At 64.1% G+C, this 115,343-nt stretch carries 88 protein-coding genes and 1 tRNA gene (2 of these 89 cut by a window edge); 45 read left to right on the forward strand and 44 right to left on the reverse strand.

Annotation, left to right across the window (positions count from 1 at the left end; translation table 11 throughout):
* The 4 genes in view from ACLFLU_RS40770 to ACLFLU_RS40785 are tightly spaced (at most 47 nt apart) and all read left to right on the forward strand, a layout consistent with a single transcriptional unit that may run on beyond the window.
* Positions 1 to 94 carry the final stretch of a ComF family protein gene (locus tag ACLFLU_RS40770; protein ID WP_426410254.1) on the forward strand. The gene continues 704 nt to the left of window position 1, outside the view, so only the last 94 of its 798 coding nucleotides appear in the window; the start codon falls outside the window, past its left edge; the stop codon is at positions 92 to 94.
* A 47-nt stretch (positions 95 to 141) separates the two neighbouring features.
* Positions 142 to 417: a glutaredoxin 3 gene (grxC, locus tag ACLFLU_RS40775; protein ID WP_426410255.1), complete on the forward strand. Its 276-nt coding sequence runs from the start codon at positions 142 to 144 to the stop codon at positions 415 to 417.
* Positions 414 to 1,304, forward strand: coding sequence for a carbon-nitrogen hydrolase family protein (locus ACLFLU_RS40780; protein WP_426410256.1), 891 nt, complete (start codon positions 414 to 416; stop codon positions 1,302 to 1,304). Before grxC ends, ACLFLU_RS40780 begins: the two co-directional genes overlap by 4 nt.
* A complete protein-coding gene (locus ACLFLU_RS40785) occupies positions 1,301 to 1,783 on the forward strand; it encodes a DUF1178 family protein (RefSeq protein ID WP_426410257.1) in 483 nt (160 codons plus the stop codon). The genes ACLFLU_RS40780 and ACLFLU_RS40785 overlap by 4 nt, the downstream gene beginning before the upstream one ends.
* Positions 1,784 to 1,796: 13 nt before the next feature.
* On the opposite strand, the gene ACLFLU_RS40790 is transcribed toward ACLFLU_RS40785, so the two are convergent.
* From ACLFLU_RS40790 to ACLFLU_RS40800, 3 genes are all read right to left on the reverse strand, one after another.
* Entirely contained in the window at positions 1,797 to 2,696 is a 900-nt protein-coding gene (locus ACLFLU_RS40790; RefSeq protein ID WP_426410258.1) for an EamA family transporter, read from the reverse strand.
* 291 nt (positions 2,697 to 2,987) lie between these two features.
* Entirely contained in the window at positions 2,988 to 3,761 is a 774-nt protein-coding gene (gene ubiG, locus ACLFLU_RS40795) for a bifunctional 2-polyprenyl-6-hydroxyphenol methylase/3-demethylubiquinol 3-O-methyltransferase UbiG (protein WP_426410259.1), read from the reverse strand.
* 14 nt (positions 3,762 to 3,775) lie between these two features.
* Complete coding sequence (locus ACLFLU_RS40800) at positions 3,776 to 4,246, reverse strand: PH domain-containing protein (protein WP_426410260.1); 471 nt, start codon at positions 4,244 to 4,246, stop codon at positions 3,776 to 3,778.
* Between the two features lie 162 nt (positions 4,247 to 4,408).
* On the opposite strand from ACLFLU_RS40800, the gene ACLFLU_RS40805 reads away from it, so the two are divergent.
* The 3 genes from ACLFLU_RS40805 to prfA all read left to right on the forward strand — a co-directional run bounded on the left by ACLFLU_RS40805 (position 4,409) and on the right by prfA (position 9,427).
* A complete protein-coding gene (locus tag ACLFLU_RS40805; protein WP_426410261.1) occupies positions 4,409 to 5,665 on the forward strand; it encodes an aspartate kinase in 1,257 nt (418 codons plus the stop codon).
* A gap of 351 nt (positions 5,666 to 6,016) precedes the next feature.
* The gene (ptsP, locus tag ACLFLU_RS40810; protein WP_426410262.1) at positions 6,017 to 8,284 is read left to right on the forward strand and encodes a phosphoenolpyruvate--protein phosphotransferase; all 2,268 of its coding nucleotides are present in this window, start codon (positions 6,017 to 6,019) and stop codon (positions 8,282 to 8,284) included.
* Between the two features lie 57 nt (positions 8,285 to 8,341).
* On the forward strand, positions 8,342 to 9,427 hold the full coding sequence (prfA, locus tag ACLFLU_RS40815) for a peptide chain release factor 1 (RefSeq protein ID WP_426410263.1): 1,086 nt from the start codon (positions 8,342 to 8,344) through the stop codon (positions 9,425 to 9,427).
* Positions 9,428 to 9,430: 3 nt separating this feature from the next.
* Here prfA and ACLFLU_RS40820 read toward each other — a convergent pair whose 3' ends face one another.
* Entirely contained in the window at positions 9,431 to 9,901 is a 471-nt protein-coding gene (locus tag ACLFLU_RS40820) for a MarR family winged helix-turn-helix transcriptional regulator (protein WP_426410264.1), read from the reverse strand.
* 121 nt (positions 9,902 to 10,022) lie between these two features.
* Complete coding sequence (locus ACLFLU_RS40825) at positions 10,023 to 10,580, reverse strand: hypothetical protein (RefSeq protein WP_426410265.1); 558 nt, start codon at positions 10,578 to 10,580, stop codon at positions 10,023 to 10,025.
* A gap of 251 nt (positions 10,581 to 10,831) precedes the next feature.
* Between ACLFLU_RS40825 and ACLFLU_RS40830 the strand changes: the two genes are divergently transcribed.
* From ACLFLU_RS40830 to ACLFLU_RS40845, 4 genes are all read left to right on the forward strand, one after another.
* A complete protein-coding gene (locus ACLFLU_RS40830; RefSeq protein WP_426410266.1) occupies positions 10,832 to 12,166 on the forward strand; it encodes a substrate-binding protein in 1,335 nt (444 codons plus the stop codon).
* A gap of 98 nt (positions 12,167 to 12,264) precedes the next feature.
* Positions 12,265 to 13,140 (forward strand): branched-chain amino acid ABC transporter permease, encoded by an 876-nt coding sequence (locus tag ACLFLU_RS40835; RefSeq protein ID WP_426410267.1) that lies wholly within the window; start codon positions 12,265 to 12,267, stop codon positions 13,138 to 13,140.
* Positions 13,141 to 13,151: 11 nt separating this feature from the next.
* On the forward strand, positions 13,152 to 14,993 hold the full coding sequence (locus ACLFLU_RS40840; RefSeq protein ID WP_426410268.1) for an ABC transporter permease subunit: 1,842 nt from the start codon (positions 13,152 to 13,154) through the stop codon (positions 14,991 to 14,993).
* On the forward strand, positions 14,990 to 15,688 hold the full coding sequence (locus tag ACLFLU_RS40845; protein ID WP_426410269.1) for an ABC transporter ATP-binding protein: 699 nt from the start codon (positions 14,990 to 14,992) through the stop codon (positions 15,686 to 15,688). Before ACLFLU_RS40840 ends, ACLFLU_RS40845 begins: the two co-directional genes overlap by 4 nt.
* Here ACLFLU_RS40845 and ACLFLU_RS40850 read toward each other — a convergent pair whose 3' ends face one another.
* On the reverse strand, positions 15,689 to 16,114 hold the full coding sequence (locus tag ACLFLU_RS40850) for an HIT family protein (protein ID WP_426410270.1): 426 nt from the start codon (positions 16,112 to 16,114) through the stop codon (positions 15,689 to 15,691).
* Between the two features lie 91 nt (positions 16,115 to 16,205).
* Here ACLFLU_RS40850 and prmC point away from each other — a divergent pair, with 91 nt between their 5' ends.
* Both prmC and ACLFLU_RS40860 read left to right on the forward strand, forming a co-directional pair.
* Positions 16,206 to 17,102 carry a peptide chain release factor N(5)-glutamine methyltransferase gene (gene prmC, locus ACLFLU_RS40855; protein ID WP_426410271.1) on the forward strand — a complete coding sequence of 299 codons (897 nt, stop codon included), beginning with the start codon at positions 16,206 to 16,208 and terminating at the stop codon, positions 17,100 to 17,102.
* A gap of 463 nt (positions 17,103 to 17,565) precedes the next feature.
* Positions 17,566 to 18,354: a DUF4167 domain-containing protein gene (locus ACLFLU_RS40860; RefSeq protein WP_426410272.1), complete on the forward strand. Its 789-nt coding sequence runs from the start codon at positions 17,566 to 17,568 to the stop codon at positions 18,352 to 18,354.
* A gap of 63 nt (positions 18,355 to 18,417) precedes the next feature.
* Here ACLFLU_RS40860 and ACLFLU_RS40865 read toward each other — a convergent pair whose 3' ends face one another.
* Positions 18,418 to 19,161, reverse strand: coding sequence for a methyltransferase domain-containing protein (locus ACLFLU_RS40865; protein ID WP_426410273.1), 744 nt, complete (start codon positions 19,159 to 19,161; stop codon positions 18,418 to 18,420).
* A 108-nt stretch (positions 19,162 to 19,269) separates the two neighbouring features.
* On the opposite strand from ACLFLU_RS40865, the gene gloB reads away from it, so the two are divergent.
* Complete coding sequence (gloB, locus tag ACLFLU_RS40870) at positions 19,270 to 20,037, forward strand: hydroxyacylglutathione hydrolase (protein WP_426410274.1); 768 nt, start codon at positions 19,270 to 19,272, stop codon at positions 20,035 to 20,037.
* Positions 20,038 to 20,088: 51 nt separating this feature from the next.
* Complete coding sequence (locus tag ACLFLU_RS40875; RefSeq protein ID WP_426410275.1) at positions 20,089 to 20,511, forward strand: cupin domain-containing protein; 423 nt, start codon at positions 20,089 to 20,091, stop codon at positions 20,509 to 20,511.
* 10 nt (positions 20,512 to 20,521) lie between these two features.
* Here the strand turns inward: ACLFLU_RS40875 and ACLFLU_RS40880 are convergent, their stop codons facing one another.
* From ACLFLU_RS40880 to ACLFLU_RS40890, 3 genes are all read right to left on the reverse strand, one after another.
* Entirely contained in the window at positions 20,522 to 21,391 is an 870-nt protein-coding gene (locus tag ACLFLU_RS40880) for a DMT family transporter (protein WP_426410276.1), read from the reverse strand.
* A gap of 101 nt (positions 21,392 to 21,492) precedes the next feature.
* On the reverse strand, positions 21,493 to 22,218 hold the full coding sequence (gene phbB / locus ACLFLU_RS40885; protein WP_426410277.1) for an acetoacetyl-CoA reductase: 726 nt from the start codon (positions 22,216 to 22,218) through the stop codon (positions 21,493 to 21,495).
* Positions 22,219 to 22,470: 252 nt separating this feature from the next.
* The gene (locus ACLFLU_RS40890) at positions 22,471 to 23,649 is read right to left on the reverse strand and encodes an acetyl-CoA C-acetyltransferase (RefSeq protein ID WP_426410278.1); all 1,179 of its coding nucleotides are present in this window, start codon (positions 23,647 to 23,649) and stop codon (positions 22,471 to 22,473) included.
* A gap of 306 nt (positions 23,650 to 23,955) precedes the next feature.
* On the opposite strand from ACLFLU_RS40890, the gene phaR reads away from it, so the two are divergent.
* Positions 23,956 to 24,540 carry a polyhydroxyalkanoate synthesis repressor PhaR gene (gene phaR, locus ACLFLU_RS40895; RefSeq protein WP_426410279.1) on the forward strand — a complete coding sequence of 195 codons (585 nt, stop codon included), beginning with the start codon at positions 23,956 to 23,958 and terminating at the stop codon, positions 24,538 to 24,540.
* A 144-nt stretch (positions 24,541 to 24,684) separates the two neighbouring features.
* Here phaR and ACLFLU_RS40900 read toward each other — a convergent pair whose 3' ends face one another.
* On the reverse strand, positions 24,685 to 25,572 hold the full coding sequence (locus ACLFLU_RS40900; protein WP_426410280.1) for a branched-chain amino acid aminotransferase: 888 nt from the start codon (positions 25,570 to 25,572) through the stop codon (positions 24,685 to 24,687).
* 147 nt (positions 25,573 to 25,719) lie between these two features.
* On the opposite strand from ACLFLU_RS40900, the gene ACLFLU_RS40905 reads away from it, so the two are divergent.
* Positions 25,720 to 26,655, forward strand: coding sequence for an alpha/beta hydrolase (locus ACLFLU_RS40905; RefSeq protein ID WP_426410281.1), 936 nt, complete (start codon positions 25,720 to 25,722; stop codon positions 26,653 to 26,655).
* 9 nt (positions 26,656 to 26,664) lie between these two features.
* On the opposite strand, the gene ACLFLU_RS40910 is transcribed toward ACLFLU_RS40905, so the two are convergent.
* The gene (locus ACLFLU_RS40910) at positions 26,665 to 26,910 is read right to left on the reverse strand and encodes a hypothetical protein (protein ID WP_426410282.1); all 246 of its coding nucleotides are present in this window, start codon (positions 26,908 to 26,910) and stop codon (positions 26,665 to 26,667) included.
* Positions 26,911 to 27,124: 214 nt separating this feature from the next.
* On the opposite strand from ACLFLU_RS40910, the gene ACLFLU_RS40915 reads away from it, so the two are divergent.
* Both ACLFLU_RS40915 and ACLFLU_RS40920 read left to right on the forward strand, forming a co-directional pair.
* Positions 27,125 to 27,991: a hypothetical protein gene (locus ACLFLU_RS40915; protein ID WP_426414178.1), complete on the forward strand. Its 867-nt coding sequence runs from the start codon at positions 27,125 to 27,127 to the stop codon at positions 27,989 to 27,991.
* Between the two features lie 150 nt (positions 27,992 to 28,141).
* Entirely contained in the window at positions 28,142 to 29,725 is a 1,584-nt protein-coding gene (locus ACLFLU_RS40920; RefSeq protein ID WP_426410283.1) for a sensor domain-containing diguanylate cyclase, read from the forward strand.
* Between the two features lie 15 nt (positions 29,726 to 29,740).
* Here ACLFLU_RS40920 and ACLFLU_RS40925 read toward each other — a convergent pair whose 3' ends face one another.
* Positions 29,741 to 30,301 carry a carboxymuconolactone decarboxylase family protein gene (locus ACLFLU_RS40925; RefSeq protein WP_426410284.1) on the reverse strand — a complete coding sequence of 187 codons (561 nt, stop codon included), beginning with the start codon at positions 30,299 to 30,301 and terminating at the stop codon, positions 29,741 to 29,743.
* A gap of 151 nt (positions 30,302 to 30,452) precedes the next feature.
* Here ACLFLU_RS40925 and ACLFLU_RS40930 point away from each other — a divergent pair, with 151 nt between their 5' ends.
* Positions 30,453 to 31,028, forward strand: a complete 576-nt coding sequence (locus ACLFLU_RS40930; protein WP_426410285.1) for a hypothetical protein — start codon at positions 30,453 to 30,455, stop codon at positions 31,026 to 31,028.
* Positions 31,029 to 31,052: 24 nt separating this feature from the next.
* Here ACLFLU_RS40930 and ACLFLU_RS40935 read toward each other — a convergent pair whose 3' ends face one another.
* Positions 31,053 to 31,517, reverse strand: a complete 465-nt coding sequence (locus ACLFLU_RS40935) for an Lrp/AsnC family transcriptional regulator (protein ID WP_426410286.1) — start codon at positions 31,515 to 31,517, stop codon at positions 31,053 to 31,055.
* A gap of 158 nt (positions 31,518 to 31,675) precedes the next feature.
* Between ACLFLU_RS40935 and ACLFLU_RS40940 the strand changes: the two genes are divergently transcribed.
* Positions 31,676 to 32,692, forward strand: a complete 1,017-nt coding sequence (locus tag ACLFLU_RS40940) for a 1-aminocyclopropane-1-carboxylate deaminase (protein ID WP_426410287.1) — start codon at positions 31,676 to 31,678, stop codon at positions 32,690 to 32,692.
* Positions 32,693 to 32,900: 208 nt separating this feature from the next.
* On the opposite strand, the gene recQ is transcribed toward ACLFLU_RS40940, so the two are convergent.
* The 7 genes from recQ to ACLFLU_RS40975 all read right to left on the reverse strand — a co-directional run bounded on the left by recQ (position 32,901) and on the right by ACLFLU_RS40975 (position 42,190).
* On the reverse strand, positions 32,901 to 34,766 hold the full coding sequence (gene recQ / locus ACLFLU_RS40945; protein ID WP_426410288.1) for a DNA helicase RecQ: 1,866 nt from the start codon (positions 34,764 to 34,766) through the stop codon (positions 32,901 to 32,903).
* A gap of 102 nt (positions 34,767 to 34,868) precedes the next feature.
* The gene (locus tag ACLFLU_RS40950; protein ID WP_426410289.1) at positions 34,869 to 35,612 is read right to left on the reverse strand and encodes a polysaccharide deacetylase family protein; all 744 of its coding nucleotides are present in this window, start codon (positions 35,610 to 35,612) and stop codon (positions 34,869 to 34,871) included.
* Between the two features lie 105 nt (positions 35,613 to 35,717).
* Complete coding sequence (gene metA / locus ACLFLU_RS40955; RefSeq protein WP_426410290.1) at positions 35,718 to 36,719, reverse strand: homoserine O-succinyltransferase MetA; 1,002 nt, start codon at positions 36,717 to 36,719, stop codon at positions 35,718 to 35,720.
* Between the two features lie 12 nt (positions 36,720 to 36,731).
* Positions 36,732 to 38,033 (reverse strand): O-acetylhomoserine aminocarboxypropyltransferase/cysteine synthase family protein, encoded by a 1,302-nt coding sequence (locus ACLFLU_RS40960; protein WP_426410291.1) that lies wholly within the window; start codon positions 38,031 to 38,033, stop codon positions 36,732 to 36,734.
* Positions 38,034 to 38,278: 245 nt separating this feature from the next.
* A complete protein-coding gene (locus ACLFLU_RS40965; protein ID WP_426410292.1) occupies positions 38,279 to 39,847 on the reverse strand; it encodes an amidase family protein in 1,569 nt (522 codons plus the stop codon).
* Positions 39,848 to 39,962: 115 nt separating this feature from the next.
* Positions 39,963 to 40,997, reverse strand: coding sequence for an aldo/keto reductase (locus ACLFLU_RS40970; protein WP_426410293.1), 1,035 nt, complete (start codon positions 40,995 to 40,997; stop codon positions 39,963 to 39,965).
* 11 nt (positions 40,998 to 41,008) lie between these two features.
* The gene (locus ACLFLU_RS40975) at positions 41,009 to 42,190 is read right to left on the reverse strand and encodes an MFS transporter (RefSeq protein ID WP_426410294.1); all 1,182 of its coding nucleotides are present in this window, start codon (positions 42,188 to 42,190) and stop codon (positions 41,009 to 41,011) included.
* A gap of 99 nt (positions 42,191 to 42,289) precedes the next feature.
* On the opposite strand from ACLFLU_RS40975, the gene ACLFLU_RS40980 reads away from it, so the two are divergent.
* Complete coding sequence (locus ACLFLU_RS40980) at positions 42,290 to 43,249, forward strand: LysR family transcriptional regulator (protein ID WP_426410295.1); 960 nt, start codon at positions 42,290 to 42,292, stop codon at positions 43,247 to 43,249.
* Positions 43,250 to 43,550: 301 nt separating this feature from the next.
* Here ACLFLU_RS40980 and ACLFLU_RS40985 read toward each other — a convergent pair whose 3' ends face one another.
* Complete coding sequence (locus tag ACLFLU_RS40985) at positions 43,551 to 44,474, reverse strand: helix-turn-helix domain-containing protein (protein ID WP_426410296.1); 924 nt, start codon at positions 44,472 to 44,474, stop codon at positions 43,551 to 43,553.
* Positions 44,475 to 44,648: 174 nt separating this feature from the next.
* Between ACLFLU_RS40985 and ACLFLU_RS40990 the strand changes: the two genes are divergently transcribed.
* Together ACLFLU_RS40990 and ACLFLU_RS40995 are read left to right on the forward strand one after the other, a co-directional pair.
* Positions 44,649 to 45,101, forward strand: a complete 453-nt coding sequence (locus ACLFLU_RS40990; RefSeq protein ID WP_426410297.1) for a hypothetical protein — start codon at positions 44,649 to 44,651, stop codon at positions 45,099 to 45,101.
* Positions 45,102 to 45,331: 230 nt separating this feature from the next.
* Positions 45,332 to 48,055 carry an ATP-binding protein gene (locus ACLFLU_RS40995; RefSeq protein ID WP_426410298.1) on the forward strand — a complete coding sequence of 908 codons (2,724 nt, stop codon included), beginning with the start codon at positions 45,332 to 45,334 and terminating at the stop codon, positions 48,053 to 48,055.
* Here the strand turns inward: ACLFLU_RS40995 and ACLFLU_RS41000 are convergent.
* Positions 48,052 to 48,993 carry a ring-cleaving dioxygenase gene (locus ACLFLU_RS41000; RefSeq protein ID WP_426410299.1) on the reverse strand — a complete coding sequence of 314 codons (942 nt, stop codon included), beginning with the start codon at positions 48,991 to 48,993 and terminating at the stop codon, positions 48,052 to 48,054. The genes ACLFLU_RS40995 and ACLFLU_RS41000 overlap by 4 nt on opposite strands.
* Positions 48,994 to 49,626: 633 nt before the next feature.
* Here ACLFLU_RS41000 and ACLFLU_RS41005 point away from each other — a divergent pair.
* Positions 49,627 to 50,490, forward strand: coding sequence for an SDR family NAD(P)-dependent oxidoreductase (locus ACLFLU_RS41005; protein WP_426410300.1), 864 nt, complete (start codon positions 49,627 to 49,629; stop codon positions 50,488 to 50,490).
* A gap of 155 nt (positions 50,491 to 50,645) precedes the next feature.
* Here ACLFLU_RS41005 and ACLFLU_RS41010 read toward each other — a convergent pair whose 3' ends face one another.
* On the reverse strand, positions 50,646 to 52,229 hold the full coding sequence (locus tag ACLFLU_RS41010; protein WP_426410301.1) for a winged helix-turn-helix domain-containing tetratricopeptide repeat protein: 1,584 nt from the start codon (positions 52,227 to 52,229) through the stop codon (positions 50,646 to 50,648).
* A gap of 240 nt (positions 52,230 to 52,469) precedes the next feature.
* Here ACLFLU_RS41010 and ACLFLU_RS41015 point away from each other — a divergent pair, with 240 nt between their 5' ends.
* Both ACLFLU_RS41015 and ACLFLU_RS41020 read left to right on the forward strand, forming a co-directional pair.
* Positions 52,470 to 53,564 (forward strand): acyl-CoA dehydrogenase family protein, encoded by a 1,095-nt coding sequence (locus ACLFLU_RS41015; RefSeq protein WP_426414179.1) that lies wholly within the window; start codon positions 52,470 to 52,472, stop codon positions 53,562 to 53,564.
* Positions 53,565 to 53,593: 29 nt separating this feature from the next.
* The gene (locus ACLFLU_RS41020; protein ID WP_426410302.1) at positions 53,594 to 54,979 is read left to right on the forward strand and encodes an FAD-binding oxidoreductase; all 1,386 of its coding nucleotides are present in this window, start codon (positions 53,594 to 53,596) and stop codon (positions 54,977 to 54,979) included.
* A gap of 138 nt (positions 54,980 to 55,117) precedes the next feature.
* On the opposite strand, the gene ACLFLU_RS41025 is transcribed toward ACLFLU_RS41020, so the two are convergent.
* Positions 55,118 to 55,207: transfer RNA gene (locus tag ACLFLU_RS41025), tRNA-Ser, on the reverse strand.
* Between the two features lie 196 nt (positions 55,208 to 55,403).
* Here ACLFLU_RS41025 and ACLFLU_RS41030 point away from each other — a divergent pair.
* Positions 55,404 to 55,745 carry a hypothetical protein gene (locus ACLFLU_RS41030; RefSeq protein WP_426410303.1) on the forward strand — a complete coding sequence of 114 codons (342 nt, stop codon included), beginning with the start codon at positions 55,404 to 55,406 and terminating at the stop codon, positions 55,743 to 55,745.
* A gap of 42 nt (positions 55,746 to 55,787) precedes the next feature.
* Here the strand turns inward: ACLFLU_RS41030 and ACLFLU_RS41035 are convergent, their stop codons facing one another.
* The 5 genes from ACLFLU_RS41035 to ACLFLU_RS41055 all read right to left on the reverse strand — a co-directional run bounded on the left by ACLFLU_RS41035 (position 55,788) and on the right by ACLFLU_RS41055 (position 64,459).
* Positions 55,788 to 57,251, reverse strand: coding sequence for a trehalose-6-phosphate synthase (locus ACLFLU_RS41035; protein ID WP_426410304.1), 1,464 nt, complete (start codon positions 57,249 to 57,251; stop codon positions 55,788 to 55,790).
* 236 nt (positions 57,252 to 57,487) lie between these two features.
* A complete protein-coding gene (gene otsB / locus ACLFLU_RS41040; RefSeq protein ID WP_426410305.1) occupies positions 57,488 to 58,306 on the reverse strand; it encodes a trehalose-phosphatase in 819 nt (272 codons plus the stop codon).
* A 3-nt stretch (positions 58,307 to 58,309) separates the two neighbouring features.
* Positions 58,310 to 59,797, reverse strand: coding sequence for an MFS transporter (locus ACLFLU_RS41045; RefSeq protein ID WP_426410306.1), 1,488 nt, complete (start codon positions 59,795 to 59,797; stop codon positions 58,310 to 58,312).
* A gap of 440 nt (positions 59,798 to 60,237) precedes the next feature.
* Complete coding sequence (locus ACLFLU_RS41050; protein ID WP_426410307.1) at positions 60,238 to 62,271, reverse strand: methyl-accepting chemotaxis protein; 2,034 nt, start codon at positions 62,269 to 62,271, stop codon at positions 60,238 to 60,240.
* Between the two features lie 148 nt (positions 62,272 to 62,419).
* Positions 62,420 to 64,459, reverse strand: a complete 2,040-nt coding sequence (locus tag ACLFLU_RS41055; protein WP_426410308.1) for a methyl-accepting chemotaxis protein — start codon at positions 64,457 to 64,459, stop codon at positions 62,420 to 62,422.
* A 248-nt stretch (positions 64,460 to 64,707) separates the two neighbouring features.
* On the opposite strand from ACLFLU_RS41055, the gene ACLFLU_RS41060 reads away from it, so the two are divergent.
* Positions 64,708 to 65,874: an FIST N-terminal domain-containing protein gene (locus ACLFLU_RS41060; protein WP_426410309.1), complete on the forward strand. Its 1,167-nt coding sequence runs from the start codon at positions 64,708 to 64,710 to the stop codon at positions 65,872 to 65,874.
* Positions 65,871 to 67,229 (forward strand): ATP-binding response regulator, encoded by a 1,359-nt coding sequence (locus tag ACLFLU_RS41065; RefSeq protein ID WP_426410310.1) that lies wholly within the window; start codon positions 65,871 to 65,873, stop codon positions 67,227 to 67,229. Before ACLFLU_RS41060 ends, ACLFLU_RS41065 begins: the two co-directional genes overlap by 4 nt.
* A 20-nt stretch (positions 67,230 to 67,249) precedes the next feature.
* Here the strand turns inward: ACLFLU_RS41065 and ACLFLU_RS41070 are convergent, their stop codons facing one another.
* From ACLFLU_RS41070 to ACLFLU_RS41090, 5 genes are all read right to left on the reverse strand, one after another.
* Positions 67,250 to 67,948: a response regulator gene (locus tag ACLFLU_RS41070; RefSeq protein ID WP_426410311.1), complete on the reverse strand. Its 699-nt coding sequence runs from the start codon at positions 67,946 to 67,948 to the stop codon at positions 67,250 to 67,252.
* Between the two features lie 10 nt (positions 67,949 to 67,958).
* Positions 67,959 to 68,645, reverse strand: coding sequence for a response regulator transcription factor (locus ACLFLU_RS41075; RefSeq protein WP_426410312.1), 687 nt, complete (start codon positions 68,643 to 68,645; stop codon positions 67,959 to 67,961).
* A 120-nt stretch (positions 68,646 to 68,765) separates the two neighbouring features.
* On the reverse strand, positions 68,766 to 69,884 hold the full coding sequence (locus ACLFLU_RS41080) for a c-type cytochrome (protein ID WP_426414180.1): 1,119 nt from the start codon (positions 69,882 to 69,884) through the stop codon (positions 68,766 to 68,768).
* Positions 69,885 to 70,055: 171 nt separating this feature from the next.
* Positions 70,056 to 71,768 (reverse strand): PQQ-dependent methanol/ethanol family dehydrogenase, encoded by a 1,713-nt coding sequence (locus tag ACLFLU_RS41085; protein WP_426410313.1) that lies wholly within the window; start codon positions 71,766 to 71,768, stop codon positions 70,056 to 70,058.
* 258 nt (positions 71,769 to 72,026) lie between these two features.
* Positions 72,027 to 72,476 (reverse strand): SRPBCC family protein, encoded by a 450-nt coding sequence (locus tag ACLFLU_RS41090; protein ID WP_426410314.1) that lies wholly within the window; start codon positions 72,474 to 72,476, stop codon positions 72,027 to 72,029.
* A 495-nt stretch (positions 72,477 to 72,971) separates the two neighbouring features.
* On the opposite strand from ACLFLU_RS41090, the gene ACLFLU_RS41095 reads away from it, so the two are divergent.
* From ACLFLU_RS41095 to ACLFLU_RS41115, 5 genes are all read left to right on the forward strand, one after another.
* Positions 72,972 to 73,457 carry a (2Fe-2S)-binding protein gene (locus ACLFLU_RS41095; protein WP_426410315.1) on the forward strand — a complete coding sequence of 162 codons (486 nt, stop codon included), beginning with the start codon at positions 72,972 to 72,974 and terminating at the stop codon, positions 73,455 to 73,457.
* A gap of 84 nt (positions 73,458 to 73,541) precedes the next feature.
* Entirely contained in the window at positions 73,542 to 75,884 is a 2,343-nt protein-coding gene (locus ACLFLU_RS41100) for a xanthine dehydrogenase family protein molybdopterin-binding subunit (RefSeq protein ID WP_426410316.1), read from the forward strand.
* A gap of 15 nt (positions 75,885 to 75,899) precedes the next feature.
* Complete coding sequence (locus ACLFLU_RS41105) at positions 75,900 to 76,700, forward strand: FAD binding domain-containing protein (RefSeq protein WP_426410317.1); 801 nt, start codon at positions 75,900 to 75,902, stop codon at positions 76,698 to 76,700.
* 206 nt (positions 76,701 to 76,906) lie between these two features.
* Positions 76,907 to 78,019, forward strand: a complete 1,113-nt coding sequence (locus tag ACLFLU_RS41110; protein WP_426410318.1) for a CaiB/BaiF CoA transferase family protein — start codon at positions 76,907 to 76,909, stop codon at positions 78,017 to 78,019.
* Positions 78,020 to 78,095: 76 nt separating this feature from the next.
* Positions 78,096 to 79,412, forward strand: a complete 1,317-nt coding sequence (locus ACLFLU_RS41115) for an MFS transporter (RefSeq protein WP_426410319.1) — start codon at positions 78,096 to 78,098, stop codon at positions 79,410 to 79,412.
* Between the two features lie 155 nt (positions 79,413 to 79,567).
* Here the strand turns inward: ACLFLU_RS41115 and hppD are convergent, their stop codons facing one another.
* Entirely contained in the window at positions 79,568 to 80,686 is a 1,119-nt protein-coding gene (gene hppD, locus ACLFLU_RS41120; RefSeq protein ID WP_426410320.1) for a 4-hydroxyphenylpyruvate dioxygenase, read from the reverse strand.
* A gap of 121 nt (positions 80,687 to 80,807) precedes the next feature.
* On the opposite strand from hppD, the gene ACLFLU_RS41125 reads away from it, so the two are divergent.
* On the forward strand, positions 80,808 to 81,287 hold the full coding sequence (locus ACLFLU_RS41125; protein ID WP_247504248.1) for an Lrp/AsnC family transcriptional regulator: 480 nt from the start codon (positions 80,808 to 80,810) through the stop codon (positions 81,285 to 81,287).
* A 74-nt stretch (positions 81,288 to 81,361) separates the two neighbouring features.
* Entirely contained in the window at positions 81,362 to 81,673 is a 312-nt protein-coding gene (locus tag ACLFLU_RS41130; protein WP_426410321.1) for a DUF1272 domain-containing protein, read from the forward strand.
* Positions 81,674 to 81,794: 121 nt separating this feature from the next.
* Here ACLFLU_RS41130 and fahA read toward each other — a convergent pair whose 3' ends face one another.
* The 5 genes from fahA to ACLFLU_RS41155 form a co-directional block, all read right to left on the reverse strand.
* A complete protein-coding gene (gene fahA / locus ACLFLU_RS41135) occupies positions 81,795 to 83,066 on the reverse strand; it encodes a fumarylacetoacetase (protein ID WP_426410322.1) in 1,272 nt (423 codons plus the stop codon).
* Between the two features lie 160 nt (positions 83,067 to 83,226).
* A complete protein-coding gene (gene hmgA, locus ACLFLU_RS41140; RefSeq protein ID WP_426410323.1) occupies positions 83,227 to 84,573 on the reverse strand; it encodes a homogentisate 1,2-dioxygenase in 1,347 nt (448 codons plus the stop codon).
* Between the two features lie 2 nt (positions 84,574 to 84,575).
* On the reverse strand, positions 84,576 to 85,532 hold the full coding sequence (locus ACLFLU_RS41145) for an MBL fold metallo-hydrolase (protein ID WP_426410324.1): 957 nt from the start codon (positions 85,530 to 85,532) through the stop codon (positions 84,576 to 84,578).
* A 22-nt stretch (positions 85,533 to 85,554) separates the two neighbouring features.
* Positions 85,555 to 85,776, reverse strand: coding sequence for a DUF2783 domain-containing protein (locus ACLFLU_RS41150; RefSeq protein WP_426410325.1), 222 nt, complete (start codon positions 85,774 to 85,776; stop codon positions 85,555 to 85,557).
* An 8-nt stretch (positions 85,777 to 85,784) separates the two neighbouring features.
* Positions 85,785 to 87,413: an FAD-dependent oxidoreductase gene (locus ACLFLU_RS41155; protein ID WP_426410326.1), complete on the reverse strand. Its 1,629-nt coding sequence runs from the start codon at positions 87,411 to 87,413 to the stop codon at positions 85,785 to 85,787.
* A gap of 110 nt (positions 87,414 to 87,523) precedes the next feature.
* Between ACLFLU_RS41155 and ACLFLU_RS41160 the strand changes: the two genes are divergently transcribed.
* On the forward strand, positions 87,524 to 88,066 hold the full coding sequence (locus ACLFLU_RS41160) for a MarR family winged helix-turn-helix transcriptional regulator (protein WP_426410327.1): 543 nt from the start codon (positions 87,524 to 87,526) through the stop codon (positions 88,064 to 88,066).
* Positions 88,067 to 88,294: 228 nt separating this feature from the next.
* Entirely contained in the window at positions 88,295 to 89,266 is a 972-nt protein-coding gene (locus ACLFLU_RS41165) for a polysaccharide deacetylase (RefSeq protein WP_426410328.1), read from the forward strand.
* Positions 89,267 to 89,378: 112 nt separating this feature from the next.
* On the opposite strand, the gene ACLFLU_RS41170 is transcribed toward ACLFLU_RS41165, so the two are convergent.
* The gene (locus ACLFLU_RS41170; RefSeq protein ID WP_426410329.1) at positions 89,379 to 90,185 is read right to left on the reverse strand and encodes an N-acyl homoserine lactonase family protein; all 807 of its coding nucleotides are present in this window, start codon (positions 90,183 to 90,185) and stop codon (positions 89,379 to 89,381) included.
* Positions 90,186 to 90,553: 368 nt separating this feature from the next.
* On the opposite strand from ACLFLU_RS41170, the gene ACLFLU_RS41175 reads away from it, so the two are divergent.
* From ACLFLU_RS41175 to ACLFLU_RS41190, 4 genes are all read left to right on the forward strand, one after another.
* Complete coding sequence (locus ACLFLU_RS41175) at positions 90,554 to 92,086, forward strand: caspase family protein (protein ID WP_426410330.1); 1,533 nt, start codon at positions 90,554 to 90,556, stop codon at positions 92,084 to 92,086.
* A gap of 143 nt (positions 92,087 to 92,229) precedes the next feature.
* On the forward strand, positions 92,230 to 92,901 hold the full coding sequence (locus tag ACLFLU_RS41180) for an OmpA family protein (protein WP_426410331.1): 672 nt from the start codon (positions 92,230 to 92,232) through the stop codon (positions 92,899 to 92,901).
* 142 nt (positions 92,902 to 93,043) lie between these two features.
* Positions 93,044 to 93,973, forward strand: coding sequence for an efflux RND transporter periplasmic adaptor subunit (locus ACLFLU_RS41185; protein ID WP_426410332.1), 930 nt, complete (start codon positions 93,044 to 93,046; stop codon positions 93,971 to 93,973).
* Positions 93,973 to 97,137 carry an efflux RND transporter permease subunit gene (locus ACLFLU_RS41190; protein ID WP_426410333.1) on the forward strand — a complete coding sequence of 1,055 codons (3,165 nt, stop codon included), beginning with the start codon at positions 93,973 to 93,975 and terminating at the stop codon, positions 97,135 to 97,137. Before ACLFLU_RS41185 ends, ACLFLU_RS41190 begins: the two co-directional genes overlap by 1 nt.
* A 36-nt stretch (positions 97,138 to 97,173) precedes the next feature.
* Here the strand turns inward: ACLFLU_RS41190 and ACLFLU_RS41195 are convergent, their stop codons facing one another.
* Positions 97,174 to 97,848: a Crp/Fnr family transcriptional regulator gene (locus ACLFLU_RS41195; protein WP_426410334.1), complete on the reverse strand. Its 675-nt coding sequence runs from the start codon at positions 97,846 to 97,848 to the stop codon at positions 97,174 to 97,176.
* A 219-nt stretch (positions 97,849 to 98,067) separates the two neighbouring features.
* Here ACLFLU_RS41195 and ACLFLU_RS41200 point away from each other — a divergent pair, with 219 nt between their 5' ends.
* Both ACLFLU_RS41200 and ACLFLU_RS41205 read left to right on the forward strand, forming a co-directional pair.
* The gene (locus ACLFLU_RS41200; protein WP_426410335.1) at positions 98,068 to 100,179 is read left to right on the forward strand and encodes an AsmA family protein; all 2,112 of its coding nucleotides are present in this window, start codon (positions 98,068 to 98,070) and stop codon (positions 100,177 to 100,179) included.
* 245 nt (positions 100,180 to 100,424) lie between these two features.
* Positions 100,425 to 102,872, forward strand: coding sequence for an adenylate/guanylate cyclase domain-containing protein (locus ACLFLU_RS41205; protein WP_426410336.1), 2,448 nt, complete (start codon positions 100,425 to 100,427; stop codon positions 102,870 to 102,872).
* 55 nt (positions 102,873 to 102,927) lie between these two features.
* On the opposite strand, the gene ACLFLU_RS41210 is transcribed toward ACLFLU_RS41205, so the two are convergent.
* On the reverse strand, positions 102,928 to 115,343 hold the 3' portion of the coding sequence (locus tag ACLFLU_RS41210; protein ID WP_426410337.1) for an SDR family NAD(P)-dependent oxidoreductase. The gene runs 3,736 nt beyond the window's last position; 12,416 of the gene's 16,152 nt are visible here — the last part of the coding sequence; its start codon lies off the right edge, out of view — the gene reads right to left on this strand; it ends in the stop codon at positions 102,928 to 102,930.

The following is a 115,343-nucleotide window of genomic DNA, read 5'->3' on the forward strand; positions in this document are numbered from 1 at the left end:
TGCGACGCTGGATGCCTGTGCGCGCGCACTGCTTCGCGCCAAGGCGGCCCAGGTCGACGTGCTGGTCTTTGCCCGGGTTGTCGAGAGCCGGTAAACTCCCATATAATTCAACAAATTCATGACATGAGAGCGCTGGACAACATGACCGCTGCTGTCGAGATCTACACCCGGCCGGGCTGCGGCTATTGTTCCGCCGCCCGGTCGCTTTTGACCCGCAAGAAGGCGACCTTCACGGAATTCGACGTCGCCCAGAACCCGTCCTGGCGCGACGAGATGTACGACCGCGCCGGCGAGGGCTCGACCTTCCCGCAGATCTGGATCGGCGGAACCCATATCGGCGGCTGCGACGACCTCTACGCGCTCGACCGCGAAGGCAGGCTCGACGGCCTCCTCGAAAGCGTCAAGGCGGTCTCATGAGCCAAGATCAAGCTCAGGATCGCACCTTCACCGCGGCCATGATTCAGATGCGCACCGGGCTGATGCCCGAGCCGAGCCTTGCGCAGGCAACGAAACTGATCCGGGAGGCGGTGGCCAAGGGCGCCGATTACGTGCAGACGCCCGAGGTCAGCAACATGATGCAGCTGAACCGCAAGGCGCTGTTCGAGCATCTGCAGAGCGAAGAGGACGATTCCTCGCTGAAGGCGTATCGCGCGCTCGCGGCCGAGCTGAAGATCCACATCCATGTCGGCTCACTGGCGCTGCGCTTCTCGCCGGAGAAGGCGGTCAACCGCTCCTTCCTGATCGGGCCCGAGGGCCAAGTGCTCGCGAGCTACGACAAGATCCACATGTTCGACATCGAGCTGCCGGACGGCGAGAGCTATCGCGAATCCGCGAACTACCAGCCGGGCGAGACCGCCGTGATCTCCGACCTGCCCTGGGGCCGCGTCGGCTTGACGATCTGCTACGACGTGCGCTTCCCCGCGCTCTACCGCGCGCTCGCTGAGAGCGGCGCGTATTTCATCACGGTTCCCTCCGCCTTCACCCGCAAGACCGGCGAGGCGCACTGGCACATCCTGCTGCGGTCGCGCGCAATCGAGACCGGCTGCTTCATCTTCGCCGCAGCCCAGGCAGGCACCCACGAGAACAAGCGCGAGACCTATGGTCACTCGCTGATCATCGATCCCTGGGGCGAGATTCTCGCCGAGGGCGATGTCCAGCCAGGCATCATCATGGCCAAGATAGACCCGGCCAAGGTCGAGACCGCACGCCGCGCGATCCCCTCGCTCCAGCACGGCCGCCGTTTCGGTGTCTCCGATCCGAAGGCCGGGCCGGATCATCTGCACCTGGTGCGAGGATCGGCATGATCCGCTACGCGCTCCATTGCGACCGCAAGCACGCGTTCGAGAGCTGGTTCCAAAGCTCGTCGGCTTATGATTCGCAGGTGAAGCGCAAGCTCGTGACCTGCCCGATCTGCGGCTCGGCCAAAGTCGACAAGGCGATCATGGCACCGCGCATCGTCGGCAAGAAGGGGCGCGGCCGCGCGACACCGCCAGCGGAGCCGGCTACGACGCCGGCCCCCGAGGCTGCGCAGTCCGGATCCACCTCGCTGATGATGGCGCAGGAGCGCGAGCTCCGCACCAAGCTGAAGGAGCTGCGCGATCACATCGTCAAGAACGCCGACAATGTCGGCGAGCGTTTTGCCAACGAAGCCCGCGCTATGCACTATGGCGACAAGGAGCACCGCCCGATCTACGGCGAGGCCTCGCCGGACGAGGCGAAGTCGCTGATCGACGAAGGCATCGAAGTGTCGCCACTGCCGACGCTGCCGGAAGACAGGAACTGACGCGCAAAGCGCGTCAGAATCCCACCAGCACTGCGACACCGACGACGATCAGCGCGATGCCAAAAATTTCGCGCGGCGCGATCGGTTGCTTGAACGAGTAATATGCCACGCCTTGCGCAAACAGCACCTCGATCAGGGCCAACGTGCGGACATTGGCGGCGGCCGTCAGCGCGAACGCCAGGAACCAGAATTGCGAGGAGAAGGCGCCCATGAAGCCGGCGAACAGCGACGGCTTCCACAGGCCAAGGATTGCCTGGAGCACTTTCGGCGCACGCCAGAGCAGGTAGACCGTCAGGATCAGTGTCTGCGCGAACAGCCCCAGCACCAGTGTGAACGACGCGGCCGTCACGAAGGATACGCCGGGCACGGTGATGATGGCGCCGCGGAAGCCGACCGCGGACAGCGCGAACGCCGCGGCGGCCACAAGCCCCAAAATGGTCGGCTTCAATTCCGCAAAACTCTTCTCGCCGCCGGGCCGCAGCGCCGTGATGACGACGCCGACAGTCGCAACCACGATCGCGAGCACCTTCAGCAAGGTGAGATGATCGCCGAGGAAGACGAAGCCGAAGATCGCGGTCTGGATCGCCTCGGTCTTGAGGTACGCCGTCGTCACCACGAAGGAGCGATCGTTCATCGCCAGCAGCATCAACCCGGTGCCGACGATCTGGCTGAGCGCGCCGAGCAGCAGCCACGGCCAGAACACCGACGGCGGCATACCGAGGTGATCGCCGGAGACGATCAGCACCAACCCTAAGAACAGCAGCGAGAACGGGAAGCCGAACAGGAAGCGGATATTGGTCGCGCCCCAGGTCCCCAGCGGCTTCGTCAGCGATCGTTGCATCGCATTGCGCGCGACCTGTCCGGACGCGGCAATGACGGTGAAGGGAATCCAGAGGCTGGTGACGGTGAGCATGGGGAGGGGCAGGTAGGAGGGCAGTTGCGGCCAACCTGCCGCCAGCTATTCAACGGGTCAACCACACGAACGTCATGGGAGCGATGCTCTCGCCACAAACTCAGTGTCGTCCCGGCCTAGTGCGCAATTGCGCACGGGGGGCCGGGACCCATAACCACAGGGAGTGGTTTGACGAAGACTCGTGGTGAATAGCTTCGCGCGACGACTGCTGCCTGGGGGTATGGGTCCCGGCCTTCGCCGGGACGACACCTAATTTGTGGAGACAGCCAGGCCACGACCAGCAGCAGTCCCTCACACCATCCCTTCCGCCACCACCATGTAGTTCACGTCCATATCCGACGAGAGGGTCCATTTGTCGGCGAAGGGGGAGTAGACGACGCCGGTCTGCTCGGTGATGACGAGGCGGTTGTCGAGGAGATATTTGGTCAGTTCGTCGGGGGTGACGAACTTGTTCCACTCGTGGGTGCCGCGCGGCAGCCAGCGCAGGACGTATTCGGCGCCGACGATGGCGAGCGCAAAGCTCTTCCAATTGCGGTTGAGGGTAGACACGACCATCAAGCCGTTGGGCTTCAGCATCGCGGCGCAGCGCTTCAGGAAGACGCCGACGTCGACCACGTGCTCGACCACCTCCATCGCCAGCACGATGTCGAAGCGCTCGCGCGGGTCGATCTCCTCCACCGTGGTGCAGCGGTAGTCGATCGACAGATGGCTCTTGTCGGCATGCAGCTTCGCTGCCGCGATGTTGCTGGCCGAGGGATCGACGCCGATGACCTGTGCGCCGAGCCGCGACAGCGGCTCGCACAACAGGCCGGCACCGCAACCGATGTCGAGCACGCGCAGGCCGCCGAGGCAGTTGAGGCTGCGTACATTGCGCTCGAACTTGCGGCAGGCGGCGTCGCGGATGTAGCCGAGCCGCAGCGGATTGATCCGGTGCAGCGGCGCCATCTTGCCCTTGGGGTCCCACCATTCGGCCGAGAGCTTTGAGAATTTCGCGATCTCGGCGGTGTCGACGGTCGAGCCCGGCGGTGGGCTTGCGGTTGCGGAAGTATCTTGCTGCATGCTCATGGTCAGGCGCGGTCCTACCGCGTGGTGATCGAACTACGGAAGGCCAGCGGCGAGGCGATCGTTGCGATGGTCTCGCGACCTTCGCCGACGCCGTTAATGGTCACGTCGCCGTAGTTGAGAATACGTCCAAGAATCGACTGGTTGACGTCGACACTTTCGACCTTGTCGAGCGCCATTTCAAAGGTGCGGCGCTTGATGAAGCCGGTCTTATGCACAACCCTGAGATTGGTGACGTCGGTCTCGGTGGTGAAGCGATGGAACCAGCCCGTCAGGGTCCAGTACAGGGCGGCCAGCGCCACCAGGCCGGAGCCGAACAGGCAGAGGATCATCACGCTATAAATATCGATCATCTGGCGGGAGGCCACGAACAGGGCCAAGGCCACGATCCAGGCCAGAATGGCCGGGAAATAGAAGATCCAGTGTGCATTGGTCGAATACAGCACCCGCTCGCCCGGCTGCAGGATCTCGTCGATATAACGCGCCATGATCTCGGTTAACCCATACCCCCGGCTGGACCTGAAGCCTGCCCCCTCAGGAACCGACTTGCCCCCGGCCCCGTCGCTATGTATACGCCCGGTCGGTGTCCGCAGGCACCCGTCCATTGCGGGTCACCATACTGATCCTTATGAGGGAATGCACGCGTCGTCATGAGCCGCCTCGTGATGAAATTCGGCGGCACGTCCGTCGCCAACATCGAACGTATCCGCAACGTCGCACGCCATGTGAAGCGTGAGGTCGACGCCGGCCATGAAGTGGCTGTGGTCGTCTCGGCGATGTCGGGCAAGACCAACGAGCTGGTGGCCTGGTGCACCGAGGCCTCGCCGATGCACGACGCGCGCGAATACGACGCCGTCGTCGCCTCCGGCGAACAGGTGACCTCGGGCCTGCTGGCCATCGTGCTCCAGGGCATGGGTATCCAGGCCCGCTCCTGGCAGGGCTGGCAGATCCCGATCAAGACCAGCGACGCCCATGCCTCGGCCCGGATCGAGGACATCGACGGCAGCGAGATCATCACCCGCTTCAGGGATCGCAAGGAGGTCGCGGTCATCGCCGGCTTCCAGGGCATCGATCCCAAGACCAACCGCATCACCACGCTCGGCCGCGGCGGCTCAGACACCTCGGCCGTGGCGATCGCCGCCGCCGTCAAGGCCGACCGCTGCGACATCTACACCGACGTCGACGGCGTCTACACCACCGACCCGCGAATCGTGCCGAAGGCCAAGAGGCTCGACAAGATCGCGTTCGAAGACATGCTGGAACTGGCCTCCCAGGGCGCCAAAGTGCTCCAGGTTCGCTCGGTGGAACTCGGCATGGTCCACAACATGCCGATCTTCGTCCGCTCGAGCTTCGACAAGCCCGAGGATATCGACCCGCATGCCAACCAGCCGCCCGGCACGCTGATCTGCGGCGAGGAGGAGATCATGGAAAACCACGTCGTCACCGGCATCGCCTTTTCGAAGGACGAGGCCCAGATCTCGGTGCGCCAGATCGAGGACAAGCCCGGCGTGGCGGCGTCGATCTTCGGCCCGCTCGCGGATGCCAATATCAACGTCGACATGATCGTTCAGAACGTGTCCGAGGACGGCAAGACCACCGACCTCACCTTCACGGTCCCGGCCGCGGACTACAACCGCGCCAAGGACACGATTACCGCCGCCAAGGGTACGATCGGCTATAAGAGGCTGGATACCGCGACCGACGTCGCCAAGATCTCGGTGATCGGCAGCGGCATGCGCAGCCACGCCGGCGTCGCCGCCCAGGCGTTTTCGGCGCTCGCCGGACGGAATATCAACATCCGGGCCATTACAACCTCCGAGATCAAGTTCTCGGTCTTGATCGACACCGCCTATACCGAGCTTGCGGTGCGCACGCTGCACACGCTCTACGGCCTCGATCAGGCCTGAAGCGCGACCCGTCGCGCCTCAGATTGTTGTTTGAGCATGGTCTTTCCGGAAAACCGCTTCGCACTTTTCCGGACCATGCCTGGGCTAATTTTCTCTTAGCGGTCGCAGCAAACGCGAAGGTGTACACACCTTCGCGTTTGGCAGGCGTTTTGCTTGGCAAAACAAGCCTCAATTCGCTATACGGCGAAGAGGGTGGGCTGCCGCAGACTGTGTCCCAGTTCAGGCTGCTGATTCGGTGCAAGCGGTCGTTTGCGCCTGGACCGGACAGACAATTTGATTGTTTTTCTGGAATTTTAGGCCAGCCGCCGGCCAATATCGCCGGGCCGGGCAGACGGAGGAGATTGACGGTTCATGCGGAGCGCGTCGGGAGGTCCCCGCGTCTTGTTGAGACGGCTCCGCGAAACCATGGCGGAGCAGGTCTCGGCCCAGGAGCGGCTGGACAAGATCGTGGTGCTGATCGCCGCCAACATGGTGGCCGAGGTCTGCTCGGTCTATGTGCTGCGCATCGACAACACCCTCGAGCTCTACGCCACCGAAGGCCTCAACCGCGAGGCCGTGCACCATACCGTGCTCAGCGCCCATGAGGGCCTGGTCGGCCTCGTCGCCAGCGAGGCGACGCCGCTCAACCTGAACGACGCCCAAAGCCACCCGGCCTTCTCGTTCCGCCCGGAGACTGGCGAAGAAATCTACCACTCGTTCCTCGGCGTGCCGATCCTGCGCGCCGGCAATACGCTCGGCGTGCTCGTGGTGCAGAATCGCGCCAAGCGCACCTATGTCGAGGAAGAGCTCGAGGCGCTGCAGACCACCGCCATGGTGCTGGCGGAGCTGATCGCGTCGGGCGAATTGTCCGCGCTGGCCCAGCCGGGCGCCGAGCCGGCCGCGCGCCATTCGACGCAAAAGGCCGGAGCGATCCTCTCGGAGGGCATCGCGCTCGGTCATGTCGTGCTGCACGAGCCGCGCGTCGTCATCAAGGACTACATCGCCGAGGATCTGCCGAAGGAGATCAAGCGGCTCGACACCGCGCTCGCCAAGCTGCGCTCGGATCTCGACCGGATGCTGGAGCGCGGCGACGTCGCCGAGGGCGGCGAGCATCGCGACGTGCTCGAAGCCTACCGCATGTTCGCCAACGACCAGGGTTGGTCGCACAAGCTGCACGAGGCGGTCGCCACCGGCCTCACGGCGGAAGCCGCGGTCGAACGCGTCCAGTCCGACACCCGCGCCCGCATGCTGCGCGTGACTGACCCCTATTTGCGCGACCGGCTGCACGATCTCGAGGATCTCGGCTACCGCCTGATGCGGCAGCTGGTCGGCCAGGATCATGCGCCCTCACGCGAGCAGATGCCCGACAATGCCATCGTCATCGCGCGCGCGATGGGACCGGCGGCGCTGCTCGATTATGACCGCAAGCGCCTGCGCGGCATCGTGCTCGAGGAAGGCACCGCCAATTCCCACGTCTCGATCGTGGCGCGCGCGCTCGGCATTCCCGCGGTCGGCGAGGTGCCGAACGCGACGGGCATCGCCGACCCCGGCGACGCCATCATCGTCGACGGCACGTCGGGCGCGATCTATGTGCGGCCATCGCAGGAAGTCGAGGCGGCCTATGCCGAACGCGTGCGCTTCCGCGCCCGCCGCCAGGCGCAATATCTTGCGTTGCGCGACCGCCCTTGCGTCACCAAGGACGGCCAGAAGGTCGAGCTGATGATCAATGCGGGTCTCGCCATTGACCTACCGCATATCGAGGACACCGGCAGCGCCGGCATCGGCCTGTTCCGCACCGAGCTGCAATTCATGGTCGGCCAGAGCCTGCCGCGCACCAGCGACCAGCTTGCGCTCTACCGCACCGTGCTGGACGCGGCCGGCCAGAAGCCCGTCACCTTCCGCACCCTCGACATCGGCGGCGACAAGGCGCTGCCCTATATGGAGACGGTGATCGAGGAGAATCCCGCGCTCGGCTGGCGCGCGATCCGGCTCGGGCTCGACCGCCCCGGCCTGTTGCGTGGCCAGATCCGCGCGCTGCTTCGCGCCGGCGGCGGCCGCGCGCTGCGCATCATGTTCCCGATGATCTCGGAGGTCGCCGAGTTCGATTCGGCGAAGGCCCTGGTCGAGCGCGAGCTCACTTACCTGCGCCAGCACGGCCACACGCTGCCGGAGCGGATCGATATCGGCACCATGGTCGAGGTGCCGGCGCTGCTCTATCAGCTCGACGAGCTCCTGAAGAAGGTCGACTTCATCTCGGTCGGCTCCAACGACCTGTTCCAGTTCCTGTTCGCGGTTGATCGCGGCAACGCCAAGGTCTCCGAGCGCTTCGACACCATGTCGACGCCGATCCTGCGGGCGTTGCGCGACATCGCGCGCAAGTCGCAGGACGCAAAGAAATCGCTGTCACTCTGCGGCGAGATGGCCTCGAAGCCGATCGGCGCGCTGGCGCTGATCGCGATGGGCTACCGCTCACTGTCGCTGTCGGCGACCGCGCTCGGCCCGGTCAAGGCGATGGTGATCGATCTCGACGCCAAGAAGGCCGAAGCGATGCTTGGGCCGCTGCTGGATGCGCCGACCGGCAGCGTCTCGATCCGGCAGAAGCTGACGGAATTTGCCGAGGCCGAAGGCCTGGCGTTGTAGCGGGCCTGCCGCCCGTTTTCGCCGCCTCGCCTCCCTCCGCCTTTTGAGACCAAACCAATGTCGTCACTCCCCGAAGCCAAACTGGACGTCCTGCTCGCGCATCACGCCTCGCTCGAGGCCGAATCGCTGGGGCAGCTCTCCTCCGAACGCTATGTGCAGGTCACGCGCGAGCTCGCCGAGATCACGCCACTGATCGAGGCAGTGAAGACCTATCGTGCTGCCGTGAATGAGCTCGCCGACACCGAGGCGCTGATCGCCGACCCGGCGACAGACGCCGAGATGCGCAGCATGGCGGAGGCGGAGCGCGACGAGCTCAATCCCAAAATCGAGGATCTGGTCCAGAAGATCCGCGTCGCGCTGCTGCCCAAGGACGCCATGGACGACCGCAACGTCGTGCTCGAAATCCGCGCCGGCACCGGCGGCGACGAGGCCTCGCTGTTCGCCGGCGATCTGTTCCGGATGTACGAGCGCTTTGCCGCCTTGCAGGGCTGGAAGGTCGAGGTGATCTCAGCGAGCGAAGGCACCGTCGGCGGCTTCAAGGAAATCATTGCCGAGGTGCAGGGCCGCGGTGCGTTCTCCAAGCTGAAATTCGAGTCCGGCGTGCACCGCGTGCAGCGCGTGCCCGACACAGAGACGCAGGGACGCATCCACACATCCGCTGCAACCGTCGCCGTGCTGCCCGAGGTCGAGGATGTCGACGTCGAGATCAAGAACGACGATCTGCGCATCGAGACGATGCGCGCGCAAGGCGCCGGCGGCCAGCACGTCAACAAGACCGAATCGGCGATCCGCATCACCCACATTCCGACCGGCATCGTGGTGATGATGCAGGACAGCCGCTCGCAGCACAAGAACCGCGCCTCCGCCATGAACATCCTGCGTTCGCGCATCTACGATGCCGAGCGGCAGCGCGTCGACGCTGCGCGCTCGGCCGAGCGCAAGGAAAAGGTCGGCTCCGGCGACCGCAGCGAGCGCATCCGCACCTATAATTTCCCGCAAGGGCGCGTCACCGACCACCGCATCAACCTGACGCTCTACAAGCTGCCGCAGGTGATCGCCGGCGAAGCGCTCGGCGAATTGACCGATGCGCTGACCACCGAGCACCAGGCCGCCCAGCTCGCCGCGCAAGGCGCGGCAGCGTGAGCCTCAGCGCGTTTTGGCCTTGAACGATCGCAGGATCTTGGCCAGCGCCGGCGCAGCGGCACTCAGCTCGTCAAGGTGAATGCGCGAGAGCGAGCGCAGCTTCTGCTCGCCCTTGGCCGTCAGCTTGACCAGGACGCGCCGCGCATCCTCGGGATCGGCCTCGCGGCCGATCAGCTTCAGCTTCGCCATGCGATCCACCAGCTCCACGGCGGTGTGGTGCCGGATCAGGAGAAAGCCGGCGATGTCACCGACGCTGGCGCCGTCGGAGTCGGCCAGTCCCTTGATCGCCAGCAGCGCCTGGTGCTGCTGCGGCGTCAGCCCGGCGTTCTGCGCCGCGGTCTCGCTGAAAGCCAGGAAGGTTCGGAGCTGATAGCGAAATTGCGCCAGTGCGGTGTAATCCGCCTCGCGCATCGCGCCGCCCCTCGACGACGCCGCAGGCGCCGCGCTCCCTGTCTTCCGCTTTGAGTCAGCCATTCCCTGCCTTCAACGTCGCGCCGCCAATGGTGCGAGCGCGGCCGAGATTAGCAAGGATGGCGCGACGGAACCAACCGAGAGATGCTGCGGATGCACACATATCGGCAGCCTCGCAGGCCGCCTATTCGAAGCTGGACAGCAGGACCTTCACCAGGATGACCTGAAACGCGATCGGGATGCGGACGCTCTTCCGCCGGATCGAGCGCTGCAGGGCGCCGGCAATCTCCGCACTGGTCAGAGCGCCGGCCGACGCATTGGCAATCAGCTCCGCCCACATCTGCGACAGCGAGCCGCCGGACGGAAGCACCGGTTTGATGGTCACGCCACAGCCCTGCGCCCAGTCAACGATCTCCCGCATCGTATGCGGACCGCAATTGCGCGCGGTCGCAAGGCGTTCGGCCGTCAATGCACGCAGCAGATCGCGCGACGGCGACCAACTCCCCTTCGGCGGCTGCTCGCCGGTGAGCTCGACCGCGAGCTCCTTCAGGACGTTCTGGGCCCGTACGCTCAGTCTCTTCATCGGCGCAGGCGCGCGCTTGGCCTGAGCGGAGCCGACAGCCGGTCCCCGCTCGCTGGTCGGCCGATTGCCCTCGGCGGGCCACGCCGCCTCAGGCCGCTCCGCTTCCTGCGGCCAGGATCGTCGCTTCCGGACACCTGCCACTGTCGTCTGCCGCGCCATTTCTCTCGCCGAACCCGCCAGCCTCATAGTCACAAAGACTAATATATATCGTTATACGATATGTTTTCACGACATAATTTTCGTCGTTCGACCAAAGGCGAATTTGACAGACGGCCTTCACAAGCAATGCTTACGTGCAAGAGCTACACGCGGATGTGACGTGCCCGGCGCGGGCAGGCCTGTGGGGCCGGCCGCCGCCGGACAGGTCGTGTTTTGCCTGCAAACAAGAACGATGTTCGGAGGAAACGACCATGACTGACGATTTCATCCGCCGCGGCCTGTCGCGCCGTGGCCTGCTCCAGACCACAGCGGGCCTCATCGGCGGCTCGATGCTGCCGGCGATGCCGGCCTTTGCCGAGGACAAGCCGGCGATTGGCTCCTATCCCACGGGCGTGTCGGGTTCCACCGCCTTCATCGGCATCTCGGTGCCGCGCACCGGCACCTATGCCGTGCAGGGCGAGGACGAGCTCAAGGGCTATCAGCTCGCGATCGAGCACATCAACGAAGGCCACGAGCTGATCAAGAAGATCTCGCCCAAGACCAGCAAGGGCGTGCTCGGCAAGGAGCTGAAGTTCGGCGTCGCCGACTCCGCCGCCAAGCCGAACGAAGCGGTGCAGGCCCAGCAGCGCTTCATCAGCGAGAACAAGGCGATCATGATCACCGGCGGCACGTCGAGCGCCGTTGCGGTCGCGCTGAACAAGCTCGCCCAGCGCGAGCACGTGCTGTTCGTGTGCGGCATCTCCGGCTCGAACGACACCACCGGCAAGGACTGCGTGCGCTACGGCGTGCGTCAGAACTTCTTCGGCCAGACGGCAGCGGCCGCGATCGGCCCGGTGATGGTGCGGGAGTTCGGCAAGGGCAAGAAGGCCGCGTATCTCACGCCGGATTACACCTACGGCCACACCGTCACCAAGTCGATGCAGGACTTCCTCGCGACCGCCGGCTGGACCACCGTGACCAACCAGGTCGCCCCGCTCGGCGCGCCCGACTATTCCTCCTATCTGCTGAACGTGGCGAACTCCGGCGCCGACGTGCTGATCAACGTGAACTGGGGTCACGACGCGGTGCTGTCGACCCAACAAGCAAAACAGTTCGGCGTGCTCGACAAGATGAAGCTGGTGGTCCCCTACCAGGTGCCGTTCATCGCGCGCGAGACCGGCGGCCTGATGCAGGGCGTCTATGCCGCGACCGACTATTGGTGGACGATCGAAGACAAGTTCCCGCTGGCCAAGATGTTCAACGAGGCCTTCGAGAAGAAGTACGGCTACAAGCCGGAATGGGGCGCCGAGAACGCCTATGTCAGCTTCGCGCACTGGGCCCGCATGTGCGAGCAGGCCGGCAGCTTCAATCCGCCCGATGTGATCAAGGCCTATGAGAAGGGCGAGACGATCCCCTCCCTGGTCGGCGACTTGCATTACCGCCCCGAGGATCACCAGTGCGTTCGCCCGGTGATCATCGTCAAGGGCAAGCAGCAGAAGGACATGAAGAACAAGGAAGACTGGTACGACGTCGTCGAGATCGTCCCGGGTGAAGGCCTGATGCAGAAGCCGGACGCGTTCGGCTGCCATCTCGGCGACTACACCTGAGTCCACGCTAACCCCTGTGACGCCGTAGGCCTTACTCTGGACCTGCGGCGTCACCTTTTTGACGACGCACCGCCGCGCGTCACAACAGCGATCGTCGCATGATTAGTTGGCCCAATCTCGTTTCGCAGCTTTTCAACGGGCTCGCGCTCGGCGCCCTGCTTGCGCTGATCAGCTCCGGCCTGACCATCATCTACGGCACGCTCGGCGTGCTCAATCTCGCGCATGGCGCGATGTTCATGATCGGCGGCTATGCCGGCTTCGTCACCTACCAGTACACGGAATCGTTCATCCTCGCCGTGATCGCGGGGTCGCTGTTCGTGATGCTGCTCGGCGTCGTGATGGAACGCGTCATCATCCGCCATTTCTATCACCGCCCGCACGAGGATCAGCTCCTCGTGACATTCGGCCTCGGCATCTGCTTCGTCGAGCTCGTGCGCCTGATCTTTTCGAGCCAGTCGCAGCTGGTGCCGCCGCCGGCGCTATTCCAGGGCATCACCAATCTCGGCTTCATGTTCTATCCGACCTACCGCCTCGCCGTGGTCGGCATCGTCGCGATCGCGCTCGGCGCGCTGTTCATCATCCTCTACCGCACCCGGCTCGGCATGATCGTGCGCGCCGGCATCGAGGATTCGGTGATGGTCGATTCGCTCGGCATCAACGTCTACCGCGTCTTCATGGTCGTGTTCGGCATCGGCGCAATGGCCGCGGGCTTTGCCGGCATCGTCAATGCGCCGGTGGTGTCGCTGACGCCGGGGATCGGTGACGACATCCTGGTCCAGACTTTCGTGGTGGTGGTGATCGGCGGCGTCGGCTCGTTCCCCGGCGCGATCCTCGGCGGCCTGATCGCCGGCGAGATCATCAGCGTCACCTCCATGTTCAACCCCGGCTACGCCTATGTGATGCTGTTTGCGGCGATGACGCTCGTGCTCGTGGTGCGACCGCATGGCCTGCTCGGCGTGCAGGGCCGCGAGTAAGTGATCCGCTGATGCTCAAGCAGCGCCCGTTCCTGATCGAGACACTGACGGCCATCGGCCTGATCGTGGCTCCCTTCCTGCTGCCTCATCTCGGCTTTGCGCCGAACACGGTGAACCGGATCCTGGTCTGGGGCCTGTTCGGCCTCGGCTTCGACATCCTGTTCGGCTTCACCGGCCTGCTGTCGTTCGGCCAGTCCGCCTTCTACGGCACCGGCGGCTTCGTCGCCGCCTACCTCCTGACCCGTGCCGGCTTCAGCAACGTGCTGGGCGCGCTGGTCATCGGCATGATCGCGGCGGCGGCGACCGGCTATCTGATCGGCCTGATCGCACTGCGCCGCACCGGCATCTATTTCGCCATGATCACGGTGGCGATCGCGGAGGTGTTCTTCTTCGTCGAGTTCAATCCGCTCTCGGATTTCACCGGCGGCGAGAACGGCCTGCCGGGCGTGCCGACCCCGAGCTTCAATCTCGGCTTCACCACCGTCCACTTCACCAATGGCTGGTCGCTCTATCAGTTCATCGCGCTGTGCTATTTCATCGGCGTCATCATCGCGCTCAGGATCGTGCGCTCGCCGGTCGGCGCGATTCTGAGCGCGATCCGGGACAACCCGCTGCGCGCCACCGCGGTCGGCCACAACATCCACGGCTACAAGCTGACTGCCTTCGTGATCGCCGCCGCTTACGCGGGCTTCGCCGGCGGCCTGCTCGGGGTGCTCCAAGCCTTCATGCCGCCTGACGCCTTCACCTTCGACACCTCCGGCCAGCTCGTGATGCAGACCGCCATTGGCGGAAGGGGCACGCTGTTCGGCCCGCTGGTCGGCGCCACCGTCTGGCTATTCCTGCAGGATTTCCTCCAGTCCGCGCTTGGTCTTGGAGCCGCCTGGAAGCTCGTGCTCGGCGTCGTGTTCGTGCTGCTGGTCTGCTTCCTGCGCGGCGGCATTGTGGGCGGCCTTGTCGATCTCTACGGTCTCATGTCCGGCAAGCGTAAACGGACGGAGGCGGAACCAGACGCCGCGGAGGGCGAAGTCGCGCAGCCACCCGCCCCGGCGCCGATGCTGGCCAAGGAGGTCGAGCACCCCGCCTATTCCGGGCCGATCCTGAAAGCCACCGGCCTCACCAAGCGCTATGGCGGCCTCGTCGCCAACAGCAACATCGACTTCAGCGTCGATCAGGGCGAGCTACGCGGCATCATCGGGCCCAACGGCGCCGGCAAATCGACCTTCTTCAAGATGCTGACCTGCGAGGTCGCACCGACCGCCGGCCAGATCATGTTCGAGGGACGCGACATCACGGGCTTGAAGGTCACCGAAGTCTGCCAACTCGGACTCACCAAGAGCTATCAGGTCAACCAGCTGTTCACTGGGCTAACGGTGCGGCAGAACCTGACGATCGCCGCCCTCGCGGAGCTGCGCGGAAAGTTCCGGCTCGACCTGTTCCGCTCGCTCTCCGGCGTCAAGGGCCTGACGCGGCAGGTGGAGCACACGCTCGCGCTGGTGAACCTCACGCGCCGCGCCGACACGCCGGTGTCCGAGCTCGCCTATGGCGAGAAGCGCAGGCTGGAGATCGGGCTCGCGCTCGCGACGTCGCCGCGCCTGCTGCTGCTCGACGAACCGCTTGCGGGCATGAGCCCGCGCGAGCGGGTCGAGACGGTCAAGCTGCTCAAATCGATCGCGCTCGGCCGCACCATGATCATCATCGACCACGACATGGATTCGCTGTTCGAGCTGGTCGAGCGCGTGACGGTGCTGCAGGAGGGCCGTGTGCTGGTCTCCGGCACGCCCGAGGAAATCAAGACCAACGCCGCGGTGCAGGAAGCCTATCTCGGCGGCGTGCACGGAGAGATCGCCGCATGAGCCTGATCGAGGTCGACGGCCTGAACAGCTATTACGGGGATTCCCACATCCTGTTCGACGTCGCCATGCATGTCGAACGTCACGAGGTGGTGGCGCTGCTCGGCCGCAATGGCGCCGGCAAGAGCACCACGCTGAAGAGCCTGATGGGCGTGGTGACGCCGCGCAGTGGCAGCGTGAAGTTCGACGGCATCGACATCGCTGGCCGCAGGAGCCACAAGATCGCCCAGGCCGGCATGCAGCTCGTGCACGAGGAGCGGCGCATCTTCGGCAGCCTGTCGGTGGAGGAGAACATCGTTCTCGCCGGGATCACCGCGCCAAAACGCTGGCCGCTTGGTCGTGTCTACGAGATGTTTCCGCGGCTGAAGGAACGTCGCGGCAACCGCGGCACCGAGCTCTCCGGCGGCGAGCAGCAGATGCTGGCGATCGCACGCGCCCTGGTGCGCGATCCCAAGATCGTGTTGCTGGATGAGCCGTTCGAAGGATTGGCGCCTGTCATCGTCCACGATCTCGTCAAGGCGTGCCGCGAACTCGCGGCCGCCGGTCAGACCATCGTCCTGGTCGAGCAAAATCTGGCGGCAACGCTCGCGCTGGCGACGCGGATCTACATCATCAACAACGGCCACATCGTCCACGAAGGCCCGGCGCAGGAACTCAAGGCCCAGCCGGAGCTGCTGCAGCGCTATCTCGGCGTCTAATCAGCCACCGAGCGCCGCGATCATCCGCCTGGCGTGATCGGCGAGCACGGCCATGTCCTCCTTACTCGTCTGCGCCGGCAGCAGCTCGACGCCGGCCCTGACCGGCATGACGTGCATGTGCAGGTGAAAGACCACCTGCCCGCTGGCCGGCTCGCTGAACTGCTGCAGGATAATCCCTTCCGCGTCGAATGCCTTCATCGCCGCGACCGCGATCCGCTTGGCGGTCCGGGCGACCGCGGCGAGATCGTCATCCGCAATGTCGAGAATGCCGCGCGCCGGCGCTCTCGGAATCACCAGCGTGTGCCCCGGCGAGCGCGGCATGATGTCCAGGAAGGCGAAGCTGCGCTCGTCCCTGAATACCTCGAAGCAGGGAATCTCGCCACGCAGGATCTTCGCGAAGACGTTCTGATCGTCATAGGCCGTCATGGATGCCCTCCTTCGCCGCGCGGCGCGATCAAACGCGCTCGTTTCCGTTGACGCAAGCAAGGCCGCCGATCTATCCACGATGCCAGGCAGGATGGATCCATTGGCGACAGGTTTCGATTCCGGACACAGCATCGAGAGTGCACGGCGCGCGCTCGCGGCGCGGCTGCAATCGGCCGGCATCGAAGAGCCCTCCCTCGATGCGCGCCTGCTCGTCGGCGCCGCGCTGGGGCTCGATCTGACCGGCCTGATAACGCAGGCGGCACGGCACCTCACGCCCGAGGAGGCTGCGCGGCTCGAAGCATATGCCCAGCGAAGGCTTGCACATGAGCCGGTGGCGCGCATTCTCGGCGCGCGGGAATTCTGGGGCTTGCCGTTCCGCCTGTCCGAGGCGACGCTGGTGCCGCGGCCGGACACCGAGACGGTGGTGGAGTTGGCGCTCGAGATTTTTCGCGAACGCATGACTACAGGACGGGGCCCGCGTATCGCCGACATCGGCACCGGATCCGGCGCGATCCTGCTGGCGCTGCTGCACGAAATTCCAGATGCGTTTGGCGTCGGCACCGATCTCAGCCTCACTGCGCTCGGCACGGCAAAAGGCAATGCCGCCTCCCTCGGCCTCGCCGACCGCGCGGCGTTCGTCGCCTGCTCCTATGCGGCGGCGCTGCACGGTCCGTTCGATCTGATCGTGTCGAACCCGCCCTATATTCCCGCCGGGGAAATTCCGAAACTGAGCATCGAGGTGCGCGAGCACGATCCGCATCTGGCGCTCGACGGCGGCAATGACGGCTACGACGCATATCGCGCCCTGATTCCGCAGGCGGCCGAGCGGCTCGCGCCCGGCGGCGCCCTGATCGTCGAGGCCGGCCAAGGCCAGGCCAGCGATATCCAGGCCTTGATGGCGGCCGCCGCGCTATCGATCGACAGGCCGCCCAAGGCCGACCTGGCGGGTGTCCTGCGAGCGGTCTCGGCCCGAAAAATGACCCCATAAAAGCCGGATTGGGCTCTAAAAAACCTCTTGGAATATCCCTTGGGAACGACTACCTTCCGATCAACACATCGGTGTCGGCCCCGTAGAGCTACGGGCGAAAGCCGGGCTCTCAGGCGAGAGCTTCACTGATTTTAGGTTCCAAGCCGCAGGTCCTGTTAAGCGCGATGGCCCATTGAGGTACGCTGCTTTCCGACCGCAACGTGAACGAAAGCCTGATATTGCGCTTGAAGACTTACGCAACAAAGCAGGGCTTGTTTCGGCAGGCGATATGAATGGGTTCGCTGGCGATGAATGCTGGCGGGTGGGGAACGCGTCTTTGTTGAACGCGACGGTCGACGAACATCGGCAGGGTTCAGTCCGCTCTTGCGCGCGGTGCGCGTGAGGCATGTGAACCGCTGTCATCAGGTCACTCCTAGCAATCAGTAATGCGTGCAACCCTTAGGGCTGGAATTAAAGGCAGGACATGAGAAACGGTCAGAACAAGCAGCGGATGCGCAACCGCAACAACAATAACAACAACAACAATAACCGGCGCGGCCAGAACCCGATGACCCGGGTCTACGAATCGAACGGCCCCGACATCAAGATCCGCGGCACCGCCTCGCACATCGCCGAAAAATATCTTCAGCTTGCGCGCGACGCGCGCTCCTCCGGCGACCCGGTCGCCGCCGAAAACTACTACCAGCACGCCGAGCATTATTTTCGCCTGATCGCGGCGGCGCAGGAACAGTTCCGCCAGAACCAGCAGCCGCGCGGCGATGAGCCCATCAGCACCAGCAGCGGTGACGACGGCGAGGACGACGGCGAGAATTTCTCGAATTTCGGCCAGGAGCCGGGCTTCGTTCCGCAGCCTCCGCAGCAGCAACAGCCCTATCAGCGTGAGGGCCAGCGCGATCACAATCGCGACTATCAGCAGCGCGACAATAACCAGCAGCCCTATGTTCGCGACCAGCAGCAGCCGCGCGAGCACCGCGAACGCGACCATCGTCCGCAGCCGCAATATCAGCAGCCGCAACCGCCGAACCAGCCGCAGCCTGTCATCGCCGACGCCGGCAATGTCGACCGCCTGCCCTCCTTCATCACCGGCGCGCAGCCGCCGCAGACGAACGGTGCTCCGGGCGGCTTCGAAGCTGGCAATGGCGGCGGTGGCGAGCGTTTCCCGCGGCGGCGCCGCCGGCCGCATAACGGCCCGCGCCCCGAGCGCGAGGCTGCTCCTGCCGCTTCCGGCGACGATCTCGCCCCCAGCGAGTAAGCCGCAACCAAATCTTGGATTGACAATGCATGATCGTCCCGGCCTCGCCGGGACGATTTGTTTTCAGCCCCGCCTCACCGTCGTCGAGGACGGCACCAGCACCGGCTTCAACGAGGGAATCAGCCGCGCCCGTTCGCGCTTGGCGGGGATCGCGCGATAGACCTGCTTGGTGGCTTCGACGATGTGGACGCCGGCAAAAGGCAGCGACAGCGCCGCACCGGCACGCTCCCACATCTGCGCCGATTTCAGCACCCAGCGGCCCGCGTAAGGCGGCATGAACAAGGCCTCACCCCAGCCGGTCGGCGTGAACCAGGTCTGGCGCAGCAGGTCCGTGATCTGCGAGCGCGAATAGGGACGGCCATGGCCGAACGGCGTGTTGTCGCTGCGCGTCCACACGCCGCGCCTGTTCGGGATCACCGCCATGACGCGGCCGGACGGCGACAGCACCCGCCAGACCTCCCGCAACAGCGCGGCCGGATCGTCCGACATCTCGAGCGCATGGACCAGCAGGATGCGATCGACCGCGGCGTCGGGAAGCGGCAGCGAGAACTCATCGACCAGCGCGGCCAGCGCGGGCCGCCCCGTGGGCCATTTCAACACGCCCTGGGCCGCCGGCATGAAGGCAATGCAGCGCTCCGCGTCCTCGCGGAACAGCCCGAGATAGGGCGTCGGATAGCCGATGCCGAGCACGCGCTGGCCCTCGGCGTTCGGCCAGCGCTCGTGGATGCCGCGATTGATCATCTGCCGCGCCACAATCCCGAGGCGACGGGAATAGAACTCGCGAAGGTCGACGACATCGATGGTCATGACGGCAATGTAACATGCACAGGGCGGCGGCTGCGCGCGGAATATTGCATTGCCTGCGCAACGTTAACGCCATATTTGTCTGACGGGGCTGAGCGCGATGGAGATGTCATGGCTGCCGAAATTCGTACTTTCAGCTGTTTAAACGACAATTTCGGTTATCTGATCCACGATGTGGAAACCAAGGCAACCGCTTCGATCGACGCACCGGAAGCCGGTCCCATCATCAAGGCGCTGGAGCGTGAGGGCTGGCAGCTCACCGATATCCTGATCACCCATCATCATGGCGATCATGTCGGGGGCGTCGCCGAGCTCAAGCAGAAATACAATTGCCGCGTCGTCGCGCCGCATGACAAGACGACGACAATTGCCAATGTCGACCTGCGCGTCGCCAATGCCGACGTGGTCAAGGTCGGCACGCTGCTCGGACGCGTGCTGGAAACGCCCGGTCACACGCTCGACCATATCTCCTACGTGTTCGACACCGAGAAGACGCTGTTCGCCGCCGACACGCTGTTCTCGATCGGCTGCGGCCGCGTGTTCGAGGGCACCTATCCCATGATGTGGGACTCGCTGTTGAAGCTGCGGGCCCTGCCTGACGACTTCAAGCTCTATTGCGGCCACGAATATACGGCCTCCAACGTCAAGTTCGCGCTGACCGTCGATCCCGATAATGCGGCCCTCCAGGCACGCGCGGCGGAAGTGACGAGACTGCGGGCGGAGAACAAGCCGACCATTCCCTCACTGCTTGGTGATGAGAAGCGAGCAAACGTGTTCCTGCGCGCTGATGAACCCTCGGTCGCAGCCAGGCTACACATGAAGGGCGCGGATGCCGCCGCAGTCTTCGGCGAGCTGCGCGAGCGCAAGAACAAGTCCTGAAGACCAAGTCTTGAAGATCAAGTCTTGAAGATCAAGTCCTGACGGGGATCGATGCCGACCGCAGCCGAGATCATCACGCGCCTTGAGCTCCGCCCGCATCCCGAGGGCGGCCACTATCGCGAGACCTTTCGCGACCAGACCACCGACGCCAATGGCCGTTCGCGTTCGACATCGATCTACTTCCTGATCGCACGCGGTGAGCGCTCGCATTGGCACCGGATCGATGCGGTCGAGACCTGGCATTATTATGCCGGAGGCCCGCTGACGCTGCGCATCGCACATGACGGCTGCTCCCAGCACGAGGTGCGGCTCGGCACGGACCTCGTGAGCGGCGAGCGGCCGCAGGCCATCGTGCCGGCGGATGCGTGGCAGATGGCGGAGACCACCGGCGAGTGGACGCTGGTCGGCTGCACCGTGGCGCCCGCCTTCGAGTTCGCAAAATTCGAGCTCGCGCCGAAGGGCTGGGAGCCCTAGCCCCGGACTCTCACCGCTTCCGCAGCACCATGTCCTTTGCCGCGATCATGCCGCCGCCGGCGATCAGGATTGCGGCAATCGCAATGTTGGCGCTGGCTTTGGCAAAGCCGGCGGCGATGAGAAAGCCGGTCGAGAGCAGCGGCGTCGCGTAGGAAGCGGCGCCGAGCACGCGGATGTCGCCGCGCTTCATGCCGATGTCCCAGGCGTAGAAGGCAGCGCCGACGGGGCCGATGCCGAGTGCGATCACCGCGAGCCATTGCAAATTCGTCTCGGGCCACACCGTGGTTTCGAGCAGACCATGCATCAGCGCGGCGAGCACTGATGTGGCGAGGCAGAAGCCCGCGACCGCATCGGTCGGCACCGCCTTCAATCGCCGCGACAGCACCGAATAGGTCGCCCAGACGAAGGCGGCGATGAAGGCCGCGACCAATCCCGGCACCGCGCCCGGCGCGAAGCCGGAGGTATTGCCGGCAAACAGCAGCACGGTGCCGACGAGGCCGAGCACGGCGCCGACGATGTGATGCACGGCGAGCCGCTCACCCGGCAGGAACGACGAGAACAGCACGATCAGCAGCGGCCACATATAATTCAGAAGGCCGGCTTCGGCCGGCGGCGCGAAGCGCAGCGCGAGGAAATAGAGCGCGTGATAGCCGAACAGGCCACCAACGCCGACGAGCCACACGACGAGCGGCTGACGCAGGCTGTCCGCGGCGTCACCGCGGCCGATCCAGGTAAGCAGGCCGACGAGACCGCCGATTGCAAAGGTCATCGCAGCGAGCTGGAACGCCGGTATCTTTCCGGTCGCCACCGTCATCACGGACAACAGCGACCACATCAGGATCGCGGTCAGTCCGATCAGTGTGGCGGCGCGCGGTGTCATGGATCAAAAGGCTCTGAGGACGATGATGCCCGGCACGAGGCCGGGCATTTGCGTCTTCACTATCGCCTTGTCTCGCCCAACGCTACAGGCTTGACACCATATCAGGCGTGATACTGACCGCCATTGATGGTTAAGGTCGAGCCGGTGATGAAGCCAGCCTCGTCGGCCGCCAGGAACACGACCGCGCGCGCGATCTCTTCGGGCTCGCCGAGCCGGTTGACCGGGATCTGCGGGATCACGTTCTTCTCCAACACGTCCTTCGGCACAGCCTGCACCATCTCGGTGTTGATGTAGCCCGGCGCAATGGCGTTGACGGTGATGCCGCCCTTGGCGTTCTCGATTGCGAGCGCCTTGGTGAAGCCGATGTCGCCAGCCTTGGCTGCGGAATAATTGACCTGGCCGAACTGCCCCTTCTGGCCGTTGATCGACGAGATCGAGATGACGCGGCCGAATTTCCGCGCACGCATGCCCTCGATCACCTGACGGGTCATGTTGAACAGCGAGCCGAGATTGGTGTTGATGACGGCGTTCCACTGCTCGAGCGTCATCTTGTGGAAGGCGGTGTCGCGGGTGATGCCGGCATTGTTGACGAGCACATCGACCGGGCCGAGCTCGGCCTCGACCTTCTTCACGCCTTCCGCGCAGGCATCGAAGCTGCTGACGTCCCATTTGTAGACGGCGATGCCGGTCTCGGCCTTGAACTTCTCCGCCGCAGCATCATTGCCGGCATAACTCGCCGCGACCTTGTAGCCAGCCGCCTTCAGCGCCTTGCTGATCGCAGCTCCGATGCCCCGCGTACCACCCGTCACCAATGCAACTCGTGCCATATCGTATTCCTTCCCTTGGACTCTTAGGACGTTTCTGAGCGATCGTTTTTTTAACGGTGATTATGCGGCTGGTTTGACGGACATCAAGAACAAAACGCCCGGCGTTGAGCCGGGCGTTTGTATTTAGTCGAGGCGTGCGCGGTTGCGAAGAATATTTGATTTGCAACCGCTGCCTTTTTAGTCGCGTGCAACGCACTCACTTATGTGTGCGGCGCACGCGCAAATCACACGCAAGTCAGGCGTCAGCTATCGTCAGTCGCGCGCCAGACACATCGCGATACCCATGCCGCCGCCGATGCACAGCGTGGCAAGGCCCTTCTTAGAATCGCGCTTCTGCATTTCGTGCAGCAGCGTCACCAGCACACGCGCGCCGGAAGCGCCGACCGGATGGCCGATCGCGATGGCGCCGCCGTTGACGTTGACCTTGGAGGTGTCCCAGCCGAGGTCCTTGTTGACGGCGCAGGCCTGCGCCGCGAAGGCTTCGTTGGCCTCGATCAGGTCGAGATCGCCAACGCTCCAGCCGGCCTTCTTCAGCGCGGCGCGCGAGGCCGGGATCGGGCCCGAGCCCATGATCTTCGGATCGACGCCGGCCTGCGCCCAGGACACGATGCGCGCGAGCGGCTTCTTGCCTTCCTTGGCGGCCTGCTTGGCAGTCATCAGCACCACGGCGGCGGCGCCGTCATTGATACCCGAGGCCGAACCTGCAGTGACCGTGCCGTCCTTCTCGAAGGCAGGCTTGAGCTTCGCCATCGCATCGATCGTGGCACCATGACGCGGATATTCGTCGGCGCTGACGACCACATCGCCCTTGCGGGTCTTGATGGTGACCGGAACGATCTCGTCGTTGAACTTGCCGGCCTTCTGCGCGGCCTCGGCCTTCTGCTGTGAGGCGACCGCGAACTCATCCTGCTGGGCGCGGGTGATCTGCCATTGGCGCGCGACGTTCTCGGCGGTGTTGCCCATGTGGTAGCCGTTGAAGGCATCCCACAGGCCGTCCTTGATCATGGTATCGATGAAATCGAGCGCGCCCATCTTGACGCCGCCGCGCAGGTGCTGGGCGTGCGGAGCCATGCTCATGGATTCCTGGCCACCGGCCACGACGATCTCGGAATCACCGTTGAGCAGCGCCTGATAGCCGAGCGCAACCGTGCGCAGGCCCGAGCCGCAAAGCTGGTTGACGCCCCAGGCCGGGCTCTCCACGGGAATACCGGCCATGATCGAGGCTTGGCGGGCCGGGTTCTGACCCTGAGCGGCGGTCAGGATCTGGCCCATGATGACTTCGGAGACCCGGCCGGGCTCGATGCCACCGCGCTCCAGCGCAGCCTTGATGGCGATCGCGCCGAGATCGTGGGCGGGAAGGGTCGCGAAGGCTCCGTTGAAGCTGCCGACCGGGGTGCGGGCGGCGCTGACGATGACGACATCGTCTGACATGGGCATCTCCTAGGGTTGAAAGGGGGGCAGACGGGGCTGGGAAACGGCTCGCCAGTCTCGAATGGCATCCTGTTAACGTCATTGCGGCATGTCAATCGGCAGCTGACCGAATTCATGCCGCAACGCATTCAAAATAGCGTTCTTGGCGATTTCGCAAGCACGTTTTTGCTGTGCAATTAACCGTGCCGCACAAAACGGTAGCGTGACCCCGTTGAAAATGCTTATTTTGTTGCGTTGCGTACTCTTCCCGCCCTGCGGCATTGGCCCTGCAGGTTCCCGTTCTCAGCGTCTTTGAAGTGAGAGCCCATGGCGAAATCAGACCAACCCACCACCATCAAGAAATACGCGAACCGCCGGCTCTATAACACCGGAACGAGCACTTACGTGACGCTGGAAGACCTCGCCGCCATGGTCAAGGACGGCGAAGATTTCCTGGTCTACGATGCCAAGACCGGCGACGACATCACCCGCTCCGTGCTCGCCCAGATCATCTTCGAGCAGGAGAACAAGGCCGGCCAGAACCTGCTGCCGACCACCTTCCTGCGCCAGCTGATCCGCTTCTACGGCGACAGCATGCAGATGGTGGTGCCGAAATATCTGGAGCAGTCAATCGCGACGCTGACCCAGGAGCAGGAGAAGTTCCGCAAGCAGATCGCCAATTCGCTGTCCGGAACTCCGTTTGCGCCGCTGGAGGAACAGGTCCGCCGCAACATGGAGCTGTTCCAGCAGACTTTCTCGATGTTCAAGCCGTTTGTCCCCACGCCGGGCCGCTCAGAGCCGGAGCCCGATGCGAGCGCCGAGCCGGCAAAGGACACCAACATCGACGACCTGCGCCAGCAGATGAAGGACATGCAGGAGCGCCTCGAAAAGATGTCGAAGAAGGACGAATAGGTCTTTCTGTAAGGCGCACCCTCGGCTGCTTTGCCCGACTGCCTCGTCATCGTCATTGCGAGCGCAGCGAAGCAATCCAGAGTCCCTCCGCGGAGACAGCCTGGATTGCTTCGCTGCGCTCGCAATGACGGAGTGTGCGGCGGCCTAAGCCGCCAGCTTCACCGCATGCGCAAAATCCCAATAGAGCTTGCGCGCTTTGGTGTAGAATGGACCCGGCTGTAGCTCCCGCTCGTCGATGCGAATCACGGGCGCGACCTTCGCAAAATTGCCGGTCGAGAAAATCTCGTCGGCGCCGAGAAAATCCGCATAGCGCAGCGTCGTCTCGACCACGGTGACGCCGTCGGCGCGAAGCAAGCCGATGACGCGCTGGCGCGTGATGCCGTTGAGGAAGGCGCCGTTCGGCGTCGGCGTGAAGACAACACCGTCCTTGGCCATGAACACGTTGGAATTGCCGAACTCGGCGACGTTGCCGAGCATATCGAGCATCAGCGCATTCTGGAAGCCACGCGAGGCGGCTTCGGCAAGGGCACGCGAATTGTTCGGATAGAGGCAGGCGGCCTTGGCTTCGACCGGCGCGCATTCGGCCGTAGGCCTGCGGAACGGCGACAGCGTGATCGCATTGCCGACCGGTTTCGGCATCGGCGCCTCGTAGATGCACAGGCACCAATTGGTGGTTTCAGGATCGAACAGCACGCCGCCGCCTGCGCCGTTCTGCGCCCAATACATCGGCCGGACATAAAGCTCGGCATTCGGTGCAAAGCGCGCGATGCCTTCGGTTGCGAGCGTGAGCCAGGTGCCGGCATCGACCACCGGCTTCAGGCCAAAATTAATGGCGGACTGATTCGCGCGAGCGATGTGCCGGTCGAGATCGGGCGCAACGCCTTCGAACGCGCGCGCGCCGTCGAACACGACCGAGCCGAGCCAGGCGCCGTGCGTGCGCGGACCCATGATCGGCACATTGCCGTCATGCCATTTGCCTTCGAAGAAGGTCCAGCTTGGCGAATACTCGATCGGCTTCTTGATCTCGGCCATCACAAGGCTCCCCTCGAAAAATATCCGGGCACTATTGTCCCAATTTCTAAACGATTTGCTGCGGCGAAGCATCAACTCTCCCTCGGGAGGGTATGACAACAGCGCGACCAAACCGGCTATAATGTCCGGCACGTCACGGAGTTTCCCATGCCGCTCGATCCGCTCGCAAAACGCTTGTTGACCATGATGGCTGCGGCTGCGCCGGAGGCGCTGAGCCGGCCGAGTGTCGAGGCGCGGCGACAATCGCTGGCGAAGCTGATGCAATTTGCGCGGGCCGAGGCGCCTGACGTGACCGCGTCCGACGGCGTGTTGCCCGGCCCTGGCGGAGAGCTGCCCTATCGGCTCTATTCGCCGGCGTCCGCCGGCGAGCGTGCGCCGGGCTTCGTGTTCTTTCATGGTGGCGGGCTCGTCGCCGGCAGCATTGCGACGCATGACCGTATCGCGGCGGCGCTGGCGCATGCGACCGGCTGCCGACTTGTGTCGGTCGACTACCGCCTCGCGCCCGAGCACAAATTTCCTGCTGCCGTCGACGACGCGATCGCTGCCACCGAGTGGGTCGCGCGCGAAGCCTCCTCGCTCGGCATCGACGCCGAGCGGCTGGTCATCGGCGGCGATTCCGCTGGCGCCACGCTGGCAGCGATCGTCTGCCAGGAGGCGGCGCAGAGCGCCGGCCTCTCCATCGTCGCACAATGCCTGATCTGCCCGGTGCTGGATTTCGAGGAGACCTCGCCCTCGCGCGAGGCCTTCGCCGAGGGACATCTGATCGACCGCACCACGATCGAGGCCGATCTGGCCGATTACCTGCCCGAGGGCCTGGATGCCGCCGATCCCCGCATCTCCCCGCTCCGCGCGACGCGCCTTGCAGGCCTGCCGACGGCGATCATCCATACCGCCGAGTTCGACCCGATGCGCGACGAAGGCAATGCCTATGCGCGCAAGCTGCTCGCCGCGGGCGTCGCGGTCGAGCACATTTGCCACGACGGCATGGTCCACAATTTCCACGCCATGGGCGCGATCCTGCCGCAGGCGCAGCTCGTGCTGTCGCAGATCGGCGAGCAGGTGCGGCGCGCGGTGGGAAAATAAAGGCGCAAATCACACCCGCGCCTCGAGCACGGCCCTAGCCGCCACGACATAGTCGGGCCAATGCGCATCCGCATAGCGCTCGGCCTGGCGTGGGCCGGCGACGTCGGGCGCATGCGCGGCGGCAATCAGGCGTGCGAAGCGTTCTTCGGCGACCGTCGCATCGCCAACGGCCGGGGCGTGCCCGGCAGCCACGGCGGTCGGAGCCATGGCGAGCCCAGCCATTCCAGCGAGCAGGATGCGGCGTGACGTATTCATGGCTGTCGTCTCCATTGTCCGGCCTGCACAGTGCCGGGCGAGTGTGTCAGTGCGATCACGGCAGGGTAACCGCGCACAGCGGTATCGTCCATTGCCCGTGGATTGACCTTGACCACACCAACGATCACGTTCCATCTAGCGGGCGGTTCTATCACCAGAGCGCCACGCGTCGGATTGTCACGTGTCCCAACGCAGCCCAACGTCCGACTCGGTCTTGCGCGCTGTCGCGACGGGACTGCTGTGTCTGACGATCCCGGCCGGCGCCGCCGCCGACGCGGACGAGGACACGGCGGCAAAGCCTGTCGTCCCGAACATCTATCTCGATCTTCGCACGACCTATGCAACGATCCCAGCGGGTACGCTTGGGCTCGGTTTCGGCAACACCTCACTCTCGGCGGCGTTCGAAGCGCTAGCGGCACAACGCGGCGCGACACTGCCGAACGGCTTGCCTGCTGCAAAATCGATTGCCGTCGACCTGCCGCTGACCGTGGACGTCAGCGATCGCGTGTCGCTCTATGGCGGTGTGTCAGGCTCGGCGACGGATATCGGCGGCGGCTGGTCGACATTCGACATCACCAGTTGGAACATCGGCGTGCAGGCCGACCTCTACCAGCAGAACGGCGGCAAGATCCCGACGATCACGTTGCAATCCACGCTGACCCAATCGGTGCCGAACGAACAGGGCATGACGAATTCGTTCAACCACGTCCTGGAATTCGACTACGCGCTCGACGCGGACGAGACGCGGGGCTGGCTTGCCGGCGTGCAATACACATACACCGACATTGCCAGCCAGATTGCCCGGATCAGGCCGAACACAATCCTCTACGCCGGCGGCTACTACCAATGGCCGAGCAACTGGAAATTCACCGGGCGCCTCGGCGTGCAGTCGTTCGGCGGTGCGCAGCTCGCAGGCCGGACGCTTGCGGAGCCGTTCACCCAGCCGATCCTGCGCCTCGACCTCGACCGCATGGATGACAATGACAACCGTCTGTTCGGCATCACCGCACAGATCGCGTGGATGCCGAAGCCGTCCTACCAGGTGACGCTGCGCACGCCGCTTTATGCCGTGCGCAACTGACCGGGTGTCATGGTTGATCTTCGGTAAAATTCCGCGTCAACCGATCGTTAATCCTCATCCGAAAACATCGAGCGCGTTACATCGCCGCAAGTAACCTTGCGCGACACTCGTTCGGCTTTTTCACATCTTGCGCAGCCTTGGAGACTGCAAATGTCCCGCTTGGTGCCGGAACGGACGTTCCTTTCTGGGAAGATCATCTTCAACTACGGCCAGTCGTCGATCGACTGCGTCGTGCGCCGGGTGTCTGAAGAGGCCGCGACTCTGGAGATGGAGAGCGGCCTCGGGGTTCCCGAGCGATTCCAGCTCCGGCTTCAGGGACGCGATATCCTGAGCTGCCGGGTGATCTGGCGATCGGACCGTCAGGTCGGGGTCGCCTTCGAGCAGCCGGACGCCATCCAGCGCCCGGCCAGCGACGAGCAGGGCCGTTCGCCTGATACGCTGATGCGCGCCCAGATGCTGGCGCTGCGTGCGGCCCTCGATCACGTACCGACCGGCATCGTGCTGCTCGACGCCAACCTCAGGGCGCGCCTCATCAACCGGTCGTTTCGCCAGATGTGGCACCTGCCTGACCAGGTCGCCGACAGCAATCCGTCCATCCTCACGCTGCTTCATCACGGGCGCGACATCGGAGCCTATGAGGTGCCGGACCCCGCCCTCGAGGCTCACGTGAAAGAGCGTGTCCGCGTGATCGAGGCCGGCGATCCGACGCCTGTCGACGTGCGCCGTACCAATGGCGATGTCGTGCGTGTACAATGCACGCCATTGCCTGACGGCGGGCGCATGCTGACCTATACGCCGGTCACCGACATCGTCCGCTCCTCGGACGAGCTCAAGCTCCTGCGAGACGCTCTGGAGAATGTTCAGGACGGCGTTCTCTTGCTCGACTCCGACTTGAACGCGAGCTTCATGAATTTGCGGATGCGCCGGTTCTGGGAAGTGAGCGAAGAAGAGGCCGCCGCCCGCCCGGCCTATGCTTCACTGGTGAGCCGCGCACAGCGCGCGAGCGCACCCGACCTTCCGGCCAACGAGCTGGCAAAATTCCCCGGCAAGCGCGTCGCCGAGGTCAAGGCCGGCGATCACGTGCGCGACCTTCAGACACCTGACGGGCGGCGGATCAGGACCCATTGCACCACGATGTCAAACGGCGGCCGGATGCTGACCTATGTCGACATCACCGATCTCACCAACAAAGCCGCGATGCTGGAGCGGCTGGCGACCACGGATCCGCTCACGGGCCTGTACAACCGCCGGCATTTCCTGGGGGCGCTCGATGCGGAATGGAGCCGCTTCCAGCGCTACTACCGCTCGGTCTCGGTCCTGATGCTCGACATCGATCATTTCAAGTCGGTCAACGACCGCTACGGTCACGCGGTCGGCGACGAAGCGATCAAGGCTGTTGCAGCCGCGTGCAACGAAGGCAAGCGCAAGTCCGATCTCGTCGGCCGCATCGGCGGCGAGGAGTTCGCGGTTCTGCTGCCCGAGACCAGCCTGTCACGCGCCAAGCTCGTCGCCGAGCGAATCCGCAAACGCGCCATGGCGATCCGGTTGAACGCGCATCAGGTGCAGTTCGGCCTTACCGTGAGCATCGGCGTTGCCGAGGCCACCGTCAGCATGTCCGGCATCGACACATTGATGGGCGCGGCTGATCAAGCGCTCTACCAGGCCAAGAACGAGGGCCGCAATCGCTGCATCGCCTGGATGCCTCCGCCTCCTGCAAGCAAGGCGGCGGAATGATCGTCCGCAGCCGATCTATTCCGGCACCGGCACATCGAACGTGTTGAGCGTCACCGAGACCATGCAATAGACGCCGACGAGATAGGACAGCTCGGCGGCGCCGTGCTCGCCGAACTCGTTCACAGCGGCACGATAGGTCAGCTCGGGCAGTACACCGCCGCTGACCAGGGCAGATGCCATGTCGTAGGCGACCGCCTCCTGCCTGGTCAGATCGACCGGCCGTTGCCCGGCAACGATGGTCGCAAGCTTTTCGTCGGAGAGGCCACGCTGCTCGGCCACCAGCACATGGGCATAGAGCTCGTAGCCGGAGCGGAAATGCGAGCCGGTGACGAGGATCGCGACCTCGCGCACCGGCGCCGGCAGCAGCGGGTTCGACGCGATCGCCTTGACCAGCTCCCACACAGGCCCGCCGAAACGTGGCTCGCGGATCCAGGGATTCCAGGGGCCGAGCAGCGCGCCGTCGTCGCGCATGTTCACAAAGCCCTTGAAGTGGTCCTTGATGCCCGCTTGCATGTCGGCATAGAGCGGCTTCTGTTCGTCGCTCAGCTCTTTCGGATCGAGAATGGGAAGGCGCACGGCAGGATCTCCTCGTTGAGAAGGTCGAAAGCTCGCCCGCGTGCGCGCGCAAGGCAAGTGAAGTTGCCGTGACGACCGTGCAATTTTGTAAGTGGTATGGCGATGCAGATACAACCATGTTATGTCCCATCATTCTTTGGCGGGGCATGCGATGGCCGATCTAGTCGTCGGACTTGATAGTTGGGTTATTCAGGACGGCAACTATGGTGATTTCGCGCAAGCGACAAACGCCTCATTCGCGCTCGAATTCTGGCCAGTAGTCCCGCTTCCCAAGTACGGTCGACCTGACCACAAAGCGCCGTCAATCACTCACCTGTTCGAGAGCTCTTACGAAATTCTTGCTCAAGTCGTGCATGCGCAAGATGACTGGTGGGTGTTGGACGCCGGCCTTCTCATGTATTGTGACGGAAAGCCTCCTGACGATTCTCGCCCAGGCACGTGGTTGGGAGGACTAGTCTCCATCGGAGTAGATCCATTCTACTACTTTGAAAGTCATGCCCACCAACCAGGCGCACCCGCCATAGTCTACGATTGGACAATCAACAAGATCGAGACGGAGACAGGTCCTCTAATTGAAACGAAGCCAAAGCACTTCGAACGAGATCCCGAGAAGCGCGGTTGGAAAGAAGTTGCCAAGACCAATGCATCGCACGAAGACGGAAGCTATCTGCTCTACTGTACTCGTGTAGGCGGGCCCCGAGCGGCCCAGAGCAGGCATCGCCCCTGATCGGCCGATCGAGTGTCTGCCCGCTCAAAACTCCAGCGGCGCGTTGTCGACGACCTCCTTCATCACGAAGAAGGTGCGGGTCTGGCGCACGCCGGGGAGTGCGATCAGCTGTTCGCCATGGATGCGGTTGAAGTCCTCCATGTCGCCGACGCGGATTTTCAGGAAGTAGTCGAAGTCGCCGGCGACGAGGTGGCAGTCGAGCACGAATTTCAGCCTGGCGATCGCCTGCTCGAAGGTGGCGAAGCTCTCGGGCGTCGAGCGGTCGAGCACGACGCCGACCATCACCAGCGTGCCCTTGGCCACCTTCTTCGGCGCCACCATGGCGCGGACCGTGGCAATGAAGCCGTCCTCGAACAGGCGCTGGGTGCGACGATGGCAGGTGGCGGGGCTGATCGCGACCGTTTCGGCCAGCTCGGCGTTGCTGAGCCGACCGTTATTTTGCAGTAATCTCAACATCTTGAGGTCGACGCGATCGAGACGGGCTGGCATGGAAGAAACTTCCATAAATTGACGAAACTTCGGAAGTAATATTATCTCAGTCCATAATCTATGCAAGATTACGCGCAATATGGCCGCAATATTCGAAAGCACCTTTTTGCGGTGCAATGCTAGCCACATCCCAGACCAACGCCAATCGGGATGATCCAATGAAACTGGACAAATTCGCGCGCTATCCGCTGACCTTCGGCCCGACACCCATCGAAAAGCTGGAGCGGCTATCGAAGCACCTCGGCGGCAATGTCGAGATCTACGCCAAGCGCGAGGACTGCAATTCCGGCCTCGCCTATGGCGGCAACAAGCTGCGCAAGCTCGAATACATCATCCCCGACGCGATCGCCTCGAACGCCGACACGCTGGTCTCGATCGGCGGCGTGCAATCGAACCACACCCGCATGATCGCGGCGGTCGCCGCCAAGATCGGCATGAAGTGCCGCCTGGTGCAGGAAGCCTGGGTGCCGCACGAGGACGCCGTCTATGACCGCGTCGGCAACATCATGCTCTCGCGCATCATGGGCGCCGACGTGCGCCTGGTCGACGACGGTTTCGACATCGGCATCCGCAAGAGCTGGGAGCAGGCGATCGAGGACGTGAAGGCCGCGGGCGGTAAGCCTTACGCGATTCCCGCCGGCGCCTCCGTGCATAAATTTGGCGGGCTCGGCTATGTCGGCTTCGCCGAGGAAGTGCGCAAGCAGGAGAAAGAGCTCGGCTTCCAGTTCGACTACATCATCGTCTGCACCGTAACCGGTTCCACTCATGCCGGCATGCTGGTCGGCTTCGCCGCCGACGGCCGTGCGCGCAAGGTGATTGGTATCGATGCCTCCTTCACCCCGGCGCAGACGAAAGCGCAGGTGCTCTCGATCGCCCAGAATACCGCAAAGCTCGTCGAACTCGGCAAGGACATCGTTGCCGACGACGTCGTCTTGATCGAGGATTACGCCTATCCCGCCTATGGCGTTCCGTCGGAGGAGACCAAGGAGGCGATCCGCGTCACCGCACGGTTAGAGGCGATGATCACCGACCCCGTCTATGAAGGCAAATCGATGCAGGGTCTGATCGATCTGACCCAGAAGGGCCACTTCGAGAAGGGCGCGAAGATCCTCTACGCCCATCTCGGCGGTGCGCCGGCGCTGAACGGCTACGGCTACGCGTTCCGGAACGGGTGAGAGGCTCAGCCAGAGCCTCATACACGGGTGTCGTCCCGGCGAAGGCCGGGGCCCATACCCCCAGGGAGGGGTTAGGCGAAGACTTGCAGTTCGGTACGCCTACTGATCGCAACCGATAGATCACGCGGTATCGATCCCGGATCTGCGCTCCGCTTGTCCGGGATGACGATGTAGAGCGTGTGCGGCGTGCTAACAGCCGTCGCGGCGCCTACCGCGTCCGCACAATCTGCAACAGCTCCTCGCCATAATGCTCGAGCTTCTTGTCGCCAATGCCGGGGACGTTGCGCAGCTCGTCCAGCGTGGTCGGCCAGGCCCTGACGATGCCGTCGATGGTGGCATCGTGCAGCACGACATAGGCCGGCACACCGCGCTCGCGCGCGATATCCGAGCGCCAGGCGCGCAACCGCGCGCGCAATTCGGGATCGACATCGCCTTGCGGAGCATTGGCCACCGGTGCGAGATCGCCGCGACGGGATTTGGAACGGCTGGAGCGAATGCGGGTGCCGGGCGCCTCCTCACGCAGCCACACCTCTGTCTCCCCGCGCAGCACACCGCGCGCGGTCTCCGTCAGCTTCAGCGCGCCAAAGGCTTCGCTGTCGCTCTGCAGATGCCCCATCGCCACCAGCTGCCGCAGCACGGTGCGCCATTGCTTCTCGTTGAGCTCGCGCCCAATGCCGAACACCGACAGCTTGTCGTGGCCGAACTGCGTGACCTTCTCGGTCAGACGTCCGATCAGCACGTCGATCAGATGCATCGCGCCGAAACGCTGCCCGGTGCGGTAGGCGCAAGACAGAAGCTTTTGCGCCAGCACCTTGCCGTCGCGCATTTTTGGCGGTGTCAGGCAGTTATCGCAATTGCCACAGCTCTCGCCATGCAACGTCTCGCCAAAATACCCAAGCAGCCGCTTGCGCCGGCACTGCGCGGTCTCGGCAAGGCCAACCAGCGCATCGAGCTTGCGGATCGAGACGCGCTTGAAGTCGTCGGAGCCGGTGGACTCGTCGATCATGCGGCGCTGCTGCACGATGTCGGAGAGACCGTAGGCCATCCACGCTGCGGACGGCTTGCCGTCGCGCCCCGCACGCCCGGTCTCCTGGTAGTAGGACTCGATGCTCTTGGGCAGGTCGAGATGGGCGACAAAGCGCACGTCTGGCTTGTCGATACCCATGCCGAAGGCGATCGTCGCGACGATGACGATGCCGTCCTCATTGAGGAAGCGGTCCTGGTTGCGCGAACGCACGCTGCTATCGAGCCCGGCGTGATAGGGTAGCGCCGCAATGCCGGCCTCGGCGAGTGCGGCAGCAACCTCCTCGACGCGGTTACGCGACAGGCAATAGACCACGCCGGCATCGCCCTCATGGCGCTCCCGGATGAACTCCTTCAGCTGCGACACCGCGTTGCGCTTGTCGACGATCTCGTAGCGGATGTTGGGGCGGTCGAAGCTGGAGACGAATTGCGGGCTGTCCGCGAGCTGGAGCCGCTGAACGATCTCTTTCCGCGTCAGTTCGTCGGCGGTCGCGGTCAGCGCGATGCGCGGCACATCGGGAAAGCGTTCGGCGATGATGGAGAGGCCGACATATTCGGGTCGGAAGTCATGCCCCCATTGCGAGACGCAATGCGCCTCATCGATCGCGAACAGCGCCACCTTGGCCTGCGCCAGCATCGACAGGCAGCGTGGCGTCACCAGGCGTTCCGGCGCAACATAGAGCAGGTCGAGATCGCCCGCGATCAGGCGCCGCTCGATGTCGGAGGCCTCCTGCAATGTCAGCGACGAATTCAGTGCCGCTGCGTTGACGCCGGCTTCGAGCAGACCCGCGACCTGGTCGCGCATCAGCGCAATCAGCGGCGAAACCACGATGCCGCAGCCTTCGCGCAACAACGACGGCAATTGATAGCACAACGACTTACCGCCGCCGGTCGGCATCAGCACCAGGCAATTGCCGCCGTCGGTGACGTGCCGGATGATGTCGCCTTGCGCGCCCCGGAACCCCGGCAGGCCGAACACCGAATGCAGCACCGACAGCGCATCGCGGCCATCGGCCGGCGCTGGCAGCGGAGCGGTGGAAGGGGCGGGCATGGGCGTGTCGGGGGTTTGCGAGATTCGTCACAACGCCAGTCGCATGGCGGCGCTGACGTTGCAAGTCCATCTTCTCCGCGCAAACGGGGGACAGGGGAAAAGCTACGCGCCGATCCTGCGCAAGGCCTCGGCGACCGTCACGATCGGCATGCTGCGCTTTTCCGCGGCCTTCAGCGCGTGGCGCAGCAGGGCCGGCGTGCAGCCATAGGGGCTCGGCGCATCGACGACGTCGTGGCCGTAGAAGATCAGCCAGCCGCCGCTTGCGACCGCCTCGTCGAAATAACGGTCCACGCCCGCCGTATCGATCTCGCAATTGACCAGCGGCGAAGCACGCAGGAACTGGAGATCGATGACGTCGCTGTTGACGCCAGGAAGGATGCCTCGCGCGGAGCGGAAGTTTTGGGCGAGCTGCGGTTTGCGCCAGACCGAGGCGAGGCCATAGGGATAGGCGAAATTCTCGAGCCGGATCGAAGAGTCGATGCCGAGAAAATGGCTGCGGTTCCGCTCGATCTCGCGCGCCATCGCGCTCTCGTCGAGATCGATCGCGCGCAAATGCGAGAAGGTGTGGCAACCGATCTCGTGACCGCTGCGATGCAGCCGGACGATCGCATCGTTCGACAGCCCGCGCCAATGGTCTCCGGGTTGATCGATCAGGCTGCCGGCGAGATAGAACGTGCCGCGCCCGCCATGCTCTTCCAGCAGCGAGGCGCCCTCGCCCGCGGCGCTGTCGGGGGCGTCATCAAAGGTGAAGCTCACCATCAGCGCGTGCGCCGGCAAGCGGTGCGGCGCGGCGCGGAAATGCCGGGCCAGCCGATTGCTCAAGCGTCCGTTGAGGGTCGACAGCACGGGTGCATTCCCTGTGATTCTATATGTCTCGACTGAAACATTTGCGCGCGGCCTGAGGCAAGCTTAACGCCTGGGTAATCCTAACGCGGAACCGACAGCCCTGGGTTAACGCGCCAGCAACGGAGCTGCAGCGTCCGCGCCGAGATATTGCAGCCAATTGCGGAAAAGCGCGGCCGCGGCGCTGCCGGCCGCAATATCGGTGCGCAAAGTCAGCGCAGGCAATGCATTGGTGAGTGCCGGATGCCGCTGATGCCTCGCCCGCTTTTCGAAGCGTGCAAGTTTTTCCTCCGTCGCTGCGTCAAAATAACTCACGGGAAGTGCCGGATAGGCGTCCCGTTCGCGTGCGAGGAAGCGGCCGATGTCGCGCAGATATTCGCGCTGCAGCGACAGCGCGTCATACTCGGGATGACCCTGGAAGAACACGAAGCGGCTGTCATACTGCCGGACGAAGACGTCGACGCCAGCCTGGGCCGACCGGGTCAGCACCTGATAGCCGGCTTGCGTGAGATCTCCCTCGGTGACTTCGTTGAGGCGGGAATGCGAAACCTTGAGCGGGGCCGGCGCGTCGCGCGTCAGCGCGTCGCCCGTCACGGCCTCACAGTCGAAGATGCCATGACATTTGGATGGCAGGCGTTGGCGTTCGATGCGATCGAGGTGCAGCACCGCCGCATGTGCGGCGAGGCATGACCAGATCGTCGAGCGGGTATTGGTCCTGGCCCAGTCGATCAGCTCGGTGAGGTCGCGCCAGTACGGCTCCTGGTCGAGCTCGGGCGCGACCGGTTCGGCACCCGTCACGATCAGCCCGTCGAACCTCTCGCGCTTGAGATCGGAGAGATCGGAATATTCGCTCTCGACATGCCACTTCGCTTCCGGCGAGCGCTTCACCGACGGCAGCGAGAAGCAATGAAAGCGGATCCGGCGCGGCCCTGCGGCAGCCTGGAGCAGCTTCATGAACTGCCGCTCGGTCGCCTTCAGCGCCGTATCAGGCATGTTGTTGATCAGCCCGATGTTGAGCTCGGCGCCGGCATGATTGCGTGCGAAGTCGCCTTCGGCCGGCACCAGCGCCGGGCTTGCGATACCTTGATCCCTGTCGATCAAGACGCTCATCGGCCCGATTGCCTACTCCGCCGCCTGAAGACGCGCGGCCGGACAGGCCTTTTCCAGCGCCTGGTCGATGTCCTCGATGATATCGGCGGCATGCTCGATGCCGATCGAGAGGCGGATCGTTTCCGGCAGCACGCCGGCCGTGCGCTGCTGCTCCGGCGACATTTGCCGGTGCGTGGTCGAGGCCGGATGGCAGGCCAGCGACTTGGCATCGCCGATATTGACGAGGCGCGTGATCAGCTTCAGCGCATCATAGAAACTCTTGCCGGCTTCCATGCCGCCCTTGATGCCGAAGGTGAACAGCGAGGAGGCGTTGCCGTCGAGATACTTCTGGACCAGCGGATAATAGGGGCTGTCCGGGAAGCCGGTGTAGTTGACCCAGGCGACGCGCGGATCGTTGCGCAGGAATTCGGCGACCTTGCGGGCATTCTCGCAATGGCGCTCCATGCGTAGCGCCACCGTCTCGATGCCCTGGAGCAGCAGGAAGGCGTTGAACGGCGACAGCACCGAACCCATGGTGCGCTGATAGACGCTGCGCGCGCGCTCGATATAGGCGGTCTTGCCGAAGCGCTCGGCATAGACAAGCCCGTGATAAGATGCGTCCGGCTTGTTGTAGGCCGGAAAGCGATCGGCATGCCTCGCCCAGGGGAAATTTCCGGAATCGACGATGGCGCCGCCGAGCGTTGTGCCGTGGCCACCCAAAAACTTGGTCAGCGAATGCACGGCGATGTCGGCGCCGTAGTCGAACGGCTTGAGCAGGATGGGCGTGGCGACCGTGTTGTCGACGATCAGCGGCACGCCATGGGCATGCGCGATCCTGGCCAGCGCCTCGATGTCGCAGACATTGCCGGCGGGATTGCCGATGGTCTCGGCGAATACCGCCCGGGTGTTCTCGTCGATCAGCTTCTCGATCGCCTCGGGTTTGTCGCTCTCGGCGAAGCGGCCGGTGATGCCCTGTCGCGGCAGAATGTGCGAGAGCAGCGTGTGGGTGGTGCCGTAGAGCTGCGGCACGGACACGATGTTGCCGCCGTGGTCGGCGACGTTGACGAAGGCGAAATGCAGCGCGGCCTGGCCGGTCGCGACCGCAAGCGCCCCGACGCCGCCTTCGAGCTGGGCGATGCGCTTCTCAAGCACCGCGCTGGTCGGATTGGCGATGCGGCTGTAACGGAAACCTTCGGCCTCGAGATTGAAGAGGGCCGCGCCATGATCGGCGCTATCGAAAGCGTAGGCCGCGGTCTGGTAGATCGGCACGGCAACCGCGTGCGTGGTAGCTTCGGGCTCGTAGCCGGCGTGAATAGCAATCGTCTCGTTGCGCATCGTACCACCTCCGCGTGGGACGCGGGCCGCACTTATTGGCCTGTATGAGGCATGTGCGTTGTCCGCCGTCCCTCTGTTAGAGGCGGGTGGTAAAGCGGACAATAATTCGCTTAGAGATCGAGGAAGTAACCCTAATGGTTATTGGTGAATTGGCTAAAATTTGAGTCAATGCCTCGCATTTGACGAACTGATCTCACTGGCTCATCGGGGCCCCGCGCGTGTTGCGCGAAGCCCCGACAGCAAGATCAGGCCATCGTCTCCCAGAGCCGGTGGGTCAGAACGCCGGCGCGCTTCTCGATCGCGGCGGCAGCGTCCAGCGCCAGATCCTCGCGATAGCGGCCCGCGATGAGCTGCACGCCGATCGGTTTGCCGTCGTGCACGGCCACCGGCACCACGGCGCCGGGCAGCCCCAGCACGTTGATCGCGGAAATGAAGCGGATCTCGCCCCAGAAGATTTCCTGCACGCGTTCCGCGCTGACGGTGTCGTCGCGCGGCCCCGGTGTGGGCTTCACCGTGGTCGGTGCCAGCACCACCGGATACTCCTCGAAGAACAGCTGCCATGCACGGATATGGCCGTTGCGGGCGGCCGTCGCCTGCATCCACGCCTTGAGATCGAGTGTGCTCGCCTTGGCCTTCATGCCGCCCCACGCCTTGTGAAAGTTTTCCGACGTGACCTTCAGCATGCCGGCCTCCTGCATCACCACCGTCTCGTTGGTGATGATGTCGCACCAGGTCTGCCAGACGCCGTTGATGTCAGGCACCTCGACCTCGCTGACGCGATAGCCGGAGCGCTCCAGGTGATCGGCGGCCTGGCGAAGCGCCGCGCTGACCGCCGGATCGACCGCCATGTCTTCCGGGATCTTGGCCAGCGCGACCTTGATCGGCCCCTTCGGCTTCGGCCCGGTCAGCGGCGCCGGCACCCACCACGGATCGCGCGGATCGCGCTGGCTCATCACCTCCAGCGCAAGACGGACGTCGCCGACGTGGCGTGCGAGCGGCCCCTGCGCCGACATCAGATGCGCCAGCATCGGCCGCTCCGCCGTTGCGCTTGCGTTGAAGGCGGGAATGCGGCCCTGCGTCGGCTTGATGGTGGCAACGCCGTTGCAATGCGCCGGCCAGCGCAAGGAGCCGCCGATGTCGTTGCCATGCGCGATGGTGCCGATGCCGGCGGCGACCGCCGAACCCGCGCCCCCCGAGGAGCCGCCGCAGGTGATGTTCGGGTCCCAGGGATTGAGCGTCAATCCGTGCAGCGGATTGTCGGTGAAGCCGCGAAACGAGAATTCCGGCGTGTTGGTGAGGCCGATGACGATCGCGCCGGCCTTCTTCAAGTTACGCACCACAGGCGAATCCGACGGCGCGACGAGGTTCTCGTTGGCGGGAACGCCGTTGAAATTGGGTCGGCCTTCGTAGTCGACGTTCTCCTTGATGGTCACGGGCACGCCGTGCAGCAGGCCGAGCTCGCCGCCCTTGGCGCGCTGCTTGTCGGCCGCATGCGCGGCCTTCAGCGCGTCCTCACCGAGATCAACGACGACGGCATTCAGCCGCGGATTGACCGCATGCATCCGCTCCAGATGCGCCTCGACGGTTTCCACCGCGGAGATTGCGCCGGAGCGGATCGCAGCCGCGGTCTCCACGGCCGACCATTGCCAGGCTGCCCCCTTGGGGCGCCGCGCGGCAGCTTTCTTGACGGCTTTCTTGGCGGCTTTCCTGGCCGGCTTCGCGGCAGCCTCCTTGCGGACGGTGGCTTTCTTGCTCGAGGTCTTCGTTACCTTCTTCGAAACGCTTTTCTTCTTGGTCGCCGTCTTCTTCGCCACGTCGCATCTCCTGAAATTGCGGCGCGGAGGTTACGGACGGCATTGAGGCCTGTACAGCGGCGTTTCTGCATGGCGCATTGGCGCGATACACGATGCGGCGGATTGTCGTCAGCCCCTAGACCGGCGGCGGGTTCAGCCGCGCAAATCCGTCCTGGATGCGGTAGGGATAATAGGGATAGGGCGGCATCACCGCGCTGACCTCGTCGAGGCGCTTGAGCTGATCCGCGCTCAACGACCAGCCGACCGCACCGAGATTGTCGCGCAACTGCGCCTCGTCGCGCGCGCCGATGATCACGGACGATACCGTTGGGCGCGACAGCAGCCAGGCGATCGCGACCTGCGGCACGGTATGGCCAACCTCGATCGCGATCGCGTCGAGCACATCGACAATCGCATAGAGCCGCTGCTCGTCCACGGGCGGACCGAACTGCGCGGTCGCATGCAAGCGGCTATTTTGCGGCAAGGGCTGATCGCGCCGGATCTTGCCGCTGAGCCGGCCCCAGCCGAGGGGGCTCCAGACCAGCGCGCCGATACCCTGATCGCGTGCGAGCGGCATCAGCTCCCACTCATAGTCGCGGCCGAGCAGCGAGTAATAGACCTGATGGGCGACATAGCGCGGCCAGCCGTGGCGATCGGCGACGGCGAGCGATTTCATCACCTGCCAGCCGGAAAAATTGGAGACGCCGACATAGCGCAGCTTGCCGGCGCGCACGAGCGTATCGAGCGTGGACAGCACCTCCTCGATCGGCGTGAAGGCGTCGAAGGCGTGGAGCTGGAGCAGGTCGATATAGTCCGTGCCGAGCCGCCGCAGCGCCGATTCCACCGAGGCCAGCAGGCGATGCCGCGACGAGCCGGCGTCCAGCGGGCCATCGCCCATTGGCAGGCTCATCTTGGTCGAGATCAGCACCTTGTCGCGCCGGCCCTTGATCGCGGCACCGAGAATCTCCTCGGAGGCGCCGTTCGAATAGACGTCGGCGCTATCGAACAGATTGACGCCGGCCTCGAGGCAGATGTCGACCAGCCTGCGTGCCTCATCAGTGCCGCTGCGGCCCCAGGCGGAGAACAACGGGCCCTGGCCGCCGAAGGTGCCGGTGCCAAAGCTGAGAACAGGCACCTTGAGTCCGGAAGAGCCGAGATGACGGTATTCCATGTGCGCCTCCCCTATTCCGCCGGGCACGCCGCGACAGTAGTCTGCCTTCGGTCGAGCTGAAGGCTCCACAGCGCCAGCACGAGTCCGATCGCGGTGATGCCGGTCGCGACCAGTGGCAGCGCGGAGAGGCCGAGCCCGCGATCGATGGTGACGCCGCCGGCCCAGGCACCGAGCGCGTTGCCGAGATTGAACGCGGCGATGTTGAGGCTGGAGGCGAGCGTCCGGCCGCTGGGACCGGCGGCCTCCAGCACGCGAAGCTGGAGCGGCGCGACGGTCGCAAACGCCGCGATGCCGAGCAGCAGGATCAGCGCAATGGTGGGGATCTTGAACGACAGCACGGCGGCGAGGCCAAGCAACACGATGGCGAGCGCGGCCAGCGTCCCGATCAGCGCACGCGCGAGACCACGATCGGCGAGCTTGCCGCCGGCGACATTGCCGATCGCAAGCCCGGCTCCGAACACCAGCAGGATCGGCGAAACGGCAGCCTCTGAAAAGCCGGTGAAACGCGTCAGGATCGGCTGGACATAGGTGAAGACGACGAACAGGCCGGCAAAGCCGAACACGGTCATGGCAAGGCCGAGCAGCACCTGTCCCCGCCCGAGCACTGCAATCTCCTCGGCCAGCGAGATCGGCTTGTCGCCGTTACCGACATGACCTGGCACCAGCGCCGCCACCACCGCAAAGGCGATCACGCCGATCACCGTTACCGCCCAGAACGCCGCGCGCCAGCCGAGCATCAGGCCGAACCAGGCACCGAAGGGCACCCCTAACAGGGTCGCGACCGTAAGGCCAATGAACATCGTGGCAATGGCGGAGGCGCGCTTGTCCTCGGCGACCAGGCTGGTCGCCACCACCGAACCAACACCGAAGAAGGTACCGTGGGCCAGCGAGGTCAGCACCCGCGCGGCCATCAACAATTCGTAGTTCGGCGCGAGCGCACAGGCTGCATTGCCGAGCGTAAAGATCGCCATCAGCGCCAGCAGCACGGTCTTTCGCGGCAGCCGACGCGTCGCGAGCGTCAGCACCGGCGCGCCGACGAACACGCCGAGCGCATAGCCGGAGATGAGCAGGCCCGCGACCGGCACGGAGACATGCATGTCGGCTGCGACCTGGAGCAGCAGGCCCATGATGATGAATTCGGTAGTGCCGATACCGAAGGCACCGGCGGTGAGCGCGAGGACGGCGGGAGGCATGCGTAGCTCCGATGGATGAAGACGAGCCACGCACATAGCCGCGCCGCAGCAAAACCATTAGAATGTCCGCAATCCAATCATTTGTGACATGAATTCAACATGGCCCGTTTCGATACCAACCGCTCTGCCGAGATGGAGGTCTTCGTCCGCGTCGTCGACCTCGGCGGCTTCACCCAGGCCGCGCGAAAACTGCGCGTGACGCCGTCTGGCGTCAGCAAGCTGATCTCGCGGCTGGAGGCGCGGCTCGGCTCGCGGCTGATCAACCGCACCACGCGCAAGCTGACGCTGACTGAGGAGGGCCAGGCCTTCTATCAGCGCGCCGTGCGCATCCTCGGCGAGATGGAGGAAGCCGAACGCGAGGCCGCCTCCGGCGCCACGCCGCGCGGGCGCCTCACGGTCAACAGCAACATCCCCTTCGGCATGCTGCATGTGATGCCGCTGATCCCGCGCTTCCTCGAACAGCATCCCGACGTCACGCTCGACCTGGTGCTGACCGACACGCTGATCGACCTGATGCAGGAGCGCGCCGATGTCGCCATCCGCGCCGGCCCCCTGCGCGCCTCACGCCTCGTCGCGCGAAAGCTCGGCACCAGCCGCATGGTCGTGGTCGGCGCGCCGGATTATCTGGCGCGCGCGGGCACGCCAAAGACGCCGGCGGATCTCGCCGACCACCGTGGGATCGGCTGGACCTTTCCGCGCTCGATCCGCGGCTGGCCGTTCAAGCGCGGCGATCGCACCGAGGAAGCCGTGCCGCCGCCGGCCGCCCGCGCCAGCGACGGAGAAGCCGCACGCCGCCTCGCGCTCGGCGGCGTCGGGCTCGCCCGCCTCGCCCTGTTCCACATCGGCCCCGACATCGAAGCCGGACATCTTGTTCCGGTTCTTCAAAACTACAATCCCGGCGACCGCGAAGACATCCACGCCGTCTATGTCGGCCATACCGCGCCGCTGCCTGCGCGCGTCCGCGCGTTCATCGATTTTCTGGCCGAGCATGTGCGGGTGAGTGACCCGGCGCTGAAGCGGGCGGGAGACGGGAAATGGCGGGTGACTGGAGGAAACTAACCCCCACAGAATCTTACTGGCGAGGCGAAGGCTCGATCAGATCATCTGCCGACAGCAGGCCATAGATCCTGTCGGCGACGAGCCTGTGCCCCTCAGGCGTCCAGTGCCCCCGATTCCGGCACCCGGATAGACCGCAGCATGCGCCAGCTTCGCGGTTCTATCGGCGTTGGCCGCCGGGCTTGAGGTGGCGACGCCTGCGGAGGTAGAGCCATCGTCGAAGCCCATGGCGGCGGATACGGAATCGGATTGTCCTACGCGCGTGACATGATCCATGCGACCCAAGCGCTTCGGCGAAAATCCGTCAGCCCTCAGAACGAGCCCGACGCCAGGCGCCCGGGCTTGTTCCCATGCTGCGCGAGAAGACCCGGGTGAAGTAGCTCTGGTCACCGAACCCGCAAATCAGCGCGATATCCGCCAACGGCAGCTTGGTGGTGGTCATCAGGCGCTTGGCCTCATCGATCCGGAGCCGGGAGAGGTATTCGTGGGGAGCGATACCCGTGCTGCGCCGGAACGAGCGGGCAAAATGGCTCGGCGTCAGCCTGCATTCGGCCGCGACATCGGCGATCGTCAAACCGCTGCCGAGGCGGGCATGCATGATCTCCTTGGCGCGCCGCTCCTGCCATGGCGCCAGTCCCCCCTCCTGAATGCCCTCGCGCGAGCAGAGATCCCCGTAGGTCTGCGCAAAATGGGCGAGCAGGCTCAGTCCGAGTTGATCGACGAAGAGTTGATTGTTCGCGCTCTCCTCTTCGAGGGCGCTCAAGAGAACGTTCGAAAGCGTGGACAGATAGGGATCGCGCCGGTCACGGGTCCACTTCAGCGTGGAGATCGGCTTCGCGCTGTTCTCGTAGGCGAAGTCGTCCAGAGCGCGGCGCGGGATGTAGTACTGAAGCGCATCAAACGGGCCTCTGAACTCGCACTGGGGATTGTCGCGCAGGTCTATGACGCTCACCGTTCCCGCACCGAACGATCCGGAATACCTCTGGCGGCCGGCGAGCCAGCATGAGTGCCGGTCCAGATCGCCCAGTTGATGGAGGATGCTGAATGCCGGCTCCGACGGAATTGCCGCGGTCCGCTCACGAACAAAGCGGGTGCATGTCAATCTCGTGATGGCAAGCGCGAGCTTGCCCTGACGATTGATTTTGCGGACGCAATCGCCTTCCATTCCGAGGTGCGTGGCGAGACGACGACCATAGAAGCCATCGGATGTGGTATCAGTGTCGTCCATCGGGGCCCCGTCGAGATTCTGCACACCCGGCCGATGGTTATTCCTCACCCTATCGCCTGGCCAGTAAATCGTTCCAAAAAGCGTGCCTGCACACACGGATGCGGCGTTGTCTCAACTGTCTGGAATTTGCAAGTTTTTAGTTGGATGCGCCCTTCTGCCGCGACAAAGTTGCGCATGTCGAAAGGCGAGGACGTGATGAACGGCAATCTGGCTCAGCTCGGTGAGGATTTGCAGCTCCATTTGTCTCGCCTGCAGACAAGCCTTGGCAACATCAATGGATTGTTCACCAAGCGCGCTTTTGCCCACGATGCGGAATTCGCGAGCCAGACGCTGGAACTCCAGGCGGCCATCAAGGAATCCTCTGAACGCGCCGCTGTGCTCCGCGAGGCGTTACGCTCCGGCCTCGAACGCGACGCCACACTCGCGCCCGAAACCCTGTCCAGATGGATCAGCAGGCGGCAAACCGCGCAGCTTCATGCCCGCGCCGATCTGATCGAGCAAATGGCCACGGTCGCGGTGGAACTGGCGGCGCTGTCCACGGTCGAGGCCGAACGCCTCACCGCGACCGCGATCATGGCCCGCCGGCAGGCGGTTACCCTTCAGATCGAGCGTGAAGGCCAGCTGTGACGTCCGCGCTCGCGCGGTTTCTTACGGGGATGGACACCCTCCGGGCTGTGGCGTAGTGAGGTCCCTTGAGAAGGCCCATGGCTGACTGAAGGATGCCCGATCGCAACGACAGACCAGAGCGTACGTTTCTATTCGGACCGTTTCGCCTTTCCACCTCCAAACGAATCCTGCTCGAAGGCGACCGCGTCATTCGCCTCGGCGGCAAGGCGATCGAGATCCTGATCGCTCTCGTGGAGCGCGCAGGCGAGCTGGTGAGTAAGCGCGAACTCGTCGAGATTGCCTGGCCTGATACTTTCGTCGTTGAAGCCAACCTGACCGTCCAGGTGGCGGCGCTTCGCCGCGCGCTCGGCGAGGACGATAGCGCCAATCAGTACATCGTCAACAGTCCGGGACGCGGGTATCGCTTCGTTGCGCCAATCAAGGTGCTCGAAGACGAGCGCTCAGCCATTGATGAGCCGGCGACGCAAGCGGCTCACAACCTGCCTGCGCAACTGAACCGGCTGGTTGGACGCGCCGAAGCGCTTCAGTCGATGAAGCAGAAACTGACCGACGGCCGCCTGGTGAGTATCGTCGGACCACCGGGCGTCGGAAAGACGTCGGTCGCGCTTCGGCTGGCGGAAGCGATGCTGCCGCAGTTTCAGCACGGCGTGTGGCTGATTGACCTCGTCTCGATCACGGATGCCTCGCTGATTTCGAGCGTGATTGCGTCTGCCCTTCCTATCGACGTCCGTTCGAGCGACGTATTGTCCGGCATCGCGGCTGCGTTGCGTTACAAAAGCCTTCTTCTGGTATTCGACAATTGCGAGCATCTGATCGACGCGGCGTCGGCCGCCATCGGCGAACTGCTACGCAGCGCCGGGAGCATCAAGGTGCTGACCACGAGCAGGGAGCCGCTACGCGTCGGCGGCGAACAGGTCTTCCGGCTTCCTCCCCTCGAGGTGCCACCAATCGATCCATCGCTCGGACCGAAAGACATCCAAGGCTATCCGGCAGTCCAATTGTTCGTGGAGCGGGCGGCCGCTATCGTCAACGATTTCGAACTTACCGATGCCAATGCCGGCTTTGCCGCGCAAATTTGCCGCGAGCTGGACGGCAACCCGCTCGCGATCGAGGTCGCCGCCGCGCGCGTCGACGCCTTCGGTGTCAACGGACTGGCGGCCCGGATCGAGGACCGCGTGCACCTGCTCGCGGACGCTCGCCGCGGCACGCCGGCGCGGCACCGTACGATCGCGGCGGCACTCGACTGGAGCTATCAGCTGCTGTGCGAGCGCGAGCGATACGTTCTCCGCGGCCTCGGGATTTTCGCCGGCAGCTTCACGCTCGAGGCCGCCGTCTCCGTCGTTCCAGCCGCTGAGGGAGCCGACACCGCATCGATCCTCGCTGATCTGGTCTGCAAGTCGCTGGTCTCGGTCGACATAGGCTCCGAGCGCGCCCGATTTCGGCTGCTGCAAATCACCAAGGCGTTCGCTCTTGCCAAGCTGGTCGAGCAATCTGAACGGAACGAACTCGCCTCGCGGCTCGCAGCCTGCGTCGCCGAAATGCTCTCCATGTACGCTGATGGGCCGAAGCGGGTGCAAACCCTGAGGGATGCGGTCCAGGAACTCGATAATGTGCGCGGAATCCTGGACTGGGCGTTCTCGACGGAGGAGCACGCGCAAGCGGGCGTTGCGCTCGCGGCCGCCGCCGTGCCCGTCTGGCTGGAGAACTCGCTCCTGACGGAATGTATCGCATGGACGACCAGGGCGATCGACGCTCTCGATCCGGCCATCGAAAGCGAACGCAACGAGATGGTCCTGAAGGCAGCTCACGGCCTCGCTGTGATGTTCACCCAGGGCATGACGGCCCAGTCGCGCGACGCGCTGAACCGGGCAATAGAGCTTGCGGCCCGCTTGGGCGACCGGCAATGGGAGCTGAGGGCCAGGCTGGGCCTCATCGTGTTCCTGCACCGGCGCGGCGACTTCAAGGGCGCCCTGGAGGGCACCGAGAGGATCGAGAGGCTCGTGGCTGACGCCGACGAGCCGGCGGCCCTGGCGATGACGAAGAGCGCGAAGAGTGCGTCGCTCTTCTTTCGCGCCGAGTATGCGACAGCCCTGGAGCTCGCGCGCGAAGCCCACGAGTACTTCCGAACTCACAGTGACGTCTCGCAGATCGGCCGATGGGGACTGAATCACTCGGTCTATGCGCAATGCGTAATGGCGCGGTCCTACTGGAATCTGGGACGCTTCGATCGCACTGTTCGAGCCTGCCTGTCGGCGCATTCCGAGGCGGAGGAGACCGGCAATCCGACCTCGATCTGCCAGGCACTCAGCTGGTGCGGGGTTTCGCTGTTCCTGAGCCTGGAGGACCTCGACAGGGCTGCTGGCGCGATACAGCGGTTCAGGCAGGTAGCTCAGGACAACGATATCCAAAGCTACGTGTTTTCGTCGATCGGTTTCGAAGGCAGACTGCTTTTCCTGCGCGGCCAGATCGAACCCGCCGAAAGATTGTTGCGAGACGCTCTCTCGAAACTAAGCGGCGCCCAATACGAGAATGTGTCGATCCCGTTCCTCGGCCGCCTGGCCGAGGTGCTGGCCGCGGACGATCGACCGGAAGAGGCGCTGCTGGCCTCCGCGGAATGCCTGGAGCGAACCAAGGCTACGGAGGCACTCTGGTTGCTGCCGGATTCGCTGAGAATCCACGGCGATGTCCTGGCTGCATTGCAGGGGCCCAACTCGGAGCCGGCCGAAACCCATTTGCGCGAAGCGCTTGATGTTTCCGAACGGCAAGGCACCCTTGGATGGGAGCTTCGATCGGCCGAAAGTCTTGCAAGCTTCCTCCGTCAACGGCGACGAACCAGCGAGGCTGCAGCAGTGCTCGAACGGACGCTGGGAAAATTCACCGAGGGTTTCGACGCCGTGCCTTTCCGGCGGGCCAGGGCCATGCTCGACGAGTTGCACAACCGCGAGCCCGGCTAGCTCAGCGGAGGCAAGATGTTTTGCAGCTCCAGACGGCGCTCCTCAAGAAAGCCAGGCAATCTAAGACCTTCCCCGAGCTGATCGCGCGGCTCGTCGACCGCGAAACCGGGCCCATCGGTTGCGATCTCGAAAAGCACGCCGCATGGTGCCCGGAATCCGACCGCAGTCAGATAGGTTCTCTCAATCGGCTGAGTCACGGCGATGTCGTGCCGTCTTTGAAGCTTCCGGATCATTTCGGATAGATCTTCAGTATTGGCCGCACGGAAAGCGACATGCCTGATCGTGCCGCCGCCAAGGCGACCTCGCGACGATGCGCCCACCATCCGCAGCGTTAGCGTGCCTCCAGGACCGTCATGTGCGACGAAGCGGATCGAATCATCGATCTGCGAAACGCGCTGGAAACCCAGCACGTCCTGGAGGATATCGATCGTGGCGTCCTCTGCGCGAACGTTCAGGGTGACCTCGTTCAAACCCATGACCGCTCGAACGGCATTGCTGCGCCCGGCTTCGCGACGATCGTGCACAGCTTCGACCAGAGCAAGCGTCGTTCCGTCCGGATCGGCGAAGCAGAGCAGTGGCTCTCCAAATGGCGAATGATCGAACCGGCACACGACATTCGCGGCCTTGAGCCGCTCGGACCACCATTCGAGCGATCCGGCCGGCACGCGAAGGGCTGTCTGCACCACCTCTCCGACCCCAACCAATCCCTTTGCGACGCATCGCCATGCCAGGGTGCTCAGCACCGTTCCCGGGCTCCCGGCGTCGTCGCCATAGTAGAGGTGGTAACTGCCGGGGTCGTCGTAGCAGACCGTTTTCTTGACCCGTTTCAGACCGAGAGCGCCGGCATAAAAATTCGCGGCGCGCTGCACATCATCAATGATCGTCGTGACGTGATGAAGTCCACGGGATGGCGAGCGAGATCTATCTGATATCGTCACGATGCACGCTCACCGCTGCCTAGCTGGAGTATGATTGAACTAAACATCTTCCATTGCCAATGTGTACGCCTCGATATTTGCGATCCAGATCGCAAGTGCCGCGGTGCTCGAATTCAATATTGGGGCCCATAGCTGCCGAAATGTCTTGGATTTTCTCCCGATCGCATCGAAGGGTAAACCGGCAGGGAAGCTACAATCCAGACGCAATCGTGCACCCCGCGTCAGAACGTCCAAACGATGAGGAGGATATGCAAGCCGGACGGCTCCAGAAGATGCTTCCCTGAGGGCCCAGACGCGCAACACCAATCGTCAGGACAACGATCGATCACCCGAGAGCGCGGCCAATGGCGCGAAGAGTTGAATCAGGGCATCTATCCTCGCAGGGGTGAGAAGCATGGCAGGTCTCTTTTGTCCCGCGACCCTTGGCGACCTCTGTCTCCCGAACAGGATCGTCATGGCGCCGATGACGCGCTCGCGTTCGGTCGTCTCTTTCTCGCCAATCCGGATCTCCCTGCGCGGATTCATGCTGGGGGTCCCTATAGTTCGCCAAGACCGATCGGAGTCTATGGTGGTTCGAGTAATGGATATCTCGACTATCCGAGCCTTCAGACCGTTGCGAAGGAGTAAGGCGCGTTGGCCCGGCCTAAGATCCTGATCACCGGCGGCACGGATGGCATCGGCCAGCTTGCCGCTTTGGAATTAGCCCGCAGTGGGGCGCATCTCATCCTGACGGCACGCAGCGAGGCCAAGGCCGACAGGACGCGCGCAATGATCGAGGCCGCGGCTCCAGGCACGCCTGTCGACGTGCATCTTGTTGATTTCTCCGACCTGGCGGCCGTTGCCGCGACCGGAAAGGCCATTGCGGAACGGCATCCTCACATCGATGTCCTGATCAACAATGCGGGTCTGCACGCCTTCCAACAGCGCATCACAAAGGACGGCTATGCGGAAATGATCGCGGTCAACTATATGGCCCCGTGGTTGCTGACCAATGCCCTGCGGGAAACGCTGGTGCATTCCGCCCCATCCCGGATCGTCACCGTCGGCTCAGAAGCCTCGCGCCAGAGCGGGGACCTTGAGATCGAAAAGGACCTGTTCGACACCGCGCCCTTTACCGCGCGCGGATCGTCAAGGATCTACGGCCGCACCAAGCTGCTCGACATCATGTTCTCCCTCGAACTGGCCCAGCAACTCGAAGACACCGGGGTTGCCGTGAACTGCCTATGTCCGGGCTTCAACGTCACTGGGCTCGGCCGCGAACTGAGCTTTGCCCGCCCGCTTGCCACGGCGCTGAACTGGCTCGGCATCGGCAACCCAGCGCATGGCGCCCGGATCATCGTGCACCTTGCCACCGATCCGGGCTTCGGTGAGCAGACCGGTGCCTATGTCTCCGTGAAGAACGCCCGCCCGCTTACGCCCATAGCCCCGGCAGACAGCGAGCAAACACGGCGGCAATTGTGGGACACGACAGCCGCAGCGCTTGCCTGCTTCAGATGAGTTCGTGCCCAATCGAGGGGGCGAAAGCAGTCGTCGATCGGATCCATGAGAAAAAGGGGCCGCATCGTCGCCCAGCACTGGCACATAGGAGCGCAAGTGCGCGTGGCCCGCTGTCCGACAAGCAACCGCTGTCGCCGTTGCCAACAACGTTGTCGCTATACAAGGCTGGACAGTCCGTCACTTAGGCCGGCTTTGCGCAATCCGTCGAGGAAATGATCCCGGTCGATGGGGTCTCTATACCTGTTGGCACGCATCCGAGCCAGGTCGAGCGTGTTGATGGGCAGAGCGTCACCATTCTCACTCAATTCCAGAGATCTCGCTCGAACGAATGCGCCCGCTTCGAAACTTGCTTCTCTCGGTCGAGAGGTTTGGGCGTAGCACGCTGCAAGGAGCGCGCGCGACCATCGGTCACTCGATCGTGCTTCCGTGAGCACTTTGATCGCCTGTTCGTATTCGTGAGCGGAATAGAGAGCCAACGCGTGGTACCAATGATATATGTTGGGTGGAAATGGGTTTAGCCGTTTGGCCGACTTCATCCATGTCAGCGCGTCCTGCCAACGCCCCCAGTAAACCAGAATATTGGCAAAAGCGGCGACGACATCGGCGTCGTTCGGGTTGAGCGCCAGCGCGCGCTTGAAATGAATCTCAGCTTCGTGATCGCGGTTTTGCAGGAAAAGAAACTGTGCGAAGACGCTGTGGGACCAGGCGTCGTTCTCATCAAGATCGAGGGCGATCTCGATCTCGCGACGAGCATCATCCAGTGGAGGAGCGGCGGGTGAATCCAGAAACGCGGCGCAGACGACCGTCCAAGCTATATTGGCGTGAGCGCGTGCATAAGCTGGATCGAGCCCCACGGCCTTCCTGAAGTAGCCTCGCGCCTCCTCCATGCTCCTGACGGTCAATTGACGCCATTTCTCGTTCCCCAATAGGACGAGATCGTAGGCCGTGATGTTCGAGGTCTGCTTGCCTCTCGCGATCTCGCGGCCCGCGTCCTCAAGCCGGCCGGGCAGCGCCGAAACGATCTTGCCCACGATTTCGTCCTGGATCGCGAATATGTCTTCGATCTCGCGGTCGTAGCGCTCCGTCCAAAGGGTGAAGCCGCTCGCGGCATCCAGAAGCTTGACGGTCACCCGCACCCGCCTGCCAATCCTGCGCGCGCTCCCTTCCGCTACGTATCGTACGCCGAGTTGGTGGCCGACCTCTCTGATGTCGGACGACCTGGTCCGGTAAACGAAGCTCGAATGGCGCGCTACGACGAAGAGCGACCGGAAACGCGATAATTCCGTAATGATGTCTTCTGTGATCCCATCGGAAAAGTAGTCCTGCGCGGGATCGCCGCTCAAATTGAGGAATGGCAGCACGGCGATCGATGGTCTGTCGGAACGACCGGATGGGAGCCATGGTTGCCGGTTGCCATCGGACAAGGTGGCGGCCGGCGGGCCGACATAGCGGTAACCGCGACGCGGCAGCGTCTCGATCCAGTTGCTGCCACCTTCGACGGCTGCAAACGCCCGGCGCAAAGCCGCCATCTGCACGGTCAGATTGCTTTCCTCGATCGCCAGCCCCGGCCAGGCCGTCTCCATCAAAGCGTCCTTGGCAACCGGCTTACCCGCCATTTCCAGAAGCAGCCGAAGTAGCGCAACCGCTCGCCCGCCGAGAGCAACGGGCTCGGTTCCTCGAAACAGCAAGTCGGCGTCTGCTTCGAGACGAAATGGACCGAACTCGTAGATCGTCGCCATCGCCTAGAGACATCCCTTTTTGGCGAAATTTGCAACTTTTTCCGATCGGATTCAGGACCAAGAGGGTCAAGGCGGCGCAGTTTGCGTGGCAGGTGTCCGGCCTATGAAGGATGGATCACCACGGCAAATAGACGCGCCGACGGCGAGTGCAACGGGATCCGCCTCATGAATCCTCTTGTCAATCCACGGCCTATCGACGGGCCGAACCGATCGCACAGAATTCTCGAGGCGGTTCAGGCCATGGCTCCACTGGTCGCGGAGCGGCGAGGAGAATTCGATGCCGACCGTCGCCTCCCGGACGCTGTGTTCGCAGCAATGGCCGACGCCGGCCTTTTCCGCTTGTGGCTGCCTCAATCGCTTGGCGGTCCGGAACTCTCCCCACTCCAATTCTTCGACGTAGTCGAGGCCGCTTCGAAGCTCGACGGTTCGGTTGGCTGGCTCGTTGGCAATGGTGGAGGGATGAGCCGGATTGGCGGCTACATCCCCGAGCCCGTTGCGAGGGAATGGTTTGCAGATCGACACACATTCGTGGCCAGCTCGACCGGTGCGATCGGCACCGCAAGCGCCGTCGAAGGAGGGTACCGCGTCGCAGGGCGCTGGCCGTTTGGCAGCGGCGCCCATCATGCAAGCCACTTCATGGTGCTGGCCAGCAATCCTGAAGTCGCTGAGTCGCCGGTTATGTGCTGCTATCTGGACCGCAAAGACGTGACGGTTCTCGATAATTGGCACGTTTCCGGACTGCGCGGCACCGGCAGCTGTGACCTCGAGGCCCGCGACATCTTTGTCCCGGCCGTGCACGCTCACCTTTTCCTCGGATCGCAGCCGACCCAAGAGGGGCCCCTCTACCGCATGCCACCAGTGTCGGTGTTCTCATGGAGCATCTGCGGCGTTCCGCTTGGCATTGCCGCAGGTGCGATGCAGTCATTCGTTGATGTTGCCTGCCGAAAGGGGCGCTTGGGCGTTTCCGGCCTGCTGCGCGACCGCGAGATCACCCATGCCATCGTCGGACGAACGAAAGCGATGCTTCGTGCCGCTCGCGCCGGTCTGTGCGAAGCCATGAGGGACTTGATGGATGCGATGCAGAGCGGCGACGAATTGACGAATGCGCGCGCGAGCCTCCGAACCGCCACCGCGCATGCGGCAGAGGTTTCGGTGCAGGTTACCGACATGCTGGCGACGACGGCAGGCGCTGTTGCCATCTTCGAGACCTGCCCGCTGGAGCGGGCCGTCCGCGACGTGCACGCTGCCGTCAAACATATCGCGATGAGTCCCAACTGCTATGCCGTTGCCGGCCGATTGGCGCTTGGGCTCGATCCCGGCACGGCGAGATTTTAGATCCGCGATCGCAGCGAGGAGCAAATCGGATGGAGCAGCGGCAGCCATATGACGACCTGATGGGCAAATCACACTCCGAACCTCGGCCCATCCCACAGCTCAAGGGCACCATGGTCCTCGAGGGAAACGCCGGTTACGACGAGGCGCGCCGGGTCTGGAATGGCGCCATCGACAGGCGGCCGGCGATGATCGCCTACTGCGCGGATACCCAGGATGTCGTTGAGGCCGTGACATTCGGGAGATCCCGCGCCTTCCCGGTGGCCGTTCGCAGCGGAGGCCATAATGTCGCTGGCCTCTCCGTCTGTGACGGCGGCATGGTCATCGACCTGTCGCGGATGAAACGCATCGAAGTCGATCCGGTCCGTCGCACCGCGCGCGCGGAGGCAGGCCTCGATCTCGGCGAATTCGATCGTGCCACGCAGGCGCACGGCCTGGCAACCACCATGGGGGTCAACAGCGACACCGGCATCGCCGGCCTCACGCTTGGCGGCGGCTTTGGCAAGCTCGGGCGCAAATACGGGCTGACCTGCGACAACCTGATTGCCGCCGACGTGGTGACGGCCGAGGGAAAGATCTTGAGGGCGAGCGCGACCGAACACCCTGGCCTGTTCTGGGGCTTAAGAGGCGGCGGCGGCAATTTCGGCATCGTGACTGCGTTCGAATACCAGTTGCATGCGATCGGGACGTCACTGCTCGTCGCGTCAGCGCTTCATCGATATGATCAGGCGCGCGAGGCCATGCGGTTCTATGATGAATTCGCCCGAGACGCTGCCGATGAGGTAAACGTCGATGCCGCCCTTGTAACGCTGCCGTCGGGCGACCGATTCTTCAGCATCTCCGGTTGCCATATCGGCTCGCATCACGACGGTGAGCGTGCCCTTTCACCGATCGTCAAGTTCGGCTCGCCCGTTGAGACGCGCCTCGCACCTGTCCCTTATCTCGAGATTCAGTCGGGTGGCGATGCCCTGTTTCCGCGAGGACGTCGCTATTACTGGAAAGCGCAGTTCCTGCGTGAGATCAGTACCGGTGCGATCGACGCGCTGCTCGACGTCTATGCGAGAGCCCCCAACACCTCGTCTTTGCTGGTGTTCCAGCACGTCGGCGGCGCAATCGCGCGGGTTCCGGTATCGAACTCGCCTTACGCAAACCGCGATGCAGCGTTCGACTGTTTTCCGGTCGCGATCTGGGATGATTCGGCCGATGACGAGGCGAACATGAGTTGGGCGCGTGAGCTGTGGAGCGCCGTCAAGCCCTACTCGACCGGGGGCGTCTATGCCAACAATTTGGGGGATGAGGGCGAAGACCGGGTGCGTGACGCCTATGGTGATAATTACGCACGCCTGGTCGCGCTCAAGAACAAATACGATCCAGCGAATTTCTTTCGCCTGAACCAGAATATCAAGCCGACGGCATAGTGCATGGCATCAGGGAAATCCAAATGCGAAGCCGCTGGACCATTCTTGCTGCTTTGTTCGTCGCTCGCGCCGCCAGCACGATCTGCGCCGCGATTGCCGCCGGCTTGATCTGGCGGTTGGCGTAGAAAATTGGGCAGATGGCGGAGAGAGTGGGATTCGAACCCACGGTACGGTTTCCCGCACACACGCTTTCCAAGCGTGCGCCTTAAGCCACTCGGCCATCTCTCCGGAGCGCCTTCTCTTGAAGGGGCGCCGGTGATTTTGCAAGGGATCGCGCGTAAATCGGGTGAATTTTCCGCAACATATTGTATTTACAGGAGAATGTCCCGCGGCACGAGACCGTCCGGAACCCACCTTAGACTGAACCAGTCGTGGGTTTGGCGCGACGATTCACTCAAGGACGCCAAACACGACCGGGGACGCCATGACCATCTGCAAAACCATTGCCGGGCTGAGCCTGATTTTGGCCCTCGGCGCCGCCTTTACCGCGTCGGCCAGCGCGCAGGCTTGCACCCGGCAGGGCGTCGATGTGACCTGCGACGACGGGCGGCGCGGGGTGCTTTCGGGCGATGCCATCCTCTGGCCGGACGGGACCCGCTCCAGCTCGACCCCGCACCAGAGCGTGATCATCGGCAACAAAAGCTCGGTGCATGTCGGGCCCGGCGTGTTCGTCGGCCAGGGCAAGGGCATGGTGCCAATGGACGATCCGAACGCGCCAAACAAGCGGCAGTGCGCGATTCTGGACGGCGTGTCATATTGCTATTGAAGCCTACCTCTCCCCGTAAGAACGGGGCGAGGGAGACGAGAGTTAGATCAACCGCACACCTGAGATCGCCGACTTCAGCCAGCGCAACGCCTGCGGCGGCTGCGCTGCGAGCGGGGCGGCCGCGACCTTCTCGGTACGGCACTTCTCGAGCTCGGCGACGAAATCCGACGACCATTGCTGGATGGTGTGGCCGCGCAGGATCTTCATCATCGCGTCCCAGCGCATCTTGCGCTCGGCGAGCGGCATCGTGGCGGCGACAGCGATGGCGCGGGCCATGCCGTCGATGTCGTGTGGATTGACCAGCAGCGCGGTCTCGAGCTCGTTGGCGGCACCGGCGAATTTCGACAGCACCAGCACGCCGGGATCGGCCGGGTTTTGCGCGGCGACATATTCCTTGGCGACAAGGTTCATGCCGTCATGCAGCGGCGTCACCACGCCGATCTGCGCGGTCCGATAGAGGCCCGCCAGCACGGTCTGGCTAAAACCCTTGTTGAGATAGCGGATCGGCGTCCAGTCGACCTCGCCATGACGGCCGTTGACGTCGGTGACGAGGCGCGCGACTTCGTTCTGGAGATTGCCATACGCTTCGATCGCGCCGCGTGAAGGGTTGGCGATCTGTAGCAGCGAGATGCTGCGCGCAAACTGCGGCTGATCGGTCCAGAGCCGATCGAACGCGCTGATGCGGTTGACGAGTCCCTTCGAATAGTCGAGCCGGTCGACGCCGATCGCGAGCCGCTCGCCGTTCAGGCTGCGGCGCAGGCGCGAAACGTCCGGGTGCGAGGCCGACTTCGCGGCATAGGCTGCGAACTTCTCCGCGTCGATGCCAATCGGAAACACTTCGCAGCGCGTCCGTCCGTGCTGCGAGAGCACCACGCCGTCCTCGACAATGAGACCGAGCTCGCCGCCGGCATAGCCGAGGAAATTCTGACAATCCTCATTGGTCTGGAAACCGAGCAGATCATAGGCCAGCATCGCCGTGATCAGCTCACGATGATTGGGCACGCCCTGCACCACCGCAGCGACCGGCCACGGCGTGTGCAGGAAGAAGCCGATGGGATCATCGACGCCGAGATCGCGCAGCTCCGCACCGAGCGCGAGAAAATGATAATCCTGCACCCAGAATGCGGTCTGCGGCTTGCGGAAGCGCATCAAGGCACGCGCCATGAACGCGTTGACCTCGCGATAGCTGACATAGTCGTCGCGCGAGACACGGATCAAGTCGCTGCGCGAATGCAGCGCCGGCCACAGCGCAGAATTGGCGAAGCCTTCATAGTAGCCGCCGTAATGCGCCGCCGGCAGATCCAGCGTCGCAATCGCGCCAGAGCCCAGCGCCTCGATCTCGGCGAAAGGTTCCTTCTGATGGCCGTCACGCACGCGGCCGGAGGACCCCACCCAGATGGCGCCCGAATACTCCACGACGGGAAGCAATGCCGCAGCGAGGCCGCCCGTCATGGGTTCGTTGGGTTTACTACGCGCAACTCGATTCGAAACGACGACTAAATTCACAGGTCGTCCCCTCCTGTTCATTCCACCCCGTTTAACTGCCGTTCATCAATATGGTTCCTGTCATCATTTCTACGAAATGAAACCAAAGTCAGGCGCGCGCGTTGGAACCAGTTTTTGTCGAGGGAACCCGGCAATTTCGCTTGGGAAAGAGAGTCTTGGCGTGAAATTCAGGCAGCATGCGTTACGCGCTCAACGGAACTGCGCGCGCAACAATGTGGCTCTGCGATGACGATGCCTTATTCCAACCTTGTGTCGTCGAGCAGGCGCGCGAGGAACGCACGCACATCGTTCGGCGCATCGAAGTGACCGTTGACGCCGATGGCGCGGCGGCCGACCGAGAAGGAGAGCCCGTTCATGTCGGGCATGATCGCGAACACCGTTTCATCGGTGACGTCGTCGCCGATGAAGATCGGGCGACGCCCTTTGAAGGGCTCGTGCTTCATCAGCTCGCGCACGCCGGTCGCCTTGTTGAAACCGGAATGTTTGATCTCGCAAACGAACTTGCCGGGCAGCACCTCGATCGGCGCGTTGGGCAGATCGGCGCGGATCAGCGAGACGGCTTCATAGATCGCCTTTTCCGCATGCGGCGCGAGGCGGTAATGCAGCGCCAGCGAATAGCCCTTGTCCTCGAGCAGAATGCCGGGGCTGAGCTTTGCGATCGCGGCCAGCCGCCGCTTCAGCTCCTTGTCCATCGGCGGCGCGTGCACGTCGTCGGCTTCATTGCCCGCCGACAGCCGCATCTCCGCACCGTGACCGGCGACGGCGCAAAACACATCGGGCGCAAAGATCAGGTCGATGTCGTTGAGCGAGCGGCCGCTCACCATGGCCAGCGCGCCCGAGGTGCGCTCGGTCAGCCGGTTGAGCGTCTCCGACAAGCCCGGCGGCACCCACACCTCGCGCGGCGTCGGCATCAGATCGAGCAGCGTGCCGTCGATGTCGAGCAGGATCGCGGTCTCGGCAAGGTGCGGAACGAGGGCATGCGGCACCGGCACGGCGTCAGGCGCTTCTTCGAGCATGGCGTGCTTCTGATCCAGTTCAGCGAGTTCCGATTTCATAGTCTACTCCATAGAAGCGAGCGGCCGCGCGATTTCTTCGAGCGATTTGCGCTCCGCGGAGATGGCGTAGCGCCACGCCACGATCGCAGCCGCGATCATCAGGGCAGCTCCCAGCAGATAGCCGGCGAACACGCTGTTGCGTGATCCCGTATCGATCAGGGCGCCGAACAGTGCGGGGCCCGCGACACCGCCGATGCCGGTGCCGACCGCATAGAACACCGCGATCGCTAGTGCGCGAACTTCGAGCGGGAAGGTCTCGCTCACCGTGAGGTAGGCCGCACTCGCGGCAGGCGAGGCAAAGAAGAAGATCACCATCCAGGCGATGGTCTGCCCCTGCGCGCTCAGCGCGCCGATCGAGAACAGATAACCTGACACCGCCAGCAACAGGCCCGAGACGCCATAGGTGAACATGATCATCGCGCGGCGGCCGAGCGTATCGAACAGGCGGCCGAGCAGCAGCGGACCGAGGAAGTTTCCGGCCGCAAACGGCAGCAGGTACCAGCCGATATGATCGGCGCTGATGCCGTAGAAGTCGGTCAGCACCAGCGCAAAGGTGAAGAAGATCGCGTTGTAGAAGAAGGCTTGCGCGGCCATTAGCACCAGGCCGACCAGCGCACGCTGGCGATAGACAAAGAACAATGTGTGCACGACTTCGCTGATCGGAGTGTGATCGCGCATCTTCAGCCGCATCTTGGCGAAGCGTCCACCGCTCGCATCTTGATCGTACCCGATCACCGAACGCTCGATGTCGTCGACGATCGCGTGCGCCTGATCGGGGCGGCCGTGGATCATCAGCCAGCGCGGGCTTTCCGGGATCCACATCCGCATCAAGAGCACGACGAGACCGATGGTCGCGCCGATGAGATAGGCAAGACGCCAGCCGAGATCGGGGCCGATCACCGCGGGGTCGAGCAACACGATGGCTGCGACCGCGCCCATCGCCGCGCCGATCCAGAAACTGCCGTTGATGACGAGATCGGTCCAGCCGCGGTAGCGCGCGGGTACAAGCTCCTGGATGGTCGAGTTGATCGCCGTGTATTCGCCACCGATACCGGCGCCGGTCAGGAAGCGGAATAGCGCGTAGCTTGCGATATCCCAGGACAGCGCGGTCGCGGCCGTCGCGGAGAGGTAGAGCGCGAGCGTGATGAAGAACAGTTTTTTGCGACCGATGCGATCGGTCAGCCAGCCGAAGCCGAGCGCGCCGAGCACGGCGCCGGCGAGGTAAGCCGAGTTGGCAATACCAAGATCGAGGTTGGAAAAGTGCAGTGTTGGGCTCTGCTTCAGCGCACCCGAGAGCGCCCCGGCCAACGTCACCTCAAGCCCGTCGAGAATCCAGGTGATCCCAAGCGCCAGCACGACGCGGGTGTGAAAGCCGCTCCAGGGCAGCGCATCGAGCCGCGCGGGGATGCTGGTCTCGACGATGCGATCGGTCGCGGCCGCCGTCGAGACTACAGGTCCATCATTCAGCGCCGGGCTCTGCTGCAATTCCATCGCGTTGCTGGGTCGTGGGGGTGCGGCATTCCGCCTGCCACCCGCGACAACGTCCGCGGCAAGGGAGGGTTCCGATGGAACGGCGTCGAATACCGGCCGTTTCCGCGGGAGCCGCAAGGAGTTGACGCATGGCTCATGTCAGAAAGACGACACATTCGCGGAAAGCGCGAAGGTGGAATTCAAGAGAATGTTTGAGATGGATTGAGACTCGCACTCCTAACTCCGCTGTCGTCCCGGACGAGCGCAGCGAAGATCCGGGATCCATAACCACAGGACGTGGTTTGGCGAAGACTCGGAGTTGCCACCGTCTTTCCCAACTACTCTCCGGGAGTATGGGTCCCGGATCGGCGCGCGCCTGAGGGCGCGCTTGTCCGGGACGACGGCGGCGTGTTGGGAAACAGCGAGGTCTTCAGGCGCGACGCGCCTGAAGCGCAGCGAATTTACGCCGCTCGGATATTCGCCATGAACCGATCGAGCTCGGCGCGCAGCCGGGTGCTTTCGCTCGACAGCGTCTTCGCCGAATTCAGTACTTCTTCCGAGGCCGAGCCGGTTTCGGCGGCGCCGCGGTTGACCTGACCGATATCGGTTGCGGCGGTTTGCGTGCCTTGCGCGACGGTCTGGACGCTGCGGGCGATCTCCTGGGTCGCCGCGCCCTGCTGCTCGACAGCGCTCGCAATCGACGTCGAGATCGACGAGATCTGGCCGATGGTCGCGCCAATCTCCTTGATCGCGGCGACCGATTCGGCGGTGGCACCCTGCATGCCCGTGATGTGCGACGAAATCTCGTCGGTGGCTTTCGCCGTCTGGCTCGCCAGCGACTTCACTTCGCTCGCGACCACGGCGAAGCCGCGGCCGGCCTCGCCGGCACGGGCCGCCTCGATGGTGGCGTTGAGCGCGAGAAGATTGGTCTGCTCGGCAATTGCCGTGATCAGCTTGACGACCTCGCCGATCTGCTGGGCGGCATGCGACAGCTTGCCGATGCGGCCGTCGGTTTCCTTGGCCTGCACCACGGCGGCCTCGGCAATCCGGCTGGAATCGCGGACCTGGCGGCCGATCTCCTCGACCGAAGCCGAGAGCTCTTCCGTCGCGGTGGCCACCGATTGCATGTTGGAAGAGGCCTGCTCGGAGACACCGGCGACCTGGCTCGACAGGGTCTGCGTGGTCTCCGCGGTGCGGGTCAGGGTGGAGGCCGAGGATTCGAGCTGCACGGCGGAGGCCGAGACGTTGGACACGATGGCGCCAACGGCGCTCTCGAAATCATCGGCAAAGCGGATCAGCTCGCCACGGCGGCTTGCGGCCTGCTCCCTGTTCTGGGCTTCGCTGGCGGCGGCATCGCGCTCGGCCTTGGCGACGGCCTGAACCTTGAACTCCTCGACCGCGCCGGCCATCTCGCCGATCTCGTCCTTGCGGCCGAGGCCCGGCAGCACGACGTCGAAATTGCCCGAGGCGAGCTCGCGCATCGCCTTGCACATCGCGATCATCGGCCGCGAGATGCCGTTGCCGAGCATCAGGGCCAGCACGGCGCCGACGGTAAGGCCACCCAGCGCCAGCATGAGCATCAACCGCTCGGTTTCCCCGATCGTGGCATTGGCGCTCGCCTCGATCCGCTGCTGATCGGCCGACAGGTCCGACCGCAACTCGCCCGAGAGCTTGAGGATGGACGCGGCCGTCTTGGTCATCTCGCCGTTCAACTTGACGATGATCTTCACGTTGTCGGAGAGCTTCGCAAAGGACGTGCGGTACTGCTTCAGCAGACCACCGATCTCGGTGACACGGTCTGTGATCTTCTGGTCGTTGGCGTAGATCGAGACCAGCAGCGTCTCCAGGAACTTGATGCGGGCGACTACGCCGTCGGCGGTCTTCGGCTCCGGCTTGGCGACGAAGGCGCTGACCGAGGTGGAGACCGCGAGATATTGCGAGGTGATGTCCTTGGCCGTGGTCTGGACCGATGCGAGCCCGGCAAGTGCCGCTGTATCGGCGAGGTCGTCGAACTTGAAGCGGATCTTGTTGCCGACGCTGTTCAGCTCATCGGTCGCGATCTTGTTGTTCTCGCGCGTCAGCGTGATGATCTCGCCGAACACCTTTGCGAAGCGCTGGAATTCGGCCTCGAGCTTGCCGACTTGCTCGCGGCGCGCCGCGCCTGTCGTGGCGGACATCGACTTGGCGATCGCCGCCTTCAGATTCTCTTCGGCCGCTTTCGCCGCGGTTTCGTCGTCTGCGGCGCCGGTCAGCGTGTAGGCCCGGGTCAGCCCCTGATAACTGATCAATTCGCGATCGATGGTCCGCGCCAGGTCGGCTTCCGCCACGCTGGTCCGGTAGGAGGCGACGGCGCCCGCGATTCGCTCGAAGCCGAAATAGGCAAATGCCATGCTGAGGGCGAGGATGGCTAGAACCGCCACGAAGCCGAGGATGATTTTTGCACGAAAACGCAAGGTGAAGAGCTTCGATGAGCTCGGCTTCGACTTCACGGACATTCCCCACCCCATTCCATTCGCGGAAAACCAGGCGCAGCCGGGAAGCAGCCCGCTCCCCGACTCAAATGCACGGTAAATGGCAAAGGATAAGCGGCGGTAAATTTACCGCCGTCGCAACTTGCGGTTAGGTGACGCGGTGTGGGTGCCCCTACGCCGCCCGGATATTGGCCATGAAGCGATCGAGCTCGGCACGCAGCCGCGTACTTTCACTCGACAGCGTCTTCGCCGAATTCAGTACTTCTTCCGAGGCCGAGCCGGTCTCAGCCGCGCCGCGGTTGACCTGGCCGATGTCGGTCGCGGCGGCCTGGGTGCCTTGCGCGACGTTCTGGACGCTGCGGGCGATCTCCTGGGTCGCTGCGCCCTGCTGCTCGACAGCGCTCGCAATCGACGTCGAGATCGACGAGATCTGGCCGATGGTCGCGCCGATCTCCTTGATCGCGGCGACCGACTCGGCGGTGGCACCCTGCATGCCCGTGATGTGCGACGAAATCTCGTCGGTGGCTTTCGCCGTCTGGCTCGCCAGCGACTTCACTTCGCTCGCAACCACGGCGAAGCCGCGGCCGGCCTCGCCGGCACGGGCCGCCTCGATAGTGGCGTTGAGCGCGAGAAGATTGGTCTGCTCGGCGATCGCCGTGATGAGCTTGACGACCTCGCCGATCTGCTGGGCGGCATGCGACAGCTTGCCGATGCGGCCGTCGGTTTCCTTGGCCTGCACCACGGCGGCCTCGGCAATCCGGCTGGAATCGCGGACCTGGCGGCCAATCTCCTCGACCGAAGCCGAGAGTTCTTCGGTCGCGGTTGCGACCGACTGCATGTTGCTCGAAGCCTGCTCGGAGACACCTGCGACCTGGCTCGACAGGGTCTGCGTGGTCTCCGCGGTGCGGGTCAGCGTGGAGGCCGAGGATTCGAGCTGCACGGCGGAGGCCGAGACGTTGGACACGATGGCACCGACGGCGCTCTCGAAATCATCGGCAAAGCGGATCAGCTCGCCACGGCGGCTTGCGGCCTGCTCCCTGTTCTGGGCTTCGCTGGCGGCGGCATCGCGCTCGGCCTTGGCGACCGCCTGAACCTTGAACTCCTCGACCGCGCCGGCCATCTCGCCGATCTCGTCCCGGCGCCCCAAGCCCGGCAGCACGACATCGAAATTGCCCGAGGCAAGCTCACGCATCGCCTTGCACATCGCGATCATCGGCCGCGAGATGCCGGTCCCGAGCAGGAAGGCAAGGACTGCACCGAGCAGCGTGCCGCCGACCGCGAGCATCAGCACCAGTTGCTCGGTCTTCCCGATGGTCGCTGCCGATTCCGAATCCAGCCGCTGCTGCTCGGCGACCAGATCCGCCTTCATCGCAGTCGCACCCCGAAGGATCGCGCCCGCCGAGCCGCTCATCTCAGTGACGAGCTCGTCGACCAGCTTGGCGTTGGCAATCAGCTTCTCGAGCGCTTCGCGATAGGCGACGAGGATGGTCTTGGCGTCCTTCAGGCCGGCGACGATCTTGTCGTCCATGGAATAGACCGCGCCGAGCGAGTTCTCGACGAATTTCAGCCGCGCCAGCGCGCTGGTCGCGATCGCCTGGTCGGACGTCAGCACGAAATTGGTCGCCGCCGCGCTTGCCGTCTGGAACTGGGCGTTGACCTGCTTGGTGCCGAACTCGATCGACTGCGCCTCGGAATCGGAGGCGTTGTTGCCGATGTCATCGAGCTTGTACTTCAGCAGATTGGCCTGGCGCGAGAGCTGGTTCTGCACCATCAGCGTGCTGTCGCGCTTGGCCTGGAGAACCTTGGCAAAGGTCGCTGAGAAATTCGCAAACTCCTTGGCGAGCTTGTCGAGGCTGTCCTGCCGCGCCGGCGTCTTGGCACTCTTGACGGCTTGGTCGATGGCCGTCTTCAGACTGGCTTCGGCATCCAGCGCCGCCTTGGCGTCATCTTCCTTGCCGGTGACGACGAAATATTTGACGGCCGCGCGGTAGCCGAGCAGCTCGCGGTCGATGTTGCGGGCAAGATCGGCCTCCGAGACGCTGCTGCGGTACGACCCGACGCCGGACGAGACCCGCTCGAAGCCGAAATAGGCGAAGGCCATGCTGCCAGCGGAGATCACCAGCACGGCGGCAAAGCCGAGGATGATCTTGGCTCGGAACCGGAGGGTGGGAAATATGCTGCGCTTGGACGGCGACGCGGTACGCCCGGACATTCCAACCCCCATTTTCTATTCGGCCGTCGTCCGGGGGCGCCCCGCCCCCAGACCCGGATGCGCAAAACTAGGGCAGAATCAATAAAGGCCGGTAAATTCGTCCGCTGTCGGCGAAGCGGGTCGACGAGGCCTGATCAGCCATGGGGTCGTCGTCAGCCGTGTTGCGACAGGACGGAAAATGCCTTACCGTCAAATACTTGTGAGGCGCTCGGCAGCAGATCGAGTTTGACCTCAACGGGAGAGACGGAGTGGGGGAAGCCGACTTTCGGTTGAACGGCACGTCAGGCGTTGCCGTGGCGAAATCGAAGGCTGCGACCATTGATGAGGCCGTGCTCGATCTTGCGGCGCAGCTTCCCTCCGAAGACCTGGCACTGATCCTGGTCTTTGTCTCACCGCACTACGAGCCTCACAGATTTATCGCCGCCTTCTCTCGGCAGTTCGACACGACACCCGTCTGCGGCTGCACCACGGCCGGCGAGCTCGCCCCCGACGGTTGGGACGAGAACAGCGTGGTCGCGCTGGCATTCAGCCGTACTGATTTTTCGGCCGTGGTCCGGCCGATCCTCAATCTCGACAGCTTCCGCGTCGAGGATGGCCGGAGGATCGTCGGCGAGCTTCGCCACGAACTCCTGCACGTTAGCCCCCAAATGGACCATGGCAATTCCTTCGGACTGGTCCTGATCGACGGTCTGTGCCGCCGCGAAGAGGCGGTGATGTCGGCAATCTATGCGTCGCTCGACGACATACCCGTTGTCGGAGGGTCGGCGGGCGATGGATTGCGATTCGAGAAGACGTGGGTGTTCTTCGGGGGCAAGGCCTACACCAATGCCGCCCTTCTGATTCTGCTGAACACGTCGCTGCCATTCCGCGTATTCAAGTGCGACAATTTCGAGCCGATGCCACAGAAGATGGTGGTAACCGAGGCTGATATCGAAAGGCGTACAGTTAAGGAGCTGAATGCGGAGCCCGCGGCTGAAGAATATTCCCGCATGGTCGGGATCATGGACGCGAAGCTCGACCCATTCTCCTTTGCCTCCCACCCCGTGCTGGTCCGCGTCGGGGGCTCGTACTACGCGCGATCGATCCAGCGTGTCGAGCCTGACGGATCGCTGCATTTCTTCTGTGCCATCGACGAGGGCATGGTGCTGACGACCGCAACTTCCCGAAGCCTGGTCGGATCGACGCGCGAAGTCTTCGCACAGACGCAGAATCAGATCGGCGAAGTGTCGCTCTATATCGGCTTCGAATGTCTGCTGCGCCGGCTCGATGCCGAGCAGCATCAACTCGCCCGCGACATGTCCGAACTCTACCTGCAGCATCGGGTCGTCGGCTTTCACACCTACGGTGAACAATTTGGTTCAATGCATGTGAACCAGACGTTTACCGGCGTCGCCATTGGCAGGCGGCCTGCGTGACCGAGACTTGGCAGGATCTCGCCACCGTCGAAGAGCTACGACGGGAGACCGCGAAGCTGAAGAAGATCAACGCTGCGTTGATGTCGCGCGTTGAACGCTCGATGGATCAGCAGCTCAACGCCTTCTCGTTGTTTGAGACTGCCATCGCGCTCGATCACCAGGTACGAGACCGGACGCACCAGCTGCGCGATGCACTGCATTCGGTCGAGCGCGCCAATGAAGGCCTTTACCGCGCCAAGCAGCAGGCGGAAGCCGCAAGTTCACTGAAGTCCTCGGTTCTGATCTCGGTCACCCACGACCTGCTGCAGCCTTTGAATGCGGCTCGACTGACGCTGTCGGCGCTGACGGAGATGATGGAATCGCAGGACGCAGGCGTGCTCATCGATCAGGTCGACCGCTCGCTGCTGACACTGGAAGACCTGCTACGCTCGCTGCTCGAAATCGCGAAGCTTGACGCGGGCGCGCTAAAACCCGACGCACGTCCTCTGGCGCTGGCGCCGCTGTTCGAACAACTTCGCAACGAGTTCGAGCCCATTGCGGCACGACAGGGCCTCGCTCTGCGAATCCGCACCACGGAACTCGCGGTCTCATCGGATGCGATGATGCTGCGCCGGATCCTGCAGAACCTGATAGCGAACGCGATCCGCTATACAAGAAGCGGTGGCGTCATCATGGGCTGCAGGCATCACGCTCATCGTGTCTGCATCCAGATTTCCGACACCGGCCCCGGGATCGCGCCGGCGCAACAGGAGGCGATCTTCCGCGAATTCCAGCGCGGTGATGCCAGCGCGGCCGACCAAGCCGGCTTCGGGCTCGGACTTTCCATCGTTCGCCGTTTCGCAACCGTGCTCGGGCATGAGGTGCGTCTGTCATCGCAAGTGGGCCGAGGATCGACCTTTGTGCTGGAAACAGAACCGGCCGATATCGCCGACGTCCGCAACGAGGTTGAGGAAGTCAAACAGGCCGAACGGCACTATGGCCGACTCGAAGGCGCCAAGATTCTCCTGATCGAGAACGATCCATCCGGTTCTGAAGCGATGGCCGCCTTGCTGGAAGGCTGGGGCTGCGATGTCGCGTGCACGCGCTCCGGCGCGGACGCGCTGTTGCGCCTCAGAGAACTCGGCGGCACGCCCGATGCGATCATTGCCGACCTCCACCTCGATCACGGCGAGAGCGGATTGTCGGCCGTCGCGGACGTCCGGCAGCAATTGAGGATCGAGACGCCAGCCATGATCATCACCGCCGACTATTCAGAGAAGGCCGCGAAAGAGGCCAGCCTCTGCGGGCTCGAAGTGCTGAAGAAGCCGATCAAGCCCGCCGAGATGCGCGCGCTACTGTCGTTCCTGCTGAGCTAGTAGAGGAAGACCAGATCGCGTCACTCCTTTCGATCCGCTGGTCCGCGATCGTGCTTGTCCCGTGTCCCCTCGGTCGCCAGCGTGGCAAAATCGATCCTGGACATTTCGACGATGGCCTTGGTGCGGCTCAGTACTTTCAACTTGCGCAGGATGTCCGAGACATGGACCTTCACTGTCGTCTCGGAAATCTTGAGCTCGTAGGCGATCTGCTTGTTCTGGAGGCCACGCTTCAGCATTTCGAGAACGCGCAATTGCTGCGGCGTGAGTTCGTGCAGCCGCTTCAGGAGATCCTGCGCGGGACCTGCCCCTCCGTGCCGGCGGACGGGCGGACGATAGGTGCTGGGCACACAGACCTCTCCGCGCAGGGCCTCGCCGATCGAGCTCGCGAGCTCCTGCTTGGATGACGATTTGAGGATGTAGCCCGATACTCCGAGCGACAAAGCGCCCGCGATGATCTGCGAATCCTGATGCGCGGAGACGATAACAACAGGAATCTTCGGAAACGCCTTGCGGATACGAATAACGCCGGAAAGACCTGTCGTGCCCGGCATCGAGAGATCGAGAAGGATGAGATCGAGCTCGGCGAGAGATGACAACAATTCGAGAGCAGAAGCGATCGTCGTTGCGTGCAGAATGTCAACTGCGGGCGCGACCATTTTCAGGGCGCCTTCAAGCGCCTCTCGAAACAGCGGATGATCCTCGACGATCAGGAATCGCATGTGTCGATGCTCATTGCGGTCGCTCGCGATCTGCTTTCGCGGAGGGCCGCCTGCGTGGATCAGGCAAGTCCATCTTGCCGAGCTCGATGATTGCCTTGTTGCGGCTGAATATTCCGAGCTTGCGCAGGATCTCGGTGATGTGCGCCTTCACCGTGGACTCGGCGAGCTGAAGCTCCTGGGCGATTTGCCGGTTTGGGTGGCCGCGCCGCAGCAGATCGAGGACCCGAAGTTGCTGCGGCGTGAGTTCGCGCAGCTTGATCTCGAGAGCCGCGCCGATGTCTCCCGGCCGTCGCTGTGGCGTCGCCACGAAATCCCTTGGCACGGACACCGAACCGCTGAGCACGCCTTCGATTGATTGCGCAAGCTCGCGCTTCGACGTCGACTTCGGCAAATAGCCGGCAGCACCTAACGCAAGGGCCTCACGAACCACATGCTGGTCCTCCTCGCTCGACACGATCGCGATGGGCAAACGAGGAAATGTCTCGCGCAACCGGAGAAAGCCGGAAAATCCGGTCGCGTCCGGCAGCGAGAGATCGAGCAGGGCCAGGTCGATACCTGGCTCGACCAGGAGCACGTGGACGGCATCCTCAATCGACATCGCTTCGAGAATCCGGGCCTCAGGCAGCATCAACCGCACAGCATTGCCCAGCGCTTCGCGAAACAGCGGATGATCGTCGATGATCAGGAAGCTGGTCATGGCGCCTTCCAAAACCCCTGTCGCATGCGGAAGAGCGCATCCATGCAACGCCCGTCCGGCGCCGAAACAGGGCCGGATAGACCCTACCTCATCTTGGTGGTCTCTTCCGGTCAAGCCTGTTCAGTCACTGGAGTCAGCCTGGACCGTGAGCAGAAAGGCATAGATGCTGTCGAACTGGTCGTCGGTAAAGACCTCCTTCCATGGAGGCATGCCCTTGGCCGGCCGCCCATCGTGAACGGTGGTCCAGAATTTCTCGCGCATGTCGTCGCCATAGCGGTGACGTAGAAGCCTCAAATCGATCTTCCGCTCGCTCTGGACAGCGTCGGGACCATGGCAATGCGCGCAGGTTCCGTTGAATATCTCCTTACCGCTGCTGACCGCTTCAGCGCTGGGCGGCTGCGCATTGCCCTTGGCCTCGGTCGCAACCGCGTTGGCAATCTGCGGCGCACCGGCCCCCGTGCCTGTCGTGGTTCCCGACTGCTGTGCACTGAAACGAACCGGTTGGCCGCTCGGCAGACCATATTTCACCCTGAGATCTGCGACGGTGCGCTCGAGCTGCGGCAGCGCCGCATCGACCTGATCACGGAGGTCCGCTGCTCCCTTCGCGAAGCCGATAGCCGCTTCCCAGGACAGACCGTCGCCCTCGGTGAGCTGAATTCGATAACGGTCGCCGTAGACGGTTTTATTCAGCCAGCCCGCGACCGGCCCCCAAATGAAGGCGACGTCGGCCCTGCCCTGATCGACAGCCTGCATGCCCTCCTCGGGCGACAGCACGGTCACTTTCTGGATATCGTCACGTGTCGCAAGCAAATTTTGCGGCGTGCTGTCGAACTGGACTGCGACGCGCTTGCCCCTGAGGTCGTCGACACCGGCAACCGTTAGGCCCTTTGCGGTCACCAGCGCATAGCCTTCCCGCGCAATAGCGCGGGAGAAGATAACGGCGGGGCCCATGAAATCGTCGGAACGCGGAAGCCCGATCATGGCATCGCATTGTTTGCCGAGTAGCGTCACGCGCACGGTGCGCTTGCCGAAATAGGATTTGTACCAGTCGTAGGCGATCGGCTGGCCGAGTGCCTGCGCCAAGGCTTGGCCGATCTCGACATAGAATCCCGGCTGCGACGGATTATCGCTCGAGAACGGGAGGTTGGTCGGATCGGCACAGAGGCGGAACGGCTTTGCTTCGTCCGCACGCCCGAACGTGACAGAACCGGGCGACGCTGCGGCCGCGCACGCAGCCATGACAACGAGCAAACGATAACGGGATCTGCCAATGCAGGAATGATTCAGACGCACCCTCGTCTCCTGTGGTTCGTTAGCCTGTGCGCCACAGCCCATGACTGAGGCCACGACGCATCGACATTCTGAAAAAATGTGCGCGCATCCCGTCACCCAGGAAGCGCGCGCAAGTGTTCACTGGACGGAGAACACGAAGAGCGAACCACCCTCGGGAGCAGCGGCGGTCATCTTCTTGCCAACCTCGCCCAGGAATGCCGGCAGCGCCGCTGTGCGGCCGACGACGATGGCGACATATTGCTTGCCGCCGACCTCATAGGTCACTGGACCTGCGCCGATGCCGGAGCCGAGATTCTTGCTCCAGAGCACCTGCCCGGACTTTGCATCGATGGCGCGGAAATCGCCGTGGATGTTCCCGGCGAACACCAGTCCGCCCGCAGTCGTCAGCGTCCCGCCGTTGAACGGCAGATCCTCCTTGATGGACCAGACCTTCTTCTGCGCAACGGGATCCCAGGCAACGAGCTCGCCAAGGAATCCGCCAGGACCTTCCTTGGTCGGGAATTCGGCGCCGAGGAAGAACACGCCGCGCTTGTAGGAAACGTCCGAGACGGACCAGTCCATGCAGACGTTGTTGGATGGTATGTAGACCAGTCCGGTCTGCGGATTGAACGACATCGGCTGCCAGTTCTTGCCGCCGATCAGGTTCGGGCAGATGTCCTTGGCCGGGTGGCCGGGACCGGGTCGCTTATCGGGGTCCTCCACTGCGCGCATGGTGTTGACGTCCCACTTCTGCGCCCAATTCGCGAAGACATATTTCTCTGCCGAAAGTACTTTGCCAGTCTCGCGGTTGGCGACGAAGAAGAAGCCGTTGCGATCCGCCTTCATCAGCGCCGGAACGGTGCTGCCGCCGATCTTCAGATCCGCGAGCACCGCCTCGTTGACGCCGTCATAGTCCCAGGCATCGGCCGGCGTGGTCTGGATATGCCACTTGATCTTGCCGGTGTTGGGATCGAGCGCGAGCGTGGACGCCGTATAGAGATTGGTCAACTTGCCGAGATCGCTGTTACCGGTCGAGCGCACGGCCGTGTTCCACGGCCCAGGATTGCTGGTGCCCCAATAGACCGTGTCACTCTTGGGATCGTACGAACCCACCAGCCAGGGCGCGCCGCCGCCATGCTGGGCGGAATCACCCTTCCAGCTGTCACCACCGGGCTCGTCAGGGGTCGGCACGGTGAAGGTCTGCCAGACACGCTTGCCGGTCTTGATTTCGAATGCCTGGAGCGCGCCGCGCACGCCGTACTCACCACCCCCGAAGCCAGTGATGACCTTGTCGCGCACGACAAGAGGCGGCGATGTGATCACTGAACCCTGCTTGTAGTCGACCACGGTCGTGGTCCACAGCGCCTTGCCGGTCGCAGCATCGAGGGCGGTCAGCTTGCCGTCGAGGCGGCCGACAAAGATCTTGCCATCCGCATAGGCCACACCGCGATTGTTCACGTCGCAGCAGGCATATTGCAGAACATCGTCGGGAATTTCCGGCTCGTAGGTCCATTTGCGCGCACCGGTCGCGGCGTCGAGCGCGTAGACGTATTTCGGGCCCCACGAGGTCGAGACGTAGAGCGTGTCGCCGATCACGATCGGCGACGATTCATTCGAACGCAACGACGCCAGTGAGAACGAATAGGCGAGCTGGAGCTTGCCGGCATTCTCTGTGTTGATCTGCTTCAGAGGGCTGAAGCGCGTGTTGGCGTAATCGTGGCCGGCGACTGCCCACTGCGTCGGCTCATCTTGAGCCTTGAGCAGGGAATCATTGGCACGAACGCCCGAGGCTCCGGCGACAAGCATTGCAATCACCGAAATGCCGGCCAGATAGCCCTTTCCAAAGGTCATGTCATTCCTCCGCTGTGATGTTGTGCGCGCCTTGCTTGGCGACCGAGCATGTGTGCTCGCGATGCGCAGTTGGCCTGCGATTCATCGTGGAAATTACAGCATCGGTAATTCGCGCTTAGTATAGGCGGAAGGTAGTAGTGCGGATCGCGGACGGTTTTCGCTGCGCATCTCGTTGCCCGCACTCAGGTCTTGTTGCCCGTGACGGCGCAAAAGCGCCTATCGGATCTCCGTCGGGAAACGCGAAATCCGATGAGTCCGTCAGGGTGACGGCGCGACCACCGCGGCGAAACTTTCAAAGAAGCTTGCAGCCAGCTTGCGTGACGTCGAATCGATCAGCCTTGCGCCAAGTTGCGCGAGCTTGCCACCGATCTGCGCTTCGGCCTCGTAATGCAGGATCGTGACATCGGGCCCCTCTTCCTCGAGCCTGACCTTCGCTCCGCCTTTTGCAAAGCCCGCGACGCCGCCCGTGCCTTCGCCAATGATGCGGTAGCCGTTGGGCGCATCGATATCGGCCAGCGTAACCTTGCCGGCAAACGTCGCTTTCACCGGCCCGACCTTCAGCACAACCGTCGCGGTCATCTCCGTCGGTGACGCCATTTCCAGCGATTGGCACCCGGGAATGCACCGCTTGAGAATCTCTGGATCGTTGAGCGCGGCCCACACGGTCGCCTTCGACGCCGGGATGCGTTGACTGTCATTCATTTGCATAGCTTCCACCCTCCGCTGTTGCCATTCGGCCCGGGTAAGGCGGTCGTCGCACGGGATCAATCGCCAGGAAGTACTAGACACAAGGGCCAGGTGTAAGGGCGAGCCGAGGTGCGCCGGCGGCAGCGCATCGAGATCAGAATCAATAGAATCAATGACTTAACCCACCTGCGCCTACTACCAAGATCGCGATTACAAAGGCATGAGCGCGTGCTCCTATCCGTGCAACGAACGATGGAGGGACACACGCGACAGGGCTGAGATCAGTGAGCAAGCACGGCCGCCAACAGAACAAGCCAGCGCAGCACGGACGTTCCGCATAATCTCACACGCTCGCAATGCAGCGGCGGCGGTACGGAACAACGCGATCGAATCGCGCGGCCGTTGCCGCAGGGACCGTGACCTTTCGATGACGAAGGCCAACCAAAATCCCAGTTGCAAAGTTCCGTTCGCGCTGTCTCTAATTGGAATAACTACAAACAATCGGGAGGAAATCACGTGTCTACAGTCAAACTGACGGTGAACGGCAAGGCCGTTGCTGTCGACGTCGAGGACCGCACGCTGCTGGTCCATCTCTTGCGCGACCACCTCAACCTCACCGGAACCCATGTCGGCTGCGACACCAGCCAGTGCGGCGCCTGCGTCGTGCACATGGACGGCAAGGCGGTGAAGTCCTGCACCATGCTCGCCGGCCAGGCCGACGGCGCCAACGTCACCACGATCGAAGGCATCGCCAAAGGCGACGAACTGCACCCGATGCAGGCCGCCTTCCGCGACAATCACGGCCTGCAATGCGGCTATTGCACGCCGGGCATGATCATGTCGGCGATCGACATCGTGCACCGTCATGGTGGCCAGCTCGATGAGCCCACCGTCCGGCACGAGCTCGAGGGCAACATCTGCCGCTGCACCGGTTACCACAACATCGTCAAAGCCGTGCTCGATGCAGCCGGACGCATGAAGGTCTCGCAGGCGGCCGAGTAAAGCGGCTCGCCTCGAAAAAAGAACCACCGCTGCGGCTTTCGAGGGAAAGCGCAGTCAAGACAATTCCGGTCGGGAGGACCAGACATGGGTGTTGAAGGCATCGGCGCGCGCGTCGTGCGCAAGGAAGACAAGCGATTCATTACCGGCAAGGGCCGGTACGTTGACGACATCAAATTGCAGGGCATGACCCATGCCCATTTCATCCGCAGCCCGCACGCGCACGCCAAGGTGAAGAAGATCGACTCTTCCGCCGCGCTGAAGATGCCGGGCGTGGTCGCGGTGCTCACCGGGCAAGAGCTGGTCGACGACAAGGTCGGCAACCTCATCTGCGGCTGGGCCATCACCTCCAAGGACGGCAGTCCGATGAAGATGGGCGCATGGCCGGCGATGGCGCCGGAGACGGTGCGTTTCGTCGGTCAGGCCGTCGCCGTCGTGATCGCCGACAGCAAGAATCTGGCGCGCGATGCGGCCGAGGCCGTAGTCGTGGATTATGAAGAGCTCCCGGCCGTCGCCGACATCCACGCTGCAATCAAGGCCGGCGCGCCACAGCTTCACCCCGAGGCCCCCGGCAACCAGGTCTATGACTGGGTGATCGGCGACGAGGGCCCAACCGATGCCGCCTTCGCCAAGGCTGCCAATGTGGTCAAGCTCGACGTCACCAACAACCGCCTCGCCCCGAACGCGATGGAGCCGCGTGCGGCCATCGCCAACTACGACGCAGCGGAAGAGCACTTCACCCTCTATACGACATCGCAGAACCCGCACGTCGCCCGCCTGGTGCTGTCGGCGTTCTACAACATCGCCCCCGAGAACAAGCTGCGGGTCATCGCCCCCGACGTCGGCGGCGGTTTCGGCTCCAAGATCTTCATCTACCCCGAGGAGATGGTGGCGCTGTGGGCCTCGAAGAAGGTCGGCCGTCCGGTGAAATGGACCGGGGACCGCACCGAGGCCTTCCTTACCGACGCGCATGGCCGTGACCACGTCACCCATGCCGAAATGGCGTTCGACGCCAACAACAAGATCACCGGCTTCAAGGTGAAGACCTACGCCAATTTCGGCGCCTACATGTCGCTGTTCTCGTCGTCGGTGCCGACCTATCTCTACGCGACGCTGCTGTCGGGCCAGTACAACATCCCGGCAATCCATGCCGAGGTGATCGGCGTCTACACCAACACCACGCCGGTCGACGCCTATCGCGGCGCGGGCCGTCCCGAGGCGAGCTATCTGGTCGAGCGGATGATGGAGACGGCGGCGCGGCAGCTCAAGGTCGATCCGGCCGAGCTGCGCCGGACCAACTTCATCGCCCAGTTCCCGCACCAGACGCCCGTGATCATGGCCTATGACACCGGCGACTTTAATGCCTCGCTCGACGCCGCGATGAAGGCGATCGACTATGCCGGCTTCGCTGCCCGCAAGGCGCAAGCGAAGTCACAGGGCAAGCTGCGCGGCATCGGCGTGTCCTGCTACATCGAAGCCTGCGGTATCGCACCGTCCAAGGCGGTCGGCAGCCTGGGGGCCGGCGTCGGCCTCTGGGAATCCGCCGAAGTGCGCGTCAACCCGGTCGGCACCATCGAGATCCTCACGGGCTCGCACAGCCATGGCCAGGGTCATGAGACCACCTTCTGCCAGCTCGTTGCGGAGCGTTTGGGCGTTCCCATCAGCCAGGTCTCGATCGTCCATGGCGACACCGACAAGGTGCAGTTCGGCATGGGCACCTACGGCTCGCGCTCTGCAGCTGTCGGTCTCACCGCCATCCTGAAGGCGATGGAGAAGATGGAGTCCAAAGCCAAGAAGATTGCAGCGCATGCGCTGGAGGCTTCCGAAGGCGACATCGTCATCGAGAACGGCGAGTTCAAGGTGGCCGGCACTGACAAGGCGATCGCGTTCCCGATGGTCGCGCTCGCGGCCTACACCGCGCACAACCTGCCTGACGGGATGGAGCCGGGCCTGAAGGAGAGCGCCTTCTACGACCCCACCAACTTCACCTTCCCGGCCGGCGCGTATATCTGCGAGCTCGAGGTCGATCCCGGCACCGGCAAGACCTCCTTCGTCAACTTCGTCGCGGCCGACGATTTCGGTCGGCTGATCAACCCGATGATCGTCGAGGGCCAGGTCCATGGTGGCCTTGCCCAGGGCATCGGACAGGCGCTGCTCGAGCACGCCATCTACGATGCCAACGGCCAGCCGGTCACGGCCTCCTTCATGGATTACTCCATGCCGCGCGCCGACGATCTGCCGTCGTTCAACCTCTCCCACACCACGACGCTGTGCCCGGGCAATCCCCTCGGCATCAAGGGCTGCGGCGAGGCCGGCGCGATCGGCGCCTCTGCGGCCGTGATCAACGCTATCACGGATGCGATCGGCAAGAACAACCTGGAAATGCCCGCAACCCCGGATCGGGTGTGGCGCACGATCCACGCGGCTTAAGAGGGAGGAACGAAGATGTACCAGACCACCTATCATCGCGCTTCCTCTGTCGACGAAGCCGCAAGCCTGTTCGCCAAGGGCACCGAAGCGAAGTTTCTTGCCGGCGGCCAGACGCTGCTGCCGGTGATGAAGCAGCGGCTCGCCAGCCCCTCCGACGTGATCGACCTTGCGAAGATCAAGGAGCTGATCGGCGTCGAGGCCTCCAGCGACATGCTGACCATCAAGGCCGCCACGCCGCATTACGACGTCGCGACCAGCGACGCCGCGAAGAAGGCGATCCCGGCGCTCGCCTATCTCGCGTCGCTGATCGGAGACCCCGCCGTGCGCTATCGCGGCACGATCGGCGGCTCGATCGCCAATAACGATCCCGCCGCGGACTATCCGGCCGCGCTGCTCGCGCTCGGCGCCACCGTGAAGACCAACAAGCGGTCGATCGCGGCCGAGGATTTCTTCAAGGGCCTGTTCACAACCGCGCTTGAAGACGGCGAGATCATCACGGCCGTATCGTTCCCGGTGCCGACCAAAGCTGGTTACGCAAAATTCCCGAATCCGGCCTCGCGCTTTGCGCTGACCGGCGTGTTCGTCGCTCAGACGAAGTCGGGCGACGTCCGCGTTGCTGCCACCGGCGCCTCGCAGAGCGGCGTGATGCGGGTGGGCGCCATCGAAGCCGCGCTGAAGGCGAACTGGTCGCCGTCGGCGATCGACAGCGTCAGTATTCCGGCGAGCGGATTGCTGGCCGATATCCATGGCACGGCGGAGTACCGCGCCAATCTGATCAAGGTGATGGCGCAGCGCGCGGTGGCTGCCGCCGGCTAGCATCGCGACCTAGCGTCTCAACACAAATCTTCCGCGGCGCGCAGCAATGCGCGCCGCTTTTATTATGCGCCCATGCATGAAAAGCGCTTGCCTCACTGGCGTGAAGGCGAGAAAAGTTAATCAGCCAATTAACTCGCCGCAGAGAGGAACGTCCGACGCGCCTGCCGAACCGTCGGCATCCGCTCGCGACCCGAGGAAACAACAACGTGCTCGACAAACCAGCCCAGACCACATCCGCCCGCACCACCGGCCCGCTCGCGGGCTTCCGAATCGTCGAATTCGCCGGCATCGGACCGGGCCCGTTCGCGTGCATGATGCTGGCCGACATGGGCGCCGATGTCGTCACGCTCGACCGTGTCGGCGCGAAGAGGAGCATGAAGTCGGTGGCGGGCCGCGGCCGCAAGGTGATCGAGCTCGATCTCAAGGACAAGGCGTCCATCGCACAGGTGCTTGACCTGCTCGCCGGCGCCGACGCGCTGGTCGAAGGTTTTCGTCCCGGCGTGATGGAACGGCTCGGCCTCGGCCCCGATGTCGTGCTCGCGCGCAATCCTAAGCTCGTCTACGGCCGTATGACCGGATGGGGCCAGGAAGGCCCCCTGGCGAATGCCGCCGGCCATGACATCAACTACATCTCGATCACCGGTGCGCTCGCCGCGATCGGACCTAAGGAAGCGCCGGTGCCGCCGCTCAATCTGGTCGGCGATTTCGGCGGCGGCGCGCTCTATCTCGTCGTCGGTGTGCTCGCGGCACTGCTGGAAGCATCAAAGTCCGGCAAGGGCCAGGTGGTCGACGCGGCAATGTGCGATGGCGCGGCATCGCTGATGTCGTTCTTCTTCGACATGAAAACCCTCGGCCGCTGGACCGAAGGCCGCAACCGGAACTTCCTCGACGGCGGCGCCCACTTCTACGGCGTTTATGAATGCGCCTGCGGCCAATTCGTTTCGATCGGCTCGATCGAGCCGCAGTTCTACGCGCTGCTGCGCGAGCACGCGGGCCTCTCCGATGCCGATTTTGACGCGCAGATGGACCCCAAGGCCTGGCCCGTGCTGAAGGAGAAGCTGAAAGCCGTGTTCAAGAGCAAGACGCGCGAGGACTGGTGCAAGATCATGGAAGGCAGCGACATCTGCTTCGCGCCGGTGCTGACCATGTCGGAAGCGACCGAGCATCCGCACATGGTCGCCCGCGATGTCTTCATCGAGCGCCACGGCGTGAAACAGCCGGCGCCCGCGCCGCGCTTCTCGCGTACGCCGTCGGCGGTTCGCGAGCCGGAAGGCGCGGAGATTTCCGCGGTGACGGCTGCGTGGAAAGCAGGCCGCTAAGGCAGGCTTAAGGGTTGCAAGCAGGCGCCTTTTTGCGTCACTTCGCGTTCATACCAGTGACACAAGGTGCTAATCCGTGAACCAGACTGACCGCCCGCAGCCTTCTCAAACCATGCGCGTCGGCGCAGCCATTCTCGGCAACGCGCTCGAATTCTACGACTTCACCGTCTACGCGGCGTTCGCCGTCTGGCTCGCCAAGGCGTTCTTTCCGGCGGACAATCCGAACACGAGCCTGCTGTTGACGGTTGCGACCTTTGGCGTCGGCTTCGTGGCGCGGCCGCTCGGCGGTATCCTGATCGGCGCCTATGCCGACCGCTATGGCCGCAAGCCCGCGATGACGCTGACCATCTGGCTGATGGCGCTGGGAACCGGCATGATCGGCCTGTTGCCGACCTACGATCAGATCGGATTGCTGGCGCCGGTCCTGCTGGTGCTCGCGCGACTGTTGCAGGGCTTTTCGACCGGCGGCGAGATGGGGCCGGCAACGACCTATCTGCTTGAGAGCGCGCCTGCGCACCGCAAAGGTTTCTTCGGAAGCTGGCAGCTTGCCAGCCAGAACCTGGGCAGCCTGTTCTCTGCGCTCGTCGGCCTTGGCCTGGCTTTCCTGATCACGCCCGGCGCCAATGACAGCTGGGGTTGGCGCATTCCCTTTCTGCTCGGGATCCTGATCGCGCCGGTCGGCTACTTCATCCGCAAGAATCTCGATGAGACCTTGGACACCGAGGAGGCGCATGCCAGCGTCGGCGGCGTGCTCTCCGACATTCTGGCCAACCACTGGGGCAAGATCGTGCTGTGCATCTTGCTGATCTCCGGCGCGACCATCGGCCAGTACTTCTTCCTCTACACCGCGACCTACGCCATCAACACGCTGCATTACAGCCAGAGCTGGGCGATGACGGCCAACTTCGCCACCTTCGTGAGCGGCACGATCTTCGCTCTGCTCGGCGGCGCGCTCGCGGACAGGTACAGCCTGAAGACCATCGCCGTGGTCCCGCGCATCATCGTGACGTTGCTGTTCTATCCCGCGTTGCTTCTGGTGGTGTCGTCTGGCTCGCCCGCCGTATACGTCGTCACCGTCGCCGTGCTGATGGCCTTCCATGCGATGTCCGGGGGCGCCGGCATCATCCTCATCCCGCTGATCTTCCCCGCGATCGTCCGCACCTCCGGACTGTCGATCGCCTATGCGCTTGGCGTGACCATCTTTGGCGGCACGGCACAGCTCGTGTTCACGGGGATCATCGGGGCAACGGGCGACAAGCTCTCATGGGTCTGGTACGTCGTCGCCATGGGCGTCGTCAGCTTGCTCGCCACAATGGCGATGCGGATGCCTGAGGGGCTCGAGCGGCGGCGGGGTGCCACGACCAATGCTGCGGTGGCAGGGTCGGCGAGCTAGGCTCACCCTCGTGGGGTGGGCAAAGCGACTTGTCCGCCGTAGCTCGAAGAGCGAAGGCGAAAGCGTGCCCACGACCTTGATGTGATCACGGAAAGATGGTGGGCACGGCGCTGCGCGCCTTTGCCCACCCGGCACTGTGCTGGACGGCTGCGTCCTTACGCCGCCGTATCCACCTTCAGCACCCCGCGCCGGATCTGATCCTCCTCGATCGACTCGAACAGGGCCTTGAAATTGCCCTCGCCAAAGCCGTCATCGCCCTTGCGCTGGATGAACTCGAAGAAGATCGGGCCGATCGCATTGGCGGAGAAGATCTGCAGCAGCACCTTGGTCTGGCCGCCGTCGACCACGCCCTCACCGTCGATCAGGATGCCGTTCTTCTGGAGCCGTACAACGTCCTCGCCATGCTCAGGCAGGCGCGCGTCGATCTTCTCGAAATAGGTCTCCGGCGGGGACGGCATGAAAGGCAAGCCTGCTGCGCGCAAGCCCTCAATCGTGCCGTGGATCTCGCGGCAGCCGCAGGCGATGTGCTGGATGCCCTCGCCGCGATAGATTTTCAGATATTCCTCGATCTGGCCGGAATCGCCGGCGTCCTCGTTGATCGGAATCCGGATCTTGCCATCCGGGCTGGTCAGCGCGCGCGAGAACAGGCCCGACGCGCGGCCCTCGATGTCGAAGAAGCGGATCTGGCGGAAGTTGAACAGTTTTTCGTAGAAGCCGGTCCAGACATCCATGCGGCCGCGATGGACGTTGTGGGTAAGGTGGTCGAGATAGAACAGGCCGGCGCCGACCGGCCGTGGATCGCGTGCGTCCAGCCACTCGAACTCGGCATCATAAGCCGAGCCCTTGGCGCCGTAGCGATCGACGAAATAGAGCAGGCTGCCGCCAATGCCCTTGATCGCGGGCACATCGAGCGTCTTCTGCGTCGACGACACATCGGCGGGCTCAGCACCGAGCGAAATCGCGCGGTCATAGGCCGCCTTCGCATCGACCACGCGAAATGCCATCGACGGCGCGCAGGGGCCGTGCGCAGCAACGAACTCGTAGCCGTGGGTGCCGGGCTCCTCGTTGACGAGATAGTTGATGTCGCCCTGACGATAGACCGTGATCTTTTTGGTCTTGTGGCGCGCGACGGGCGCGTAGCCCATCAGCTTGAACAGGTCATGCAGCTCTTGCGGATTGGGATGTGCATACTCGACGAACTCAAACCCGTCGGTGCCCATCGGATTGTCGGCAGTGATCGTGGCCGGCGGTGCATCGTGCGGAAACGGACCCATCGTGCTCTCCCAATTTGCTGCTGCCCTGAACTATCCTTCATAAGACGCGCAAGAAGCGTGCAAACGAGATGGGATTTGGCTATCGTATGCACGATCTGTGCATGAAATGGATACTCAACGCATGATTCCGGTAGACGCCTTCGACCTCAAGATCCTGGGCGCGCTCCAGGATGACGGCCGCCTCACCAATCAGGAGCTTGCCGATCTCGCAGGCCTGTCGGCCTCGCAATGCTCGCGCCGGCGAATGCGGCTGGAGGAAGAAAAGGTCATCGCGGGCTATCACGCCGACCTCTCCAGCGAGGCGCTCGGCTTCGGCGTGATCGCCTTCATCCAGGTCGGGCTTGCGACCCACTCACCGGACAATTCAAAACGCTTCCGGGCGCTGGTGAACCGGATCGACGAGATCCAAGAAGCCTATTCGCTGACGGGCGACGCCGATTACGTGCTCAAGGCCGTGCTGCGCGACCTCAAGGGGCTGTCCAACCTCGTCAACGACGTGCTGATGCCGCACCAGAGCGTGGCGCATGTGCGTTCCTCGATCGTGCTGGACCGGCTGAAGGAAAGCTCAAAACTGCCGCTGAAGGATTTAAAGGCTGGCTGAAATCGAGGGAACTATGCCATTCGCGTCGCGCGCGCGATCTGCGATGATCCCGGCCAGCTTTCGGAGATTCAACCATGGCGCTCCAGCTTCGACCGAACTGCGAATATTGCGATTGCGATTTGCCGCCTGATGCAACGAACGCGCGGATTTGCTCTTATGAATGCACGTTCTGTGCGGATTGCGTGGAGACAAAGCTCTCCAACGTCTGCCCGAACTGCGGCGGCGGCTTTGCCCCGCGCCCGATCAGGCCGACGCAGGAATGGCGCCCGGGCGTATGCACGACCAAGCAGGCGCCGTCCGACAAGCGGGTGCATTTGAAATACAGCGTGGAGGACGTCGCGGCGCATTGCGCGCGGGTCAGGGATGTGCCGCCGGAGAAACGGTAGGCTCTTTCCACGTCATTGCGAGGAGCCCTTGCGACGAAGCAATCCAGAAATCCCTCCGCGGAGAGATTCTGGATTGCTTCGCTGCGCTCGCAATGACGGAGTCTGTAGCAGCAGCGGCACCCTACTCCGCCGCCAATATCGTCCCCTCGACCTCACCGAACCCCACGCGATAACCATCCCCCTGGCACCAGCCACGCATCACGAGGCTGTCGCCGTCCTCCAGGAACGACCGCTTGACACCGCCGGGCAACTCCACCGGCTCGGTGCCGTTCCAGCTGATCTCGAGCAAGCTGCCGCGCTGGTTTTTTTCCGGACCGGAGATGGTGCCGCTGCCGAGGAGATCGCCGACATTCATCGCGCAGCCTGAGGAGGCGTGATGCATCAACTGCTGCACCGAGGACCAGTACATGTATTTGAAGTTGGTCCGGCTGATGCCGGCAGGCGCGTTGGCGCCGGCGGCGCGCAAGGAGACATCCAGCTCCAGATCATAGTTCTGCGGCTTGCCCTGCGTGAGATAATCGAGCGGCACCGGCTCCTGCTCCGGCCCCTTCAGTCGGAACGGCTCCAGCGCCTCGCGCGTCACCACCCAGGGGCTGATCGAGGTCGCGAACGCTTTTGCGAGGAACGGACCCAACGGCACATATTCCCATTGCTGGATGTCGCGCGCGCTCCAGTCGTTGAGCAGCACGAAGCCGAAGATCATCTCCTCGGCCTGTTGCTCCGTGAGCATGCCGCCCATCGGCGAGGACTGGCCGATCACGGTGCCCATCTCCAGCTCGAAATCGAGCCGCTTGCACGGCCCGAAGTTCGGCACGTCCGCATTCGGCGGCTTCAGTTGCCCGCGCGGCCGCTTCACCTTGGTGCCTGACACGACGACGGTCGAGGCGCGGCCGTTGTAGCCGATCGGCATGTAGAGCCAGTTAGGTTGCAGCGCATTGTCCTTGCCGCGGAACATCACGCCGACATTGGTGGCGTGCTCCTTGGACGAATAGAAATCGGTATAGCCGGAGACCGCGAACGGCAGATGCAGTCTTGCCTCGCGCATCGGCACCAGCGCCTGCTGGCGCAGCTCCTCGTTGTCGCGCAGCTCCGGTTGATCGTGACGCAGCAGCTCGCTGATCCGCGCCCGCGTTTTGGTCCAGACTTTTGGCCCGAGCGCCATGAAGGGATTGAGCGACGGGCTGGAGAATACGCCGAGCGGACCGACATCGAGCCGCGAATCCTGCTCGAGCTCCCAGAGATCGAGCACATAGTTGCCGATCGCGACGCCGACGCGCGGCGTCGGATTGGCCGCGGTCGAGAACACGCCGTAGGGCAGGTTCTGGATCGGAAAGTCGGAGGCCGGATCGACGTCGACGAAGGAGCGGAGGCTGGGGTCGTTGGGGTGGGGCATTGGTTTCCTGCCGGATTATTTGAAGTTTTCTCCGCCGTCATTCCGGGGCGCGCGGAGCGCGAGCTCCGATGCGCAATTGCGCATCTGAGAATCCATACTCACGATCGTGGTTATGGATTCCGGGCCTGCGCCTTCGGCGCATCCCGGAATGACGAAGTAACTACGGCCGGTTCGGATCGAACCGCTTCTCAAGTCCCTTCCAGCAATCCGCGTAATCGTCCTGCAGCGTCGACGCGTTCGCGGCATGCGCTGTCACGCGCTGCGGGTAGCGGGTCTCGAACATGAAGGCCATGGTGCCCGTGAGCTTGACCGGCTTCAGCTCGCCGTTGCTGGCATGCTCGAAGGCGTCGCGATCCGGGCCGTGAGGCAGCATGCAATTGTGCAGGCTGATGCCGCCCGGGACAAAACCCTGCGGCTTGGCGTCGTAGACGCCGTAGATCAGGCCCATGAACTCGCTCATGATGTTCATGTGATACCAGGGCGGGCGGAAGGTGTTGTCGGCGACCATCCAGCGCTCGGGAAAGATGACGAAGTCGATATTCGCGGTCCCCGCCGTCTCCGACGGCGAGGTCAGCACCGTGAAGATCGAGGGATCGGGATGGTCGAAGCCGATCGCACCGACCGGCGAGAAGGTCCGGAGATCGTACTTATAGGGCGCATAATTGCCGTGCCACGCCACGACATCGATCGGCGAATGCGGCAGCGTCGTTTTGAACAGCGATCCGCCCCATTTCACGAACAGCTCGGTTGGCGTGTCCTTGTCCTCGTAGTGTGCGACCGGCGTGAGAAAGTCGCGCGCGTTGGCAAGACAATTGGCGCCGATCGGCCCGCGCTCCGGCAGCGTGAAGGCGCCGCCATAGTTTTCGCAGAGATAACCGCGCGCCGGACCATTCGGGATCTCGACACGGAATTTCACGCCGCGCGGGATCACCACGATCTCGCCGGGCTCGGCGTCGATGCGGCCGAATTCTGTGACGACGCGCAGATTGCCCTGCTGAAGCACGAACATCAGCTCGCCATCGGCATTGTAGAAATGCTGGTCCACCATCGACTTGGTGATGAGATAGACATGCGCGGCCATGCCGGCCTGCGTATTGACGTCACCCGCCGTCGTCATGGTCTGCACGCCCTGGAGGAAGGTGACATCCTCCTTCGGCAACGGCGTCGGGTCCCAGCGCAGCTGCGCGATCGGCAGGTCGTATTCATGGCACGGCGCCGAGCGCCACAGGCCGGCATCGGCCTTCTCGAAGCGGCCGGAATGCTTCACCGAGGGACGGATGCGATAGAGCCAGGAGCGCTCATTGGTGCCGCGCGGCGCTGTGAAGGGCGAGCCCGAGAGTTGCTCGGCATAGAGGCCGTAAGCGCAGCGCTGCGGCGAATTGCGCCCGATCGGCAGCGCGCCGGGCAGCGCTTCGGTCTCAAAGCTGTTGCCGAAGCCGGACATGTAGCCCGGCGTGACCTGCGCCGAGCTGCGGATGATCTGATCAGGCGAGGTATTGACATTCATGACTATCCTCCTCCTTGCAGGGCGGCCCACATTTCCTGGTCGCGCTTGTCGGTCCAGATCACGGGATCGTCGATGCCCGACGCCTCGTCATAGGCGCGCGAGACGTTGAACGGCAGGCAGTGCTCGTAGATGGCAAAGCTGTGGAATTTCGGATCCATGACTTCGCGCGTCGCGGCCATCGATTCCTTCAGCGTGCGGCCCTTGGCGACTGAGACTTCTGCCGCTCCATAAAGCGAGGTGACGAAGTCGCGCGTCATCGCGATGGCTTCGCGCACGGTGGCCGTGCCCTTCAGCGCATCGCCGCGGCCCGGCGCGATCGCCTTGGGATTGAAGTTGCGGATCTCGTTCAGCGTCAGCGGCCATTCACGCAGATGGGCGTCGCCGCAATAGCAGGCCGAGTGATATTCGATGAGATCGCCGGAGAACATCACCTCGGCATCCGGCACCCAGGCGACGATGTCGCCGGAGGTGTGGCCGGCGCCGAGCTGCATCAGGCGCACTTCGCGCTTGCCGAGATAGATCGACATCTCGCCTTCGAAGGTGAGCGTCGGCCAGGTCAGGCCGGGAATACTCGATGCATCCTGGAACAGGCGGGGAAAACGGCCATACTCGGAATCCCAATCCTGCTGGCCGCGTTCCTCGATCAGACGATAAGTCTCCTGCGAGGCGACGATGCCCTGTGCCTTGTAGGCGGAGGCACCGAGCACGCGCACCGCGTGATAATGCGACAGCACGACATATTTGATCGGTTTGTCCGTGACGGTGCGCACACGCTCGATCACCTTGTTGGCCATCGCCGGCGTCGATTGCGCATCGAACACGAGACAGCCGTCGTCGCCGACGATGATCGCCGTGTTCGGATCGCCTTCGGCGGTGAACGCATAGAGGTCGGTACCGATCTCGGAGAAGGTGATCTTCTTCTCGGAGAGATCGCCGGTGGATGCGAAGTTCTTCGCCATCAGTTCATCCTTCAAGTCTTGGTTATTGTTGCTGCTGTTGCTGCTGGCCGTCGATCATGCGGCGTTTCGCCAGCACGAGCGCTTCCCGCAGCACGTCGATATCGCCGATATGATTGGCGAGGATCAGCACCAGTGCCGCATCGAAATCGGCGCTCTGCTCGCCAGTGAGGCCGCGATGCGCTTCGACGATGGCGCGAAAGGCATCGTCGGGCCGCGCAAAATTGGAGCTGGTGGAAAGCGGCATCTAAGACCTCAATTCAGACCTGCGGCCCGCGACAGCGCGGCCGCGATCGCCTCACGCGTCGGATGGCGGAAGCGCGCCGCGACGTAGCCGTCGGGCCTGAACAGATAGGCCGAGCCCGGCTCGGCGTCATAGCGCTTGGCGATGAGGCCCGAGGAATCGGCAAATCCGCCCTCGCCGCCAATACGAACATCCTTCACGCCATCGGGCGCATCGATCGCCGCGCCATTGCTGAACGACAGCAGGGTAAAATCCGTTCCACCCTTGCGGAAGGCATCCGTCAGATAGGCCTGCTCGCCCGCGCGCGTCGCAACCGGCGCATCGAGCATGGAGCAGCCCGGCGACGGTCCACCGCGCCAGGCATCCGCATCGCGCGATGACAGCGGGGAATCATAGCTGCATGGCACCGACAGCCGGCCGCCATTGACCATGCGCTTGCCGAACTCGGTTTCCTTCGCGAGCGACAGCACCGCCTGGCGCAGCCGGGCTTCCTGATGCGAGTTCGGCGCCATGAAATCGGTCGAGCGGGTGGATTCGCGGATATTCTCGTCGGCAGCCTCGCTGCGCTCGACATGGTAGCTGTCGAGCAGGCTTGCGGGCGAGGTACCGCGCAGCACGCGGTCGAGCTTCCAGGAGAGGTTTTCGGCATCCTCGAGTCCCGAGTTCGCCCCGCGCGCGCCGAACGGCGAGACCTGGTGCGCGGAATCGCCTGCAAAAATCACGCGACCGTGGATGAAGCGGTCCATGCGCCGGCACTGGAATTTATACAGCGAGATCCACTCGAACTCGAACTTGTCGTGGCCGAGCATGCGCGCGATGCGTGGCCGCACATTCTCGGGCTTCTTCTCGACGACAGGATCGGCATCGCGGCTGAGCTGGAGATCGATGCGCCAGACATCGTCGGGCTGCCGGTGCAACAATGCGGAACGCCCCGCATGAAATGGCGGATCGAACCAGAACCAGCGCTCGGTCGGGAATTCCGCCGTCATCTTGACGTCGGCGATCAGGAATTGGTCCTCGAACACCTGTCCGGCGAACTCGGCGCCGACCATCTGCCGCAGCGAGGACCGCGCGCCGTCGCAGGCGACGACATATTCCGCATGCAGGCGATAGGCGCCTTCGGGTGTCTCGATTGTCAGCACAACGGAATCGTTGCGTTGCTCGGCCGCCGTCACCTTGTTGCGCCAGCGCAGGTCGATCGCGGGCAGATCGCTGATGCGATCGACCAGATAAGCCTCGGCGTAATATTGCTGGAGATTGATGAAGGCCGGCCGCTTGTGGCCGTCCTCGGGCAGCAGGTTGAACTGATAGAGCTGGGACTCGCCGTGAAAGATCCGGCCGACGCTCCACACGACGCCCTTGTCGACCATGCGATCGGCGACGCCGAGTCGGTCCCAATATTCCAGCGAGCGCTTCGAGAAGCAGATCGCGCGCGAGCCCTCGCCGATGCGGTCGGCATCATCCAGCAGGACGACGCGCTGGCCGCGCTGGGCGAGATCGATCGCCAGCGACAGCCCGACGGGCCCTGCGCCGACGACCACGACCGGGTGCTCGGCCGGACTTTGGCCCGGGCGGTCCTGGTCGACGTGGCGGCGATAGCCGAACTGGGTCTTGGCCTGATGCGTATTGGCGCCCGCCATATACTAACCTCGGCTCTGGTCAGGAGAGGACTGATCTGCTAGATAGTCTCACGTGCAACTATTTTGGACCGGAGCCGGCCGGCCGTCAACTGGAATTCGGAGCGCTCTCCTTGGCGAGGACATCCAGCGACATCGCGCTGAGGACACGGCAAGCCGGTGAGGCTTCACCGCAGCCGAAGTCGCGACTCGATCTGTTCAGATTCGTGCCGTTCCGCCTCAACCGGCTTGCGGCCGAGGTCAGCTCCGCGCTCGCAGTCGAGTATCAGGAGCGTCACGGCCTCGATATTCCGGCCTGGCGCGTGATTGCGACGCTCGGCTTCCGCAACGATGCCTGCAGCGCGCAGTACATCTCGCAATGCACCCGCACGCACAAATCCACCATCAGCCGCGCGGTGACGACGCTGTTGCATGACGGCCTGATCGAGCGGGTCGAGAACAAAGCCGATCGCCGCGAATTCCGCCTGCAGCTGACGAAGAAGGGCCGCGCGCTGTACGAGGAACTGTTCCCGCAATTGCTGCGGCGGGAAGACGAGATCCTCGCCTGCCTGTCCGCGCAGGAGCGCAAGCAGCTCTCCGCGCTGCTCGGCAAGATCGAAGAAAGCCTCGACCTGATCCAGACCAGCGAAGAGGCGGATGCGAAAGAGGCGTATTAGGGCGCGGACTTAAACCAGCATGACGGTTGGCGCTCATCTGTTCGTTAGCGGTGCCGCCCCGGAGCTGCACATGCAGGCGTCATCAAATACGATTTTTTAAGGCCGAATGCTCTACGACCCTTCAGCCCGTGCGTCTCGGCCAGGTCTGGTTTCAACCTGCGACGCTTGGCGGCGATGAACGGGCGAGATCAAGCGCCAACAGATCCACCATTGAGAGAGGACGATGCAATGATGCGACGTTGGCCCTGCCAGTACCGACTGATCGTCGCGACGGCCGCCGTCCTGTCGCTGCTTCTGCCTGAGACGGTTTTGGCGCAGCAGGAAGCCGACTGGATCACCAAATTTCCACGCACACCCGTCCACGTCACCGCCTGGCCCGGTGGCAAGAAGGTAGCCGTGAGTTTCGTGCTCTTTGTCGAGGAATTTGGCTTCGGCCAGGGACCGGTCTACCGCCCCGACCTTGCCGGCCGGAGCCCCGATCTCGTCAACGAAAACTTCCGCCAATATTCGTTGAGTTGGGGAAACCTCCGCGTCGCCCGCCTGTTCAAGGATCTGGATGTACCGCTCAGCATCGCCTTGAACGCAGAATTTCCGCGCGCGCATCCGTCGGAATGGAAAGAATTCCGCAGCCTTCAGCCAAACGCGCCGATCGTCGCCCACGGTATGAACAATACCAGCCGCATGCTGCCACTTGGTCGCGGCCTCGATGAGCAGAAAAACTATGTCAGCGACACCATCGGGCTCATCGCGTCAACGACGGGCGTGAAATCGATGGGCTGGTCCAGCCCGAGCGTTTACGCCAATGCCGACACGATGCAGGCGATGGCTGCCGCGGGCGTCACCTACACGCTTGATGGCATGGATTCGGACGTCGTATCGCTGCTCAACACGCCAAACGGACCGCTCATGTTGTTGCCCTATCCGGTGGTTACGGTCGACATGGGGCAAAATCTGGCGCGCATGAAGTCGCCGGCCGAAATCGAGACGTTGTGGCTCGATTATGTGCTTGAGCTCGCCGAGGAAGCGCGTGCTGATGCGACACGGGAGGCAACCACGGTGGTGATCGGCATCCATCCTTTTGTAGTTGGCACACCAGATGGGGCCGCCGCGATGCGGCGCGTGCTAGCACGGCTAAAAAAGGATGGAAGCGTTTGGCTGACCGATACCGAAACGATCGTCAAAGCGATCAACATGAAATAAGCCGTCGCCCGCAGGCTCCCCTCGTCATCAGCGCGAGATTCCATGCGCCCGATCGTGGTTATGGATTCCGGGCCTGCGGCTTCGGCGCATCCCGCGCATGACGGCTTTGCCGTCACTTCGCAAACGACCGCGTCGGCGGCAAATGCAAGGCCCAGGCATCGACCTTGTCGCTCGCGCGCGGATAGATTTCCGTCACGATCGGATCATGGCCGGGAATGTAGCGGTCGGGATGCCCGGCGAGACGTTCGATCGTCTCCCAGCCCACCGCCATGTCGCCGACATTGTAGACGATTGGGAACGGGCTGCGGCGCTGCAGATTGGCGTAGTAATGCGCAGCGTCGGACGCCAGCACCACCGGCCCGCGCGCGGTCTCGACCTTGACCACCTGCAGTCCGTCGGAATGGCCGCCGACACGGTGCACGGTGACACCAGGCGCGACCTCGCCGTCGCCTGAATAGAAATTGACACGCTCGCCATAGACATGGCGCACCATCTGGGTGACGTGCTCGACCGAGAATGGATGTCGCAGCAGTCCGTTACACATGCAGCGGCCCGTGGCGTAAGCCATCTCGCGCTCCTGGAGATGGAAGCGCGCATTCGGGAAGCGGTCGAGATTGCCGGCGTGATCGTAATGCAGATGTGTCACGATAATGTCGCGAATGCTCGACGCTGCGACGCCAAAACGCTCCAGCGCATCGACCGGATTGAGCGTCAGCTTGCGCGCGCGCGAGGTCGCTTCCTCGGCATTGAAGCCGGTATCGACCAGAATGTCGCGGCCCTGCCCTCGGATCAGCCAAACGAAGTAGTCGAGATCCTGCGCCGCGCTGTCATGTGGGTCGGGCGCCAAAAAATTCATGCTGGGGGTGCGCGGCGACATCGTCGCATAACGCAGGGCGTAGATTTCGTAGGCGTTTCCCATGACCTTGATCCCGGCTTTTGCTTTTCTGAATGGACCTGCCGCGCACCAAGCCATTGCCCGCCGCAAAGGTCAAACGTCTGAGCCCGCGGTGGACGCAGGGCGCAATGTGAGACCAATCACATTTTCGTCGCGACTACCGGCCTAACATGACTGCCGGAACCCCGAACGAGCACGCGTCGAGTAGAACCGTGACCGCCGATTTATTCCCCTCGCAGCCGGCACGTGCGTCGCGGTCAATTGTCGCGATAGTACCGAATCTCCAAGCGGTTGACGCCCACACTCCCCGGTTTGATAATGCACATTGCGTAAGTTAAGGTCGCCGCGGCGCAAGCTGGGAACGGCGCCTTTTTGGCTGGACCGCGCTGATTATGAAAATTCGCCTGCTTTTTCTTCTGCCATTGCTTGTCTCGCTCATCCCGACTGCGCCGTCGCATGCGGCCGGCGACCGCTACGCGCTGGTCATTGGCAATGCCAAATATCCGGACGCGGACAGCCCGCTGAAGGAGCCGATCAACGACACCCGCGACGTCGCCGACGAGCTCAAGCGCGACGGCTTTTCCGTGGAGGTCGGTGAGAACCTGACCGGCGACGGGATGCGCCGCGCCTTCGACAAGCTCTACGGCAAGATCAAGCCGGGCTCCGTGGCGCTGGTGTTCTACAGCGGGTTCGGCATCCAATCGGCACGCCAGAGCTACATGATCCCGGTCGACGCGCAGATCTGGACCGAGTCCGACGTCCGTCGCGACGGTTTCAGTATCGAGGCGATCCTGGGCGAGCTCAACACCCGCGGCGCCGGCGTCAAGATCGCGCTGATCGATGCCAGCAGGCGCAACCCGTTCGAACGCCGGTTCCGCAGCTTCTCGGCGGGTCTGACCCCGGTCATCGCGCCGAACGGCACGCTGGTGATGTATTCGGCGGCGCTGGCGTCCGTGGTATCGGACGCCGGCGGCGACCACAGCCTGTTCGTCCAGGAACTGCTCAAGGAAATCCGCGTCCCCGACCTGATGGCGGAGGAAACGCTGAACCGCACCAAGATGGGCGTCACCCGCGCCTCGCGCGGCGAGCAGGTACCGTGGATATCGTCCTCGCTCGCCGAGGATTTCTCGTTCATTCCAGGTGCCGCTGGATCACGCCCGCCGGCGACGACCCCGCCACCGGTACCTCCCCCACCGCCCCTGCCGCCGGTCGCCAATAACCCACCTCCGGCTCCTCCGGCTCCGCCCGCCCCACCAGCACCACCCGTGACTGCGAACAATCCGCCGGCGCCGCCTGCACCTCCGTCACCGCCGCCGGCACCGAAGCCGCAGGTTGACGCCGCGCTGCCTCCGCCGCAACCGCCGGTCAAACCGGTCGAGACCACCCCGGCGCCGAACGCTGATGGCGGGCCGAGCGCGGCCGTGCTGGCTGAGGATCCTACCATCAAGGGTCTGACGGCCAAGATCGCCGCCAATCCGGACGACGTGAATGCGCTGTACCGGCGTGGCCAAGTCTATGCCAGCAAAGGGGCCTACAATCTCGCCATCAAGGATTTTGACGACACGCTCCGGATCAATTCGAAGGACGTCGAGGCGTTGAACAACCGCTGCTGGACCCGCGCCGTGATCGGCGACCTCCAAGGCGCGCTGAAGGATTGCAACGAGGCGCTGCGGCTGCGGCCGAATTTCGTCGATGCCCTGGACAGCCGTGGGCTGGTGAACCTCAAATCCGGGGCGGCGAAGAACGCCATCGCCGATTTCGACGCCGCGCTGAGGATCAACCCGCGCCTGACCTCCTCGCTCTATGGACGGGGCGTAGCGAAGCAGCGCAACGGCTCGGCCCAGGAGGGCGCGCTCGACGTCGCCAATGCCAAGGCGATGGACCCGAACATCGCCGGAGAATTCGCAAGCTACGGAGTGCGTTGATATTTTTTGATTTTGAGGCCGGCCGCGTCTCGAACCCTTGGCGGCCGGCGAAGACTAATTGAACGGATGCCGTAAGCGGCCTTGCCGGGGGGCTTATTGCTGGAAATATGGAACCGCGCGGGCTCGCGCAGGAGGGACTGGCTATGAGACTGGCTGCAAAAGGACTCACCGCGATCCTGTCCATCATCACCATCAGTGCCGCGCTGTCGCTGACGCTTCCGCCGGCCTTCGCTGCCGACGACGGCAACAGCAAGAATGTTAGCGAGGATGAGATCGTCCGCGCCCTGGCGCCGCAGCCGAAGAAGCCGCTCACGCGCGGCCTCTCGATCGCTCCGCAGGCCGATCCGGCGCCGAATCCGGCGGAAACCAAGCTGATCCAGTCCGTCCGCGGGCGCGCCACGCGATCGCTATCGTCGACCGAGCGCGAGGAGATCGCCTCCGCCGCCAAGGACAAGCCGAACATCGATCTCGAGATCACCTTCGACTACAACTCGGCCGATATCAGCACCAAGTCGCTACCCTCGGTGCAGGCACTGGGCCGCGCGCTGACCAGCCCCGAACTGAAGGGCTCGACCTTCGTGGTCGCCGGCCACACCGACGCCGCCGGCAGCGAGAGCTACAATCAGGAGCTGTCGGAACGCCGCGCGGATTCGATCAAGCGCTATCTCGTCGAGAAGTACAGCATTGCCGCCACCGACCTCGTCACGGTCGGCTACGGCAAGAGCAAGCTGAAGGATCCGAGCCAGCCGATGGCGGAGATGAACCGCCGCGTGCAGGTCGTGAACATGGAAAACAAGACCACCGCATCGAAGTGAGCACGACGAATCCTTTGCAGTGACACGTCGTGATGTGGTGTAAAGTTGTGATCCCAGCGCGCGTCTCGCAGCCTTGCGAGACGCCGCTTCGTTTCACCGAAGCGCTCCCAGCGACCGCGAGCCAGGCCAGGATGATCCGGCGATGAACATCTCCGAATATCTCAAGCCTGCAGGAACCGTGGCGTTCATCGTTGCGCTCGGCGTCGGTTATTACTGGTTCGAGCATCGGCATCGCCCCGAGGTGAAGGAGACACCGGGCGAGGCGATGGTCATCGTGACGAAGTCGACCAACGCCTGCTTCTCCGATCTGGTGCGGGTGACCGGTTTCTTCGTGCCGCGGCGCGAGGCCGTGGTCATGGCCGACCAGGAAGGATCGAAGGTCACCGACATCTTCGCCACCGAGGGCGCTCTCGTCACCGACAACCAGGAGCTGGCGCGCCTGTCGGCGCCGCCGCAAATGCCGGGCCAGCCGCAAAGGCCGGGCCCACAGGGGCCGATCTCGCTGAAGGCGCCCGCGCCGGGCCTCATCACGGAGGTTCGTACCATCGTCGGCGCGCCGGCCTCGCCACAGGCGGGACCGATGTTCCGCATCGCCGTCAACAACGAGATCGAGCTGGATGCACAGGTCCCGGCCGTGCACATGCCAAAACTCAGCCCCGGCGCGACGGTACGGATCAGCCGGGATGACGCCGCCGATCTGATCGGCCGGGTCCGGCTGGTTGCCCCTGAGATCGACCGCGCCACGCAGCTCGGCCGCGTCCGCATCAGCGTCACCAACAATCCATCGCTGAAGGTCGGCGTGTTTGCCCGTGCCTCGATCGACGCCAAGCGAAGCTGCGGCGTAGCGGTTCCCAAGACGGCGATCGACCACCTCACCGTGCAGGTGGTCAAAGGCAACACCATCGAGACACGCCGGGTGCGCGTCGGGCTGACATCCGACAGCCAAACCGAAATACTTGAAGGGGTCGACGTCGGCGAAATCGTCGTGGCCGACGCCGGCTCTTCGCTCCATGACGGCGACCAGATCAAGACCATGTTCGCCGATGAACTCGATCGCACGCGGGTACGCTGATGGCTCTCAATATCTCGGCATGGTCGATCCGCAATCCGTTGCCGTCGGTGGTATTTTCGATCATCCTCCTGATCCTCGGCTGGACCTCCTTCACCAAGCTCGCGGTGACGCGACTGCCCTCGGCCGACATTCCCGTGATCTCGGTCGCCGTTTCGCAGTTCGGCGCAGCACCTGCAGAGCTCGAATCCCAGGTTACCAAGACCATCGAAGACGCGCTCTCCGGTGTGGAAGGGGTGCGCCACATCGGGTCGCAGATCACCGACGGCCTTTCCCTGACCACGATCCAGTTCGCGCTCGAAACCAACACCGACCGCGCGCTCAACGACGTCAAGGACGCCGTGACGCGGGTGCGCTCGAATCTGCCGCAGAACGTGAACGAGCCGCTGATCCAGCGCGTCGACGTGATCGGCCTGCCGATCGTCACCTACGCCGCGATCTCGCCTGGCAAGACGCCGGAGCAGCTCTCTTATTTCGTCGACGACGTGGTCAAGCGTGCGCTTCAGGGCGTCCGCGGCGTCGCCCAGGTCGAGCGCATCGGCGGTGTCGAGCGCGAGATCCTGGTCTCGCTCGATCCCGACCGCTTGCAGGCGATGGGGCTGACCGCCGTCAACGTCAGCCAGAGCCTGCGCGGCACCAATGTCGATGTCGCCGGCGGGCGCGCCGAGATCGGCAAGAACGATCAGGCGATCCGGACGCTGGCCGGCGCCAAGACGCTGAGCGACCTCGCCGGCACCATGATCGCGCTGTTCAGCGGCGGCGAAGTCAGGCTTGACGATCTCGGCACCGTCACCGACACCATCGCCGATCGCCGCACCTTCGCACGCTTCAACGGCGAGCCGGTGGTTGCGCTCGGCATCAAACGCTCCAAGGGCGCCAGCGACGTGGTGATTGCGGCCGCCGTCGCGAAGCGCATCGACGCGCTCAAGGCCGCCTATCCCGACGTCGACCTGAAACTGATCGATACTTCCGTCGAATTCACCAAGGGCAATTACGAGGCGGCGATCTCGACCTTGTTTGAAGGTGCGATCCTCGCCGTCGTGATCGTGCTTTTGTTCTTGCGCGATTTGCGCGCCACCGTCATCGCCGCGATTTCGCTGCCGTTGTCGATCTTCCCGGCGTTCTGGGCGATGGACATCCTCGGTTTCTCGCTCAACCTCGTCAGCTTCCTAGCGATCACGCTGTCGACGGGTATTCTCGTCGACGACGCCATCGTCGAGATCGAGAACATCGTTCGGCACATGAACATGGGCAAATCGCCCTATCGGGCCGCGCTGGAGGCCGCCGACGAAATCGGCCTCGCGGTGATCGCAATCTCGCTCACGATCATCGCGATCTTCGCGCCCGCAAGCTTCATGTCAGGCATTGCAGGACAATTCTTCAAGCAATTCGGCATCACCGTGTCGGTGCAGGTGTTTTTCTCGCTGCTCGCGGCGCGCTTCGTGACGCCAATGCTTGCGGCCTACTTCCTCAAGCACAGCAATCATGAGGAGCCGCCGCCGGGCCGGGTGCTGCGGGGCTATCACAAGGTCGTAACGTGGTCGGTGAAGCACTATTTCATCACCGTACTGGTCGGCTTTGGAATCTTCGCCGCCTCGATCTGGAGCATCACGCTATTGCCGCAGGGCTTCCTGCCCGCGCAGGACAGCGCGCGATCGCTGCTGGCCCTCGAATTGCCGCCGGGCACCCAGCTCGCCTACACCGAGAAGGTCACCGAGGACATCGTCGCGCGGCTGCGTAAGCGACCCGAGGTCAAAAGCATTTTCGTCGATGGCGGGCGTGTTCCGCCGGGGACCCAGGAAGTCCGCCGCGCCGCCCTGATCATCAACTACGCGCCCAAGAGGGACCGCGACATCACTCAGCGCGAGCTGGAATTCTCGATCAGCCAGGAGCTGGAGAATATCCCGGACATCCGCTTCTGGTTCCTCGACGATAACGGTCTTCGCGCAATCGCACTGGTCGTCACCGGTGCCGATGCCAATATCGTCAACAATGTCGCAAGCGAACTCGCGACGCAGATGAAGCGAATTCCAACCATCTCCAACGTGATCTCGGAGACCACGCTGGAGCGGCCCGAGCTGCGTATCGAGCCGCGCGCCGATCTCGCCGCCCGGTTGGGCGTCTCGACCGAAAGCCTGTCTCAGACCATCCGCGTCGCGACAATTGGCGACGTCGGTCCTGCGCTTGCCAAGTTCGACGTCGGCGACCGCCTGGTGCCGATCCGTGTGCAGCTCGAAGACGCCGCGCGCGGCAATCTGAAGACACTCGAGCAGTTGCGCGTGCCGCTCGGTGAGCACGGCGAGAAGGGCGGCGTGCCGCTCTCGGTCATCGCCGACGTCAAGCTCGACCAGGGCCCTACCAGCATCAATCGCTACGACCGCGAACGCCAGGCCACCGTCGCAGCAGACCTCGTCGGCTCCGCCGCGCTCGGCGACGCCACCAAGAAGATCTACGACCTGCCGGTGATGAAGAGCCTGCCGAAGGGCGTGAAGGTCTCACCCTCCGGCGACGCCGAAAGCCTGAACGAGCTGTCCGATGGCTTCGCCACCGCGATCACATCGGGCCTGATGATGGTCTACGCCGTGCTGGTGCTGCTGTTCGGCACCTTCCTGCAGCCGATCACCATCCTGTTCTCGCTGCCGCTGTCGATCGGCGGTGCAATCGCGGCCCTTCTCATCACCGGCAAGCAGCTCACCACACCGGTGTGGATCGGCATCCTGATGCTGATGGGCATCGTCACCAAGAACGCGATCATGCTGGTGGAATTTGCCATCGAATCCATTCGCGCCGGCAAGCCGCGCAACGAGGCGATGATCGACGCCGGCATGAAGCGCGCCCGCCCGATCGTGATGACCACGATCGCGATGGCCGCCGGCATGATACCCAGCGCGCTCGCGGTCGGCGCGGGTGGCGAGTTCCGCTCGCCGATGGCGCTTGCAGTGATCGGCGGCCTGCTCTTCTCGACGATCCTGTCGCTGGTGTTCGTGCCCGCGATGTTCATGGTGATGGACGACCTCGGCGCCTTGATCTGGCGCTTCGGCAAGCGGCTGATCGTGCACAGCGAGGACGTGGAGACGAGCGATCATCATGCGCCTCCGCCCGCGGGCGCTGCGACCGCGGAGACGGCGCCGGTGCCGAAGAGCATCGTGCATCCGGCGGCGGAGTAATTGCGACTCCGACGATGAAGCAGCTTGGTGGCGCGGCTACTCGTTCCGTGCGATCGCCGTCAGCTTGGTCATGTTCCTCAGCAGGATCCGTCCGCGCTGGAGGTCCAGGATCGCTTCCTTGCGCCAGGCCTGAAGCTGGCGGTTGACGCTCTCGCGAGCGGCTCCGACGAAGACGCCGAGCTGTTCCTGCGAGATGTGCACCTCGGAGCCGAAATCGGCCGCGAGCGCGCAGAGCCGTCGCGCCAGCCGCACCGGCAAAGGCTGCAACATCGATTCTTCCATGCGCTCGCTCTGCCATCGGATGCGCTGGCACAGCAGTGCGATGATCTTGATCGCGACCTTCGGCTCACGCTCGAGGAAAGCGAGGAAGTCTTCGCGCCGCAGCACGAACAATTCGCTCACCTCGCCGGCAGTCGCGTCCGCGGTGCGGCTCTGGTCGTCCAGCACCGCAACCTCGCCGAACAGATCGCCCGGTCCCATGAAATTCAGCGTCAGCCGGCTGCCATCGGAGGCGCCGGTCTCGATGCGGACCTGGCCGCGGCGTACGCCGAACAGCGCGTCGCCCGGGTCGCCCTTCTGGAACAGCACCTCGCCGTTCGCCAGATGCTGGGTGTGGCAAAGGTTGGACAAGCGCTGGAGTTCGTCCGCGCCGAGATCGGCGAACATGGCATTCATTTTCAGAATGACCGCAAATTCGGCCTGCTTGCTCATGTCAACGTCCTTGTGAATTTCTTAGGCAAATAGCTTGGAAGCATCGAAGTCAGCATCGCGTAAAACCGCGGATGTGAAGTGTGTCATAAGTCACATAACTTTGCAGCACCCTGCGATTATTTTTAGCGGCTTGGAGCGGCTTCGGGTCCGGGGATAAAGTCTGGCGCAGAGGACGGGCGACCGGCCGGGTTCCGCTCGTTCGCCCGTTGGGATGTCGACATGAGAGCAGTCAAGTACGCCGGCGCGGCGGTGGTGGCCGTCATCATCGTGATTGCGCTCCTGCTGGTGATCGGGATCCCCTCGGGCTTCCTGACGTCGACGATTGCCGCACGCGTCGAGCAGGCCACCGGCTATCGCCTGTCGATCGACGGCACCACCAAGATCAGCCTGTGGCCGACGCTGAACGTCACGCTGAACGACCTTGCGCTGCAGAACCCCAGGGACCGCAGCGGCATCACGCGCCTTACCATCGCGCGCGTGCAGGTCGACATGTCGTTGTCCAGCGCATGGTCGGGCCGCCCTGATATCCGCGAGATCGTCGTCACCCATCCCGTGCTCTATCTGCCGATGCTGCGCGATCGTCTGCCGAACGCCGATGCATTGCCGGCCGATGCATCGCGAGAGGCGCCTGCGCCCGACATGGACGGCGCGACCATCGATCGTTTTGCGATCACCGACGGCGAAGTCGCATTCGTGCGCATGCGCGATCGCGTCGACAGCCGCATCAGCGCCATCAACGCCGACGCCGTCATGAGCCACGACACGGGCCGCGACCGCACGATCAAGGTCACCGGCACGGCGCGCATCGGCGAGCACCCGACCAAATTCGACATCAAGGCGACCACGCCGGCGCCGCCGGTCGACCGGCAGGCCATGCCGGTGGATTTTGCCATCGACATCCCGGACGTGCTGACGTCGCAGCTTTCCGGCCACGCCGAGATGCGGCTCAACGGGCCGATCGTGATGATCAATGGCGTCAACGGCACGCTGGGCGATGGCGCCTTCAACGGCTGGGCCTCGGTCGACATTGCCAGCAAGCCTTTGGTCAAGGTCGATCTCGACTTCCAGCGGCTGACGATCCCCCAGTCGAAGTCGCCTGACGGCGCACCTTCGCAACCCTGGAGCGATGCGCCGATCGATGTCTCCGGGCTCAACTATGTCGATGCGCAGATCAGGATCTCGGCCAACGAAGCCATCCTCGGCCAGGCGCGCCTGGCGCCGCTGGCGCTCGATGCAAAGCTCGCCGGCGGCGTCTTGAAGGCGAGCACCGCCAATCTCGGCGCCTATGGCGGCCAGGTCTCGGGCGAGGTGATCTTCGATGCAACCTCCGGCGCGCCGAGCTTTGCCATGCATTCCGACATCGTCGGCGTGCGGGCGCTGCCGCTGCTGCAGGGCCTTGCCGGGTTCGACCGCCTCAACGGCAAGATGCAAGCCAAGCTCGCCCTGCGCAGCGCCGGCCCGAGCCAGCGCGCGCTGATGGCGAACATGCAGGGCACGGCCTTCGTCAACTTCCAGGACGGCGCCATCCGCGGCATCAATGTCGCGCAGATGATCCGCTCGCTGACGACCAGCAAGCTGTCGGGCTGGCAAGACAGCGGCCAAGCGAGTCAAGGCAACCAGGCCAGTCAAGAGCAGAGCACCGACCTGTCGCAGCTCTCCGCCTCGTTCCGCATCGACAAGGGCCAGGCGGTGACGACCGACTTCACCCTGGTCGGACCGCTGGTGCGCATCACCGGCGCCGGCACCATCGCGCTCGACACCAGGATGCTGGGCTTTCGGGTCGAGCCCAAGCTCGTCATGACCACCGAAGGCCAGGGCCGCACCACCGAACCGGTCGGCTTCGGCATTCCCGTGATGATCTCGGGCCCCTGGTCGCAGCCGCAGATCTATCCCGACATGGCCGGCATGATGGACAATCCGGATGCCGCCTATGCCAAGCTGCGCGAGATGGGCAAGGGTCTGTTCGGGCCTGACGGCGCCGGGCTCGGCAATATGTTGAGCAACCTTGGTGGTAATCTCGGCCTCGGCGGCACCGCCGCAGCAGGCGGCGGCAACGCAGCCGGCAACACCAATCCTCAAATCCAGCTGCCGGGACCGGGCACCATGCCCGGCGGCCAGCTCGGTGAAGCCATCGGCAATCTGATCCAGCAGGGATTGTCCAACAGCCCTCTGTCCAACGGCACTGGAACCGGCCGCAGCCGCAGCCTGCCGGGAGCCCCGACCACGCCGGCTCCGCAGGCCTCGCCCGCGCCGCCGACCCAGGACCCGCCGGTCGCGCAGCAGGACAGCCAGCCGATGAACGACGTGATGCGGCAGCTCTTCAATCGGTGATTGGCGGACCAAGGCGTCGAACTCCGCGCGCAGCCTTACACCGCCTCGTCATCCAGTTCTTCATCCGAACGGATGAGGACGACGGCTGCGACATTGTGGCGCCGGCCGCCTCTCCCGGCGGGTCACCGCACCCGCCCCGGGCCGGTCCGAAGGCCCAAATTGTGATAGAAGATTGCAAGGGCCGGTGCGGCCCATAGCGCCGGCGTCGGTCGTGGTGCGGTCGGTCTTGGCGCGAGAGGATCCGGATGGCAGGAGCGCAAGGCAAGATCCGGTTTCTGCGCGAGGGCCTGTTCGCCAAATACGTCGTCTCCCTCGTCGGCCTCGTCGTGTTCGTGCTCGCCGTCAACGGCGCGATGGAGACCTGGATCTCCTATCGCGCCACCACGACGTCGCTGACCGACGGGCTCGGCGACAAGGCGCAGGCCGCCGCAAGGCGCATCGAGCAGTCCGTCTCCGAGCTCGAGCGCCAGATCAGCTGGGTGACGACGGCCAGCCGGGACACGCTGGAGAAGCGCCGCGCCGACTACGCCCAGCTGCTGCAGCAGGTCTCGGTCGTCTCCCAATTGTTCCAGCTCAATGGCGACGGCCGCGAGGTGCTGCGGGTCTCGCGCCAGTCGACCACATCCGGCAGCAATGCCGACCTCTCCCGCGACATCCGCTTCACCGAGACGGTTGCGCGCGGTGTCAGCTATGCGCCGGCCTGGTTCACCGACCGGACGCCGTTCATGTCGATCTCGGTGGCGCATTCCGGCTTCAATGCCGGCGTCACCGTGGCCGAGATCGATCTGTCCTTCCTCGCCGACTTCCTGTCCGATGCCCAGCTCGGCAAGGCGGCGTTCGCCTATGTGGTCGATTCCCGCGGCCGCGTGCTGGCGACCTCGTCGAAGGGCCCTGACGTCGGCAAGGATCTGTCGAAGCTGCCGCAGGTCGCAGCCGCCATCGCGCCCGGCCGCGCGGGCGATACGTTCGGCACCGACTTCAACGGCCATTCGGTGCTGACTGCCGCGAGCACCGTGCCAAAGCTCGGCTGGAGCGTGCTGTTCGAGCAGCCGACCGCGCAGGCGCTGACGCCGATCCGCGACCAGCTGGTGCGCATCGCGCTTCTGATCGGGGTCGGCCTGATGGTGGCGATCCTTGCCGGCACGCTGCTGGCGCGCCGCATGATCATTCCGATCACGGCGCTGCGCGACGGTGCGCACAAGCTCGGCGAGGGCGACTTCAGCCACCGCATCGACGTGCACACCTCCGACGAGCTGGAGGAGCTCGCCGGGCAGTTCAACCGCATGGCCGGCCAGCTCCAGGAGACCTATACCAACCTCGAGACCAAGGTCGAGGAACGCACCCGCGACCTCGCCCAGTCGATCAACGAGCTGAAGGTGCTGGAGGAGGTCGGCCGCGCGGTCGCCGCCTCGCTCGACCTCAACGCCGTGCTGCCGACCATCGCCGCCCGCGCGCTGGAGATCAGCCATGCCGATGCGGTGGTGATCTACGGCTATGATGCCGAGCACCATCGCTTCAACCTGGTCGAGGCCGGCGGCATCGACAAATCGGCCGAGGGCGACCATGTCACGATCGAGGAAGGCGAGAACATCTTGAGCGAGGCCGCCAACAGCGGCGAGCCGATCGCGATTGCCGATCTCGACCACGCCGCCGGGCAGCCGCTGCGCGACGTCGCGGTCAAGGCCGGCTTCCATGCGGTGCTGGTGGTGCCGCTGGTCGACCAGCAGGGCACGCTCGGCTCGCTGGTGGTGCTGCGCCGCGCCCGCGGCAGCTTCGAAGGCAGCCTCACCGGCCTGATGCGCACCTTCGCCAACCAGGCGGTGCTGGCGATGCGCAATGCGCGGCTGTTCACCGAGGTCGACCACAAGAGCCACGCGCTGGAGACCGCGCACGAGACCGTGCGCGCCCAGGCCGACCAGCTCAAGCAGCAGACCGAGCAGCTCAAGGACTGGAACAAGTCGCTGGAGGAGCGCGTCGCGACCCAGCTCGGCGAGATCGAGCGCATCCGCAAGCTCGAGCGCTTCCTGGCGCCGCAGGTGGCGCAGCTGATCGCCTCCTCCGACAGCTCCGAGGGGCTGCTCACCAGCCAGCGCCGCGAGGTCACCGTGGTGTTCTGCGACCTGCGCGGCTTCACCGCGTTCACCGAAGCAACCGAGCCGGAAGAGGCGATGAACGTGCTGCGCGAGTATCACGCCGCGCTCGGCAAGCTGATCTTCAAATATGAGGGCACGCTGGACAAATATGCCGGCGACGGCGTGATGATCCTGTTCAACGCGCCGATCCAGTTCGACGACCACACCGCGCGCGCCGTCAAGATGGCGATGGAGATGCGCGACACCATCGGCCCCTTGACCGAGCGCTGGCGCAACCGCGGGCATAGCCTCGGCTTCGGCATCGGCATCGCGCTCGGCTACGCCACCCTCGGCCAGGTCGGCTTCGAGCAGCGGCTGGAATATGCCGCGATCGGCAGCGTCACCAACCTCGCCTCCCGCCTCTGCAGCGAGGCCAAGGCCAACCAGGTCGTGGTCAGCCGCCGCGTCTACGGCATGGTCGAGCAATCCGTCGAGGCCCGTGCCCTCGACGATCTCCAGCTCAAGGGGTTTAACCATCCCGTGCTGGCGATGGAGATTCTATCCTGGCGCGAGGACGTCGACACCATGGCGGACGCCTCTGCGGCCCGGCGCAGAGGATAGCCGCCGGCTCAAACCTCGAAAACAACCCCATGCACAGTAGACGGGGGCTGCGGGATCAAGGGGTTACGGGGGGTGACAAGATCCGCAACTTCTCTCCTCCCGCGGTCATGATCCCTTTCTCGAACAGCGCGTCGATGTGCCCAGGCATGTCCGGGTGGGCGTACATGGAGCTGTGAGTGCCTCCCACCATGATGATGGACGTCATCTCCAGTCCAAACCGACTCCAGCCCAGATCCGGGACCAAATGGTCTTCGAGGCTCCGAAGTCCGGGATCGTGGTCCCTGGCGTGGAGCATGTAGATCGGTGCGACCACCTCCGGCAAGGCGTAGCCGATCTGACCCTTGACGTTGTCGGAGATCATTTCGCGCAGGGCCTCGGTTGATGGAGCGCCGGTGAGTTCGGCCAGCCTTTCGGAATCATCCTCGGCAAGGCCATACGTTCTCATCAAATGTGCCCACCCGATTCCGTCGACGACCTGCATCATCGATGTCGGCACGGAGGTAAGGTCAGGCGGCGCCTGCGAATCAAGCAAGGCAATTCCCGTCACGTGATGACCACGACGTTCCAATTCAGCAGCCAGTGCGATGGCGACAACCCCGCCGAAAGAGCCTCCGACAAAGAACACGGAGCGGTCACCGATCCAGGACTCCACGTGTGGCGCATAGTTCAAAGCCAGGTCTTCGACAGTTCCATTCAGAAGCCCTTGCTCTGCGAGTGGGTATGGATTGAGACCCGCGATAGGATAGTCTCCGCCCAAGTCCTTGATCGCCTGGGGCGTGTTCTCGCGGGTGGAGCCGTGGCCGAGACCCGGGATGTAAATCAGGACCCGATCTCCAAATCCCGGGCGTATCGGAACGATGCAAGAGGAGTTTCCCTTGTCGAGCAGGGCGGTCATCTCCGCCAGGCCCGAAAGCCGCCGTTCCAGGTCGAGCTGGCGCAGGAATTCTGGATCTGCGCTGTCGAGCAATGCCGCGAGTGACGTCAGCCCTTCGAGTTTCGACCGGGTCTTACCTTTGCCTCCCGCACCTTGCCGCTGCGATGCGCGCTCGCTGGACGCAATCTTTTCCTGTAGCAGCTGCGCGATCGCCTGCGCCGTCGGATAATCGAAGGCCAGCGTGGTCGGCAGCTTGGCTCCAATTTGCCCCGACAGCCGGTTGCGGAGTGCAACCGCCATCAGCGAGTCCAGACCGAGATCCTTGAGCGATTGATCCGCAGGTACCGACGAGGCCCCGGGCAGCGCCAGCACTGCCGCAATCTCCGCCTGCGCCAGCATCACCAGCGCCTGCAGCCGATCCGCATCGCTCGCAAGCGAGGCCAGCCGCGACCGCAGACTGTTGGTGTCGCCGCTTCCCGCAGACGCGCGTCGCAAGCCAGTGCGTATCAGGCCACGGTACAGTGGCGGAACGTCCTCACCGAACTGGCGCTGCATCGCGCCGAGATCCAGATGGATCGGAATCACCATCGCCTCGGGCAGCGCCTGCGCCGCATCGAGCAATTCGAGCCCAAGCTCCAACGACAGCGCCTGCACACCTTGCCGCCGCATCCGCATCAGCTCGGCACGGCCCAGATGCGCCGTCATGCCGACGCCGCGCTGTTCCCACAGGCCCCACAGCAGACTCTGCGCGGCAAGACCACGATGCCGCCGCTCCGCCGCAAGCGCATCCAGGAACACGTTCGCTGCCGCGTAGTTCGCCTGCCCCGGACTGCCAAGTCCCCCCGCCGACGAGAACAGCACGAACGCCGCGAGATCCAGATCTGCCGTCAGCTCATGCAGGTGCCAGGCGCCATCGAGTTTTGGTCGCAGCACACGCTCGAGACGCTCGACGGTCAGCCCCGGCACGATCCCGTCATCCAGCGTCGCCGCAAGGTGGAACACACCCGTCAACGGACGTTCTGGTGCAATGCCGTTCAAGACCTCGCCAACCGCGTTGCGGTTCGAAACGTCGCAACTCACAATCTCGACCGTCTGCGCGCCCAGCTCCTGCAGCCCGGCCACGAGCTCCGTAGCGCCGGGCGTCGCCATGCCGCGGCGCGACGTCAGCAGCAGATGACGCACACCGTGCTTGGCAACCAGGTGACGCGCGACTTCACTGCCGAGCTCGCCTGCGCCACCCGTGATCAGCACCGTGCCGCTAACATCGAGATGACGCGGCTCGCCCGCACCGGCTCCGGCGCGCATCAGTCGCGGCGCCAGCACCGCACCATGGCGCAGCGCCAGCTCCGGCTCAGTCGTCGTCGACGTCAGCTTCGACAGCAACGAAACATCCGTAAGGACTGTGTCGACGTCGATGAGCTGCAGCCGGCGATCCGGATGCTCCGCCCGCGCGCTTCGCACCAGGCCCCACAGCGGCGCCCGCGTCAGTCCGCTGGCGCCTTCGTCAGGACCCGTCGCCACCGCGCCCCGCGTCAGCCACGTCACATCCGTCTCGTTCAGCCGCGCGTCGCCGAGGATCGCCTGCAGCTCGGCAAGGCCACGCTCGGCTGTCGCATGCGTTGCGGCAAGCACGTTCTCGCCCACATCCGGCAGATGGTCGAACACGATCTGAGCAGGTATCTCGCCGCCTTCGTCGAGGCGCGCCACCAACGCCGGCACGTTTGCAAGGTGATCAAGTCCCAACTGCGCCGCCAGCTTGCCGTCACCGCCTACAATCAGAGGTGCCGCATCATGTCCGGCATCATTTGCAGCCACCGCACGCCAGTCCAGGCGATACAGATGCTGCGCCTCGCTGCGCGCGGCATCGCGGATCTGCGCCTCGCTCGCCTGCTTCAGCCTGAGGCCCCCGACATGCGCGACCACACGCCCATGTCCATCCGCAAGCTCTAAACGTGCCAGCGCCTCGCCCTCGCCGCTGCGTTCCACGGACGCACGGACCCGTAGCTCGCGTGCACCTTGAGCGGCTAGCGATATCTCCGACCATTCGAACGGCAGTAACATCGACCCGTGTTCGAGGCCCTCAACCTGCGCAAGGGTCAGCACATGCAGCGCGCTGTCCAAGAGCGCCGGGTGCAGGCCGTAACTCTCGGCCGACGGCCCCAGCGCTTCCGCAAGCACAGCGCGGCCAACCACGGCATCGCCAACCCGCCAGGCCTCGACCAGCCCCTGGAACAGCGGCCCGTAGCCGTAGCCTCGCGCAGCCAGCCGGGCATAATGACCCGTCAAATCGATCGGCTCGCCGCCGACCGGTGGCCACACCTCGAGGCCGATCTCCGCATCCTGCGCCGCGTCCTCCGCAGCCTCTCCCAGCACGCCCTGCGCATGCAGCGTCCATGACGCACCCTCGGCCGCATCTTCCGCGCGGCTGTAGATGTTCAGGCCGCGGCCACCTCCGGCGCCCGCCTCGGCACCATCCACCTGAACCTGCAGCCGGACCCCGCCCTCCGCCGGCAGCACCAGCGGCGACAGCAGCGTCAGCTGCGACACAGAAGTGGCACCGACCGCACGTGCCGCCGCAAAGCCGAGCTCCAAGAGTCCCGTCCCGGGCAGCAGCACCGTTCCGAACACCTTGTGGTCGCCGAGCCAGCCCGCCTCCGACAGCGACAGCCGCCCCGTCAGCAGGAACCCATCGCTCTCCGCCAGCGGCGTCGCCGCACCCAGCAGCGGATGCGAGGCATCCGACAGCCCCATCGTCGCAACGTTCCCGCCCGGCTTCTCAGCCTCCAGCCAGTAACGCTGCCGCTGGAATGCATAGGTCGGAAGCGAGGCAACCGGATGCTTCGCGCTGTCGCCGCTCTCACCAACCGCCTTCGCCCAGTCGACGCCAACACCGTGCACATGCAGCGCGCCGAGATTGCGCAAAAGCTCCGACATCCCGCCGCCGTCGCGGCGCAGCGATCCCACCACCACGCCATGCTCGCCGCTCGCCGCAGACAGCGGCATCGCCAGCACCGGATGCGCGCTCGCTTCCACGAACACGCCGTGCCCGCTCCCGATCAGCTCGGTCAGCGCAAGGTCGAGCCGCACCGTCTGCCGCAGGTTCCGGCACCAATAGGCCCCAATCAGCGATGCTCCCTCGCAGCGCGTTCCCGTCACCGTCGAGATCATTGCCACCTGACCCGGCTGTGGCGCGAGGTCCGACAGCAGGCCTTCCAGCTCCGGCAGGATCGGGTCCATCTCCGCGCTGTGCGAGGCGTAGTCCACATTGACCTGCCGGCAGAACACCCCTTCCTTGCCGAGATGGCCGACCCAGCGCTCGACCACTTCAGTCGGCCCCGAGACCACCGTCGAGCCCGGCGTGTTCACCACCGCCACCGACAAGCCGGACCATTCCGGGACCTGCAATCGCTCTTCCACAACGGAAGCCGCCAGCTCCGTCACCGCCATGGCCCCGCGTCCGCTCAGGCTGCGCAACAGCTGGCTGCGCAGCGCCACGACCCGGGCGCCGTCCTCGAGCGAGAGGATGCCGGCAACCACCGCGGCTGCGATCTCGCCCTGGCTGTGACCGACCACCGCCGAGGGCTGCAGTCCGAGACTGCGCCACACGGCGGCAAGGCCGACATTCATCGCAAACAGCGACGGCTGGATCACGTCCACCCGCTCCAGCAGGGAGGGGTCGAGATCCTCATCGCCGCGAAGCACGGATGTCAGCGACCAGTCCGTGTATTTGGACAACGCCGTCTCGCAGGCCGCAATTGCTTGCGCAAACACCGCCGATTCCGCCAGCAGGGCCCGGCCCATCGATGGCCACTGACTGCCCTGTCCGGGAAACACGAACACCACTCGACCACGGTCGCGGGCTTCTCCGACCGACACCGCCGCATGCGGGCGACCCGCGGCCAGCGCACCCAGCGCCTCTGCGGCTTCCGCCGCATCGCGCACCGACACCGCCGCGCGCGCGGCGAACTGCGTCCGGTGCAACGCCGCCGTCGCAACCACTGACCTGAAGTCGACGTCTTGATGCTGCGACAGCCATTCGCCGTACCGGCCCGCCTGCGCACGCAGCGCCGCCTCGTCACGGCCCGACACCAGCAGCGGGATCACGGGCGAAGATGTATCAGCCACGCTGACAGAACCGGCGCGCACCGGCGCCTCCTCGATCACGACATGCGCATTGGTCCCGCTGATGCCGAACGAGGACACGCCGGCACGGCGCACATGCGCGGCCTCACGCGGCCAGGCCCGTGCCTGCTGCAGCAGCGACAGCCCGCTGCCCTCCCATTCGATCCGGCGGCTCGGATGCTCCGCATGCAGCGTCTTCGGCAAGACTTCGTGCCGGAGCGCAAGCACCATCTTCATCACGCCGAGGACGCCGGCCGCCGCCTGGGTGTGCCCGAGGTTCGACTTCGACGAGCCCAGCCACAGCGGGCGATCTTCGCGCCGCGTCGGCCCGAACACCGCGGCCAGGGCGCCGGCCTCGATGGGATCACCGAGACTGGTCCCGGTGCCGTGCGCCTCCACAACGTCGATCTCGTCGGGGCTCACCCCGCTCGCCGACAGCGCCGCACGGATCACGCGCTGCTGGCTCGGACCGTTCGGCGCCGTCAGACCCTGGCTGCGTCCGTCCTGGTTCACTGCAGAGCCGCGGATCAACGCAAGAATCTCGTCGCCATCCCGTTCCGCATCCGACTGCCGCTTCAACACCAGCACGCCGCAGCCTTCGCTCCAACCGGCGCCATCGGCGCCGTCCGAGAAACTCTTGCTCCGGCCGTCGGGCGCGACAGCACCCGCGCCCATGCTGACCAGAGCGATTGGCGTACACATCACGTGCACACCGCCCGCCAGCGCCAGGTCGCACTCGCCCTGCCGCAGCGCCGTGCACGCCAGATGCAGCGCTGACAGAGACGACGAGCAGGCCGTATCAATCGTCATCGCCGGACCTTCGAGGCCCAGCACATAGGAGACGCGGCCCGCCAGCACGCTCGACAGCTTTCCTGTCGTCGTCCACATCGTCGTCTCCTCGAGCGAGCGATGCATGCCATAGTCGCTGCCCATCGAGCCCAAATACACGCCGGTCCGGCTCTCTCTGAGCCCCTCCGGCTGCAGGCCCGCGCGCTCCAGCGCCTCCCACGCCGCTTCCAGGATCAGGCGCTGCTGCGGATCTATCTCCACCGCCTCGCGCGGCGAGATGCCGAAGAAGCCCGCGTCAAAATCCTCCACTGCGTCGACGAAACCGCCTTCCTGCGTCAGCCATCCCGTCACCACTTCCAGGCGGCGCAACAGATCCCGGCTCCAACGACCCGGCAGCGGTCCCACACCATCGCCACCGCGCTCCAGCAGCGACCAGTAGCTCTCGGGACTCACTGGACCTCCGGGTGTGCGGCAGCTCATCCCCACAATCGCGATCGGCTCCGATGCCGCCGCCGATGCGCCGATCGCCCGCCGCTGCTCCAGACGGACAGAAGCGCGACCGAGCTCGAGCTTCTCGAGCAGGAGGCGCGACATCGCGCGCGCCGTCGGATAATCGAAGGCCAGCGTGGTCGGCAGCTTGGTCCCGACCCGCTTCGACAGGCGGGTGCGAATCTCAGCCGCCATCAGCGAGTCCAGCCCGAGATCCTTTAGCGGTTGATCCGCGGGCACCGAGGCGGCCCCGGGCAACGCCAGCACCGCCGCAATCTCTTCCTGCGCCAGCTCCACCAGCGCCTGCAGCCGCTCCGCATCGCTCGCAAGCGCAACCAGCCGAACCCGCAAGGCGTTGGTGTCGCCGCTCAACGTCGAGGCACGCCTCAAGCTGCCGCGCAGGAGAGCGCGATACAGCGCCGGCACGTCGTCGGCGAACTGTCGCTGCACCACGCCGATATCGAGATGGATCGGTATCACTGCCGCATCAGGCAACGCCTGCGCCGCATCCAGCAACGAGAGCCCAAGCTCCAGCGGCAGCGCATGCACGCCTTGCCTGCGCATCCGCATCAGCTCGGCCGGGCCCAGATGCGCCGTCATGCCGACGCCGCGCTGCTCCCACAGGCCCCACAACAGGCTCTGTCCGGCAAGACCACGATGCCGCCGCTCCGCCGCAAGCGCATCAAGGAACGCGTTTGCTGCCGCATAGTTCGCCTGCCCCGGACTGCCGAGCGCGGCCACCGACGAGAACAGCACGAATGCCGCGAGATCCAGATCCGCCGTCAGCTCATGCAAATGCCAGGCACCATCGAGTTTTGGCCGCAGCACACGCTCCAGCCGCTCGACATTGAGGGCCGGCACGATCCCATCGTCCAGCGTTGCTGCCAGGTGGAACACGCCCGTCAGCGGACGCTCCGGCGCAATGGCGCTCAACACCGCGCCAAGTGCGGCGCGATCAGAGACGTCGCAACTTGCAACCTCAACCGTCTGCGCACCCAGCGCTTTGAGCTCCGCCACCAGCTCACTCGCTCCAGGCGTGGCCATGCCGCGGCGCGACGTCAGCAGCAGATGACGCACACCGTGGTTGGAAACCAGGTGCCGCGCGACCTCACTGCCGAGCTCGCCCACACCGCCCGTGATCAGCACTGTCCCGCCGGCCGCAAGACCCTGCGGCTCGCTCGTGCCGGCTCCGGCGCGCACCAGCCTTGGCGCCAGCACCGCGCCACGCCGCAACGCTAGGTCAGGTTCTGATGTCGTCGACCTGAGCTTCGACAGCAATGTTGTATCCGCCAGCGGCACATCCACGTCCACAAGCTGCAGCCGCCGATCGGGATGTTCCGCCCGCGCGCTCCGCACCAGTCCCCACAACGGCGCGCCCGACAGCCCGCCTGCGCCTTCGTCGGGACCTGTGGCCACTGCGCCCTTCGTCAGCCACGCGACCGACGTCTCGTTCAAGCGCGCTTCGCCAAGGATTCCCTGCAGCTCGGCAAGGCCGCGTGCGGCCGTCGCATGCGTCGCCGCAAGCACGCACCCGTCCGCCTCCGTGAGATGGTCGAACACGATTCCAGCGGGAATCGCTCCGCCTTCGTCGAGGCGCGCGATAACAGCGGCAATGCTGTCGACATGATCAAGACCGAAATGCTTCGCCAGCGCGCCGTCGCCGCCGACGATCAGCGGCAAGGCTCCGCCCTCGTTCAAGGAGATCGGACGCCACTCCAGGCGATACAGATGTTGCGTTTCGCTGCGCGAAGCCTCACGGATCTGCGCATCGCTTGCTTCTCTCAGCCGCAGCCCGCCAAGGCGCAGCACCGCGCACCCATTGCCATCGGTCACTTGCAGCGCCGCCAGGGCTTCGCCCTCGCCGCTGCGTTCCACCGACGCACGAATACGCAATTCCTGCGCACCGGTCGCGACCAGGGACACGTCTGACCACTCGAACGGCAGCAGCACCGATCCGTCGCCAAGGCCTTCGACCTGCGCAAGGGTCAGCACATGCAGCGCGCTGTCCAGCAGCGCCGGATGCAACCCATACTCGTCCGCCGACGGCCACAACGCCTCCGCAAGCACTGCGCGTCCAACCACGGCATCACCAACGCGCCAGGCCTCGATCAGCCCCTGGAACATCGGCCCGTAGCCGTAGCCGCGTCCCGCCAGCCGCGCATAATGACCCGTCAAGTCGATCGGCTCGCCCCCGACAGGCGGCCACACCTCGAGGCCGCTTGCATCAATATTGTCTTCTGCTTCTGCCGCCTCGCCCAGCACGCCCTGCGCATGCAGCGTCCACGACGCACCCTCAGCCGCATCTTCCGCACGGCTGTAGATGCTGAGGCCGCGGCCACCGCTACCCGCCTCGAGCCCGTCCACCTGAACCTGCAGCCGGACCCCGCCTTCCGCCGGCAGCACCAGCGGCGACAGCAGCGTCAACTGCGACACAGACGTTGCACCCACCGCACGTGCCGCGGCAAAGCCGAGCTCCAAGAGTCCCGTCCCCGGCAGCAGCACCGTTCCGAACACCTTGTGGTCGCCGAGCCAGCCCGCCTCCGACAGCGACAGCCGCCCCGTCAGCAGGAACCCATCGCTCTCCGCCAGCGGCGTCGCAGCCCCCAAGAGCGGATGCGAGGCATCCGACAGACCCATCGTCGCAACGTTCCCGCCCGGCCTCGCCGCCTCCAGCCAGTAACGCTGTCGCTGGAATGCATAGGTCGGAAGGGATGCAACCGGCGCCTTCGCGCTGTCGCCAAGCGCCTTCGTCCAGTCGATGTAAACGCCGTGCACATGCAGCGCACCGAGAGCCGCCAGCAGCGCCTCGCTGCCATCGCGTCCGCGACGCTGCGACGCCACCACCTGCATAGCTGAGCCTTCCGACAGGCAACCCGCCGCAAGTCCCGTCAAGATCCCGTCCGGACCAAGCTCAAGGCTTGCCCGTACGCCTTCGGCCTCCAGCACATGCACGCCGTCGAGGAAGCGCACGGCCTTGCGTACCTGCCGCACCCAGTAGTCCGCGCTGCACAGCTCGTCCCTTGTCGCCAGGCGCCCCGTCACATTGCTCACGATCGGCAGGCGCGGCGTGCCGAACGAGACCGACGACAGCACCTGGCCGAACGCCTCCAGCATCGGCTCCATCCGCTGCGAGTGGAACGCGTGGCTGACCTGCAGGCGGCTGGTCCGGCGGCCCTTGCTCTTGAACTGTTCCGCCAGCGCCAGCACCGCGGCTTCATCGCCGGAGATCACCGTCGCGCGCGGCCCGTTCAGCCCGGCAATCTCGACACCGTCGGCAAGAAGCGGCAGCACTTCGGCTTCGCCTGCCTCGAGCGCCACCATGGCGCCGCCTTTAGGCAGTGCCTGCATCAGGCGGCCGCGCGCGGACACCACGCGGCAGGCATCCTGCAGCGACCACACGCCGGCAACATGCGCGGCCGAGAGCTCGCCGATGGAGTGGCCCAGCAGGATGTCGGGTGTGATGCCCCACTGCTCCAGCTGGCGGAACAGCGCCACCTCAATTGCAAACAGAGCCGGCTGCGCATAGGCGGTCTCGTCCAGCTTCGACGCCGCCTCCGAGCCTGCTTCCGCAAACATCACGCTACGCAGCGGCAGATCCAGCAGCGCGTCAAAATACCCGCACACCTCCTCGAACGTGGCGCGGAACGTCGCGCAATTCTCCAGCAGCGCCCGGCCCATGCCGATCTGCTGCGCGCCCTGGCCCGTGAACAGGAACGCCAGCTTCCCGGCCTGCTCGCCTCGCGCTTCGCCGATCGACACCGCCGCATGCGGGCGACCCTCGGCTAGCAATCGCAGCGCGTCTGCCGCCTCCGCCGCATCACGCACCGACACTGCGGCACGCGAGCCGAACTGCGTCCGGTGCAATGCCGCCGTCGCCACCACGGAACCGAAGTCGACGTCCGGATGCTGCGACAGCCATTCTCCGTAGCGGCCGGCCTGTGCACGAAGTGCGGCCTCGTCTCGGCCCGACACCAGCAGCGGGATCATCGGAGATGATGCACTATCTCCGACCGCCGCACTCGCCTCCACACGTGCCGGCGCCTCCTCGATCACGACATGCGCATTCGTCCCGCTCAGTCCAAACGCGCTGACGCCTGCGCGCCGCGGCCGGGCCACATCACGGGGCCACGCTGTCAATTGATCCACGACCTCGACATTCAAACGTTCCCATTCCAGATGCGGATTGAGCGGCCGACAATGCAGCGTCGGCGGCAACGCTTCGGCCTCGAAGCTGGCGAGCATCTTGATCACACCGACCAGGCCCGCTGCTGCTTCCAGATGTCCAACGTTGGTTTTCACAGCCCCGAGCTTCAATCGCCCGAGATCCTCGGGTCGCGCGTTGCCATACACCGCGTGCAACGCCTGGACTTCGATCGGATCGCCGAGCGACGTTCCCGTTCCGTGACATTCGACGACATCGATGTCGGCCGCATCCAAACGCGCATCGGCCAATGCGGCGCGCAGCGTTTTCTGTTGCGCCGTTCCGTTTGGCACGGTAAGGCCCGAACTTGCGCCGTCGTGGTTGACCGCCGTTCCGCGCACCACGCCTATGATCTGCTTGCCTTGTGCCTGCGCATCCTCCAGCCGCATCAACGCCACGACAGCGGCACCCTCGCCACGTCCGTATCCGTCAGCAGCATCGGAAAACGTCTTGCTTCGACCATCAGACGCCAGCGCGCGCGTCTGCGACAACACCACAAACGCTTCCGGACTCGACGCCACCTGCACGCCGCCCACGATCGCCAGGTCGCACCGTCCCGATCGCAAATGCTCCGAAGCGAGATGCAGCGCGACCAACGACGACGAACATGCCGTATCCACGGCCATGACCGGACCTTGCACGCCCAAATGGTATGCAAGCCGCCCGGCAGAGAATGCCGCCCCTCCGCCCGTCGCGGCGTAGGCGTCTGCCTCCTCAAGGTTGAAACCTCGGGTCTGATATTCATTCGGGCCTATGCCGATGAACAACCCTGTCGTCGATTCCACGAGGGACTTCGGCACGATCCCGGCATCCTCGAGTGCCGACCACGTGACCTCAAGCAGCAGCCGATGCTGCGGGTCGATCTGCGCTGCCTCCCGCGGCGAGATGCCGAAGAAGCCCGCGTCAAATCCTGCCACATCGTTCAGTAACGATGCTTCCTTGACGTAGGATGTCCCTCGATGTTCGGGATCCGGATCGTAATAGGTTGCGCGGTCGAAGCGCTCCGCGGGAATCGGTCCCAACGTATCCGCGCCCGTCGACAGCACCTGCCAAAAACTCTCCAGATCTTCAGCGCCACCTGGGAAACGCAGCCCCACGCCGATGATCGCAAGCGCTCCTGACGCTTCGCCATGACGCACGATCGTCGCGGTCTCAAGTTTTCTTGAGCTGTCCGCCAGCTCCAATGCCTCCAAAACCCATTCGCTCACCGCCTTCAGGTTGGGATGGTCGAACGCAAGTGTCGCCGGCACCGACAGACCGGTTTGCTTTGCAAGCCTGTTTCGGACCTCCACCGCCATCAAGGAGTCCAGGCCCAACTCCGCGAAGCCGACCTCAGATGCCAAAGTTTGCGGCTCGTTGATCCCCAGCACCACGGCAACGAGATCCCGCACCAGCGACAGCACGCGGCTACGGCGCTCACGAGCGGTCAGCTTTTGCAGCTCAGTCCTCAGGTTGTGCGCATGACCATTCGCGTTGTCCCCGCCGGATGCTGCCCGCGCGGCCTGCACCTCCGGAAGTTCGCTCAGAAGGGGACTGGAGCGGCCCGCCAGTTCGCTCGTACGGGCCCAGTCGATATCAAAGACCGCGAGCTCCGCTCGACCGTCATCAAGTGCGCGCTCCAGTCCCAATAGACAGAGCTCTGGCTTCATGAAGGAGCCGCCGCGACGGCGAAGCTGAGCCTCGGCGTTCGGAGCCACAGCCATTCCTACATCCGCCCACGCACCCCAGTGAATGATCGTCGCCGGCAGTCCCTTGGAACGTCGCAGGTGGACCAGACCCGTCAGCCCGGCATTCGCGGCGCTATAGGCGGACTGGCCATAATTGCCAAGCAAGCCAGCGGCCGATCCGTACAGCACAAACGATGCGAGTTCGCTGCCCCACCGTTGCGCCGAATCATGCAGCGCCCAGGCGCCGCCGAGTTTGCCGCCCTGTTCTGCTTCAATCGCCTCAAGGGTCAATTCGTTGAGCGGGACATCCACCACGTCGCCGGCCAGGT

It is taken from the genome of Bradyrhizobium ganzhouense (assembly GCF_049949285.1).
GTDB lineage: Bacteria > Pseudomonadota > Alphaproteobacteria > Rhizobiales > Xanthobacteraceae > Bradyrhizobium > Bradyrhizobium ganzhouense.

Bases quoted from the DNA above. Each gene is read 5' to 3' on its own strand.
- grxC (WP_426410255.1), top strand. From the start codon at position 142: ATGACCGCTGCTGTCGAGATCTACACCCGGCCGGGCTGCGGCTATTGT.
- ACLFLU_RS40780 (WP_426410256.1), top strand. From the start codon at position 414: ATGAGCCAAGATCAAGCTCAGGATCGCACCTTCACCGCGGCCATGATT.
- ACLFLU_RS40785 (WP_426410257.1), top strand. From the start codon at position 1,301: ATGATCCGCTACGCGCTCCATTGCGACCGCAAGCACGCGTTCGAGAGC.
- ACLFLU_RS40790 (WP_426410258.1), bottom strand. From the start codon at position 2,696: ATGCTCACCGTCACCAGCCTCTGGATTCCCTTCACCGTCATTGCCGCG.
- ubiG (WP_426410259.1), bottom strand. From the start codon at position 3,761: ATGAGCATGCAGCAAGATACTTCCGCAACCGCAAGCCCACCGCCGGGC.
- ACLFLU_RS40800 (WP_426410260.1), bottom strand. From the start codon at position 4,246: ATGGCGCGTTATATCGACGAGATCCTGCAGCCGGGCGAGCGGGTGCTG.
- ACLFLU_RS40805 (WP_426410261.1), top strand. From the start codon at position 4,409: ATGAGCCGCCTCGTGATGAAATTCGGCGGCACGTCCGTCGCCAACATC.
- ptsP (WP_426410262.1), top strand. From the start codon at position 6,017: ATGCGGAGCGCGTCGGGAGGTCCCCGCGTCTTGTTGAGACGGCTCCGC.
- prfA (WP_426410263.1), top strand. From the start codon at position 8,342: ATGTCGTCACTCCCCGAAGCCAAACTGGACGTCCTGCTCGCGCATCAC.
- ACLFLU_RS40820 (WP_426410264.1), bottom strand. From the start codon at position 9,901: ATGGCTGACTCAAAGCGGAAGACAGGGAGCGCGGCGCCTGCGGCGTCG.
- ACLFLU_RS40825 (WP_426410265.1), bottom strand. From the start codon at position 10,580: ATGGCGCGGCAGACGACAGTGGCAGGTGTCCGGAAGCGACGATCCTGG.
- ACLFLU_RS40830 (WP_426410266.1), top strand. From the start codon at position 10,832: ATGACTGACGATTTCATCCGCCGCGGCCTGTCGCGCCGTGGCCTGCTC.
- ACLFLU_RS40835 (WP_426410267.1), top strand. From the start codon at position 12,265: ATGATTAGTTGGCCCAATCTCGTTTCGCAGCTTTTCAACGGGCTCGCG.
- ACLFLU_RS40840 (WP_426410268.1), top strand. From the start codon at position 13,152: ATGCTCAAGCAGCGCCCGTTCCTGATCGAGACACTGACGGCCATCGGC.
- ACLFLU_RS40845 (WP_426410269.1), top strand. From the start codon at position 14,990: ATGAGCCTGATCGAGGTCGACGGCCTGAACAGCTATTACGGGGATTCC.
- ACLFLU_RS40850 (WP_426410270.1), bottom strand. From the start codon at position 16,114: ATGACGGCCTATGACGATCAGAACGTCTTCGCGAAGATCCTGCGTGGC.
- prmC (WP_426410271.1), top strand. From the start codon at position 16,206: ATGGATCCATTGGCGACAGGTTTCGATTCCGGACACAGCATCGAGAGT.
- ACLFLU_RS40860 (WP_426410272.1), top strand. From the start codon at position 17,566: ATGAGAAACGGTCAGAACAAGCAGCGGATGCGCAACCGCAACAACAAT.
- ACLFLU_RS40865 (WP_426410273.1), bottom strand. From the start codon at position 19,161: ATGACCATCGATGTCGTCGACCTTCGCGAGTTCTATTCCCGTCGCCTC.
- gloB (WP_426410274.1), top strand. From the start codon at position 19,270: ATGGCTGCCGAAATTCGTACTTTCAGCTGTTTAAACGACAATTTCGGT.
- ACLFLU_RS40875 (WP_426410275.1), top strand. From the start codon at position 20,089: ATGCCGACCGCAGCCGAGATCATCACGCGCCTTGAGCTCCGCCCGCAT.
- ACLFLU_RS40880 (WP_426410276.1), bottom strand. From the start codon at position 21,391: ATGACACCGCGCGCCGCCACACTGATCGGACTGACCGCGATCCTGATG.
- phbB (WP_426410277.1), bottom strand. From the start codon at position 22,218: ATGGCACGAGTTGCATTGGTGACGGGTGGTACGCGGGGCATCGGAGCT.
- ACLFLU_RS40890 (WP_426410278.1), bottom strand. From the start codon at position 23,649: ATGTCAGACGATGTCGTCATCGTCAGCGCCGCCCGCACCCCGGTCGGC.
- phaR (WP_426410279.1), top strand. From the start codon at position 23,956: ATGGCGAAATCAGACCAACCCACCACCATCAAGAAATACGCGAACCGC.
- ACLFLU_RS40900 (WP_426410280.1), bottom strand. From the start codon at position 25,572: ATGGCCGAGATCAAGAAGCCGATCGAGTATTCGCCAAGCTGGACCTTC.
- ACLFLU_RS40905 (WP_426410281.1), top strand. From the start codon at position 25,720: ATGCCGCTCGATCCGCTCGCAAAACGCTTGTTGACCATGATGGCTGCG.
- ACLFLU_RS40910 (WP_426410282.1), bottom strand. From the start codon at position 26,910: ATGAATACGTCACGCCGCATCCTGCTCGCTGGAATGGCTGGGCTCGCC.
- ACLFLU_RS40920 (WP_426410283.1), top strand. From the start codon at position 28,142: ATGTCCCGCTTGGTGCCGGAACGGACGTTCCTTTCTGGGAAGATCATC.
- ACLFLU_RS40930 (WP_426410285.1), top strand. From the start codon at position 30,453: ATGGCCGATCTAGTCGTCGGACTTGATAGTTGGGTTATTCAGGACGGC.
- ACLFLU_RS40935 (WP_426410286.1), bottom strand. From the start codon at position 31,517: ATGCCAGCCCGTCTCGATCGCGTCGACCTCAAGATGTTGAGATTACTG.
- ACLFLU_RS40940 (WP_426410287.1), top strand. From the start codon at position 31,676: ATGAAACTGGACAAATTCGCGCGCTATCCGCTGACCTTCGGCCCGACA.
- recQ (WP_426410288.1), bottom strand. From the start codon at position 34,766: ATGCCCGCCCCTTCCACCGCTCCGCTGCCAGCGCCGGCCGATGGCCGC.
- metA (WP_426410290.1), bottom strand. From the start codon at position 36,719: ATGAGCGTCTTGATCGACAGGGATCAAGGTATCGCAAGCCCGGCGCTG.
- ACLFLU_RS40960 (WP_426410291.1), bottom strand. From the start codon at position 38,033: ATGCGCAACGAGACGATTGCTATTCACGCCGGCTACGAGCCCGAAGCT.
- ACLFLU_RS40970 (WP_426410293.1), bottom strand. From the start codon at position 40,997: ATGGAATACCGTCATCTCGGCTCTTCCGGACTCAAGGTGCCTGTTCTC.
- ACLFLU_RS40975 (WP_426410294.1), bottom strand. From the start codon at position 42,190: ATGCCTCCCGCCGTCCTCGCGCTCACCGCCGGTGCCTTCGGTATCGGC.
- ACLFLU_RS40980 (WP_426410295.1), top strand. From the start codon at position 42,290: ATGGCCCGTTTCGATACCAACCGCTCTGCCGAGATGGAGGTCTTCGTC.
- ACLFLU_RS40985 (WP_426410296.1), bottom strand. From the start codon at position 44,474: ATGGACGACACTGATACCACATCCGATGGCTTCTATGGTCGTCGTCTC.
- ACLFLU_RS40990 (WP_426410297.1), top strand. From the start codon at position 44,649: ATGTCGAAAGGCGAGGACGTGATGAACGGCAATCTGGCTCAGCTCGGT.
- ACLFLU_RS41010 (WP_426410301.1), bottom strand. From the start codon at position 52,229: ATGGCGACGATCTACGAGTTCGGTCCATTTCGTCTCGAAGCAGACGCC.
- ACLFLU_RS41015 (WP_426414179.1), top strand. From the start codon at position 52,470: ATGGCTCCACTGGTCGCGGAGCGGCGAGGAGAATTCGATGCCGACCGT.
- ACLFLU_RS41020 (WP_426410302.1), top strand. From the start codon at position 53,594: ATGGAGCAGCGGCAGCCATATGACGACCTGATGGGCAAATCACACTCC.
- ACLFLU_RS41030 (WP_426410303.1), top strand. From the start codon at position 55,404: ATGACCATCTGCAAAACCATTGCCGGGCTGAGCCTGATTTTGGCCCTC.
- otsB (WP_426410305.1), bottom strand. From the start codon at position 58,306: ATGAAATCGGAACTCGCTGAACTGGATCAGAAGCACGCCATGCTCGAA.
- ACLFLU_RS41045 (WP_426410306.1), bottom strand. From the start codon at position 59,797: ATGGAATTGCAGCAGAGCCCGGCGCTGAATGATGGACCTGTAGTCTCG.
- ACLFLU_RS41050 (WP_426410307.1), bottom strand. From the start codon at position 62,271: ATGTCCGTGAAGTCGAAGCCGAGCTCATCGAAGCTCTTCACCTTGCGT.
- ACLFLU_RS41055 (WP_426410308.1), bottom strand. From the start codon at position 64,459: ATGTCCGGGCGTACCGCGTCGCCGTCCAAGCGCAGCATATTTCCCACC.
- ACLFLU_RS41070 (WP_426410311.1), bottom strand. From the start codon at position 67,948: ATGCGATTCCTGATCGTCGAGGATCATCCGCTGTTTCGAGAGGCGCTT.
- ACLFLU_RS41075 (WP_426410312.1), bottom strand. From the start codon at position 68,645: ATGACCAGCTTCCTGATCATCGACGATCATCCGCTGTTTCGCGAAGCG.
- ACLFLU_RS41080 (WP_426414180.1), bottom strand. From the start codon at position 69,884: ATGGCTGCGTGCGCGGCCGCAGCGTCGCCCGGTTCTGTCACGTTCGGG.
- ACLFLU_RS41085 (WP_426410313.1), bottom strand. From the start codon at position 71,768: ATGACCTTTGGAAAGGGCTATCTGGCCGGCATTTCGGTGATTGCAATG.
- ACLFLU_RS41090 (WP_426410314.1), bottom strand. From the start codon at position 72,476: ATGCAAATGAATGACAGTCAACGCATCCCGGCGTCGAAGGCGACCGTG.
- ACLFLU_RS41100 (WP_426410316.1), top strand. From the start codon at position 73,542: ATGGGTGTTGAAGGCATCGGCGCGCGCGTCGTGCGCAAGGAAGACAAG.
- ACLFLU_RS41105 (WP_426410317.1), top strand. From the start codon at position 75,900: ATGTACCAGACCACCTATCATCGCGCTTCCTCTGTCGACGAAGCCGCA.
- hppD (WP_426410320.1), bottom strand. From the start codon at position 80,686: ATGGGTCCGTTTCCGCACGATGCACCGCCGGCCACGATCACTGCCGAC.
- ACLFLU_RS41125 (WP_247504248.1), top strand. From the start codon at position 80,808: ATGATTCCGGTAGACGCCTTCGACCTCAAGATCCTGGGCGCGCTCCAG.
- ACLFLU_RS41130 (WP_426410321.1), top strand. From the start codon at position 81,362: ATGGCGCTCCAGCTTCGACCGAACTGCGAATATTGCGATTGCGATTTG.
- fahA (WP_426410322.1), bottom strand. From the start codon at position 83,066: ATGCCCCACCCCAACGACCCCAGCCTCCGCTCCTTCGTCGACGTCGAT.
- hmgA (WP_426410323.1), bottom strand. From the start codon at position 84,573: ATGAATGTCAATACCTCGCCTGATCAGATCATCCGCAGCTCGGCGCAG.
- ACLFLU_RS41145 (WP_426410324.1), bottom strand. From the start codon at position 85,532: ATGGCGAAGAACTTCGCATCCACCGGCGATCTCTCCGAGAAGAAGATC.
- ACLFLU_RS41150 (WP_426410325.1), bottom strand. From the start codon at position 85,776: ATGCCGCTTTCCACCAGCTCCAATTTTGCGCGGCCCGACGATGCCTTT.
- ACLFLU_RS41155 (WP_426410326.1), bottom strand. From the start codon at position 87,413: ATGGCGGGCGCCAATACGCATCAGGCCAAGACCCAGTTCGGCTATCGC.
- ACLFLU_RS41165 (WP_426410328.1), top strand. From the start codon at position 88,295: ATGATGCGACGTTGGCCCTGCCAGTACCGACTGATCGTCGCGACGGCC.
- ACLFLU_RS41170 (WP_426410329.1), bottom strand. From the start codon at position 90,185: ATGGGAAACGCCTACGAAATCTACGCCCTGCGTTATGCGACGATGTCG.
- ACLFLU_RS41175 (WP_426410330.1), top strand. From the start codon at position 90,554: ATGAAAATTCGCCTGCTTTTTCTTCTGCCATTGCTTGTCTCGCTCATC.
- ACLFLU_RS41180 (WP_426410331.1), top strand. From the start codon at position 92,230: ATGAGACTGGCTGCAAAAGGACTCACCGCGATCCTGTCCATCATCACC.
- ACLFLU_RS41185 (WP_426410332.1), top strand. From the start codon at position 93,044: ATGAACATCTCCGAATATCTCAAGCCTGCAGGAACCGTGGCGTTCATC.
- ACLFLU_RS41190 (WP_426410333.1), top strand. From the start codon at position 93,973: ATGGCTCTCAATATCTCGGCATGGTCGATCCGCAATCCGTTGCCGTCG.
- ACLFLU_RS41195 (WP_426410334.1), bottom strand. From the start codon at position 97,848: ATGAGCAAGCAGGCCGAATTTGCGGTCATTCTGAAAATGAATGCCATG.
- ACLFLU_RS41200 (WP_426410335.1), top strand. From the start codon at position 98,068: ATGAGAGCAGTCAAGTACGCCGGCGCGGCGGTGGTGGCCGTCATCATC.
- ACLFLU_RS41205 (WP_426410336.1), top strand. From the start codon at position 100,425: ATGGCAGGAGCGCAAGGCAAGATCCGGTTTCTGCGCGAGGGCCTGTTC.